The 113,696-nt window shown below is 68.8% G+C and carries 97 protein-coding genes and 1 pseudogene (2 of these 98 running past the window's edge); 47 read left to right on the top strand and 51 right to left on the bottom strand.

Annotated features, from left to right (window positions below; translation table 11 throughout):
• From G4D83_RS32560 to G4D83_RS32580, 5 genes are all read right to left on the bottom strand, one after another.
• On the bottom strand, positions 1-622 hold the 5' portion of the coding sequence (locus G4D83_RS32560) for an efflux RND transporter periplasmic adaptor subunit (RefSeq protein ID WP_163868770.1). 536 nt of this gene lie to the left of the window's left edge; the window shows 622 of its 1,158 coding nt (coding positions 1-622); its start codon is at positions 620-622; its stop codon lies off the left edge, out of view.
• Positions 610-1,980: a TolC family protein gene (locus tag G4D83_RS32565; protein WP_163868771.1), complete on the bottom strand. Its 1,371-nt coding sequence runs from the start codon at positions 1,978-1,980 to the stop codon at positions 610-612. The genes G4D83_RS32560 and G4D83_RS32565 overlap by 13 nt, the downstream gene beginning before the upstream one ends.
• A 118-nt stretch (positions 1,981-2,098) precedes the next feature.
• Positions 2,099-2,851: a LolA-like protein gene (locus tag G4D83_RS32570; protein WP_163868772.1), complete on the bottom strand. Its 753-nt coding sequence runs from the start codon at positions 2,849-2,851 to the stop codon at positions 2,099-2,101.
• Between the two features lie 276 nt (positions 2,852-3,127).
• The gene (locus tag G4D83_RS32575) at positions 3,128-3,934 is read right to left on the bottom strand and encodes a LytR/AlgR family response regulator transcription factor (protein WP_163868773.1); all 807 of its coding nucleotides are present in this window, start codon (positions 3,932-3,934) and stop codon (positions 3,128-3,130) included.
• A complete protein-coding gene (locus G4D83_RS32580; RefSeq protein ID WP_163868774.1) occupies positions 3,931-5,112 on the bottom strand; it encodes a sensor histidine kinase in 1,182 nt (393 codons plus the stop codon). The genes G4D83_RS32575 and G4D83_RS32580 overlap by 4 nt, the downstream gene beginning before the upstream one ends.
• Positions 5,113-5,282: 170 nt before the next feature.
• On the opposite strand from G4D83_RS32580, the gene G4D83_RS32585 reads away from it, so the two are divergent.
• Positions 5,283-6,041 carry a 2OG-Fe(II) oxygenase gene (locus G4D83_RS32585; RefSeq protein ID WP_163868775.1) on the top strand — a complete coding sequence of 253 codons (759 nt, stop codon included), beginning with the start codon at positions 5,283-5,285 and terminating at the stop codon, positions 6,039-6,041.
• Here G4D83_RS32585 and G4D83_RS32590 read toward each other — a convergent pair.
• Positions 6,038-6,286, bottom strand: a complete 249-nt coding sequence (locus G4D83_RS32590) for a hypothetical protein (RefSeq protein WP_163868776.1) — start codon at positions 6,284-6,286, stop codon at positions 6,038-6,040. The genes G4D83_RS32585 and G4D83_RS32590 overlap by 4 nt on opposite strands.
• A gap of 96 nt (positions 6,287-6,382) precedes the next feature.
• Complete coding sequence (locus G4D83_RS32595; protein ID WP_163868777.1) at positions 6,383-7,519, bottom strand: hypothetical protein; 1,137 nt, start codon at positions 7,517-7,519, stop codon at positions 6,383-6,385.
• 135 nt (positions 7,520-7,654) lie between these two features.
• On the opposite strand from G4D83_RS32595, the gene G4D83_RS32600 reads away from it, so the two are divergent.
• Positions 7,655-8,959, top strand: coding sequence for a hypothetical protein (locus G4D83_RS32600; protein WP_163868778.1), 1,305 nt, complete (start codon positions 7,655-7,657; stop codon positions 8,957-8,959).
• A gap of 55 nt (positions 8,960-9,014) precedes the next feature.
• Here G4D83_RS32600 and G4D83_RS32605 read toward each other — a convergent pair whose 3' ends face one another.
• Positions 9,015-11,528 (bottom strand): spermine/spermidine synthase domain-containing protein, encoded by a 2,514-nt coding sequence (locus G4D83_RS32605; RefSeq protein WP_163868779.1) that lies wholly within the window; start codon positions 11,526-11,528, stop codon positions 9,015-9,017.
• Positions 11,529-11,660: 132 nt separating this feature from the next.
• A complete protein-coding gene (locus G4D83_RS32610; RefSeq protein WP_163868780.1) occupies positions 11,661-12,314 on the bottom strand; it encodes a M1 family aminopeptidase in 654 nt (217 codons plus the stop codon).
• A 392-nt stretch (positions 12,315-12,706) separates the two neighbouring features.
• Between G4D83_RS32610 and G4D83_RS32615 the strand changes: the two genes are divergently transcribed.
• Positions 12,707-14,188 (top strand): hypothetical protein, encoded by a 1,482-nt coding sequence (locus G4D83_RS32615; RefSeq protein WP_240356838.1) that lies wholly within the window; start codon positions 12,707-12,709, stop codon positions 14,186-14,188.
• A gap of 36 nt (positions 14,189-14,224) precedes the next feature.
• Here the strand turns inward: G4D83_RS32615 and G4D83_RS32620 are convergent, their stop codons facing one another.
• Entirely contained in the window at positions 14,225-15,847 is a 1,623-nt protein-coding gene (locus G4D83_RS32620) for a Na+/H+ antiporter (RefSeq protein WP_163868782.1), read from the bottom strand.
• Between the two features lie 161 nt (positions 15,848-16,008).
• The gene (locus G4D83_RS32625) at positions 16,009-16,353 is read right to left on the bottom strand and encodes a winged helix-turn-helix transcriptional regulator (protein ID WP_141640352.1); all 345 of its coding nucleotides are present in this window, start codon (positions 16,351-16,353) and stop codon (positions 16,009-16,011) included.
• 74 nt (positions 16,354-16,427) lie between these two features.
• On the opposite strand from G4D83_RS32625, the gene G4D83_RS32630 reads away from it, so the two are divergent.
• A complete protein-coding gene (locus G4D83_RS32630) occupies positions 16,428-17,456 on the top strand; it encodes a zinc-dependent alcohol dehydrogenase family protein (protein ID WP_163868783.1) in 1,029 nt (342 codons plus the stop codon).
• Positions 17,453-18,253, top strand: coding sequence for an NAD(P)H-dependent oxidoreductase (locus G4D83_RS32635; protein WP_163868784.1), 801 nt, complete (start codon positions 17,453-17,455; stop codon positions 18,251-18,253). The genes G4D83_RS32630 and G4D83_RS32635 overlap by 4 nt, the downstream gene beginning before the upstream one ends.
• 87 nt (positions 18,254-18,340) lie before the next feature.
• Here G4D83_RS32635 and G4D83_RS32640 read toward each other — a convergent pair whose 3' ends face one another.
• Positions 18,341-18,631: a hypothetical protein gene (locus G4D83_RS32640; protein WP_163868785.1), complete on the bottom strand. Its 291-nt coding sequence runs from the start codon at positions 18,629-18,631 to the stop codon at positions 18,341-18,343.
• 297 nt (positions 18,632-18,928) lie between these two features.
• Between G4D83_RS32640 and G4D83_RS32645 the strand changes: the two genes are divergently transcribed.
• Together G4D83_RS32645 and G4D83_RS32650 are read left to right on the top strand one after the other, a co-directional pair.
• Positions 18,929-21,091, top strand: a complete 2,163-nt coding sequence (locus G4D83_RS32645; RefSeq protein WP_163868786.1) for a xanthine dehydrogenase family protein molybdopterin-binding subunit — start codon at positions 18,929-18,931, stop codon at positions 21,089-21,091.
• A 2-nt stretch (positions 21,092-21,093) separates the two neighbouring features.
• Positions 21,094-21,579 (top strand): (2Fe-2S)-binding protein, encoded by a 486-nt coding sequence (locus tag G4D83_RS32650; RefSeq protein ID WP_163868787.1) that lies wholly within the window; start codon positions 21,094-21,096, stop codon positions 21,577-21,579.
• An 86-nt stretch (positions 21,580-21,665) separates the two neighbouring features.
• Here the strand turns inward: G4D83_RS32650 and G4D83_RS32655 are convergent, their stop codons facing one another.
• Complete coding sequence (locus tag G4D83_RS32655) at positions 21,666-22,142, bottom strand: DUF2147 domain-containing protein (RefSeq protein ID WP_163868788.1); 477 nt, start codon at positions 22,140-22,142, stop codon at positions 21,666-21,668.
• A 176-nt stretch (positions 22,143-22,318) separates the two neighbouring features.
• Between G4D83_RS32655 and G4D83_RS32660 the strand changes: the two genes are divergently transcribed.
• Together G4D83_RS32660 and G4D83_RS32665 are read left to right on the top strand one after the other, a co-directional pair.
• Positions 22,319-22,507 (top strand): hypothetical protein, encoded by a 189-nt coding sequence (locus G4D83_RS32660; protein ID WP_163868789.1) that lies wholly within the window; start codon positions 22,319-22,321, stop codon positions 22,505-22,507.
• 66 nt (positions 22,508-22,573) lie between these two features.
• Positions 22,574-23,266 (top strand): RibD family protein, encoded by a 693-nt coding sequence (locus G4D83_RS32665; RefSeq protein ID WP_163868790.1) that lies wholly within the window; start codon positions 22,574-22,576, stop codon positions 23,264-23,266.
• Positions 23,267-23,271: 5 nt separating this feature from the next.
• Here the strand turns inward: G4D83_RS32665 and G4D83_RS32670 are convergent, their stop codons facing one another.
• Positions 23,272-25,602 (bottom strand): arylsulfatase, encoded by a 2,331-nt coding sequence (locus G4D83_RS32670; protein ID WP_163868791.1) that lies wholly within the window; start codon positions 25,600-25,602, stop codon positions 23,272-23,274.
• A 234-nt stretch (positions 25,603-25,836) separates the two neighbouring features.
• Here G4D83_RS32670 and G4D83_RS32675 point away from each other — a divergent pair, with 234 nt between their 5' ends.
• From G4D83_RS32675 to G4D83_RS32685, 3 genes are all read left to right on the top strand, one after another.
• Positions 25,837-27,048, top strand: a complete 1,212-nt coding sequence (locus tag G4D83_RS32675) for an SGNH/GDSL hydrolase family protein (RefSeq protein WP_205522769.1) — start codon at positions 25,837-25,839, stop codon at positions 27,046-27,048.
• 65 nt (positions 27,049-27,113) lie between these two features.
• Complete coding sequence (locus G4D83_RS32680; RefSeq protein WP_163868793.1) at positions 27,114-27,740, top strand: TetR/AcrR family transcriptional regulator; 627 nt, start codon at positions 27,114-27,116, stop codon at positions 27,738-27,740.
• Between the two features lie 102 nt (positions 27,741-27,842).
• Positions 27,843-28,913, top strand: a complete 1,071-nt coding sequence (locus tag G4D83_RS32685; RefSeq protein WP_163868794.1) for a hypothetical protein — start codon at positions 27,843-27,845, stop codon at positions 28,911-28,913.
• 94 nt (positions 28,914-29,007) lie between these two features.
• Here the strand turns inward: G4D83_RS32685 and G4D83_RS32690 are convergent, their stop codons facing one another.
• From G4D83_RS32690 to G4D83_RS32700, 3 genes are all read right to left on the bottom strand, one after another.
• Positions 29,008-29,325 carry a hypothetical protein gene (locus tag G4D83_RS32690; protein ID WP_163868795.1) on the bottom strand — a complete coding sequence of 106 codons (318 nt, stop codon included), beginning with the start codon at positions 29,323-29,325 and terminating at the stop codon, positions 29,008-29,010.
• A 170-nt stretch (positions 29,326-29,495) separates the two neighbouring features.
• Entirely contained in the window at positions 29,496-29,795 is a 300-nt protein-coding gene (locus G4D83_RS32695; protein ID WP_163868796.1) for a hypothetical protein, read from the bottom strand.
• Positions 29,796-29,961: 166 nt separating this feature from the next.
• Positions 29,962-30,165 (bottom strand): cold-shock protein, encoded by a 204-nt coding sequence (locus tag G4D83_RS32700; protein ID WP_141640366.1) that lies wholly within the window; start codon positions 30,163-30,165, stop codon positions 29,962-29,964.
• Between the two features lie 419 nt (positions 30,166-30,584).
• Here G4D83_RS32700 and G4D83_RS32705 point away from each other — a divergent pair, with 419 nt between their 5' ends.
• Entirely contained in the window at positions 30,585-31,196 is a 612-nt protein-coding gene (locus G4D83_RS32705; RefSeq protein WP_163868797.1) for a hypothetical protein, read from the top strand.
• An 8-nt stretch (positions 31,197-31,204) separates the two neighbouring features.
• On the opposite strand, the gene G4D83_RS32710 is transcribed toward G4D83_RS32705, so the two are convergent.
• The 7 genes from G4D83_RS32710 to G4D83_RS32745 form a co-directional block, all read right to left on the bottom strand.
• Complete coding sequence (locus G4D83_RS32710) at positions 31,205-33,346, bottom strand: M28 family peptidase (RefSeq protein ID WP_163868798.1); 2,142 nt, start codon at positions 33,344-33,346, stop codon at positions 31,205-31,207.
• A 17-nt stretch (positions 33,347-33,363) separates the two neighbouring features.
• Positions 33,364-33,744 carry a GFA family protein gene (locus G4D83_RS32715; RefSeq protein WP_163868799.1) on the bottom strand — a complete coding sequence of 127 codons (381 nt, stop codon included), beginning with the start codon at positions 33,742-33,744 and terminating at the stop codon, positions 33,364-33,366.
• A gap of 205 nt (positions 33,745-33,949) precedes the next feature.
• Complete coding sequence (locus G4D83_RS32720) at positions 33,950-34,321, bottom strand: hypothetical protein (protein ID WP_163868800.1); 372 nt, start codon at positions 34,319-34,321, stop codon at positions 33,950-33,952.
• Complete coding sequence (locus G4D83_RS32725) at positions 34,318-35,346, bottom strand: fatty acid desaturase family protein (RefSeq protein WP_240356840.1); 1,029 nt, start codon at positions 35,344-35,346, stop codon at positions 34,318-34,320. The genes G4D83_RS32720 and G4D83_RS32725 overlap by 4 nt, the downstream gene beginning before the upstream one ends.
• 585 nt (positions 35,347-35,931) lie before the next feature.
• Entirely contained in the window at positions 35,932-36,396 is a 465-nt protein-coding gene (locus G4D83_RS32735) for an SRPBCC family protein (protein WP_163868802.1), read from the bottom strand.
• Complete coding sequence (locus G4D83_RS32740) at positions 36,393-36,761, bottom strand: ArsR/SmtB family transcription factor (protein WP_163868803.1); 369 nt, start codon at positions 36,759-36,761, stop codon at positions 36,393-36,395. Before G4D83_RS32740 ends, G4D83_RS32735 begins: the two co-directional genes overlap by 4 nt.
• 33 nt (positions 36,762-36,794) lie before the next feature.
• The gene (locus tag G4D83_RS32745; protein WP_163868804.1) at positions 36,795-37,697 is read right to left on the bottom strand and encodes a dienelactone hydrolase family protein; all 903 of its coding nucleotides are present in this window, start codon (positions 37,695-37,697) and stop codon (positions 36,795-36,797) included.
• A gap of 92 nt (positions 37,698-37,789) precedes the next feature.
• On the opposite strand from G4D83_RS32745, the gene G4D83_RS32750 reads away from it, so the two are divergent.
• On the top strand, positions 37,790-38,746 hold the full coding sequence (locus G4D83_RS32750) for a GlxA family transcriptional regulator (RefSeq protein ID WP_163868805.1): 957 nt from the start codon (positions 37,790-37,792) through the stop codon (positions 38,744-38,746).
• 62 nt (positions 38,747-38,808) lie between these two features.
• Here G4D83_RS32750 and G4D83_RS32755 read toward each other — a convergent pair whose 3' ends face one another.
• The gene (locus G4D83_RS32755) at positions 38,809-39,237 is read right to left on the bottom strand and encodes a PaaI family thioesterase (protein WP_163868806.1); all 429 of its coding nucleotides are present in this window, start codon (positions 39,235-39,237) and stop codon (positions 38,809-38,811) included.
• A gap of 105 nt (positions 39,238-39,342) precedes the next feature.
• Between G4D83_RS32755 and G4D83_RS32760 the strand changes: the two genes are divergently transcribed.
• The 5 genes from G4D83_RS32760 (at position 39,343) to G4D83_RS32780 (ending at position 44,257) form a co-directional block, all read left to right on the top strand.
• Positions 39,343-39,621, top strand: coding sequence for a hypothetical protein (locus G4D83_RS32760; RefSeq protein WP_163868807.1), 279 nt, complete (start codon positions 39,343-39,345; stop codon positions 39,619-39,621).
• A 246-nt stretch (positions 39,622-39,867) separates the two neighbouring features.
• A complete protein-coding gene (trhA, locus tag G4D83_RS32765) occupies positions 39,868-40,524 on the top strand; it encodes a PAQR family membrane homeostasis protein TrhA (RefSeq protein ID WP_163868915.1) in 657 nt (218 codons plus the stop codon).
• Between the two features lie 54 nt (positions 40,525-40,578).
• Positions 40,579-41,376, top strand: coding sequence for a polymer-forming cytoskeletal protein (locus G4D83_RS32770; protein ID WP_163868808.1), 798 nt, complete (start codon positions 40,579-40,581; stop codon positions 41,374-41,376).
• A 117-nt stretch (positions 41,377-41,493) separates the two neighbouring features.
• Positions 41,494-43,035 (top strand): hypothetical protein, encoded by a 1,542-nt coding sequence (locus G4D83_RS32775; RefSeq protein ID WP_163868809.1) that lies wholly within the window; start codon positions 41,494-41,496, stop codon positions 43,033-43,035.
• A gap of 55 nt (positions 43,036-43,090) precedes the next feature.
• Complete coding sequence (locus G4D83_RS32780) at positions 43,091-44,257, top strand: methyltransferase (protein ID WP_163868810.1); 1,167 nt, start codon at positions 43,091-43,093, stop codon at positions 44,255-44,257.
• A gap of 26 nt (positions 44,258-44,283) precedes the next feature.
• Here G4D83_RS32780 and G4D83_RS32785 read toward each other — a convergent pair whose 3' ends face one another.
• Complete coding sequence (locus G4D83_RS32785; RefSeq protein WP_163868811.1) at positions 44,284-44,880, bottom strand: FHA domain-containing protein; 597 nt, start codon at positions 44,878-44,880, stop codon at positions 44,284-44,286.
• A 196-nt stretch (positions 44,881-45,076) separates the two neighbouring features.
• Between G4D83_RS32785 and G4D83_RS32790 the strand changes: the two genes are divergently transcribed.
• Complete coding sequence (locus tag G4D83_RS32790; RefSeq protein ID WP_163868812.1) at positions 45,077-48,817, top strand: RICIN domain-containing protein; 3,741 nt, start codon at positions 45,077-45,079, stop codon at positions 48,815-48,817.
• Positions 48,818-48,848: 31 nt separating this feature from the next.
• On the opposite strand, the gene G4D83_RS32795 is transcribed toward G4D83_RS32790, so the two are convergent.
• Positions 48,849-50,894 carry a sensor histidine kinase gene (locus G4D83_RS32795; protein ID WP_163868813.1) on the bottom strand — a complete coding sequence of 682 codons (2,046 nt, stop codon included), beginning with the start codon at positions 50,892-50,894 and terminating at the stop codon, positions 48,849-48,851.
• 193 nt (positions 50,895-51,087) lie between these two features.
• On the opposite strand from G4D83_RS32795, the gene G4D83_RS32800 reads away from it, so the two are divergent.
• On the top strand, positions 51,088-51,792 hold the full coding sequence (locus G4D83_RS32800) for an NADPH-dependent F420 reductase (RefSeq protein ID WP_163868814.1): 705 nt from the start codon (positions 51,088-51,090) through the stop codon (positions 51,790-51,792).
• Between the two features lie 139 nt (positions 51,793-51,931).
• Here the strand turns inward: G4D83_RS32800 and G4D83_RS32805 are convergent, their stop codons facing one another.
• On the bottom strand, positions 51,932-53,782 hold the full coding sequence (locus tag G4D83_RS32805) for a M48 family metallopeptidase (RefSeq protein WP_205522770.1): 1,851 nt from the start codon (positions 53,780-53,782) through the stop codon (positions 51,932-51,934).
• Positions 53,783-53,888: 106 nt separating this feature from the next.
• A complete protein-coding gene (locus G4D83_RS32810) occupies positions 53,889-54,686 on the bottom strand; it encodes a GNAT family N-acetyltransferase (RefSeq protein WP_163868815.1) in 798 nt (265 codons plus the stop codon).
• A 400-nt stretch (positions 54,687-55,086) separates the two neighbouring features.
• Here G4D83_RS32810 and G4D83_RS32815 point away from each other — a divergent pair, with 400 nt between their 5' ends.
• A complete protein-coding gene (locus G4D83_RS32815; protein ID WP_163868816.1) occupies positions 55,087-56,973 on the top strand; it encodes a hybrid sensor histidine kinase/response regulator in 1,887 nt (628 codons plus the stop codon).
• 42 nt (positions 56,974-57,015) lie between these two features.
• On the opposite strand, the gene G4D83_RS32820 is transcribed toward G4D83_RS32815, so the two are convergent.
• Positions 57,016-58,050: a M91 family zinc metallopeptidase gene (locus G4D83_RS32820; protein WP_163868817.1), complete on the bottom strand. Its 1,035-nt coding sequence runs from the start codon at positions 58,048-58,050 to the stop codon at positions 57,016-57,018.
• A gap of 260 nt (positions 58,051-58,310) precedes the next feature.
• On the opposite strand from G4D83_RS32820, the gene G4D83_RS32825 reads away from it, so the two are divergent.
• Positions 58,311-59,345: a PH domain-containing protein gene (locus G4D83_RS32825; RefSeq protein WP_163868818.1), complete on the top strand. Its 1,035-nt coding sequence runs from the start codon at positions 58,311-58,313 to the stop codon at positions 59,343-59,345.
• Positions 59,346-59,422: 77 nt separating this feature from the next.
• On the opposite strand, the gene G4D83_RS32830 is transcribed toward G4D83_RS32825, so the two are convergent.
• Entirely contained in the window at positions 59,423-60,406 is a 984-nt protein-coding gene (locus tag G4D83_RS32830) for a GlxA family transcriptional regulator (protein WP_163868819.1), read from the bottom strand.
• Between the two features lie 110 nt (positions 60,407-60,516).
• Here G4D83_RS32830 and G4D83_RS32835 point away from each other — a divergent pair, with 110 nt between their 5' ends.
• Positions 60,517-61,086 carry a cysteine hydrolase family protein gene (locus tag G4D83_RS32835; RefSeq protein WP_163868820.1) on the top strand — a complete coding sequence of 190 codons (570 nt, stop codon included), beginning with the start codon at positions 60,517-60,519 and terminating at the stop codon, positions 61,084-61,086.
• A 15-nt stretch (positions 61,087-61,101) separates the two neighbouring features.
• Here the strand turns inward: G4D83_RS32835 and G4D83_RS32840 are convergent, their stop codons facing one another.
• Positions 61,102-61,959: a hypothetical protein gene (locus G4D83_RS32840; RefSeq protein WP_163868821.1), complete on the bottom strand. Its 858-nt coding sequence runs from the start codon at positions 61,957-61,959 to the stop codon at positions 61,102-61,104.
• A gap of 205 nt (positions 61,960-62,164) precedes the next feature.
• Here G4D83_RS32840 and G4D83_RS32845 point away from each other — a divergent pair, with 205 nt between their 5' ends.
• Positions 62,165-62,548, top strand: a complete 384-nt coding sequence (locus G4D83_RS32845; RefSeq protein ID WP_163868822.1) for a VOC family protein — start codon at positions 62,165-62,167, stop codon at positions 62,546-62,548.
• A 116-nt stretch (positions 62,549-62,664) separates the two neighbouring features.
• On the opposite strand, the gene G4D83_RS32850 is transcribed toward G4D83_RS32845, so the two are convergent.
• Complete coding sequence (locus tag G4D83_RS32850; protein ID WP_163868823.1) at positions 62,665-63,411, bottom strand: hypothetical protein; 747 nt, start codon at positions 63,409-63,411, stop codon at positions 62,665-62,667.
• 92 nt (positions 63,412-63,503) lie between these two features.
• Positions 63,504-64,940 carry a tectonin domain-containing protein gene (locus G4D83_RS32855; protein WP_163868824.1) on the bottom strand — a complete coding sequence of 479 codons (1,437 nt, stop codon included), beginning with the start codon at positions 64,938-64,940 and terminating at the stop codon, positions 63,504-63,506.
• A 308-nt stretch (positions 64,941-65,248) separates the two neighbouring features.
• Between G4D83_RS32855 and G4D83_RS32860 the strand changes: the two genes are divergently transcribed.
• Together G4D83_RS32860 and G4D83_RS32865 are read left to right on the top strand one after the other, a co-directional pair.
• Positions 65,249-66,709, top strand: a complete 1,461-nt coding sequence (locus G4D83_RS32860) for a hypothetical protein (protein ID WP_163868825.1) — start codon at positions 65,249-65,251, stop codon at positions 66,707-66,709.
• A 40-nt stretch (positions 66,710-66,749) separates the two neighbouring features.
• Positions 66,750-67,130, top strand: a complete 381-nt coding sequence (locus G4D83_RS32865) for a type II toxin-antitoxin system PemK/MazF family toxin (RefSeq protein WP_163868826.1) — start codon at positions 66,750-66,752, stop codon at positions 67,128-67,130.
• Here the strand turns inward: G4D83_RS32865 and G4D83_RS32870 are convergent.
• Complete coding sequence (locus G4D83_RS32870; RefSeq protein ID WP_163868827.1) at positions 67,117-67,896, bottom strand: alpha/beta hydrolase; 780 nt, start codon at positions 67,894-67,896, stop codon at positions 67,117-67,119. The genes G4D83_RS32865 and G4D83_RS32870 overlap by 14 nt on opposite strands.
• Positions 67,897-68,044: 148 nt before the next feature.
• Here G4D83_RS32870 and G4D83_RS32875 point away from each other — a divergent pair, with 148 nt between their 5' ends.
• The gene (locus tag G4D83_RS32875) at positions 68,045-68,719 is read left to right on the top strand and encodes a response regulator transcription factor (protein WP_163868828.1); all 675 of its coding nucleotides are present in this window, start codon (positions 68,045-68,047) and stop codon (positions 68,717-68,719) included.
• Positions 68,703-69,923 (top strand): sensor histidine kinase, encoded by a 1,221-nt coding sequence (locus G4D83_RS32880; RefSeq protein ID WP_240356846.1) that lies wholly within the window; start codon positions 68,703-68,705, stop codon positions 69,921-69,923. The genes G4D83_RS32875 and G4D83_RS32880 overlap by 17 nt, the downstream gene beginning before the upstream one ends.
• Positions 69,924-69,941: 18 nt before the next feature.
• On the opposite strand, the gene G4D83_RS32885 is transcribed toward G4D83_RS32880, so the two are convergent.
• From G4D83_RS32885 to G4D83_RS32900, 4 genes are all read right to left on the bottom strand, one after another.
• Complete coding sequence (locus G4D83_RS32885) at positions 69,942-71,957, bottom strand: hypothetical protein (RefSeq protein WP_205522777.1); 2,016 nt, start codon at positions 71,955-71,957, stop codon at positions 69,942-69,944.
• Positions 71,958-72,031: 74 nt separating this feature from the next.
• Positions 72,032-72,682, bottom strand: coding sequence for an NlpC/P60 family protein (locus G4D83_RS32890; protein WP_163868829.1), 651 nt, complete (start codon positions 72,680-72,682; stop codon positions 72,032-72,034).
• Between the two features lie 276 nt (positions 72,683-72,958).
• Complete coding sequence (locus G4D83_RS32895; protein ID WP_163868830.1) at positions 72,959-73,486, bottom strand: hypothetical protein; 528 nt, start codon at positions 73,484-73,486, stop codon at positions 72,959-72,961.
• A 15-nt stretch (positions 73,487-73,501) separates the two neighbouring features.
• Positions 73,502-74,404, bottom strand: coding sequence for an FAM151A/B family protein (locus tag G4D83_RS32900; protein WP_163868831.1), 903 nt, complete (start codon positions 74,402-74,404; stop codon positions 73,502-73,504).
• Between the two features lie 196 nt (positions 74,405-74,600).
• Here G4D83_RS32900 and G4D83_RS32905 point away from each other — a divergent pair, with 196 nt between their 5' ends.
• Positions 74,601-75,725, top strand: coding sequence for a sensor histidine kinase (locus G4D83_RS32905; protein WP_163868832.1), 1,125 nt, complete (start codon positions 74,601-74,603; stop codon positions 75,723-75,725).
• Positions 75,691-76,434, top strand: coding sequence for a LytR/AlgR family response regulator transcription factor (locus G4D83_RS32910; protein ID WP_163868833.1), 744 nt, complete (start codon positions 75,691-75,693; stop codon positions 76,432-76,434). The genes G4D83_RS32905 and G4D83_RS32910 overlap by 35 nt, the downstream gene beginning before the upstream one ends.
• A gap of 15 nt (positions 76,435-76,449) precedes the next feature.
• Here G4D83_RS32910 and G4D83_RS32915 read toward each other — a convergent pair whose 3' ends face one another.
• From G4D83_RS32915 to G4D83_RS32925, 3 genes are all read right to left on the bottom strand, one after another.
• On the bottom strand, positions 76,450-77,133 hold the full coding sequence (locus G4D83_RS32915) for a macro domain-containing protein (RefSeq protein WP_163868834.1): 684 nt from the start codon (positions 77,131-77,133) through the stop codon (positions 76,450-76,452).
• Between the two features lie 123 nt (positions 77,134-77,256).
• Positions 77,257-78,570 (bottom strand): alpha/beta hydrolase, encoded by a 1,314-nt coding sequence (locus G4D83_RS32920; RefSeq protein WP_163868835.1) that lies wholly within the window; start codon positions 78,568-78,570, stop codon positions 77,257-77,259.
• A 273-nt stretch (positions 78,571-78,843) separates the two neighbouring features.
• Positions 78,844-79,887 carry a hypothetical protein gene (locus G4D83_RS32925; protein WP_163868836.1) on the bottom strand — a complete coding sequence of 348 codons (1,044 nt, stop codon included), beginning with the start codon at positions 79,885-79,887 and terminating at the stop codon, positions 78,844-78,846.
• A 319-nt stretch (positions 79,888-80,206) separates the two neighbouring features.
• Between G4D83_RS32925 and G4D83_RS32930 the strand changes: the two genes are divergently transcribed.
• The 4 genes from G4D83_RS32930 to G4D83_RS32945 all read left to right on the top strand — a co-directional run bounded on the left by G4D83_RS32930 (position 80,207) and on the right by G4D83_RS32945 (position 84,962).
• Positions 80,207-81,085 (top strand): hypothetical protein, encoded by an 879-nt coding sequence (locus G4D83_RS32930; protein WP_163868837.1) that lies wholly within the window; start codon positions 80,207-80,209, stop codon positions 81,083-81,085.
• 327 nt (positions 81,086-81,412) lie between these two features.
• On the top strand, positions 81,413-82,468 hold the full coding sequence (locus G4D83_RS32935) for a fatty acid desaturase (protein WP_163868838.1): 1,056 nt from the start codon (positions 81,413-81,415) through the stop codon (positions 82,466-82,468).
• Between the two features lie 57 nt (positions 82,469-82,525).
• The gene (locus G4D83_RS32940; protein ID WP_163868839.1) at positions 82,526-83,278 is read left to right on the top strand and encodes a DUF2652 domain-containing protein; all 753 of its coding nucleotides are present in this window, start codon (positions 82,526-82,528) and stop codon (positions 83,276-83,278) included.
• A gap of 388 nt (positions 83,279-83,666) precedes the next feature.
• Positions 83,667-84,962 carry a WD40 repeat domain-containing protein gene (locus tag G4D83_RS32945; RefSeq protein WP_163868840.1) on the top strand — a complete coding sequence of 432 codons (1,296 nt, stop codon included), beginning with the start codon at positions 83,667-83,669 and terminating at the stop codon, positions 84,960-84,962.
• A 126-nt stretch (positions 84,963-85,088) separates the two neighbouring features.
• Here G4D83_RS32945 and G4D83_RS32950 read toward each other — a convergent pair whose 3' ends face one another.
• Entirely contained in the window at positions 85,089-85,862 is a 774-nt protein-coding gene (locus tag G4D83_RS32950; protein ID WP_163868728.1) for a hypothetical protein, read from the bottom strand.
• A gap of 285 nt (positions 85,863-86,147) precedes the next feature.
• Between G4D83_RS32950 and G4D83_RS32955 the strand changes: the two genes are divergently transcribed.
• On the top strand, positions 86,148-87,620 hold the full coding sequence (locus G4D83_RS32955) for a hypothetical protein (RefSeq protein WP_240356848.1): 1,473 nt from the start codon (positions 86,148-86,150) through the stop codon (positions 87,618-87,620).
• A 17-nt stretch (positions 87,621-87,637) separates the two neighbouring features.
• On the opposite strand, the gene G4D83_RS32960 is transcribed toward G4D83_RS32955, so the two are convergent.
• Both G4D83_RS32960 and gcvA read right to left on the bottom strand, forming a co-directional pair.
• Positions 87,638-89,158 (bottom strand): alpha/beta hydrolase, encoded by a 1,521-nt coding sequence (locus G4D83_RS32960; RefSeq protein ID WP_163868842.1) that lies wholly within the window; start codon positions 89,156-89,158, stop codon positions 87,638-87,640.
• A gap of 35 nt (positions 89,159-89,193) precedes the next feature.
• Positions 89,194-90,111, bottom strand: coding sequence for a transcriptional regulator GcvA (gene gcvA, locus G4D83_RS32965; RefSeq protein WP_163868843.1), 918 nt, complete (start codon positions 90,109-90,111; stop codon positions 89,194-89,196).
• Positions 90,112-90,232: 121 nt separating this feature from the next.
• Here gcvA and G4D83_RS32970 point away from each other — a divergent pair, with 121 nt between their 5' ends.
• Both G4D83_RS32970 and G4D83_RS32975 read left to right on the top strand, forming a co-directional pair.
• Entirely contained in the window at positions 90,233-90,838 is a 606-nt protein-coding gene (locus G4D83_RS32970) for a LysE family translocator (protein WP_163868844.1), read from the top strand.
• 91 nt (positions 90,839-90,929) lie between these two features.
• Complete coding sequence (locus G4D83_RS32975; RefSeq protein ID WP_163868845.1) at positions 90,930-93,434, top strand: cellulose binding domain-containing protein; 2,505 nt, start codon at positions 90,930-90,932, stop codon at positions 93,432-93,434.
• Between the two features lie 62 nt (positions 93,435-93,496).
• On the opposite strand, the pseudogene G4D83_RS46475 reads toward G4D83_RS32975, so the two are convergent.
• The 3 genes and pseudogenes from G4D83_RS46475 to G4D83_RS32990 form a co-directional block, all read right to left on the bottom strand.
• Positions 93,497-93,673 (bottom strand): annotated as a pseudogene (locus tag G4D83_RS46475) (helix-turn-helix domain-containing protein); the annotation flags it as partial.
• 100 nt (positions 93,674-93,773) lie between these two features.
• On the bottom strand, positions 93,774-95,582 hold the full coding sequence (locus G4D83_RS32985; RefSeq protein ID WP_420826679.1) for an OmpA family protein: 1,809 nt from the start codon (positions 95,580-95,582) through the stop codon (positions 93,774-93,776).
• Positions 95,579-99,493 (bottom strand): HYR domain-containing protein, encoded by a 3,915-nt coding sequence (locus tag G4D83_RS32990; RefSeq protein WP_163868847.1) that lies wholly within the window; start codon positions 99,491-99,493, stop codon positions 95,579-95,581. Before G4D83_RS32990 ends, G4D83_RS32985 begins: the two co-directional genes overlap by 4 nt.
• 201 nt (positions 99,494-99,694) lie before the next feature.
• Here G4D83_RS32990 and G4D83_RS32995 point away from each other — a divergent pair, with 201 nt between their 5' ends.
• Both G4D83_RS32995 and G4D83_RS33000 read left to right on the top strand, forming a co-directional pair.
• A complete protein-coding gene (locus G4D83_RS32995; RefSeq protein WP_163868848.1) occupies positions 99,695-100,087 on the top strand; it encodes a RidA family protein in 393 nt (130 codons plus the stop codon).
• Between the two features lie 92 nt (positions 100,088-100,179).
• The gene (locus tag G4D83_RS33000; RefSeq protein ID WP_163868849.1) at positions 100,180-101,010 is read left to right on the top strand and encodes an NIPSNAP family protein; all 831 of its coding nucleotides are present in this window, start codon (positions 100,180-100,182) and stop codon (positions 101,008-101,010) included.
• A gap of 9 nt (positions 101,011-101,019) precedes the next feature.
• Here G4D83_RS33000 and G4D83_RS33005 read toward each other — a convergent pair whose 3' ends face one another.
• Entirely contained in the window at positions 101,020-101,688 is a 669-nt protein-coding gene (locus G4D83_RS33005; protein ID WP_163868850.1) for a hypothetical protein, read from the bottom strand.
• Between the two features lie 393 nt (positions 101,689-102,081).
• Between G4D83_RS33005 and G4D83_RS33010 the strand changes: the two genes are divergently transcribed.
• From G4D83_RS33010 to G4D83_RS33040, 7 genes are all read left to right on the top strand, one after another.
• On the top strand, positions 102,082-103,956 hold the full coding sequence (locus tag G4D83_RS33010) for a glycoside hydrolase family 18 protein (protein ID WP_163868851.1): 1,875 nt from the start codon (positions 102,082-102,084) through the stop codon (positions 103,954-103,956).
• 308 nt (positions 103,957-104,264) lie between these two features.
• Positions 104,265-104,792, top strand: a complete 528-nt coding sequence (gene pru, locus G4D83_RS33015) for a fruiting body development fimbrial-like coat protein PRU (RefSeq protein WP_163868852.1) — start codon at positions 104,265-104,267, stop codon at positions 104,790-104,792.
• A gap of 17 nt (positions 104,793-104,809) precedes the next feature.
• Positions 104,810-105,589 carry a fimbrial biogenesis chaperone gene (locus G4D83_RS33020; RefSeq protein WP_163868853.1) on the top strand — a complete coding sequence of 260 codons (780 nt, stop codon included), beginning with the start codon at positions 104,810-104,812 and terminating at the stop codon, positions 105,587-105,589.
• Positions 105,586-107,919, top strand: a complete 2,334-nt coding sequence (locus tag G4D83_RS33025) for a fimbria/pilus outer membrane usher protein (RefSeq protein WP_163868854.1) — start codon at positions 105,586-105,588, stop codon at positions 107,917-107,919. Before G4D83_RS33020 ends, G4D83_RS33025 begins: the two co-directional genes overlap by 4 nt.
• Positions 107,903-108,379 (top strand): Csu type fimbrial protein, encoded by a 477-nt coding sequence (locus tag G4D83_RS33030; RefSeq protein WP_163868855.1) that lies wholly within the window; start codon positions 107,903-107,905, stop codon positions 108,377-108,379. The genes G4D83_RS33025 and G4D83_RS33030 overlap by 17 nt, the downstream gene beginning before the upstream one ends.
• 55 nt (positions 108,380-108,434) lie before the next feature.
• Positions 108,435-110,183, top strand: coding sequence for an isovaleryl-CoA dehydrogenase (locus tag G4D83_RS33035; protein ID WP_240356852.1), 1,749 nt, complete (start codon positions 108,435-108,437; stop codon positions 110,181-110,183).
• A gap of 174 nt (positions 110,184-110,357) precedes the next feature.
• On the top strand, positions 110,358-111,572 hold the full coding sequence (locus tag G4D83_RS33040; protein WP_217911166.1) for a PAS domain-containing sensor histidine kinase: 1,215 nt from the start codon (positions 110,358-110,360) through the stop codon (positions 111,570-111,572).
• 51 nt (positions 111,573-111,623) lie between these two features.
• Here the strand turns inward: G4D83_RS33040 and G4D83_RS33045 are convergent, their stop codons facing one another.
• Together G4D83_RS33045 and G4D83_RS33050 are read right to left on the bottom strand one after the other, a co-directional pair.
• Positions 111,624-113,033, bottom strand: a complete 1,410-nt coding sequence (locus G4D83_RS33045) for a hypothetical protein (protein ID WP_163868856.1) — start codon at positions 113,031-113,033, stop codon at positions 111,624-111,626.
• 139 nt (positions 113,034-113,172) lie between these two features.
• Positions 113,173-113,696, bottom strand: partial view of an erythromycin esterase family protein gene (locus G4D83_RS33050; RefSeq protein WP_240356854.1) — the final stretch only. Its footprint extends 574 nt past the window's final position; the window shows 524 of its 1,098 coding nt (coding positions 575-1,098); its start codon lies beyond the right edge, outside the window — the gene reads right to left on this strand; its stop codon occupies positions 113,173-113,175.

Below are 113,696 nucleotides of genomic sequence, written 5' to 3' on the forward strand. Positions count from 1 at the left end.
CGCTGGTCAGCTCCGTGGAGGCACCGACGAAGTCGCCCACCCGCACCAGCACGTCACCCACGGTGCCAGCGAAGGGGGCACGCACCACGTTGAGCTGGAGCTGGACCTGGCGCTGCGTCACCTGCGCGGCGGAGGAGCGCGCGGCGGCCTCGGCAGCCTGCACCTGGGCGCGGGCACCCTCCAACTCCTGCTCACTCGCGAGGCCCTCTCCATGAAGCGCCTGCGTGCGGGCCAGCGTGCGGCGAGACAGCTCCAGGTTCACCTGTGACGAGCTGAGCTGGGCCTGGGCGCTGTCGAGCGCGGCCGACTCCTCTCTCGCGTCCACCTCCACCAGCGGCGCGCCCTCCTCCACCTGCTGTCCGGGACGCACGGGGATGCGGCGCACGGAGCCCGCCACCTGTGGCAGCACCGTGACGCTTCGCCGTGACAACAGTGAGCCGAGGTACTCGCTGGTGTCCCGCACTTCCTGGGGAGCCAGCACCACCACCTCCACCTCGCGAGGAGGAGCCGCCGCCGGGGCGGCCTTCTGCCCCGAACAACCCGCCACCGTCGCAACCACTGCCACACGCCACACCGACTTCTTCAGCGCCTCGAGGGGACGCACCCACTTCACCAGTCGCACCGGGCCTCCGTCAGGAATGCGGCCAGGCGTGCCTGGACTCGCTCGAATTCACGCAGCACCAGGTTCAGCTCCGCCTGGCGAAGGGCCGCTCCGCTCTGCACCAGCTCGAGGCTGCTGCCACGGCCCACTTCAAAAGCACGACGCGTGAGCTTGTCGGTCCGCTCCGCGAGCTCTCTCGACTCGACCGCCGTCTTCACCAGCGCCTCGGCGACCTCCACGCCGCGCCGCGCCTGGGTCACCTCCAGCACCACGTCGCGGTGCGCGCTCTCCAGCGCCGCCGCTGCCTGCTCCTCCACGCCCGTGCGCTCACGGACCAGGCCCTCGCGACCGCCGCCCTCCCAGAGAGGCACCGACAGCACGGCGGCGACATTCCAGGTGGCGAACCGGCCGAAGCCCGGGTCCGTGGTGAGCCCCAGGAGGGTGCTGGAGATGCCCAGCGTGGGCAGGTAGCCCGCGGACGCCTGACGCCGGCTGTCACGCGCGGACTCCACCTGCGCACGCGCCGCCAGCAGATCCGCCCGCGCGTCCAGGCGCTCCAGCGGCGCGCACTCCTGGCGCGTCCGTTCCACCAGCCCCTGGAGGTTGAAGGTCGAGTCCACGCCCACGGCGTGGCCGAAGCCCAACGAGAGCCCCAGCGCCTCGCGGGCCTGACGCAGTCGTTCGTCACCCGCGATGAGCACGCCGCGCGCCACCGCCACGTCCTGACTCACGCGCACCACGTCCAACGGCGTGCCCGCGCCCAGCTCGAAGGTGCGCTGGGTGAGGGCCGCGCTCTCCAGGGCCCGGCGCAGGCCCACGCGGTTGATTTCGGCGGCGCGCTCGGCGGCCACGGTGGCCACCAGCGCCTGCGCCAGTCCCAGCGTGAGGCGACGCCGTACATCCTGGAGGCTCGCCACCGCGCCCTCTTCCGAGGCCCTGGCGGACGACAGCCCTCTCCACGCGCCCAGGTCCACCACCGACTGCGTCAGCGTCCCGGTGACGGTGCCCAGCGGCACCGTGGGCGTGCGCCCGTTCGCGCCAGCACCCGTCCCCAGGCCCGGGTTCACCACCGCGGGCGTGTCGGGGTTGAGCACGTCCAGGGCCACGCTGGCCTGGACCCGTGCGTTGGGCAGCAGCGCCGACAGCGCCTGGCGCCACCGGCCACTCGCGCGCCACACCCCTGCTTCCACGCCGCGCAGATCCGTGGACCGCTCACGCACCAGGGCCAGCGCTTCATCCCAGGTCGTCACCCGCTGCGCGACGGCGGGGACGGGGGCGAGCATCGCGTCCTCCACCCTGGGTGGGACGACGACGGGAGGGAACTCGGACTGAACCGACGCGGCGACGAGCGCGAGGAGAAGGACGGAAGTGGTTGCCATACGCCAGACGTGGATGGAGGAAGGGAACCACCGCGCGAAGCCGCGCTCCCGTCCCGGGTGGGGTTGGCACTCCCGAGAGCGCGGAGGGCACGCTCGGGAGCACGGGCATGCGGTGCGGCTAGCTGCGCGGGGGCGCCAGCTTGAAGATGGAGGCGTCGATGGGCGCGTCGTAGCGGGCGTCCTGGACGACCTTCTCACCGTGCTGGCCGTCGCCCTCCCACTTCAGGCGGTGGCTCACCGTGATGCCATCCACGGTGCGGAAGTCGGAGTAGGTGATGGCCTTGTTGTACGGCTTGCCCTCGTGGATTCCCGCGTAGGTGCGGCGCACCTCCAGGAAGGACTTCTGGTCGATGAAGCGGACCTCGGTGGTGGAGCCACGGGTGAGGACGAGCTTGAACGAGGGAGCGCCGTTCACCTCCTCCACACCGTCCATCGCCAGCGCGACACCCCGGGCCTTCGGGTCCAGCAGGGCGTCGTCGAAGAACGCGCCCTCCGCCATCACCTTGTTCTTCTCCCCTTCCACCCGTCGAGGCGCGGCCGAGCCCTCCACCATCCAGAGCTGGCTGCCGTCGAACACCTTGGTCACCTGAGTGCCGTTGGTGACGGTGTCGTGGCGCACGAGGTTGGGGCGGGCCCGTCGCACGGTGGTGGTGGTGACGGTGTCGCCTTCCGTGGCGACGACGGTGAACTGGTAGGACTTCGCGGCCTTGAGCCGCTCCTTGCCGCCCAGGGCCTTGAGGTGTTTGTCGATGACCGTCTGGAGCGACAACTTGCCCTGGGTGCACTCGGCACCTTCGCCAGCGGTGGCGAGGGCGGGGGCGAACGTCAGACCGAGGGCGAGCAACGAGGAAACAAGAGACCTGCGCGGCATGGAGTGCCTCCGTGGGTGACTGGGTGACGGGAGGCACAGTGCCCTCGCGAGCGCGGCGCGGGCGGAGTGTTCAGCCGGTGGGGACGGACATGCGGCGAACCGGCACCACCGTGCGGCGAACGGGCCATGCGGGGCGCGGCGCCACATCGCCGGAATCCCGGTCACTGACGAGGAGCGGTGAACGGACCACCAGGGGCGCGACATCGCACCGGGACGCCATTGCACGTCACGGAGTCGTGGCGAACGGGCAAGAGTCCGTGCCGCGTGTCTCGCGGCTCAGCGCAGGTGCTGGAACTTCTCGCGGTGGCTGCGAGCGACGCGCAACTCCGCGCCACCGGTGAGCACCACGACGAGGTCCCTGCGGCCCTCGCTGCGCAGCTCGCGGATGCGGCTCGAGTTGACGATGGCCGAGCGGTGGATGCGCATGAATCGCTCCGGGTCCAGGCGCGCCTCCAGGCCCTGCATCGTCTCGCGGTGGAGGTAGGCCTTTCCGCCCGCGTGAATCTGCACGTAGTAGTCGGCTGCCTCGATGTATTCGATTTCGTCCACGTCGAGGAACACCACGCGGCCCGAGTCTCGGATGGCGAGCCGGCGCACCCACTTCTCGGTCGGCGCGGGAGCGGGCGCCGGGGCGGGAGCGCCATCACGCTCGCCGTAGGTGGAGAGCACGGACATCAACCGATGGCTGAGGTCGGACATCCGCGCCAGCCGGATTTGAGCCTTGGCGCGGCCGATGGCGTCGTGGAAGCGGTCATCCCGGAAGGGCTTGAGGAGGTAGTCGAGCGCGTGGATGTCGAAGGCGCGCAGGGCGTAGCGGTCATACGCGGTGACGAAGATGACCGCGGGCACCTCGCCCGGGCCCAGGTGGGAGAGCACCTCGAAGCCGTTGAGCTCCGGCATCTGGACGTCCAGCAGGACCAGGTCCGGCCGCTGCGCACGGATGAGGCGCACGGCCTCCGGTCCGTTGCCTGCCTCGCCCACCACGCTGACCTCGGGGTCCGTGGCCAGCAGCAGGCGCAATCCCTCGCGCGCGAGGGGCTCGTCATCCACGACGAGCGTGCGGATGGCGACGGCGGCGTTCATGTCGCGTGCGCCTCCGCCGAAGCGGCCTGGAAGGGAAGCTCCAGTCGGGCGCGCACACCGCCTCCGGCGCGGTTCTCCAACGTGAAGACGTGGCCCGCGCCGTAGAGCTGGTTCAGGCGGGCGCGCACGTTGGCGACGCCGATGCAGCCGTCATGACGGTCCCAGCCAGGAACGAGCCCGGGGCCGTCGTCGAGTACCTCCAGCACCAGCCGCGCCCCCTCTCGCGAGGCGCGCAGCTCCACGCGCCCGGCGCCGGAGCGGGTGGCGAGGCCATGCTTGATGGCGTTCTCCACCAGCGGCTGGAGGATGAGGCTGGGCACGAGCGCGCCAAGCGCGGCGGAGTCGATGTCGCGCACCACCTGGAGCCGGTCCCGGAAGCGGGTCTGCTCGATGTCGAGGTAGCGCTCCAGGAAGTCGAGGTCCTCGTGGAAGGGGACGAGCTGGCGGCCGGTGCTGTTGAGCGCCATGCGCAGCAGCTCGCTGACACCGGTGAGCATGCGAATGGAGCCCGCGGTGTCCTGCTTGCGCACGAGGACGGAGATGGCGTTGAGCGTGTTGAAGAGGAAGTGCGGATGGAGCTGGGCACGCAGGGCATCGAGCTGCGCGTGGACCAGGCGCGTCTCGAGCTGGGACTGGGCCAGCTCGCCCTCGCGGAAGCGGCGGTGGTACTCGACGGCGGAGCCGATGGCGACGATGACGCCGTAGACGAGCAGACTCGTGACGACGTACTTGGCCATCAGCAGTGGCAGGAGCTGGCCCAGGGTGCCGTCGCTGATCAACTTCTCTCCCACGGCCCGGGAGAGGAAGTAGATGAGCGTCGAGTAGGGAACCATGACCGCGGCGAGGGCGGTCAGGTGGACCGCGAGACTCCGGTGCCAGACGCCGCGCTCCAGACGAAAGCGCCGGCCCAGCGCGAGGATGAGCGGCGTGACGAGCGCCCAGTACTGCCAGGGCGGCACCTGCATCACCAGCGCCCGGGCAAAGGGGTAGGTGGGGTCCTTGGCCTGGGCGTAGAACCACGTGTGGCTCGCGGTGATGATGCCCGGCACCGCGAAGATGAGCATCAACCACGGCAGGCCGCGCACGAGCTGGGGCAACGCGGACGCGGAGGGAGCCGGCCGAAGCGTCTCGGCGGAGGACAACAGGACGGAACTCGCGGCGGGAGAGGTGGATTCCACGGCCAGTGGATCCTACGCCCGAACCCAGGCCCCGTCCGAGCGGGAGCAGCCAACGGGCTCCGGCGTGCAGCGAACGGGCCTGCTTGCAGCCTTGCCTGGGGAGCACGAATCCTGCTCGGCTGGCGGGCGGCGCGTCGGCGCTCGAGGCATGTGGTAGTGGAGGAGCATCCGTGAGCGTCGCAACCCTCGAAGAAGGCCCGCTGCGGGGTCCCAGCTTCTTTCTCGGCCGGACAGCGCTGCGAGCGCTCGCGCTCGCCCATCGCGACAGCTACGGCGCCGCACGGCCTCATCCCCACGTCGTCATCGATGGCTTCCTGGGGGAACCGCTGGCGTCCGGGCTGGCCGGAGTCTTCCCGGGAGCCACCGACGCCCACTGGAAGCGCCGCGACCACCAGGAACAGGCGGCACGCCTGGGACAGCTTCAACGCAAGGCGTTCGAGGATGTACCTGGAGCGCTCCGGCACCTGCTGTCGGAGTTCTCCAGCATGTCGTTCATCGACTTCCTGGAGACGCTCACCGGCGTGCAAGGGCTCATCGCGGACCCACACTTCCGGGGCGCCGGGCTGCACCTCACGTTGCGCGGAGGCCACCTCGCGCTGCACGCCGACTTCAACCGCGACCGCTTCCGCGCGCTCTCACGGCGGCTCACCGTCCTCTACTACCTGAACCCCGGATGGGAGTCCGCCTGGGGCGGTGACCTGGAGCTGTGGAACGCCGACCTCTCCCGGTGCGAGACGCGAATCGCGCCGCGGCTGGACCGCCTGGTCGTGATGGCCCATGGCGACACGCACTGGCATGGCCACCCCACCCCACTGGAGTGTCCCGAGGGGCGGGGGCGCGCGGCCATCGCGGCCTACTTCTACACCGCGCAGGAGTCCCCCGACGCACCGGAGGCCCACAGCGCCATCTGGGCTCCGCCGCGTCCCTAGGCCGGGGGACACTGGGAGATGCAGAACGCCTTGTAGCTGTCACAGGTGGGCCGCGGCGTGCCGCCACCGCCGTAGATGCACTGGTACCACTTCGCATCACAGGCGTTGATGCACTCCGCGCGCGTCACGCCCTGCTCGACCTGCCCCGGGTCCTCCTGGCTGACGAACTCCTCCCCTGCCTCCGCGCCACCACAACCCGCCATCAGCCCCACCGCCATCAGTCCGGCAATGATTGCCACTCGCATGTCATTCTCCTGGCTCGAAGGTCTGTGCTGCCTTGCCAGGATAGACAGCTTTCCGACGACAGGACAAACCTGGCGGCGAGTGCGAGTGAAAGCCCCTCACTCAATCGTCGAGTGGGTGACCGCGATGGGCGTGTCCGTGTGATTGGAGATCTGCGGGTACGTCACGTACCAGGACCCACCCCGGTTGTTCCGGATGACCGAGCGGTCGATGCGGATGTCGCCCGAATGGTCATTGCTGACGAAGAAGATGGCGCTGCCATGGGCGTTGACTTCGTTGTGTTCGATTCGCGTGCCGCAGAGTGACAGCGTCATCTTGTTGCCGTCGTTGTAGATGGCGCCGCCGCTGCCTCCGCCCGGGGTGCCCGGACCCGCGGGATTCGCGCCGTTGCCGATGGCCCTGTTGTGGGAGAAGAGGCTGTTGATGAGGGTCCACGACACGCCGATGCTGCTGATGCCGCCACCGTTGGAGCAGACCCCGCCGTAGCCCTCCTTGCCACCGAAGGTCGTGTTCACCACGAAGACGGGCAGGTTGTTGTACTGGCTGAACACCCGAAGCGCGCCACCACCGACGTCAGGCCCGACATCGGCGCACGCGTTGTTGAAGAAGCGGGAGTTGATGACCTTCACCCGCCCGCCGCGCACCCAGACCGCCCCGCCGCCGTCGAACTCCGACTCCGTCTTCGAACTGGCATCCACGAACGTGAGGTTCTGGAGCGTCAACCGGGGATGGTCCTGGTTGTCGCAGTGGGAGGTCGTCCACACCTGCTTCTGGTCGCAGGTGTTCATGTACAGGATGCGGTGCCTGCCCGCCCCGCTGAGCGTCACCAACCCCTTGCCGTCGATGACGATGTCCGGTCCCTTGTCGTTGAAGACCTTGGCCGTCCTGTCGAGCGTGAGCGTCACGGGCTCCGGTCCGCAATCGAAGGTGATGACTCCGCCCCGGGCCACGGCGTCGACGAAGGCGGCGCTGGTGCAGCTCGCAGGCGTTCCCGTCCCGACGACGGTGGTGGGTCTGGAGACATCGGCGAGACCCGCCTCGGCGGGTACGGTGCACGTGGCCTCCGCGTTCGGATTGCCAGCGGGTGGGCCGTCCTTGGGGTTGGTCAGCGGGTTGGGCACGTCCACGCCTGACGCGTCATCGCCCGAGCAACCCGCGGAGCAGGCGAGCGCGACCCCGACGAGCAGCGAGAACACCGTCGTCGAGGGGAACCGGTGAAGTCGCTTCGGGTGCATCCAGCCTCCAGTAGGGAGGCAGTGTAGAGCGGCGATGCACCAAAGACGAGCAGGGTCGGCCCTGGACGACTTCGGCGGAGCGTCGAAGATATACTGAAGCTCAAGACCCTCGGAGCCCGCTCGAAGGAGCATCGCATGCTGATTGTCTATCAATCACTGGAGTCCGTCGGAAACACGGATAACTCGGCGAACTCCGTCCTGAGCGGCAACTCCTTCAAACACCGGGCCCAGAAGAACGCCAACAAGGTCTACGACATCGACAAGGTCAGCAAGAAGGTGGGCTTCCACGTTCCCGTCTTCGACCCCTCCCTGAACAAGATCGTCGAGGAGGAGATGGAAGTGGAGTTCGCCAACGACTCCTCTTCCAAGTCACTCTCGATGAGCTTCAAGAAGACGAAGGACGAGGACAAGCTGTTTGAGTTCCTGGAAGGTGTCATCGACACCATCGTCAAGAGCACGATGAATCGAACGGAGGTGGATGAAGGCACCTGCCGACAGCCCGACATCATCGTGCTCGGGGAACTCCATGGAAAGGAGCTGAAGGGGAAGATCTTCAATGGCTACAAGGTCGTCTATGGCATGAACCCCACGGGTGACTCCCGCCACCGCTTCACGGTGCTCCTGAACGAACACACCGAATTCAATTCGTTCGACCTGAAGATCCATCGCTACGACAAGACGCTCAAGAGCAACAAGGACGCAGACGCCATCTGCATGACCTTGACGGTCATGGGCTGGCTGGTGGCCTTCGTGCACACGCCCAACAACATCTGTGCGAACAAGACGAAGGTCGTGGAGTACCTGAAGAACAATGCGCGTCGTTCAACAGGGGAGGAGGAGCTCGACCTCCTGATTGGAGACACGAATCAAAAGAGCTCCGGCTTCGTGCAGAACACCCTGCGAGGGGAGCTGGGTGGAGGCGACTGGGTGTCCAGCATCCACGGCCAGCAACAGGAGCTCGTGAAATTCGGAGGCCATGACATCTGCAGCATCTCGGGAACCAACAGCGGGTTCGACACGCACTTCGACATCGCCTGTACGCGTCATGTCGCCGCGAAGATCAAGGACAACAAGGTCGTGGGGGGCGACACGACGGATGAAGACTATTCACCCGCGTTTGTCTTCCACGGGCTCACCGACAAGTTCACCCAGATTGGCGAGAAGGTCTATGCCTACAGTGACCACAACGGTGTCATCGTCGAAATCCTGCGGCGCAAGGACCCCTTCGCCTTCAAGGCCTTCCGGCGGGATTTCATTCTCTGCCGTACCTGCAACGAGGCGTTGCATGGCATCGAGACCCTCACGGGCTTCCACCTCAAGTGCCCGACCCTGAGAATCACCTACCAGGCCCCGGTCCCCGGCTCCTTGAAGCGGAAGGCAGACGCGCTCGATCCCGAAAAGAATCCCGGGATGAAGCCTCGAAAGAAGGCCAGGTACTAGCCGGTGATGACCCACCCGCCAGTCGCCAAGGGATGAGGCCCTCGCGGGCGTCCCGCTACGCCTGGGACTGGGCCGCCGGCCTGGGCGCATCCTGAACGGAGAGCGGCCCCATGCCCGTGTCCTCGCCGGGCGGCGCCTTCTCTCCGCTCTCCGGGGCTTGCGTCCGACGCATCACCCAGACCAGGACGCCCGCGCCCACATAGCAGGCGGTGCCCAGAGCGAAGGTGACAGCCGTTCCGAAGTGGATGGCCACGAAGATGGCGGCGGCACTGGCCAGCACGGAGAACGCGCCATTGAGCGCCCACCCCCACTGCACCAAATCCTTCCGGGCGCTGATGAGCGACATGCCCAGGGCCATGGGAATCCCCATCAGGAACGACAACGGCGCGATGAGCACCGCCGTGACGAGGATGCGCGTGGAGAGCGGCAGTCCCACCACGCCCTCCAGCACCGGGCCCTTCAAGGTCAGGAACGCCCCCAGCCCCGCGGCGAGCAAGAGGAAGAGCCCACCCATCATGACCGGCCGCGCACGTGCGAGCCGCTGCGCGAACAGACTCCCCACTCCACTGGCCACCAGCATGCTGGCCAGCACCGTGGCGAAGGTGATGGTGGGGCTCCCCAGCACGAGCGCGAAGACGTGGAAGAACTCCATCTCCACGAGCATGAAGGCCACGCCCAACAGCGAGAAGTAGCCGAGCGAGGCCCAGTCCGACCTGCCCAACCGCTCGGTCTGCCGGGCCAACTGGAAGAGCGGCAGCACCAGGAAGGGCACCACCAGCGCCAACAGGATGAAGACCAGGCGCCGCAACTCCACCACGCCGATGCCGGCCGCCCGCGAGGGGCCCGCGCGCTCCACGAAGTAGAACGGGTTGTTGTCGGTGGCGGGGGCGATGTCCAACGGCCCCTCCGCCCACAACCGCGCCGGGTCCGGGGTGGTGATGATGTCGTGAATCAACCGCCCCCAGCCCGTGAAGGGCTTGGGGATGGAGGCCACATCGAGCGAGCCGTCCGGCAACCAGAGCGCCTGGAAGCCCATCGCATCGAGATGCGCTCGCGTGGTCGCCACGTCCGTCGGAGTGATGGGCGAGCGCTTCACCAACACGAAGCACATGGGACGCGAGAAATGGGGGCTCGCCACGGCCGCGACCAGCATGTGCTTGCCCACATCCTGGATGCCCAGCTTCTCGAGCGCCTCGCGCGCCACCGTGAGGCCCCGCATCGAGTCGATGCGCACCACCTCGCTGGAGCCCAGCGCGCGCAGGAAGCCCATGTAGCCATCGGGCGTCAGGTGCCGGAAGAAGTCCTGGTAGGCCTCGACCGTGTAGAGGTAGTTCTCGCTGAACGCCAACGCCGTCGCGCTCCCTCCGGTGTCCACCCAGGTGAGCGTGATGAGGTCCCACAGCTCGCGGGAGCGCTTGACGAACGTCCGCCCGTTCTCGATGTGCAGGTCGACCCCAGGCAGGTGGTAGGGCCGGCCGGAGAAGCTCGCGAGGTCCTCATTCACCACCCTCGCCACCAGCGGGTTGATCTCCACCGCGGTGATGTCCTTGCGCCCCTTGCGCACGGCCTGGAGGATATCCACGCCGCCGCCCGGGCCGATGATGAGCTGCCGTCCCTCGGCGGGGACCAGCTTGTGCGCGAGCGCGGTCAGGTCGTAGTCGAGATAGGTGTAGGCGGAGAGCGCCTCGGGATTGCCATTGAACTCGACAATCTGGGTCCCCCCGAGGCCGTCGATGAGCAGGTCCATCATCCGGAACTTCCGCCCGGCGTAGTTCCCGCTCAGGGACCAGGTGAAGAAGTGGGTGGGGTGCACCCGGACGGAGGAGATGGAGTTCCACTCCGACACCACCGTGGGCGCCCCCAGCCAGCTCACGTGCGGCGGCCTGGCGATGGAGGGGACCTGCGTGAGGAACGTCCCGAGCAGCACGAAGGCCAGGGTGAACCCCAGCGACACGAGCGAGGTGGTGCGCAGCCCCCCCGCCAGCGCGAACAGGATGGCCGCCACCATCGGCAGGATGCAGACCGTGCCGAGCATGACCTCCACCGGCGTGCTCACATCCAGGAGGAAGACCGCGACGATGCACCCCAGCGCGGCGAACACCAGGTCGACCGCGTAGAGCCGGTGGAAGCGCTCGCGGTTGTGCGACAGGACGAGCGAGACGACGAGCCCGCCGAAGAGGAACAGCGGGAAGGCGCACCAGAAGATGGCCGCCAGGGACCAGAACTCCTGCGCGTAGACGCGGAAGGCGCCTCCGAACTTCACGTACGGCAGCAGGGCGAGAATCCCCAGGACGCCCAGGAAGCCGGAGATGCCCGCCAGCAGGCTCAGCACCGCCACGTGGCGCAGCATCCGCTCGGGCGTGAAGAAGCGATGGGCCAGCCGCGCCAGGAGCCCACCCGAGGCCAACCCCAGCATCGCCAGGGAGATGAGCATGAAGGCGTAGTAGTAGGTCATCGTCCCCGCGAACAAACGCGAGAGCACCACCTGGGCCGTCAACATGCTGGCCGCGACCAGACCGAATCCCAGGCTCATGGCCCGCATCGACGTGCCCGCCAAACGCTCTTGCATGGTAACGACGTGTCCTTTCCCGGTGGGGACCTGGAGCATAGGGGAGAAGCGGGACTTCTCCCCAGGACCATCAGGAGGGGGCAGGCAGCTTGCCAGGTGGGTGGCGGATGCCCGACCGGCAGCCCTCCTCGCTCACGGTGTCTGTCCCGACGTCAGGGGGCGAGCACCGGGGACCCCCAGCCCTCGCAGCCACGCCCGCGCGAGCGGCTCGGGGTCATGCCCCGTCTCCGCCTTCACGAAGTCGAGCAGTTGCTGCATGCGCGCCGCCTTGCCTACATGGAGCTGGTAGAAGCGCGCCAGCGCCCCATCCAGGGCGGCGGTGCCCACCTGCTTCTCCAACTCGTGGAGGAAGAGGCTTCCCTTCAGGTAGGGCAGCGGGGAGGCGAGCGGGTGCGTGCTCATCTCAATCGCATTGCACGTGGCATCCGGAAGGACGACCGTGTCGCGCCTGGCCACCAGTTTCTCGAGGTCCTTGCGCCACGACTCCCACAGCTTCGCCTCCGCGGCCTCGCCCTCGGTGGCGCCCACCGCGCGGGCCGTGAGGTAGTCCGTCGTCCCCTCCGAGAGCACGAAGTCCTCCCAGCACTGGATGCGCACGCCATTCCCATACCAGCCATGCGCCGCCTCGTGGTGATGCACCAGGCGGTCCCCCATCGACGGCGAGGCCACGTGCCAGAACGGATGGTGCTCCATGCCCCCCTTGGCCTTGGGCCCCAAGTTCGCCGACACCGAGCCCGCCTTGTCGCCAAAGACAAACTTCCCATAGCGGGTCTCGAAGAAGTCCATCGCGTCACGCAGGTGGAGCGTGCCCGCGACCGCGGCCTCCTCCTCGCCCGGCAGATACCGGCTCCACCCTCCCCTGGCGTGGAGCAGACCTGGACTTCCCGGAGCCCGGTGCTGGACGCATCTGGAGGCTCTCCTCCGGCCACGTCATGAGCGCCAACCCGTGCGACATCCCCCCACCGCCCGGATGCCAGCCCATGCACTGGCATGACCTACGACAGCTTCGAGAGTCGAGCACAGTTCCCATCCCAAGAGAGTTTGAACGTGGCCGCACGCGGATTCGGCGGTGCGGGGGTCACACGCAATCCACTAGCGTGGCTCGGATGAGAAGACTCTCCGTGGTCGTGCTCCTCCCGCTCCTCTCCACATTCGCCTGCGCACCGATGGAACCCGAGATGGAGGGTGAAGCGACCCGGCCCGAAGAGGCGGTCCAGGCGGCCTCGACTCCGCTCCGGGCGAAGGCGCTCGGCCGGATGAGGAACGCGGCGAAGTACTTCCACGACCAGGTGGCGCGCCACGGCGGGTATGCGTGGCATCACCATGCCGACAACCTGAGCGAGCGCTGGGGCGACATCCAGCTCGACGACGAGCAGATCATGATTCAGTCGCCCGGCACCTCGGACGTGGTCGTCGCGTTCGTCGAGGCCGCCCTCGCCGACCCGGCCACCCCGGCACTCAAGACCTATGCAACGGACGCGGCTTTGGCGCTGCGCCAGGGACAGGTCAAATCGGGAGGCTGGCGGCTCTACGCGGACTTCAAGGCGACTCCGACGCTGGCGGCGTGCTACCGCCACACCACGGCGAGCTGCGGCTGCGGTGGCTGCACGACGACGATTTACGACGACCAGACCACCCAGAACGCGCTCATCTCCATGATGCGCGCAGACCAGCTCCTCGGGTTCGCGAACACGGCCATCTCCGAGGCTTCGTCCTATGCCCGCGCGCGGATGGAGACCTCTCAGTTCCCGACGCATGGCGGCTTTCCCCAAGGCTTCGCCGGTCCGGTCGCCGCGCGGCCCGCGCTCACGGCCAGCTACCCGCCCTCCATTGGAACGTCGTGCGGCCTCGCCCACTGCTACGCGAACGTCTACACCCACGAGTACTGGGATGACCCGACGCTGAACGACAACCTCGCGACGGCCTTCGTGGAGATGCTGAACTGGGCGCGGGAGGTCTATCCCGCGCGAGCCGCGACCTATCAGGCCATGCGCACCGCGTTCGGCGGCTTCCTTCGCCGCGCGCAGCTGCCGCAGCCGCAGCCCGCCTGGGCGCAGCAATATGACATCCAGATGCAGCCGCGCTGGGCTCGCAACTGGGAAGTCCCAGCCATCGCCGGCCAGGAGAGCCAGGACGTCATGTGGGCGCTGCTTCGCCTCTACCAGTTGGACCCGAGCGTTCCGGCGAACCACGACGCCGTCGGCACCGCGCTCACCTATCTGGAATCCGTGGACCATGCGAATGACACGCTCATCCACCGCTACATCGAACTGGACGACACCGCTCCAGCCAACCTCGGCTTCTTCACGGTGAAGCCCGGCGGCTACCCGGTCCGGTTCTCCCAGGCGCCGCCGACCTACCAGAACTACGCGTGGGAGGTCCCCTCGCAGCTCGCCGCCCTCCGCGCGGAGTACGACCGGTTGGCGAGCGACACGACGGTGATGAAGCGCACGTGCCAGCAGCTCCGCGCCGACACGGCGCAGGCCGTCGACGCGACGGTGAACAACGAGAAGTGGCTCACGACCTACAGCCCGAGCGGCCCGCGAAGTGGCTCCACGCCGGGCGACTATCTCGACACCAGCACGTTCGTCCGGAACCTGCGCACGCTGGCCGAGTTCGTCACGCGCACGACGACCGACTGCACCGCCTGGAACTACTGAGGCGTGGGGCCGGGGGTCTCGAGGCCTCGGCCCTCCTCACTCCGATTGCAGGCCCGTCAGTTGATGCAGCTCCAGCTCCTCCAGGTCGAGCTCCTGCTCGATGCGCTGGAAGGCCGCGTCTCCGATGGTGCCGTCCGCTCTCAGCGCGAGGAGCCGCTGCCGCTCGGCCGAGGTGACCCGGCGAATGGTGTCCGCGTCGGCCTCCGAAACACGACTGTCGCCCGAGGCGCTCCCAGGTGACGTGGCATCGCCACTGGCCAGGTCCGCCTCGGCGCGCCGGAGCAGGACCTCGTAGCGCCTGCGCAACAGACTCGACAGCTCCTCGCCGGACTGCGTGGACGTGGCGTCCAGCGCGGCGCGCAACGTCTCGGCACGGGCGAACTGGACCTCTCGCTCCACCGAGCCGTCATCCTCGAGGTGGAGCAGGTTGATGAGCGGACGCAGCGTCATCCCTTGCACGACGAGCGTCGCGAGCACGACGAAGAACGCCGTGAACAAGACCAGGTCACGGTGAGGAAACTCCGGCCCGTCCGCCCCGCCCGCGGGCAGCGCCAGCGCCGCCGCGAGCGTCACAATCCCTCGCATGCCACACCACCCGACGACCGCCGCCGAGCGCCTCGACAGGCTGACTCCGTCATACCGCCCTGGCGCGCCCTTCAAGCTCGGACGGCGCAGCCAGCGGCCCAGCGCCGCGGCAGCCGAGACCCAGACGATGCGCGCGACCATCGCCGCGACGCACACGGCCGCGGCGACTCCGGTGTACTTGAATAGCGTGGGGGAATCGAGGCGCAGGAGAATCTCCTTCAACTGGAAGCCCACCAGGATGAAGGCCAGCACGTTCAGCGCATACACCGCGAAGTCCCAGACCGCGTAGGACGGGAGGCGGACGCGCGCCGGAACGACATCCGCGGCACGCCGGGCCAGGAACATCGCGAAGACGACGACGGTGAGGATGCCAGAGAGGTGGAGCCGCTCCGCGAGCATCCAGACGGCGAACGTCCCGCAGAACTGGACGACCACGGCGGTGGCGACGTCGTGAATCCGCGCGTTCACCCGGAGGACCACATGCGACAACACGAACCCGAGTGCCACACTGCCCACCGTGACGACCAGCAGCAATGGAATGGCGCTGACCGGTGACAGCGTCCCCGCGAGCGCCGCCCCGACGGCGAGGCGGTAGACCAGCAGCGCGCTCGCGTCATTGAAGAGGCTCTCTCCCTCCAGGATGACGAGGAGCTGATGCGGCGGGCGGAGCTGCTTGAGCACCGCTGTCGCGGCCGCCGCATCGGGAGGCGCCACAATGGCCCCGAGCGCGATGGCGACGGCCCAGGACATGTCGGGGACCAAGAGGCGCGCCACCACTGAGACGACGAGGATGGTGAGCCCGACAGCCCCGATGGCCAGCCCCGTGACGGCGCGCCAGTTGGCCCGGAGGTCGCGAGGAGACGCATCGAACGCGGCATCCAACAGCACGGGGGCGACGAAGAGCGTGAGCGCCAGCTCGGGGTCCAGGTCGAGCGTGGGCGTACCGGGGACAAGCGCCAGGCCCGCCCCGGCGAGCGCCACCATCGCCGGGTAGGGAGTCCCGATGCGGCGGGACAGCACCGTGAGGCCCGCCCCCGCGAGCAGCATCGCGATGATGATTTCGAAGACGTGCATGCGGAACGAAGCGCAGAGGACCTTTCCGGGCCCACACCTTGCGCTCCCCGCCCGCTGACACACAAGCGACGCTCACGGATGCGTCCGGTACTCGTCGATGGTCGATGGAGTTCGCGGCGCAGCCATGAGGACGCTCCGCGTCCGCTCGGAGCCCCGCGCCCTCACGCCGCGCGCTGCAGCCGGCGCTTGTACTTCTCCCCCCACTCCCGCAGCCCCATCAGCACCGGCTCCAGGGAGCGGCCGAAGGCGGTCAGCTCATACTCCACGCGCGGCGGAACCTCGGCGTAGACGGTGCGCTTCACCAACCCGTCCTCCTCGAGCTCCCGCAACTGCAACGTGAGCATGCGCTGGCTGCAGTTCGGCAACCGCTTGCGCAGCTCCCCGAAGCGATGCGTGCCCTTGAGCAACCAGTACAACACCACGCCCTTCCACCGCCCGCCGATGACACCGAGGGACGCTTCCACGGCGCAGTTCGTCTTCGAGTCGTCGTCACGTTTCCGGGCCATGGTTCCCTTTTTGTGCGTACTCATCAAACTTGTGCGTACTTGCGAAGAAATAACCTGAATCGTACCTCTGCACCATGAAGACATGGGAACTGCAGCCGAAGCCGGGGTTCGAGGCACTCACGAGGGCCGAGCGTCCATCGCCAAGCGTGGGCGAGCGTGACGTGAAGGTGCGCGTGGGCGCGGTGTCACTCAACTATCGCGACGTGCTCATCGCGAAGGGCGCGGAGAAGAGCCTCAAGGCACCGCGCGTGCCCGTCTCCGATGGCGCGGGAGAGGTCATCGAGGTCGGCCCGGGCGTCACGCGCTGGAAGGTGGGCGACCGGGTGATGGCCAGCTTCTTCCCCCACTGGGTGGACGGGGAGCTGAGTGATGCGCACCACGCCAGCGCGCTCGGCGGCTCCGGGGCGGACGGCATGCTCCGGGAGGAGGTGGTGTTGCCCGAGCACAGCTGGGTGCGGATGCCCGCGGGGTACTCGTTCGAGGAGGCGTCGACGCTCCCGTGCGCCGGGCTGACGGCGTGGCAGGCGCTGTTCGAGGTGACGTCGCTGAGGCCGGGAGAGACGGTGCTGCTCCAGGGCTCGGGCGGCGTCTCGGTGTTCGCGTTGCAACTGGCGAAGGCCGCGGGCGCGCGGGTGCTGATGACGTCGAGCAGCGCCGACAAGGCAGTGCGGTTGCGAGAGCTCGGCGCCGAGGAGGTCATCGACTACCGGGCCGACGCGAAGTGGGGCGAACGCGCGAAGGCGCTCACCGGCGGGCGCGGCGTGGACCTCGTGGTCGACGTCGGAGGCCAGGCCACCTTCGACCAGTCCTCCCTGGCGCTGCGCTACGGCGGCTCCATGAGCATGCTCGGCGTGCTCACCGGCGGGCGCGGCGAGGTGAACCTGCATTCGGTCTTCCACCGGCGGCAGACGGTGCACGGCGTCTACGTGGGCTCGGTGTCGATGTTCGAGCGCTTCGTCGCCGCGCTGGAGCGCACGGGCATCCGGCCCGTCATCGACCGCGTGTTCCCCTTCGACGAGGCGCGCGCCGCCTGGGAGCACCTCGCGAGCGGACAGCACCTGGGCAAGGTCGTCGTGAGCACCGACACCCGGACCGCGCCATGAACGTCCTGATTGTCTACGCCCATCCGGAGCCACAATCACTCAATGGGGCCCTGAAGGACCTCGCCGTGAGCCACCTCACCGCGCGGGGCCATGCGGTGCGTGTCTCCGACCTCTACGCCATGGACTGGAAGGCGACGGCCGATGGCGGTGACTTCCTCCACCATCAGGCGGGGGAGAAGCTGACCTATCGACTGGCATCGAAGGGTGCCTTCGCTGACGGCTCGCAGAGCCCGGACATCGCGGCCGAGCAGGAGAAGCTGCTCTGGGCCCAGGCGGTCCTCTTCCAGTTCCCGCTGTGGTGGTTCTCGATGCCCGCCATCATGAAGGGCTGGGTCGACCGCGTCTTCGCCGCCGGCTTCGCCTATGGCGTGGGGGTGCATGAAGGCGAACGCTGGGGAGACCGCTATGGCGAGGGTACGCTGGCGGGTCGCCGCGCCATGCTGTCCGTCACCATCGGCGGGCGCGCGCCGCACTACTCCGAGCGTGGCGTCAACGGAGCCTTGGACGACCTCCTCTTCCCCATCCAGCACGGGGTGCTCTTCTATCCCGGCATGGAGGTGCTGCCGCCCTTCACCGCGTACCAGGTCGACCGCCTGAAAGCCGAGGAGTGGCCCCCCATCGCGGAGGCGTACAAGGCACGGCTGGACGGCTTGTTCACGGACGCGCCCATTGCGTTCCGAACGCAGAACGGTGGGTACTACGATGGCCAGCAGGTGCTCAAGCCCGGCCTCGGCCAAGGAGCCTCGGGCACGGGCATCCATGTGCACGCGCCGGGCGAACAGTCTCCGCTCAGATGAGCGGGGTGGCCAGGTCGAAACCAGCCCGGCGGGGACTCCGACATCGCGGGGAGCGCGCTCATGCGCTCCCCCGCGCTGGCCGAGCGACTACGGACAGATGAACCGGATGTCCGTGTAGTACGGCGTCACCTGGCCCGACTGCGTGACGTACCCTTCACAGTCGTAGCGCCACGCGCCCGCCCAGGTCGTCTTGGCCGCGCTCGTGTAATAGGTCCGGTGCTCGCCGTAGCGCTCCCCACCACCGGGCGGCTCCGCGTGCTGCTCCACCGTGCTCACATCGGGGGCGGCTTCGCCCTCCGCGGACTGCTCGGGAGCCGGTCCACCGCAAGCGCAGGCCAGCAGCGCGGAAATTCCCACGACCCAACGGGACAGCATCATCGTGCGCTCCTTGTTAAAGAGTATCGATATGACAAATGCAACCCTATCAATCTCTGCCGCTGGCGTCCAGACAGCCCATGTTTTCATTCATGGAAAATACACCCGATGTATCACCGCCCGCCGTTTGACAATCATCGCCTGAAACCGGACCCGACCTGAGCGATTGCATCACCCGCCCGACACCTCCGCCCCTGGGACTCCCGATGGATGTCGTCGTCCGGACGCCGTGCCTGGCAGCCCATGAAGGGGGGCCGAGTCTGCCTGGGACACGTCCTCCGCGTGTGTCATGCTTTGGCCATGGCGGATGCGCTCGAAGCAGACACGGCGGCTCCTGGCGGGTTGGACCGGCGCGGGTTCCTGACCTGGGTGGTGGCCTCTCCCACGTTGATGATCGCCGCGAGGATGGGGCTCGACGTGCCGGCGGCGGACGCGACGGAAGTGCCCGTGACGGCGACAGAGACTCCGCTCAGTCTCTACATCGCGCTCCAGCTCGACGGTCGGGTCGTCACCACGCTGCCGCGCACGGAGATGGGCCAGGGCATCACCACGGCCGTGGCCATGCTCGTCGCGGAGGAGCTGGACGTGGCGCTCGACGCGGTCGACGTGCGCAGCGCGGATGCGGACCCGCGCTGGCTCATCCAGCTCACCGGGCTGTCCTCGACGATGCGCTACCTGACGGGCCCGCTTCGCGCCGCGGCGGCGGAGGCCCGCGCGCGGCTCGTCACCGCGGCGGCGCTCCGCTGGCGGGTGCTCGCCCCCACCCTCACCACCTCCCAAGGCGAGGTGCGTGCTCCGGACGGCCGGCGGCTCGGCTACGGCGAGCTGGCGGAGGAAGCCGCGCGCGTGCTGCTGCCCCTGGTCTCCACGCGGCCCAAGCCGGAGAGCCAGTACACCGTCGTGGGTCGGCCCACGGGACGCATCGACGCGCTGGACATCGTCACCGGCGCGGCGCGCTACGCCCTGGACCTGGACCTCCCCGGGGCGCTGCCCACGGTGGTGGCAAGGCCTCCCACGCTGCGTGGCGCGGTCCAGTCCTTCAACGACGGCGTGGCCCGGACGATGCCGGGAGTGGTGGGCGTGGTATGGCTGCCCTCGGGTGTGGCGGTGGCGGCGCGGACCTTCGCGCAGGCCTTCGCCGCGCGTGACGCCCTCCAGGTCTCCTGGACGCCGGGACCGGCCAGCACGCTGTCCGACGTCGACATCCGCTCCCGCCTTCGGGATGCGATAGGCCCTCGTCCCCTGCCACCACTGCTGACGACGCGGACGGTGGAGGGCCGCTTCGACTTCCCCTACCTCGCGCACGCACCCATGGAGACGCAGAGCTGTCTGGCCCACGTGCGGGGCACGAGCGCCGAGGTCTGGCTGGGGGCCCAGGACCCCAAGTACGCGCAGCGCGAGGTCGCCCGGGCGCTCGGCTGGGACCTCACGCCCCAGCGAGTCACCGTGCACGTGACCCGGGCCGGTGGCGGCTTCGGTCGCAGGTTCTTCAATCAAGCCGCCGTGGAAGCCGCGCTCGTCTCACGCGCCATCGGCCAGCCGGTGAAGTTGATGTGGAGCCGCAACGACGACATGCGCCACGGCCACTTCCGGCCCGCCAGCCATCACCGCATCCTCGCCCACCTGGGGTTGGGCGGAAGCATCCTTGGCTGGCACCACCGCGCCGCCATTCCCACCGTGGAGCTTCCTCACGGCTTCGGCGATGTACTCACCGCGCTGCTCGGAGAGGCCCTGCCCGATGCGACGAGCGCCGTGTTCTTCGCCATCTCCCAGCGCATCCCCTACCGCTTCGGCTTCGCGAGCCATGAGCTGCGCGAGGTCCCCATCCCCATTCCCACCGCCTCCTTCCGCTCGGTGTTCACCAGCCAGGTGGGCGTGGCCAACGAGGTGTTCGTCGACCAGCTCGCCCGTGAGCTCCAGGTGGACCCCGTGGCCCTGCGGCGCTCCCGGCTCCCCTCCAACAGCCGGCTCAAGGCCGTCCTCGACAAGGTCGTGTCGGTGGGCCAGTGGGGCCGGGCCCTTCCGCCCGGAGTCGCCCAGGGCGTCGCCGTGCTCGAGGAGTGGGAGAGCGCCATCGCGCACCTCATCGAGGTGGACGTCAGCAGCGGGACACCTCGGGTGCTGCGCGTGGTCATCGCCGCGGACGTCGGCCTTCCCATCAATCCCAAGGGAATCGAAGCCCAGCTCCAGGGCGCCGCGGTGGACGCCATGTCCACGACGTTGAGCGCGGGGCTCCACATCGACTCGGGCGCGGTGCGCGAGGGCAGCTTCGCGGACTACCGCTGGCTGCGGATGAAGCACGTCCCCTCCGACATCCAGGTGCACCTGGTCCGCTCGGACGACCGCGTGGGTGGCGTGGGAGAGCTGGGCTATCCCAGCGCCGCGGCGGCCCTGACCAACGCCATTGCCCGAGCCACCGGCACCATGCCCACCCGCTTCCCCATCCTCGACGAGGGAGTCTGACCATGCTGGCCCATCAATTCATCCTCAATGGTCAGACGGTGACGGTGGAGACGCCCTCGGACCTGCCCCTGCTGTGGGTGCTCCGCGACGTGCTGGGAGTCAGGGGGCCCAAGTACGGCTGCGGCGTGGGCGTGTGTGGCGCGTGCACCAGCCACCTGGACGGCGAGGCCTTCCGCCCCTGCATCCACCCCGTGGGCAGCCTCTCCGGCCACGAGGTGATGACCATTGAAGGACTGGGCGCCCAGGGACTGCACCCCGTGCAGCAAGCCTGGATTGACGAGGACGTGGCCCAGTGTGGCTTCTGCCAGCCGGGGCAGATCATGGCCGCGGTGGCGCTGCTGCGGAAGAACGCCCACCCGACCGACGCGGACATCGACGCCGCCATGAGCGAGAACGTCTGCCGCTGCGGCACCTATGTCCGCATCCGCGCCGCCATCAAACGCGCGGCCCTGCTGCTGAGAAGCGGAGCGGGCGTAACAGGCGGGTGAGGCCACGAAAAGCCCGCTGACTCGCGCGCCTCACGGCGTGAACTCCCCGTCAACAGGGAGTCCACCCGGGCACACGAGGCGACGAGCTACTCGGTGGCGCGGACCCAGTGCTGGGTGCGGCCGAGCAGCGACATGCCGATGTAGCCGCGAACCTTCAGCTTCTTGCCGCCGTCCTCGACGGCGATCTTGCACTTGTAGGTCTTGCCGTTCGCCGGGTCGAGGATGGTGCCACCGTTCCACTCGTCGTCGTCCTTCTTCAGGTCGCGCAGGATGGTCATCCCGATGATGGGCTGGTCCTTCAGCGAGCCCTGGCACTTGTCACAGACCGGGTTCTGCTCTTCCTTCGGGTCGCGGAAGAGCTTCTCGATTTTGCCAACGAGCTTGCCGTCCTCCTCGGAGATGACGATGACCGACTTGGGCTTCTTGGTCTCGTCATCGATGGTCGTCCAGCGACCGACGGCGGCATTCGCCTCCGCGGCGGCGGGGGCCTTGTCCTCGGCCAGGGCGCTCGAGGCAATCATCAGGGTCAGAGAAGCGAGTCCGAACCACCGGGTTGCGTTCATGTCTTGAGGTCCTTCTGCGCGGGGCTCACATCAGAGGGGGCTTGCGCTCCAGCGTCCCATCACACCGTTTGTACTCCACCGCTGTGCCGTCAGGCAGCCCCTCGTGGAATTCTGTGAGGTGCTCGAACGTGCCGCTCCGCGGCATGCACGGCCCACCCGCACTCCCAGGGCAGGCCGTGCAGCCCCCGACTCGCAGGCTCCCCATTCCCGGCCCCCCCAGCCTGCACCGCCTGGGAGAGAACCTCGGCGCGGCCGAGCGGGTGCTGACGACGGAGGACCTGCGCGAGCTCACCGACGCGGCCTCGAAAATCACCGTGCAGGGCGCCCGCTACCCGGACACGCTGGAGAAGACGACGGGACGCTGAGCCGCCAGCCGCCAGCCTCGCGGAAACGCGCTACCCTGCCGACCGCCCCCTCATGAGGAGCCGTCAATGAGTGAAGCGAAACGCCCGTACGTGATTTGCCACATGGTGCCATCGCTCGACGGGCGCATCGTCACCAGGCACTGGAAGCTCTCCTCCCGCATGCTGGGCGAGTACGAGCGCACGGCCGAGACGTTCGACGCGGAGGCGTGGATGATTGGCCGGATTTCAATGGAGCCCTACGCCGGGAAGGCGCGGGTTCCCGCACGCAAGCGAGCGCAGCCGATTCCCAGGAAGGACTTCATCGCGCGACGCGATGCCGAGTCCTACGCCATCGCGTTGGACCCTTCGGGCAAGCTCACCTGGAAGTCGGCCTCCATCGATGAGGAGCACGTGATTTCGGTCCTCACCGAGCAGGTCTCCGACGACTACCTGGCCTTCCTCCAGGCGAAGGGCATCTCCTACCTGTTTGGCGGCAAGGCGAAGCTGAACCTCCGACGGGTGCTGGAGAAGCTGCGCGCGCGGTTCGGCATCAAGAAGCTGCTCCTGGAGGGGGGCGGCAGAATCAACGGCTCCTTCCTGGCCGCGGACCTCATCGATGAGCTGAGCGTGCTCGTCGCGCCCATCGCGGATGGCTCCATCGGCACCCCTTCACTCTTCGATGCGAGCGAGAAGAAGGGGCCCATCCGCCACCTCGAGCTGGTCTCCCTCGAGAAGCGCGCGGGTGACCTGGTCTGGCTGCGCTACAAGCCGAAGCGCTGAGCCGCTCACTCCTGGGAGAACGCGAGCCGCAGCTCCCCTTCCGCGTCGCGGTCTCCCTTCACGTCCACCACGACCTTCTCCAGTCGCCCCGTGAAGGAGAACGGCACCTCGTAGCGAGGACTCACGGCCGTGCCCGTGTTGCGCCCGACGAGCAACCCGTAGCCCGTCATGGCGCTGTACATCGCGCCGGTCTTGATGCCCTTCAGCGTCCCCACCGTCTCGTCGTCCACCATCAGCAGCACATCGCCGGTGAAGAAGTCCGGCTTGAGGCTCTTGGCCGTCGGAGTGAACCGCGCGCTCAGCCGGTGCATGCCGGGAGCCACCACCCGGGCCGACGACACGAGGTACTCCTCCATCTTGAGGTAGTTGTGGACGTAGTGGAGCCGGCCGTCCTGGAGGAACAGGCTCCACCCACCGAACTCCCCGCCCGAACACACCAGCACGCCCTCGGCGCCGGTGTCCGGGATGAAGGCGTGGGCGGTGATGGTGTGAGGCCGTCCCAGCATCGCGGGCCCCGCCAGCGGGTGCAGGTTCGAAGTGCCCGAGTAGAACGTGTAGCGCTCCCTGGGCAGGGCCGCGACAGGGCGCCCCGGGTCCGCCGCGCGCTCATAGCGCCGGTCGTCGAGCGGCCTGACGTGGTACTTGCTGGCTTCGACCTCCCACATGGCAATCAGTTGCCGGAGCTTCTCGGGGTGCTTCGCGGCGAGGTCCTCGTACTCAGTCGTGTCGACGTCGGTGTGATACAGCTCCCAGCGGTCCTCCGCCCAGGAGGAGCCCTTCTTGTGCCAGGCCACGGCCGTCCAGCCATCTGCCCAGAGGGCGCGACTGCCCAGCATCTCGTAGTACTGCACCTTCTTGCGAGTCTTCGCCGCGGCGTCCTCGAACGTATAGGCGAAGCTCACCCCCTGCACGGGCATCTGCTTGACGCCATTGACAGACATGGGCTCCGGCAGGCCGCTCACCTCGAGCAGCGTCGGGACGATGTCGATGATGTGGTGATACTGATTGCGAATCGCGCCCCCCTCCCGAATCCTCGCGGGCCAGGAGACGATGAGGGCATCCGTGTTGCCCCCCATGTGCGTGTCCTGCTTCCACTTCTTGAAGGGCGTGTTTCCGGCCAGGGACCAGCCCATGGGATACAGCGGGTCCGTCCGAGGCCCGCCAATCTCCTCCAGGCGCAGCGACATCTCCTCGACGCTCTCCGGCGTGAAGTTCCGGAAGCGGTCGGTGTTGGTGACGCCGTCCTGCAGCCCCTCTTGTGACGCTCCGTTGTCGGAGGCGACGAGGATGAGCGTGTTGTCACGCAGCGACAGCTCGTCGAGCGCCGCGAGCAGCCGACCGATGTGGTGGTCGGCATGGTCGAGCATCCCGGCGAAGGCCTCCTGCAGCCGGCAGTACACCGTCCGCTGCGCCTCGTTCAATGACGTCCACGCGGGGACGGAGGGGTCTCTCGGGGTCAGCTTCGCGCTCGCGGGGAGGATGCCCAGCGCCTTCTGTCGCGCGAGCACCTCTTCGCGGACCTTGTCCCAGCCCTGCGAGAACCGGCCCCGGTACTTGTCGATGAACTCCTTGGGGGCATGGAGCGGAGCGTGGCAGGCCCCGAGCGCGAGGTAGGCGAAGAAGGGACGGCCCGTGTTCGCCTGCTGCTGGTCCCGGAGGTAGGTGATGGTCCGGTCCACCAGGTCCTCGGTCAGGTGATATCCGGGGCGCGTGGGCGCATCGATGAACTGGTTGTCCTGCACCAGCAAGGGCGCCCACTGGTCCGTCTCTCCTCCGAGGTAGCCGTAGAACTTCTCGAAGCCCATGGCCACCGGCCAGCGGTCGAACGGCCCGGCGGCGGTGTACGCGGTGTACGGGGTGAGGTGCCACTTCCCCACGGCCATCGTGTTGTAGCCATTCTGCTTCAGCACCTCCGCCACCGTGGCGGCGCTCTTCGGAATCGAGCCATAGCTGCCAGGAAACCCCGTGGCCGCCTCGGTGATGGCGGCGAGCCCCACGGAGTGGTGGTTGCGTCCGGTGAGCAACGCCGCGCGCGACGGAGAGCAGAGCGCCGTCGTGTGGAAGTTGTTGTACCGAAGCCCGGTGCTGGCGAGCTTGTCGAGGTTCGGCGTTTCGATGGGGCCGCCATAGCAACCGAGCTGACCGAAGCCCACGTCATCCAGGAGGATGATGAGCACGTTCGGCGCGCCCTCCGGCGCGGCCAGGGGCAGCACGGGCGACCAGTCAGGCACGGAGTCCCGGTAGGTCTCCCCCACCTTCCCACCGAAGGCGGTCTGCGTCGGCGGAGGCAGGAGCGTCCGGTCGGGATTGCGCGGCTTGTGTTTCTTGGAAGTCATGAGAGGGCCCTCGCGAGGCGTCGAAGCCGCGGCCATGGACATCAATCCACGCAGAAGAGGCTGTGACCTGGGTGCAGGAGCGGCAACAAGCGTGCGCCGTCGAGAGCCCGCTCGCCCCGGCCACCCTCACGGGCGACGCGATGTGCCCTTCGCGACGAAGCGCCGGCCATTCTTTCTCTTCGTCGCGCCCGGGCCCGGTGTCCCTGCTCCATGGTACGCATGGCGTGTATGTGGATGAGCCCGCCTGTCCCGTGTGGAAGCGCAGCCCGTCGGCCTCCTGGAGTGCTGGTCATCCTCCTCGGCCTCGGCTTGACGGTGGCCGCCTGCAAGACGTCGGAGCCCTCTCCCTCCCCATCCCTGGCCTGGGTGAGTGTTCCGGCCGCGGACACGCGGGTGCGCTACACCGGACGGACCTACCGCTCCGCCACCGGCGTCGTCTTCTCCCATCCCGGCGTGACGATTCGCGCGAGCTTCTGGGGTGACGCCCTGCGGATGAAGCTCCACGACGCGGGCCTGGGCGGTGAGGTGGGGACCAACTACTTCGATGTCTCGATTGACGGCGCGACACCCCGGCCGCTCGCGGTGCACCGCCACCAACCGACGTACGTCCTCGCCACGGGCCTGGCCGTGGGGCCGCACACGGTGGAGCTCGTCAAGCGCACCGAGTCCTCGGTGGGCTCCAGTGAGCTGGTGGCGCTGGAGGTCCATGGCGAGCTCCAGGAACCACCCGCGCACGCGAAGCCGCTGATGGAGTTCATCGGCGACTCCATCACCTGTGGCTACGGCAGCGAGGTCTCCGTCATCCCCCAGACGCCGCCCTGGAGCGCGCCGACCTTCACCTCGGCGCACCAGAATCCCAGGCGCGGCTACGCCTGGCTCACGGCCCTGGCGCTGGGCGCGGAGCCCGTCCTCGTCTGCTATTCGGGCCGAGGGGTCTATCGCAACCTGGATGCATCGACAGCCGGATTGATTCCCGCGCTCTACGAGCTGGCCGTCCCGGACCATGCCGTTCCCTGGGACTTCTCCCATGCGTCGCCCGACGTGATTGTCGTCAACGCCGGCACCAACGACACCTTCGCCGGCCACGGCACCGCCCAATACCTTCCAGACGAAGCCGCGTTCAAGTCGGCCTACCGCGCGTTCCTCCAGCGGCTCCGGACGCTGCACCCTCGGGCCCACATCATCTGCACGCTGGGCAGCATGACGGACGGCCACAAGGAGACCGAAGGGACGGACACGCCGTCGTCGGTCCACGTCGGGCACTGGCTCACCGACCTCGTCACGGAGCGACAGCAGCAAGGCGATGCGCGGGTGTACCGCCATGAGATGGCCGAGCAGGCGCCCGAGCTCGACGGAGTCGCCGAGGACTGGCACCCGTCCGCCGCCACGCACCTCAAGATGGCGGAGGCGCTGCGCCGGTTCATCGAGACCGTCGTCCGCCCCTGAGCACCGGGCCTCGGCTTGACACCTCCCGAGACCCGGGAGTATTTGAGTACCAACTCGATAACACCATGGCCCGCCCCGTCTCCATTCGCGATGAAGACATCCTCGACGCCGCGCGAGAGGTGTTCCGGGCGCATGGCGTGCGAGCGACCTCCGCGATGGTGGCCGAGCGAGCGCGCGTGTCGGAAGGCATCATCTTCCGCCGCTTCAAGACGAAGGAAGGGCTGTTCCGCGCGGCGCTCAACCTGGACCTCATCGAGCCTCCCGAGGTGGCGGAGCTGGAGCAGCGAGTGGGTATGGGGACCGTCGTGGAGAACCTCCATGATGCGGGAGTCGCCCTCGTCGGCATCATCAAGGTGCAAATCCCCCTGAAGCTGCTCGCCATGACCAACCCGGGGACGAACGACAGCCCCGTCAGCGCGTCGTCCTCCGGGACCCCTCGCGAGCTCTACTTCACGCGCATCGTGAACTACGTCCAGGGCGAGGTCTCCCTGGGCCGCCTCCGCGCGGTGTCCCCCGAGGTGTTCACCTATGCCTTCCTCGGTGGCATCAAGGACAACGTCGTCGCGCAGATCTTCCACCGCCCCGACACGCCCTCCGGCTATCCCTCCGCGCCCGTCTTCGTCCGCTCGCTCCTGGATCTGCTCCTGCACGGAGCCCACCGCCCGCCGGCCGGCCCCGTCTCCCGCGGTTGACGCCCCCGCCTGACCCGCCCAGCACCTGCTCCCCGCCCGCGCGCCGAATTAGTGAGTATGAAATCAATAACTGACGAATTCAGCCGGAGGCCTCGTCACCCCATGAGCGCCAAGCACTCCACCCTCCCCCGCGGCCGAGCCACACGTCTCCAGGCTCCGCCGTTCCTCCTCACCCTCGCGCTGCTGTCGTCGGGCGTCGCGAGCGCGCAGACGTCACAGGACCGGGCCTACGTGGGCTTCTCCTGGACGAAGGGCACGGAGATCGGCTCGCGGGGCGGCAAGCTGAAGGAGCACCTCAAGCTCGAGGTGCGCCCCATGATGCCCATCCTGGAGCTGGGCACGTTGAAGCTGATTCCCACCCTGGGGTTCGAGACCCGGTGGATGGGAATGGAGCGCCGGACCGCGCCGCTCCATGAACAGGAGGGGGAGAAGAGCGGGAACCTCCACCGCTTCCAGCTCGGGCTCTCGCTGCTCGTCCCCGTTTCTCCCCGAGGACTGCTGCTGGTGGGCGCCTCCGGCAACATCCGCCCCGACTTCTCCAAGGGCTTCAAGGAGTTCGACGCCAGCCGGGACACGTCCTGGACGGGCTTCGCCCTGGGCAGCTACTTCCTCGGAGGAGACCCGAGGAAGACGCTGACGCTGGGAGTGGCCACGCAGTATCCGTTCGAGAAGGTGCCCGTCATTCCCGTCGTGGGCTTCACCTACCGCATGGACCCATACATCCTGGAGCTGGGCTTCCCTCGCGCCACCCTGCTCATGAAGGTGGGCAGCGGCCTGGAGCTGGGCTTCACGGGTGGGTTCGAGCGACAGGTGTTCCGCGTCGACCTGCCGGCCAGCAGCTCCGCGCCCGGCGTCCGGTACCTGAGCCAGACGGAGCTGCGGCTCGGCCCCACGGTGAATCTGCGCATGGGCAGCAGCGACCTGTGGCTGAGCACTTCGGCCGGCCTGGACTTCCTGGATGACTACGCACTGCTCGACGAGAACCGGGAGCGCATCTTCTCTGACCTTCCCGGCTCGACGAAGCCCGCTCCCTACCTGCGAATCTTGATGAGCTGGCGACCGCCGCATCGCTCGGCCTCGTCGAACGCGCGCCCCACGGGGCCCTCCACGTCGCAGCCGAGCAGCTCGGGCAGGAGCACTTCGCCCCTCCCATCTTCGCTCATCGGTCAGTGAGCCGTGACGCGGCCCGGAGGACGTCCAGCGACCGCGACTCTCCGGAGGGACTGGAGCGCCTCACTGCGCCCCAGCCCTTCCTTCCTGGAGCGGGCTACGGCGCGCAGTCAGTCCACGCGGCGTCGAAGAGGCCACCGCGGTCGCCGACCGCGCAGTAGTCACTGGCACGCTGGGTACAATTCGAGACGACGCCCTCGACCAGGTGATAGCGGTCACGATTCCAGCACCACGCGCAGCAGCCATACGCCGCCGCCCTGACAGTCCCCGGGGCCTCCTCCACGGAGACGTTGGTGTCGTCCTGTCCAGGCTGAGCCGCTACGACTTCTTGCGCGCCCTCATCCATCGCGCCGCCACAGGCAACCAGGGAAGCGGCCAGGCTCAACATGACCACGAACGGCAATCGCTTCATCATGACGGAGTGCCCCTATTGAAGAAGGAACGCCAGACATTGGGTTCCTCCCTCAACCAATCCCAGACAGACCGCCGCTGAAATCGTGGCTTCCCACATCCAGACTCAAGCGTGGCGCGGCGGACACTCCGACGAGGCGCTGAACCGAGGACGAAAGCCAACGCCGCACGCGCTCACGCGCCGGCGAGCGTCTTTCGCAGCCAGGCAACCACCGGGAAGCACCCGGGCCCGACAATCAGGAGCAGCACCGAGATGACGAGGCACCGCAAAAGGGCGACCTCGTAGCCGCCAGCGTGTCCGACGAACGGGGCTCCGCTCACCACCGCATGGAAGGACTCGGCCACGGCCCTCGAGAAGAAGAGGCCCACCGACGCCAGCGTGGACGAGCGGAGGAGGAACAGGATGGCGAGCGCCTCCTGACAGCCCCTTCCGAGGCGCAAGGCGCGGGCCGGAGCGCGGCGGGCTTCATCCACCCCGCTGTTTCGCGGAGGACCTTGGCCGGCCTGGTGCTCCTCGGGGAACCCCTGCCGACGGAGTGGACACCCTCTACGGGGCAGGTCCCGAAAATACAGAAGGCCCGACCCTTTGATGGACCGGACCTTCTGGGTGAATCACGAAGTCGTCAGGATGACGAGGGGCTTAGATCGGGCGAACGTTCTGAGCCTGCAGGCCCTTGGGGCCCCGGGCGACATCGAACTCCACCTTCTGGCCTTCGGCCAGGGAGCGGAAGCCGTCCGCCTGGATGGACGTGTGGTGGCAGAACAGGTCCTCGCCCCCGCCGTCCTGGGTGATGAAGCCGAAGCCCTTCGCATCGTTGAACCACTTCACGGTACCGGTTGCCATTGCCTTGTTCTTCTTTCATCGCGGACAGGGAGAGTCGCCGTCCGGCCCCACAGAGTATCAACCCTACAAGACGACACAGCCTAAGCATTCGGCTTGGACGATGTCCACCCCCACGCACGTCATCCTTCGCACTTCTTGCCCTGACCCACCCCAGCCCATGTAGCGACATGTGCCAGATATTCCAGTATCAGCGCGACTTTCCTCTTCTCGCGGCCTGTCATCGCCGCCAATCGGGGATTACTCGGACGAAAGGCAGGTTTCGCCCCCAAGGTCGTTCACCCCGGAACCAACCAAGGGGGCGAGCGCACCTGGGCCCGCAGCGCGCGCCGCCGCGAGTGACCCCCGCGAAGCGGGCGTCCTTCCGTTCACGGGTGCACATTCGCGGCACCCAGGGAGGACGCGCAGTAGCTTCCGCGCGAATGAAACAGGTCACCGCGATTCTCGAAGCGTTGCGCCAGGCGAAGTCCCTGAAGGTGAAGGCGGGGACCCCGATTGCACCGGAGGCCCTGGTGGAAGCCATCACTCCGCCCTTCGGCGTCATCGAATGGACCCCGCCTCCCACCTACCGCGAAGCCCTGGGCACGGGCTTGAGGTCCGCCACGCGGCACGTTCCGGCGGTGGGACGGGAGCGGGGGTTCAAGCTCTACGACGCGGACGCGCTCGGCAAGGCGAACGAGGACTGGGTCCACCTGCCAGAGGGGGTCACCATCGACGAGGGCGTCGACCTCTCCACCAACCACCTGGTCGGCTTCGCGGAGGCGGAGGGCGAGGCCGTGTGGTGCTTCGACGTGAGCGCGCCCCGCGCGGACGGGGAGTACCCGGTCTACTACCACCACGCGGAGATGCCTCGCACCAGGGTGCTGGCGACGGGGGCCTGGCTGAAGCCCGAGGATGCGACGCCGGACTTCGAGTCCTTCGCGCAGTGGCTCGAGACGATGACCGCCGCGCTCATCTCAGAGCCTCCAGCTCCGTGGCTCCAGGACCTGGGCACCCCGGGGCTCACCTTCACCAAGAAGCGCCTCTCCCTGTAGCGCCGGGCTCAGCGGGCGGTCGTCATGATGCCGCCCCGCTCCAGCAATCCGAAGAGGTCCATCAGGGCCTCCACGGGGAAGACGTGGCCGTACTCGGCATAGGCCGCGTCGCGGATGTCCGCCACGGAGCGCTTGCCATCGGCGTAGCTCGCGAGGGCATCCGGCAGTTGGTAGAAGCGCAGCTCGCCCTCGCCGCGCTCTCGCAAGGCCGTGGTCGCTTCGCGCAGCGCGGCCTGCACGGTGGCCACGCGGGGCTGGTCCTCGGGGGCCGCCCGAGTCACCAGCTCGTCGAAGGACGCCAGCTCCTGCCCCTTCACGCGGCGCGGGACGAAGGCCCGGGCGCGGCGCTCCGCCTCGGAGGGCGCGGGCTCCTTCAGCGACACTCCGCGCGCCTTGCTGTCCGCGTCGAGCCGCTCCAGCGCCTGGGCCTCCGCCCTCTCCAGTGACTGCGTCATCGTCCGCACGGCCTTGGCCGGAGCGCCCAGTTGCACGCAGGAGAGCAGCGCGTCGCGCTCGCGCTGGTAGGCGGCGCGCACCACCGCGCGGGCCAGCCGGTGCATGCCGGCGACGCCGGTCGCGGGGACGGAGGCCAGGTCGCGGCGGGCCCTGAACTCGTCCTCCGCCACGCGCCGCGCGCCGTGCACCGCCACCAGTCGCGCCAGGTCGAGCGCGCCGGGCCCTTCCGCCCAGGCGGCGACGGTGATGGAGGACAGGCCCGCGAAGGCGGCGCGGTGGAGCTGGGTGGGGTCCACCAGCTCCGGCCTGTCTCCGCTGGTGTGGTAGGTGTCGTCGGGCCAGGTGGAGAAGGCCACGCCAGGGATGCCGTGGTCATTGAAGAGCTGGTGGTCCGAGCCCCGACTGTACCGGTCCAGGTGCGCATCCAGCGGGTCCCTGGAGCCGGTGACCGAGCCGATGCGGAAGTCCTTCCGGGGCGGATACGCCACCCCGTTGAAGCGGTTCATGAAGGCCACGGTGGACTCGGACACGGCGTTCACGAAGCTGCCATTCCAGTCCGGCGTATAGGACACCAGGAAGCGCGAGTGGGCCCGGGACAGGCTCGCGCCGAGCATGTCGAAGTTGAAGTGGGCCACCCGCCGCACGGGGTCGGCGCCGTGGAGGGCGAACCACTCCCGGGTGCCCTCGAACTCCGGCAGCCACAACACGCGCAGCGTGCGCACGGGAGGAGGAAGCACGCCCTGGCGGATGAGCGTGGTGTACGTGCGCACCAGCTCCAGCAACGTGGCCGAGCCCGAGGCGTTGTCATCCGCGCCAGGCTTGTAGTGGTCCAGGTGCGCGGTGAGGACGACCTCCTCGCCAGCGCGCGTGCCGGGGATGACGCCACTGAGGATGCCGTAGTGCCCCGGGTACTCCTCGGTGGCGACATGCACGTCCACCTTCACCGGGCCCGTCAGCAACTGGGCGCGCAGCTCACGGCCCTGGCGGTCGGAGACCATGAACAGGAACGGCGCGGGCTGGCCCTCGGGCACCAGCCCCGGCGGGACGATGGCCCAGCCCACCTGGTCCGGGAAGTCGCCGTCCAGACGGTGGGGCAGGTTCCACGGCGGCGTCGAATAGGAGGAGACGACGCCCACCGCGCCCAGCTTCGTCACCGCCCTGCGCAGGGTGGCGCTGGGGTGGCCGCGCGTGAGCACCACCTTGCCCTTCAGGTCCTTGCCCGCGTACTCGGCATCCTGGGTGCCGGTGCCCACGTCGACCAGCTCCAGGTCCGCGCCCTCGAAGCTCCCGCTCTTTATCGCCAGCGACATGGGCAGGTCCGCATGGGACGTCACCCGGTAGCGCTGGGGGCCGGCCACCCACAGCTCGCCCCGGGTGGCGCGCCACTGGGGCCCTTGCTTCATCGGCTCCAGGCGCACGTCCTTCAGCCCCGCGGCCTCGGCGGCGGCCTTCGTCCACACGGCCGCTTCGGTGTAGCCGCCCGCGTTGTCACGGGCGAGGAGCGCCAGTCGCTGCACCCCGTCATGGATGCGGTCACCGGAGCTCTCATGGATGAGGGCGCGCACCACGTCGTCGCGCAGCACCAGGCCGGTGGTGGGCGACACGGACCCCACCGGGGACGAGGGCGTCTGGGCGGCGGCGCCGAGCGTGACGAGGACGACGAGAGCGGCGAAGGGGTGTGGGAAGAGGCGCATGGGGAGTCTCGCCGGCCTTATCGCTCATGCTGGGGCAAGCCGTCCCCCAGCTCGTAGTAGTCCCCCTTGCTGGCCACGAAGATGTGCTTCGCCAGCCGGGCGTGGGTGGGCGCATCGAAGGCCCCCATGGCGATGGCCGTCCAGTCCCCGTGAAGCGGGTCCCAGAAGAGCACCGACCCGCAGGTGGAGCAGAACCCCCGCCGCACCTTCTCCGACGAGCGGAACCAGGTGACCTTGTCGGCGCCGTGGACAGTCACGGCGGCGCGGGGGACGTCGGTGGACGCCCAGAAGTGTCCTGATTGCTTGCGGCACTGCGAGCAATGACAGGCATTCGGTGGCGGCAGGTCTCCCGCCACCTCGAACGTGATGGCTCCGCAAAGGCAGGCTCCTCGGTGCATGACGTGCCCTTTCGTCGGCGTCCCGGTGAACGGGGCCTTGGCCCGAAGATAGGCGAAGCGAGGAGCAAGGGAGCCACTGGAATCGGTCCGCCTCTCCGCCCGACTCGGCAAGGCCCTGCGCGAGCGATGGGAGCCTGCACGCTCACCACCGGCGGAGCCTCCGGCCGCGACCGGGAACGCCCCGGCGCGGTCGGCCTGACGTCCCCTACCAGTAGCGGCGGGGAGGAGCGACCTTCGGAGGAGGCGCCGGCAGCGGCTCCAGCATGCCGCACTTCAACAGCCGGTCGACGGCCTCCTTCACCACCTTCGCGGAGATGTCACAGCCCTCCAGGCTGTGCGTCGCCTCGGAGACGGTCCTCCCGCCTGCCTCGAACTCCACCAGGAAGAGCCCATCCTCCGCGCCGAGCCCGAGCGACGCACCCCAGGTGGCGCGGGCCGCGTCGAACTGGGCGCGTCCACTGCCGGCCTTGGCTGCTTCAATCATGACGGTATACGCCGCCACGGCTTCCGTCCCCTTGGGTGAAAGCCTGAACTTCTGCGCCCGCCCGTACCGCACCTTCTCCGTCTCGTCACTCATACCGCGCCCTCGATGGCAGCAGGCTGCCCCATCCGCTTGAGCCACCGCACGTGGCTCTTCAATGCCGCACCGACGCTCTCGTTCGCACGGTAGCGGATGCCGTGCTCACGACAGGTCTCCTCGACGATGCGAGAGAGCGCCGGATAGTGCAGGTGACACACCCTGGGGAAGAGGTGGTGCTCCACCTGGAAGTTCAGCCCTCCCAGGTACCAGCTCACCAGCGGGTTGCCCCGCGCGAAGTCCACCGTCGACAAGACCTGGTGCGTGGCCCAGTCGCGAGGAAAGGTGGCGCCGCCTTCCGGTGGCACGGAGAAGTCCGCCTCCTCCACGCAATGCGCCATCTGGAACACCGTGGCCAGCGTCAGCCCGAGCACGAACGAGGTGACCACATGGCCCAACAAGACTTGCCAGAGCGGGTGGAAGAACCACGGCACGATGAGCGCCCAGCCATAGAACAGGAGCTTGCCGCCCACGGCGCCCGCCAGCATCCGCCGGTTGGGGCGCGGCATCTTCTGTCGCCCCACGCGCCCGTTGAGCAGGTCCTTGAAGTCGTCCACGAAGTGCCACTTCAAGGTCAGCAGCCCGTAGAGCAGCCAGATATAGGCGTACTGGAAGCGATGCCCCGACCGCAGCTTCTGCGCCGGCGCCAGCCTGCAGAACGGCTGGATGTCGATGTCCGCGTCCAGGCCCACCACGTTCGTGTGGCTGTGATGGAAGATGTTGTGCTTCCAGCCCCACACGTACGAGGAGCCGCCGATGGCATCGAGCGTTCCTCCCAGAAACTGATTGATGCCGCGACGCGAGGAATAGCTTCCATGGTTGGCGTCATGCTGGACGCTGAACCCCACGCCGGCGATGGCCAGCCCCAGCGACAGGCAGCCGGCGAGCGCGCCCCAGGGGCCCGCGGCGCCGAAGACGAGCCACGCATAGGAGGCCGCGAACCACGCCAGGATGACGCCCGTCTTCACGTACATCCACGGCAGGTCCCGAGGCGAACGCCCGCTCGCTCCCAGGTAGAGCTCCACCCGAGCCTGTAAGTCCTGAAGAAAGAGCCCTGACTCGAGAAATTTCGCCTTCGTCGCGTGCGACAACGTCCACCCGCCTTCACCACGCCGCCAGGGGCACCATCGGTGGAGTCTGGTGTCGCGCTGGGAGGAGCCCGCCGCGGCCATCGCCTGCCTGGTACCGAAGGTCCATGTAACACATCGACCCCACGAACTGTTCCGGCCTCTCGTGCCACCCGGCACGCGGGGCTTACGCCCCAGCGCCCGCCGCCGAACAGAACGCCCCCTCGCCCTCCCCAGCGAAGCCCTGTAGCCAACGTCACGGACACAGTGGGCCTCTGTGGGCAGCCACCCTCCCCCACCTCACGCAGTGGCGTCAGCCGCCGCGCTCGACGTAGGCCGCCAGGTTGGCCAGCGACGATTGCAGGCCTTGCGCATGGTCCTCCTCGGAGATGCCGGGCGACACGTTCTCGCGGGTGATGGTGACCTTCGTGCCGCCGTCCGCCTGCGCTCTCCGGTCATCGCCGTGGGTCTCCCCGCGAAGGGGTCCGTGATTACACCCATGACGCGCACTCCACCGGGCACGACTTCGCCCCGGGGCGCAGCCTACTCGGGATGAGCTTCGAGCTCCCGGGCCAGACACTCGAGCAGCTCGCGAGAGCCCTCCTTGCGCCCTTCCGAGCCGTCCTTGCCGTCGACGAAGGCCGTGTGCTCGGTGAGCCGCAACGAGGTCCCCGAGGGGACCGGGACGAACTCCATCGAGCCCAGGGACGACGACATGGGCGCGCCGTCGTACGTCATCGAGTAGGCGAAGATGAGGCGCGTGTCCTCGATGATGTCCAGATAGACGCAGTCATGGGTCATCTCCGGGCCATCACCGTAGCGAAAGCGCGTGCGCTCGAAGCCGCCCACCTTGAAGTCCAGCGAGTAGCTGTCGACGATGAACCCCTCGCCCTCGGCGAACCAGCGACGCTTCTTGCGCGGGTCCGACATGGCCTTGAAGACGCGCGCCGGAGACGTGGGATAGGTGCGCTCCAGGGTGAAGCTCTTGTGGATGACAGGCGAGGTCATGGCTTTTTCCTCCGGCGTGACTTCGTGGGGGGTTCGGGCTCTTCGTCCGGCTCCATCAGCAGCGCCCCGAGCCGGTCCAGACGACGCTCCCAGCGCGAGCGGTGACTCGCGAACCACTGTTCGGCGGCGGCCAGCACGTCCGGCGCCAGCTCCACCGTGCGGACCCGTCCCACCTTGCTGGTGCGGACGAGCCCGCTCGATTCGAGCAGATGGACGTGCTGGCCAATGGCCGACAGCGACACCGGAAACGGTGCGGCCAGGTCACTGACCGACACCGGCCCGGCTGCGAGGCGTTCGACCATCGCTCTCCGCGTCGGGTCCGCCAGCGCGTGAAAGACCTGGTCCAGGGAGGAATGCTGAAGCATTTGCTTCAGTATTGGCGGGATGCGCCGCAATGGTCAAGCAGTTGCTTCAGTGTTCGGAGCGCCCGTCACCGCCGATGCAGCACGGGCGAGCGAGCGACCCAGGAGCCGTCGCCGGAGGAACGCCAGGATTTCGTCCCGCGCGGCGGCGGTGGGCGCGTGCGCCTCGTCGACGAAGTGGACGGTCAGCACGCTGTGAGGCGTTGGGATGAAGCGGAAGAAGTCGTCGGGGCGCTCGGACTTCGGCCCCGCCGCGCTGTCCGGGAGCACTCGCCCGTGGAAGCGCTCTCCGAGGGCCTGCTGGTAGGCGGCGAAGCGCTCCGCGCGACAGAAGGCGTCACCCTGGAAGCGATAGGCCAGGACGGTCAGGTCCTCGTCCACCAGTCGTTGCCGCACACGCTCCAATTCCTCCGGGGCGATGTTCACGCCCCCGGGCTCGTCGAGCGGCAGTGACGGCTGCGACAGCACCGGCGCCAGCACCGCCTTCTCCAGCATCATCGACAGCGCGAAGTTGCCGGTGAAGCACATCCCCACCGCGCCCACTCCCGGACCGCCACACTCCGCATGCGCCTGGGCGGCCAGCGCCCTCAACCACACCGTGATGGGACTGGACTGGTTCGCGCCGAGCGCCCGGAACTCCTTGCTGATGCATGCGCGCTCGAAGATGGCCTTGCCCTCCTTCGCGGTGGGGACCGCGCCGTCCTTGCCGAAGAGGCTCGGCATCCACACGGTGAAGCCGGCGTCCCTCACCCAGCGGGCGAAGCGGGCGACACGCGGACTGATGCCTGGCATCTCCGCCATCACGATGACCGCCGGGCCCGCCCCCGCCATGTAGACCTTCCGCGTCTCCTCTCGCAGGGTGACTTCGCGGTGCTGAAAATCCTCCAGGGCATCGTCCTCTTCGAGATTGCGCGCGGCGGGAACGGCTCGGGTCGTCATGGGCGTTCGTATCCTTTCGCCACCAGGAGACCATCCGCCCAGCCGCATCCACCAGTGTCGGAAATGACGTTTTTCGGGCAGATTCAGACACCATGTCCTTCACCATCATCGCCCTGGAGGGAGCCTTCGCGACGGGTGTCGCGGCGACGCTCGACATGCTGCGGGCGGCGCGCTCCCTGGGGGCGAAGTCGCTGGACTTCGAGGTGTGCTCGGTCGACGGAGGTCAGGTCCCCCTCTCGGAGCGCGTGAGCCTCCAGACGTCGCGCCTGCGAGTGGGGGCCCGCGGCGACGAGACGACCTGGGTCATCCCCGGGCTCGGGATGACGAATGCCGCCGCCGTGCGCGCGCGCCTCGGCAGACCGGATGCCACGAAGCTCTCGAAGGCCATCGCCCGTCACGTCTCGCGGGGAGGACGTGTCGCCGCCTCGTGCACCGCCGTCTTCCTGCTGCAACAAGCAGGGGTCCTCGTCGGACGCCGGGCCACCACCACCTGGTGGCTCGCGGGCCTGCTCTCCGAGTGGGAGGGACAGTGCCGGGTCGACTCGAACGCGATGGTCTGCGCGGATGGTCCCATCATCACGGCCGGAGCCGCCTTCGCGCAGACGGACCTCATGCTGCACCTGCTTCGCGAGCGCTGCGGCGCGCGACTGGTCGACCTCCTCGCGCGCACCATGCTGCTCGACGGACGGCAGGCACAGGCGAAGTTCATCGCACCCGAGCTGCTCGCGAACGGAGACGCGTTGATTGCGCGCATCACCTCGGAGCTGGAGGCACGCTTCCCGAATCCCCCGGGCGTCGCCGAGCTCGCCTCTCGCCTCGGCATGACGGAGCGGACGCTGTCGCGCCACGTGCGGCGCGCGACGGGCCGGAGCCCCCTCGCGCTCGTCCACAGCGTCAAGGTGCGGCGCGCCCAGGCGCTCCTCCAGGCCACCCATCTGAGCATCGACGATGTCGCCGCCGAGGTCGGCTACCAGGACGCGAGCACGCTCCGGAGGCTGATGAAGAAGCTCGGGGGTGGCTCGCCCCGCGCGCTTCGCTCGGTGCGGTGAAGCAGCGCGGCGAGCCCTTCGTCGAGACTCCGGCCTGGACGTCCTCCGTCCACTCGAGTGGCTCAGGAGCCCGTGCCGCCACTCCGGTCCATGGGTGGAATCGCGTAGGTCCCCACCGCGTGGGCCACGGGCTCCGGCAGTCCCTCCGAGTAGAGGGACACCTCGCCCACCGCCAGCGTCCGCCCCAGCTTCAGCAGCTTGCACACGCCGACGATGCGCCGGTCCGCCGAGGGCTTCCGCATGAAGTTGAAGCTCAGGCTCGTCGTCACGGTGAGCGGGACGATGCCAATCTCTCCCAGAATCGCGACGTAGAGCGCCACGTCGGCGGTCGCCATCAGCACCGGGCCGGACACCGTGCCGCCGGGCCGCAGCTCCGCGACACCGACTTCATGTGCCACCGTGGCGGAGTGGTCCCCGACCTCGAGAATCCGCACCCGCGTCTGCGGAAACTCGGCGGAGATGAAGTCCGCGATTTCTTGCTGGGTTGCCATCCCCCGAGTCTGGGGGAAACACCCCCGTGAGCACCATCTCATCGGGGTTCGCGGGATTCATGTTAGGACCCGAGGCGCACCCGCGGTCCTGCATTGGAACTTCTCATGAAGCTTTCGCTTGCGGTGGTGGTGTCGCTCTCATGTCTCGCTTTGCTGGGCTGCGGTGGGCCGTCGCCAGACGTCGCGGACGATGCCGTGCTCGACGAGTCCGGAGCCGTGTCCCAGTCCGCCACGTGCAGCGAGCTGCCCTCGTGCAGTCCCTACCACGGGCAACCGTGCGCTCCTCTCTACAGCCGCAAACCATGCTGCCGGGGCACCGACGTCGATGAGCTGGTGTGCTCCACCAATGGCATCACCCCGGCGTTGACGTGGCAGTTCTGGTGAACCCGGCAGTCACCTTCGCGTGACGGTGACGAGCCCTCTTGGCTCGTGGACGTGTGTGCAGGAGTGCGCCGCTCGCTTCTGACAGGGCAACTGTGCTTCTGATGGAGCCATGTTCATCACGCACCGCGCCATGGCCTTTGCAGCCACCCCTCCACGCCACGGAAGCGGTGCCCTCGCACTGCTGGAGAAACCTGGCCTCCTCGCGCGGTCCTCCGGCGCCCGCTTCGTGGATGCCGGGAGCCCGTCCTGACCACCGAGGCCGTCGTCGAAAAGCCGAAGCTGCGCGGCGTGCTGCACCAGTTCGCGGCCGTGGGCGCGCTCGGGGCCGGTGCGGTGCTGGTCTCCATGGCGCCCACGCTCCGGACCGCCACCGCCGCCGCGCTGTATGCCGTCAGCCTGGTCGTGCTGTTCTCGGTCAGCGCCACCTACCACCGCGTGGACTGGTCCGTTCGCGCCCGCGCCTGGATGCGGAAGATGGACCATGCCTCCATCTTCATCCTCATCGCCGGCACGTACACGCCCATCGCCCTGATCGGGCTCTCCGGTGCCGCGGGCGACAGCCTGCTGCTCGCCATCTGGTGCGGCGCCCTCCTCGGCGTCGTGAAGTCCCTGTTCTGGGCCCATGCCCCCAAGATTCTCACCGCCGCCCTCGCCATCGCCGTCGGCTGGACGCTGGTGCCCTATCTCCCCGAGGTGCGCGCGGCGCTCGGCGGCGTGGAGCTGGTGCTCATCCTCCTGGGCGGCGTCGCCTATACCTCCGGGGCCATCGCCTACGCCTTGAAACGCCCTGACCTCCGCCCTGGCGTCTTCGGCTACCACGAGCTGTTCCATGCGTTGACCATCGTCGGCGCGCTGTTCCACTTCGTCGTCGTGCTGCGGCTCGTGCGCGCCGCGGGCGCGTAGAACCCGCGAAGTCGAACCGGGGCCACCGCGAACTCGCCTTGGGATGGGGTCCTCGTGCGGTATCCTGGTGGCATGATGGGCACGAAGAAACACCTGCTCCCGAAGGCCCTGCGCTTCAGCGCGGGGACACTCACCGAACAATCGGCGCTGGCGCTGCTGAAGAAGCACGCCCGTGGGAAGTTCGCGAAGTCCAGCACCCTGCGCGCCGCGAAGCGCTTCATCGAGCAGCGCGTCGCGGGCGACCGCGCCGACAGCGACATCCTCCACCACGTGGGACGCGTCAGCCTCGAGGAGCTCGTCACCGGGCGCCGCCCCCGAATCGGCCTCCTCATCGTCGAAGGCGACCTCACCGTGAAGGGGCGCTACGAGGACTCGCTCGACCCGGAGTCGGTCGTCATCGTCACCGGCTCGCTGCGGGCCCGGGACGTCATCACCGCCGGGTTCCTCGAGGTGCACGGGGACCTGGTCGCCGGCCAGTCCATCCTGTTCGTCGACAACGACGCCTGCGGCGAGGTGTTCGGCGACGTCAGCGCGCCCTTCGTCTACACGAACTATCACGCGGTGAAGGTGCACGGCGGCGTGAACGCCCGACTCGTCACGGGAGACGCGAAGCACATCCGGAGCACGAAGCCGTACGCGTTCATCGAGGAGACGGACCCGCGCGTCCGGGATGCCCTCTCCCCCAGGTTGCTGAAGGTCTTCGCCGACGAGATTTTCGAGGACGAAGAGGGCGAGGAGGCCGACGCCGAGGCGCCGTGGATCGACGCCATCGACGTGGAGAAGCTCGCGGCGTTCGTCCGCCGGGGTCATCCCGCGCTGGCGCAGCCCGCTCCCGGACGTCGGAAGAAGTGAGCACTGCCTACGGGCGCGACCGGGGAGGATTCCCGCTCGCCCCGGACAGGACGTGCCGAGGCGTTCAGCGCCGTACCCCGCCCTCATAAGCTGGCATCACGCCCGGAGCGCGACGCCATGAACACCCACGAGAGGCCGCAGAGTGACGTCACGTCCACCAAGGCAGCCTGGGAGGAGCGCGGCACGAGCGAGGCCCCCGCCGCCTGCGTCGAGACGCCCTCGGGAAAGCGACACCAGGCCCTTCAGCGGAAGTTGAACCAGCGCCCCGCCGTCCAGTCCCTGCTCCAGCGCCAGCAGGACGTCAGCCAGAGTCCCCGCGTGGTGGCCCGCGAGGCCCAGGCCAGCGCGCTCCAGGCGCGACATGCCACGCCCGCCGCCACCGCTGGGAGCGCCCCCGTCGTCCAACGCTACACCGTCGAGGACGGCTACCGCGTCTCGGAGCACCACACCCTCGCCGTGCCGGAGCAGAACGAGTCCAAGGACTTCTACGCCACTCCCGCCGAAATCAACCGCTCCAACCTCATCCTCGAAGCCATCCAGTCCCGGGTCGAACTCCAGGCAGGGCCAGCCGCGCCGGAGCCGCTCGCGGACATGCGGGCCGTGACGCCCGTGCCTCGGAATCCCCAGCAGCCCCTCTTCGATGTCAACGAGTGCATCGACGTGGCCGACCGCGTGACGAACTCGGGACAGACCCACGCCATCTACCAGCCTGGCGAAGGGGGAGTGCCGCTCCTGCGGCAACAGTCTCCCTATCCCGCCGTCGTGGAGCAGCTCAACGTCATCGCGAGGCATCTGGCGGACAATCCCGACGTCACACCCCAGACCCTCGTCACGGACCAGAATGCCATCTCGGATGAGAACGAGGATGCGGCCCGGCTCCAGTTCACGTTCGGCGGCGTGGACATCCGAACAGACCGACTGACCGATGCCAGCACCGCTCTGGCGCCGGTGATTCCCGTGAGGGAGCTGCGTATCGCACTGCTGAGGGAGATCTTCGCCGGGGCCTATGAGAGGCAACCCGAGGTCCAGCAGCGACTCGCGGGCACGCTCGGAGCATTCCTCGCCCAGCATGCGCAGGACGGCGCTCGTGAAATCGATGAGTGGGCAGAGCTGCTCCAGGACTCCTTCGACACCCACTTGCGGCAGGCAAGAGACGACGCGACGGCGAGGTATATGGACCAGTACGCCGACGTGACGGACGCGCGAAGTCGCCAGGTGGGTGTCAACGCCCACGCCAACCCAGAGCCCGGTGAGTCCTACGCCATCGTCGGAAGCCGCGACCGGACCCCGGAGGAGATGCAGCTCTGGAGCTTCCACTTCGCCGCGGTGATTGCCCGTGATGGCGCGGACACCGTCACGCTCGAGAACTACAACCGGAACGGGGCGGAGGGCGCCAACCAGCAGTGGTACTTCGACATGCACGGCCCCCAGCAGTCCTTTCACGAGAAGCACCGGCACACCGTCGCTGGCGCGCTCACGCTGCGGATGGGTGCCCCCGCGACCGACGAGCTGCGGACCCGGACACTCATGGGCCTTCCCCAGCCCGTCTCGGAGGAGGTCGCCGCGAGAATCGAGCAGGCCCGGACGCGCGCGGAGCTGGCGGCCATCCACGCCGACGTCATGAGCGCGACCCCCGAGCAGGACGTCGACACCCTGTAGCGCCCCTCATCCCAGGCGCGACGATGGGGCGCGGACGTGCTACCCCCTCGGGTCCATGCCTCGTCCCACCCGAACCGCCCCCCCGCCCAAGGGACCGGCCCCCGTCGCGCCCGCTGCCCCCGCGTCCCCGCTCCCCGCTGGCGCCCCCTTCACGTGGCGCTCGGAGAGCGACGAGCCCTCGCCCGCCCGGCTGCACGCGGTGAATGACCGGCTCAGCGCGGACACGGCGCTCAAGCGGGTCCGCAATGGGGAGTTCCTGCTGTACTCGGGCGACTTCCACAACGCGAAGCAGTTGCTGGGCGCGTTGGGTCGCAGGCTGGAGCGAGCGTCGAACGCCCGCACTCCCCTGGAGGCCTTCCGGGCCGAGCGTCGCGCGCGGCAACTGGAGCACGAGACGCTGTCGCGCATCGTCGTGTCGCTGGACCGCGACTACCGGCTCACGCTTACGCGGGCACCGGACGTGGCCCTGGCGTGCCGACAGGTCTGGGGTGCGCCCGAGACGGAGTTCACGGTGGTCCCCCTCAAGCAGTTGCTCGGCATGCTCGGAGCGGCGGAGTGGCGGCGAAAGGGCCTGGCGGTGCCCGGCCTCACCGGACTCATCCATCCGCATTACGGCGTGTACCTGCCCACGCGCACCGACTACATCGAACTGCTGCTCTGGCTCCCCGAGCTGAAGGGGCAGCGCGTGTTCGACGTGGGCACGGGGACGGGCGTGCTCTCGTTCCTCCTCCTCCAGCGGGGCGCTTCGTCCGTGCAGGCGACGGACTGTGACGCGCGCGCGGTGGCCTGCGCGCGGGAGAACGCGGAGCGGCTGGGGCTGCGCAAGTCCTTCCAGGTGGGCGAGGCCGACCTCTTCCCGGAGGGGAAGGCGGACCTCGTCGTCTGCAACCCCCCGTGGATTCCCGAGCCCCCCAAGAACCGCGTGGACCGCGCGGTGTTCGACCAGGACAGCCAGTTACTGAAGCGATTCCTCGAGGGGCTCCCCGCGGCGCTCGCTCCGGGAGGAGAGGGGCTGCTGATTCTCTCGGACCTGGCGGTGCTGCTGGGCCTGCGCCCCCAGGGCTGGCTCCAGGAGCAGTTCACCCGGTGCGGCCTGACGGTGAAGTGGAGCAAGTCGACGGCGGCGCGGCACTCCAAGGCCAAGGACACCTCGGACCCGCTGCACATGGCGCGCTCGCGCGAGACGACCACGCTCTACTGCCTCACACCCGTGGCGGCGTAGCCCCACGCGGCGCGGAGGGCCCGACGTCAGTCGATGTCCACCAGACAGGCCCCCATCTCCAGCACGAGCGGCTCCCGCGCGGAGACCCGACAGCGCTGACCGGGGGTCTCCAGACGATTCCCTCCGACAATCGTCACGCCCTCCACCGCCTCGATGAAGAAGCAGGGGTGGTGGCCTCCGCCCACCGTCACCTGGGCCTGGTGCGGGGCCACGCCGTCCTGGTCCACGACGATGGCGTTGGTGTCCGCGCGCCCCACCGTCAGCGGCTTGGACCAGAGCTCGTGCCGTCCCCCCAGGCGCAGCGTGGAGAGCACCGCACCCTCCTTCGAGCGGAGGGTCACCTTCATCCGGTACTTCTCCACCCGCCAGTACACGATGGACGCGCTGAACGGCCGCGCGTCTCCCCACGCCAGCGTGCCTGACTCCGGGTCCACGCGGACGGTCTGGAAGTTCTCCGGCGAGCGCAGCCAGTCACGCATCTGGGGAGTCAGGTCCGGGACGCGCGCGGGCTCCCACTCGAAGAGACAGGGCTTGAGGCTCGCCTCGCCCTCGTGTCCGTCGCTGAAGCGCACCCGGACGACGAAGGGCGCCACACAGCGAGCCTCCAGAATCACCGCGGCCATGCTCGCACCTCTCCCGTTCGAGGAATCCTTCACGTCAGTGCGCGAATCCTAGCGCGAGGCAATCACAGAAGAGGAAGATTCCGGGCAGAGCGGATCCCAAAATCCCTCTCACCCATTCGAGGGATTCCCCTCACCCTGGATTGGAGTAGTCCCCACGTGGCGAGCGCATTAGAAGACTCGCCATGAGAGTGATTACATGAAGCCTGTCGTCCATTTCCCAGACAGGACACGCTCCTGCCCGGCGCGCACCGCGCTGTCCCTGTTGCTCCTGCTGCTCCCATCGCTGGCGTCGGGCGCCAACGAGGACGCCGTTGTCCACCCGACGCTGTCCTTCCACAACCGGGTCATGCAACTGGCGGGACTCCCTGATTGGAGCCGTGCGGGCTTCCGGGGAGGACAGGACCTGCCGTCCAGCGGGGACATCACCGCGAATGCACACTGCATCCTCACCTCGGAGGAGCTGGCCACCTATCACGGGGTGGTGCCGGATGACGGCGTCGACGACACCTCGGGGCTCCAGGCCGCCATCGATACACTCAAGGCGAACTGCTCGCCTTCGGCCAACTACAATGCGCTGTCATTGATTGCGCTGCCCGCGGGGCGAATCGACCTCAGCCGGCAGGTGTACGTGGACGCCGACTACCTGCTGATTCGAGGGCAGGGCTCCGGCGTCGGCGGCACGGAGCTGGTGTTCCGGCCCGACACGAACACCCGCTACGACACGCTCAGCACGGATGGAGGCCGCTGGGAGCCGCTGACGATGTCCTGGGGCACCGGAGCAGACACCGGCAAGGGTGGGTGGATATGGCCGGGTCGGGCGATGTTCCGCGTCCAGACGCGGGAGCTCGCCACGCGCTACCAGGACGAGCACGCGTCCGCGCCCGCCAACCGCAAGGACCTGTTCGAGGGCTCCATCAACCAGCACTGGGCCTCCGGCGTGAAGGTCGCGGGCAAGGCGGGGGATGCGAACCACGCGGCCCGCGAGGGACACCGCGTCATCCAGTTGGTGTCGAACGCGAACCTGTCGCGCTTCGCCGTCGGCGGTTACCTGTGGGTGGGCGCCGCGAACAGCCGGAACTTCTACGCGCAGCAGCAGATTGGCGCGGCGTCCGAGTCCTTGATGGAGGACCTGCACATGCGCCAGCAGGTGTTCCGCATCGTCGGGCTCGACGCGGGAGCGAAGACGGTCACCATCGACCGGCCGCTGGAATTCGACGTGCCCGTGGACTCCACGTCGGATGGCTCCGCGCCCATCGGCACGGAGGCCTTCGCAAGCAAGGTGACGCCGCTGCGCATGGTGGTGGGAGTGGGCTTCGAGGACTTCTCCTACACGCAGGACGTGAGTGGCCTTCCCCGGCTGGGAGGCGGCACCTATTCCCTGACGCCGGAGAGCGCGGTCCACAACTACGGCAACCTGGCACCCGAGTACGCCATGCACGGCATCCTGTTCAAGTGGGCGGCGGATGGATGGGTGCGGGGCCTCAGCGCGAAGATGACGGGCTCCCATCCGCTGGTGACGGAGGTCGCCCTGAACCTCCAGGTGCAGGACAACAGCTTCGACGGCGCCTGGAACAAGGGCAAGGGCGGCAATGGCTATCTGCGGGGCAGCCGCGTGTGGAGCTCGCTGTATGCCTTCAACACCAGTCGCAACCTGCGGCACTTCACCTTCCAGTGGTCCTCCAGCGGCAACGTGGCCTTCCGCAACAACCTGGACTCGGACCTGAACCTGCATGGCGGCTGGGAGCGCTACAACCTCTTCGAGGGAAACCTCGTGCGGGTGCCGTATGACCACCGCTCCGCCAGCTGCACCGCGAACTGCGGAGGCGAAGGCGGGCAGATTGATGCCGGCACCTGGTATCCCGTGTGGTGGGCCACCGGCCCCAAGGCCATCAAGTGGGCGGGCTCCTCCGGTCCGCAGAACATCTTCCGCAACAACACGCTCATCAAGCAGACGACGCCGGGCGGGCCGTACCTGCCCTACACGCCCTACTCCACGCCGGAGGAGACCCCCTCCGAGACGGTGTTCATGTTCGGCTCCAACCCGGCGAGTCCCCGCCAGTTCCTCCACCTGTCCCAGGGGGGCGTCCCCATCGCGGATTGGACGGGGCGGGAGACGCTGGACTACTCCGAGGCCCGGGGCGTCGCCACCGTCTCCCAGCCCGTCTTCCCCTCGCTGTTCCTGCTCAAGGACGCGCCCGTCATCCTCGTGTCCCGCGCGCGCACGGGCACCGTGGCGACGTGGAACATGCAGGGCGCGGGCACGGGACAGAACGGCCCGTACGAGAGCAAGTACGTCTCCGACCTGGCGGGACTGATGGCATCGGGCCGGGGCGTCAACGCGGACGTCGTCGCCATCCAGGAGGCGGGGCTTCCACCCCCGAGCGTGCGCAACGCGGAGATTCAGCGCTTCGCCCAGAATGAGTACCAGAACGCCGCGGGCGTCCATCCGGACGTGGTGCAGTACCGCCTCTCCGGCTCGCAGCTGCGTCCCCAGTCCTACCTGTATTGGATGGAGACCGACCCCAACGGCCACCGCGTCAACCTGGCCGTGGCCAGCCAGCAGGAGGCCGACGAGGTCTTCGTGGTGCTTCCCCCGCTCAACTGGGGAGGCCCGGTCCTGCGCCCCGCGCTGGGCATCCGCCTGGGGAACACCGTCTACTTCTCCCTCCACGCGATTTCCCCCAACGGCCCCGACGCCTCGGGACTCATCCAGGAGATTCGCGCGCGGATGGCCGCGGCGAACGGAGGCCAGGGGTATGACTGGGTCGCGCTGGGTGACTTCAACCGGGACCCCGACACCCTCCGCAATGCCCTGCCGCTCGGGCAGTACCACGTCCAGGACCCCTCGGGGCCCACCCAGGGCACGCCGGAGCCCACCAGCACCCTGGACTACGCGGTGGGACCCAACCATCAGGTGCCGCGCATCTTTGGGGGCGCGGTGCATCGCATCCTGAATTCGGACCACCAGCCCGTGGTCTACAGCCACAACTTCCGGGCGGGCGGTGGCGCGCCCGAGGAGCCGGACGGGCCGGATGACCCGGAGCTGCCCTCCGTGGCCGTGGTGCGCAGCGCCTGGTCGGGCCAGGTGCTGGACGTCAACGGCAACTCCACGAATCACGGCGTGCCCATCATCGAGTACCCATACCACCAAGGGCTGAACCAGCAGTGGCACCTGCGCCGCGAGGACGCGCACCCCGGCTACTACCGGCTCCAGAACGGCAACAGCCACCAGTACCTGGGACAGCAGGGCAGCGCGGCCAATGCCATCCTCGTGCAGTGGCACGAGCGCGTGGATGACCAGCTCTGGCGGCCGGAGCTCCAACCGGACAATTCCTACATCCTTCGCAACTTCGTCACCGGACAGGTGATGACGTCATGGCTGGGCGGCGGCTCCCTGCACACGGTGAGTGGTGTGGACGAGTCCCCGGAGATGGCCTTCGCGCAGCGCTGGTTCCTCCAATCCGTGGCGGAGGCCGATGACCGGGAGGAAATCGTGAGCTTCCCACCTCAATCCGGGACGGACCTCGTCGTGGACGTGGAGGGCGGCGGCGTCCTGGAGCACACGCCCATCATCCTGTACCCGGACAACACGAGCGAGAACCAGGTCTTCGACTTCATCTCCGCGGGCAGCCTGGGCACGGACCCGTGCGGCTATCTCTTCAACGGCACGGGCTACCTCGGCGCGGACTCGCCCATCGGCATCCCCCAGGACGATGACGCCGTCGCGCTGACGTACTACCAGCCGCAGAACCCGGAGATTCTCTGGTGCGTGAGCACCGTGGGCGGCGTGGCGAACAAGCTCTACAACCTGACCGGCTCGCCCAGGACGCCCCACAAGCTGTACCTCACGCGCGGCGCGACAGGAGCGCAGCTCCGCGTCCGGACGGAGCTGACGAGCGGTGACTCGCAGGTGTGGCGCCTGCGCGTGACGGAGTGAGCCCTGGCGCGGGGGGCCGGGGCACAAGGCCTCAGTCCCTCGCGCTCCGGCTCAAGAGTCCGGGGCCGTCCTTCTCGTCCCGGCGCAGCTCGAAGCTGAACGTGGCGCCTTCGCCGGGGGTGCTTTCGACGGAAATCCTGCCGCCGTGCTCCTGGATGAGCTGCTTGGAGATGTAGAGGCCCAGCCCCAGCCCGCTGGACTCGCTCGCGGACGTCGCGCGCTCGAAGCGGACGAAGATTCGCTCGTGCTGGTCGGCGGGGATGCCGCGGCCTTCATCCCGGAGGCTGAACCTCACCCAGCTCCCCCGCTGCTCCAGCGTCGCGTGCACCGGCTTGCCGGGGGCGTACTTGATGGCGTTGATGATGAAGTTCGTCAGCACCTGCTCGATTCGCGCGGCGTCCAGCGACAGCCGGAGGCCCTCCTCCAGCCGCTGCTCCAGCAGGATGCCTGCCGCCTCGAACTGGGGCGCGAAGCGGGCCAGCACGTCCCGCACCAGGTCGGAGAGGTTCGTCTCCACCCGAATCACCGTCAGCTTGCCGGTGCTGATGCGGGACACGTCGAGCATGTCGTTGACCAGACGCGACAGGCGCTCCACCTGGAGGAGCGTGGTGTCGAGCAGCCTCCCGAAGCGCGCGGGGGCAATCCCCGCGAGCCCCTGGCTCGAGAAGACGCGCCGGGTCATCTGCGTCTGGAGCTTGAGCGTGGTCAGCGGCGTGTTGAGCTCGTGCGAGGCGACCCCGATGAAGGTGTCCCGGGCGACGAGGGCCGCGCGGAGGTTGTCCGCGAGCTGTTCAATCTCCTGCTGCTCGTTGACCTGGTCCGTCACCTCGTAGATGACCACCAGGATGCCATCCACCCGGCCCGACGCGTCCCGCTTCGCCTGATAGGTGAAGTTGACGAACATCTCCCGGGCGACCCCGTCGGCCTGCACCATGGAAGCGCGCAGCTTCGTGCCGTGGAAGCTCTGCCCCGTCTGATAGACGCCGTCGAGTATCTCGTAGAACCCCTGCCCCTCCAGCTCCGGCAGCGCCTGCCTCACGGACAGGTTCAGCAGGTCCGTGACAGGCCGCCCACCGAACAGCATGGACATGAAGGGAGCGTTCGCGAAGGTGTAGACGTGGCGCGGCCCGCTGAGGATGGCGATGCCGAGCGGCGCTTGAAGCAGGAAGCTCTGGAGCTCCTGGCGCGCGCGCAGGACCTCCTCCTCCGCCCACTTCCGCTCGCTGATGTCGAGCGAGGTCCCGATGAACCGGGTGGCCCTTCCCTCCGCGTCGAAGGAGACCTGCCCTCGCGCCTCGACCCAGCGAGGCCGTGCGCCAGGCGGGGCCACCACCCGGTGCTCCTTCTGGTACAGCCCCCCTTGCGTCTTCCCCGCGAGCGCGGCGGCGATGCTCTCGTGCACACCCCGCACATCCTCGGGATGGATGCGCTCCAGCACCTGGTCGAGGCGGTACTCCGACTGCTCGGGCAGCCCGAAGAGCGCGGTCATCCGCGCATCCGCCGTCATCGTCCCGGGGCCGACCTCCAGCTCCCAGGTGCCCGCTCCCGAAGCCTCCACCACGCGGCGCAGCCGCTCCTCGCCGCGCCGCAGGGCCTGCTCACTGAAGATGCGCCCGGTGGTCTCGGTGCAGACCACCAGCGTGCCCTGAATCCTCCCGGACTCGTCGAAGACCGGGGAGTAGCCGTAGGTCCAATAGACGTCCTCGATGCGGCCGTTGCGGAAGATGGGGACGAGCTGGTCCTCGTTCCAACTGGCCTTCCCCTCGCGCATCACGTCTTCGATTTGCGGGCCGATGATGGGCCAGATTTCCGGCCACGTCTCCCGGCCCGGCCGTCCCAGCGCACCGGGGTGCTTGCCCCGGCCGAAGCTGGGGACATAGGCATCGTTGTAGAACTGGATGAGCTCCGGCCCCCACCAGAGGAACATGGGGTGGCGGGAGTGCAGCAGCGTCTTGACGACGGTCTTCAACGAGCCGGGCCAGCGCTCCACGGGCCCCACGGGCGTGGCGGCCCAGTCCAGCTCACGCATCCGGGAGGCCATCTCTCCGGCCCCACTGAACAGTTCCTCCGCCTTCACGTGATGGGACTCCCGGGTCGTGCCGAGGGAGCCGGGTTCTAGAGCATCCCCGTCCCTCATGAAACAACTCCGCGAGACCAGACAAGCCCACGGACCCTCTTCTCCAACGGGCGCGCTCGCGAGGCGGTGGTTATCACCAGGGCCATGCGGCGGGGCCCCCGCCTCGCCGCTCCCCTACCAACCGGAGTCACACATGAAGATTGGAATCATCGGCGCGGGTTACATCGGCTCGGCGCTGGCGAGGAAGTGGGTGAAGCTGGGTCACCAGGTCGTGCTGGCCAACTCGCGCGGACCGGACACACTGAAGGAGCTGGCCGCCGAGATTGGAGCGACCGCGGGCACCGTCGAGCAGGCCGCGCACGCCGGCGAGGTCGTCGTCGTCACCATCCCCCAGCGCGCGGTGGTGGACCTGCCCAAGGACCTCTTCAAGGGCGTCCCCGCCAACGTGGTCGTCATCGACACCGGCAACTACTATCCGATTCGCGACGGCGACATCCCCGCGCTCACCTCAGGACAAATCGAGAGCGCCTGGGTCGGCGAGCATCTGGGTCGGCCGGTCATCAAGGTGTTCAATAACATCTACTCCAAGTCCCTGGCGGAGAAGGGCGCGCCGAAGGGCTCCCCGGGGCGCATCGCGCTCCCCGTCTCCGGTGACCCGGCCGAGGCGCGAGCGAAGGTCATGCGCCTGGTGGACGAGCTGGGGTTCGACCCGGTCGACGCGGGCGGCCTCGACGAGTCCTGGCGGCATCAGCCGGGCACGCCCGCCTACACGAAGGACTTCGACGCGCGCGGGCTGAAGGAAGCGCTCGCCGCCGCCGAGAAGAGCCGCCTCCCCGAGTACCGCAAGGCCGCGGATGAGTCGCTCAAGGCGTACTTCGCGACCCTGCCCAAGGGCTGAGCCAGGACGGAGTTCCTCAGAGAGGCGCCGCGTCGACCGTGGACTCCGGCGCGGGCGGCGGCGGCGCCTCGTCCTGACTCACCTGGGAGTTCAGGACCCAGCTCAGTGGATGCCCGCCCCGCTGACTGAGGAAACAGCCTCAGGCGGCCTGTTGGGAGCGGGCCTGGTGCTCCTTCATGGCCCGGCAGCGCCCCAGGTAGTGCTCGAAGGCACGCAGCAGCGCGTCCGGGTCCTTCAGCTTGCTCAAGCAGAGCGAGCGCTTCTCCTTGGACCGCCCTTCTCCCGTCACCTGCAGGTCCAGGTACTTCTTGAACATGCGGTCCGCCGTGCTGGCGTGAGTCACCTCCGAGAGCAGCACGGGCTCCTCCCACTCCGGGCAATGCACCTGGGCGAAGTCGAGCGTGGCCTCATGTCCGGCCTCCTTGCCCTCGAAGGACAGCGGCGGGAAGTGCCGCTCCACGTGCTGCCGCTCCTCGTCGTTGGACGGCACGTAGCGGTACGCGAGCACCAGGTCATGGGCCTGTGAGAAGCGCGCCTCGTAGGCGCCCCACAGCCGCGCCTCGATGGCCTCCGCCTCTTGAATCGTGCTCACCCAGGAGAACGTCACGGGCTCGAGCAGCACCTGCGCCATGTCCGACGGCGCCAGCCGCGCGTTGACGTTCTCCAACCGCGCGGAGAGCGGGGGATGCGAGTCGAACGGATGCGGCGTCACGGAGCCGTGTAAATCCCCGTGCACGGCATCCGACTGCGCGTAGTCCGCGAAGCCGAGCGCGACGCGCCGGGCGATGGCCACCGACTGCTGCCGCTCGTCGCGGGAGAAGAGGTCCGCCTCGACACGGTCCCTGAAGCCCGCGTACGCGCCCACCTTCACCAGCGAGCGGGCGATGTCCCGACCGGAGGTGATGCCCGCGGCGAGTCGGTCCGCGGCCAGCTCGCTTTCGCGCCGGCTGCGTCCCAGCGACAGCTCGAAGAGCCCGCGGTACGCCAGCATGAAGTGGTAGATGGGGCGCGTCAGGCCTCCCTCATGCAGCGTCTGGAGATACTGGGCGAAGTGCGCGAGCCTCGGCGCCAGCCGCTTGCCGTGGCCCGTGTCGCCGCCCAGCAGGTGTCCCATCTCGTGCGCGAGCACCGCGTCCGCCTCCGACTGCTCCAACAGGCGCAGCAAGGACAGGCTCACGTAGAGCGTCCGGCCAGAGAGCGTCTGTCCGCCGACGCGCACGTCGCTCTCCGTGACGAAGAAGTTGGCGTCGATGCCCGCGAGGATGTGGTCCGGCGGGGGCGTATCGAGCCGCGCGCACAGCCGGCGCACGTGCGCCCAGAGCTCCGGGGCCTTGGACTCCTCCAACACCTCCGCCTCCACCTCGAAGTCCATGGGCGGACGGCGGAAGATGGCGACCACCACGAGGAAGATGGCCATGGCGGCCAGGATGCCCACCACGCCGATGAGCTTGGGTGAATAGCGATTGAACCAGAGCGCCGTCACCCAATAGGACAACCACACCGCCAGGCCGCCCTGTCCAATCGCCTGGAGCGCGCCCGTGACGCGGAGCACGTTCCACCCCACGACGAAGCTGATGAACTGGAACGGCCGGGACACGAACGCGGCCAGGCCACACAATAGGGCAATCACGGTGGTGGCGAGCCCCAGCGCCAGCAGGCCCGACGCCAGGCTGTGCATCCAGTCGAACTGCTTCACGTCCTTGCACACCTCGGCGAGGTTGCTCCGGAAGTTCGCCAGCGCCTCATCCGTGCTCAGGCAGGCAGCCGAGGCGGGAACGGCGCGGAAGAAAGCCAGGGTCTCCGCCCGCTGCTCCTCGGTGAGTTCGGTGTCCTGGGACACCTGCTTCTCGATGGACTCGAGCACGTCCCCGTCCACGCTGGCGGTCGCGTGGCCGGTGAACCAGAGGCCGAAGAGTGGAAGGGCGAAGAGCCAGAGAGCGGGCAGCACGTAGCTGCGCAGGAAGCCGGGGGCGGTCGTCGTAGGTCGCATGGGTATCGGTGCCGACAATCCTACTCCCGGGCGGGTGTCTCCCCGCCAGCCGCCTGGAGCAGGTCCCGTTCCCACCCTCACCTGCTCGACTCGTTTTCACGGGCTTTCACCGAACCCGAACCATCACCACCTTGGGGTACGCGATGGAGAACCCCAGGCGCTCCATGTTCCGCTGGGACCCGCTGGCCGGCAGGGTGCTGCTCGACGCCAACATGCCTCCCTGGCGAATGGCCCACGCCAGTCGCGCTGAAATCAACTCCTGCTGCAGTCCCCTGCCACGGAAGCGCTCGCGCACCGACGTTCCCGACAACGTCGCCACGCCGTCATGCAGGGCCACGGTGCCGCCGCCCGCTGGCTCTCCGTCCACCAGCGCGAGGAAGCAGGTGGTGCCTGGCATCGTCGCCGTGCCCATCATGAGTGAGGCCTCCGCGTCCGACACCTCCTCGCGTCCGAGGAAGCCCCGGGCCACCGTGCGCGAGAAGGCCTCCGCCTCTCCATCACGGAGGGGACGAATCTCCGCGACTGTCGGCGGCGTGGGACTTCCCGGCAACGCGCGCACGAGCACCTGCTGGAACTCGCCCACCTGATAGCCCCGCTGCGCCAGCCCCTGGGCCAGCGTGGGATGGGCGAAGGGCAACAGGTCAATCTGGAGCAGGCCGCCAGCCTGGCCCAGATGGGACTCCACCCGGTCCAGGTCCTCGGCGCTGACGGGCCCTTCCAGTCCCAGCGCGACCGCCTGGGTGAGGGGCGAGTCCGGACCGTTGAAGAGGGCCAGGCCTCCGGCGACTTCGAGGACACCGGAGGGCGGCGTGGCACTGCGATTCTGCACCGCCTGGGCCAGCTCCAGGCGCCGGGCGAGCCGAGCGTCCACCACCAAGCGTGACGGCGAAGATGAAGGCTGCATGGCGCGCACCCTCATCCACGACGGGCGGCGGTGTCTATCGGCTTCCGGCGCCGCTTGTCACAATCGTGCGCTCCTTCACGCCCGTTTCGCGCGACGGCGGTGACTCGGGTTGCGCGGCGCCACCTCAGCTCCCATCATCGAGCGACGGGAAGACGCCTCGAAGGCACTTCAGGCGCGCCTGAACGGAGGGTGGCCAGATGGACGGGACGTCCCACCGTCAGTGCACGAGTTCACCAGGAAACGTCTTGCCGGCACGGCGCCTTGCCAGACGTGCTACGCGACCCAGTCGCCGCTTCTTCTCTCGCCGCGCCAGTCCCCCTCCCCCATCGTGAACCCACCTGTCCACGGCTCCCGCTCCGCGAGTGCATCCCCGCCCGGGGCGGACTTTGCGCGGGTGTGGATGGTCGACGACAGCCCCACGCAGTTGGAGCGGGCCCGGGCGCTCCTGTCGAAACACCACGCGGTCGAGACCTTCCGCGACGCCGAGGCGATGATCGAGCGGCTCACCCAGGGCCTCCCTCCCGACGTGCTCCTGCTGGACTGGCAGTTGCCGGGCGTCTCTGGACTGGATGCGTGCCGCTACGTGCGCGAGCACTACGATGACGTCACGCTGCCCATCCTGATTCTCTCCGCGCGGGGCGCCCACGCGGACTTCACCGAGGGCCTGCGGGCCGGGGCCAGCGACTACGTCTCCAAGCCCTACGACGACGCGGAGCTGCTCGCGCGCGTGGGCAGCCTCCTGCGCATCCGGGCGCAGGGACAGCAACTGCGCGAGCGCGAGGCGTATCTGGCCACGACGCTCTCCAGCATCGGAGACGCGGTCATCACCACGGACCGTGCCGGACACATCACCTTCCTCAACCCCGTGGCCGAGCGAGTCACCGGCTGGAGCGACGCCCAGGCGCGGCAGCGTCCCGTGACGGACGTCTTCAAGCTCATCGACGCCTCCACCCGGGCCCTCGTGGAGGACCCCGTCGGCCGCGTCCTCACGCGGGGCACGACCCAGGGGCTCGTCGGGCCCACGCTGCTCTTGCGCAGGGATGGCTCGGAGGTCCCCATCGAGGACAGTGCCGCGCCCATCCGCGTGGGCATCAACGAGCTGACGGGCGTCGTGCTCGTCTTCCGGGATGTCACCGAACAGAGCAAGACGCGGCAACACAACGAGGCCCTCGACGCGAAGGTCCGCGCCAGCGAGGCCGAGCTGCGCATCCTGCTCGACGCGATTCCCGTCCTCGTCTCGTATGTCACCCCGGAGGAGACCTACGGCCGGGTCAACAAGGCGTACGAGGACTGGTTCGGAATCGCCCAGGACAGCCTCCGGGGCAGGTCCCTCCGGAAGGTCATCGGGGAGGCCGCGTACGAGGTGCTCGGGCCCTACGTGAAGCGAGGGCTGGCGGGAGAAGACCTCTCGTTCGAGCAACATGACGTGCCCTACCGGTTGGGCGGCACGCGCGACGTGAGGGTCACCTTCATCGCGCACCGGGAGGCGGGGCAGCCCGCGGGGGGCTACGTCGCGCTGCTCCAGGACATCACCGCGGAGCGGAGGCTGGCGAAGGAGCGCGAGCGCTCGGCCCAGCAACAGCGGGAGCAGGCGGAGTTCGAGCAGCAGCTCATCGGCATCGTGAGCCACGACCTGCGCAATCCCCTGGCCGCCATCCTGATGGGGGCGGCCCGGCTGAATCAGCAGGACGGGCTGGATTCGAATGTCCGCAAGACGTCGGCGCGCATCCATTCATCCGCGGCTCGCGCGGTGCGCATGGTGAACGAGCTGCTGGACTTCACGCAGGCCCGGATGGGCGGCGGCATCCGGATTGAGTGCAACCCCACGGACCTCCACTCCCTCTTGTGCACCATGGTGGACGAGGTGGAGACCGCCAACCCCGCCGCCCGGGTGAAGGTGGAGATGAGCGGCGACGGGCTGGGCCTGTGGGACGGAGACCGGCTCTCCCAGGTGCTCCAGAACCTGGTGACGAATGCCCTCAAGTATGGCGCGCCCGACAGGCCCATCCACGTCGTCGCCCGGGGCGATACCGAACACGTCACATTCAGCGTGCACAACGAGGGTGAGCCCATCCCCGCCGACCAGCTCTCCGCCCTCTTCGAGCCCTTCCAGCGGGGCACGGGCACCGTGGACACGACGGGGCGCAGCGTGGGGCTGGGCCTGTTCATTGTGAAGTCGATTGTCGACGCGCACGGCGGGCGCATCGAGGTGCGGTCCGAGGCAGGCCAGGGCACCACATTCATCGTGCGCCTGCCCCGCCACGCGCGCAGCTCGGCGCCGCGCTAGCCGGGCCGCGGCCCTTCGTCAGGAAGGGCCGGGCCTTGTGACTCACCCCTCCAGGTCGCCGACAATCTTCCCGAAGGGAGACGGCGTGCCCAGCATCTTCTGGAACCGGTTCCGGTTGTCCGAGCCCACGTCGTAGTTGTTGAAGTTGACGTCGTTGGAGTTCTTCCCGTCCGGCAGCATGCCCGAGTAGTCCTGGCGGGCCGGCAGTCCGTGCTCCGCGCGAATCTTGTTCTCGGTGGGCGCCCAGCCCGCGGGCGTGTGCGGCGTGGGCTTCAGGCCCACCGTCTCGAACTCCTCGCGCAGGCGCAGGCGGTCCTCGACGGTCTCCTTCATGTTGGCGGAGTGCGACGGGTACTGCTGGAAGACAGGCGCGTCGGCGTGCTTGCTGGCCGCCAGGGGGCTGACCTGCACGCCGTTGGCCGCGCGCCAGGCGTGGACCGACTCGTGGCCCAGGCTGTTGAAGCGCTGGCCCGGGTCGTTCTCGTTGTAGTTGATGCGGCTGGCCGTGCCCGTGCCGGGCTGGCCTTCGTAGCGGTACGCGGGGCGGAGGGAGTCGAGGGTGCCGTTGTGCCGGGGCGAGTGCGACATGGGCATCGAGGCCTCGCGGCCCGAGTAGAGGTCCGCCACCGTCAGCGGGTTGCGCTGGGTGCCGATGGCGCCGGGGTTCACCTGGGACGTGCGGTCATTGAGCTCCGTCATCATCCGGCCGCCCTCGGGCCGGCTCGTCAGCCGGTGCGTGGAGTTGCGGGCATCCTGCGTGAAGTCGGCGAAGTCCGCGCCCGTCTGGCCGCTGTCGCGGCGGGTGCGGATTCCCTGGAGGTCCGGGTGCACCACGCCATAGTCCGTGGGCTTGAGGTTGGCCTTGCCGTCCTGCAGCTCCGTGGGCGACGGGCGCGGCTGGGAAGGCGCGCCGGCCGACTCGGTCTTCTGCGGCGGCGTCTTCTCCGGCGTCTTCGCGGGCGTCTTCTCCGGCGTCTTCGGCTTGCTCGTCTCCAGCTTCGGGGGCGCGCTGTTGCTGCGGGAGCGGGAGGAAGAGGAGGAGGAACCGAGGGAAGACGGCTTGGAGCGGAGCTTCATGGGGATCGCCTCTGGAGGGAGTCGGTGACGAGGCTCCCTAGAGCATCCGGTGTGCCAGCCTCCCCGTGGCGGGGCGCGGCCCTGGAGCGACCTGATTTCAAGAGGTTCCACCGGGCGCGGGGCTCTCCCGGAAGCTTCCGCTGATGACCGTGAACAAGGGGCTGATGACTGCCGTCATCAGGCGCGGCGCCCTCCAGGCTGGCAAACACCATGAGGGCCGCCTAGAAGCACGCCCCCTTCATCCAAGGCTCATCCACCGCATGAATCGCAAGAACGCGCTCAGCACCCTGCTCGCACTGGGACTGCTGACGACCCTCAGTGCCCAGGCCGAGGTGCTGTTCTCCCAGGCCAACCTCCTGCTCAACAAGAACCAGCTCTCCGCGGTGAACTATCGCGGCAAGGGCCTGTCGCTGCCCGTGGGGACGAAGGTGGAGGTCCTCAAGCGGAGCGACGACGAGGTGCGCTGCCGGGTGGTCGACTCGGGGGCCGAGTTCAAGTTCGTCTCGCACAAGAGCCTGGGCAAGGACGCTTCCGCGCTGTTCCCCTCCTTCTTCTCCGCGAAGGACCCCGCGGCGCGCATCGCCGCGCTCACGCCGGAGGAGCAGAAGCAGGTCAAGGCGGGTGAGCTGGCCCGCGGAATGTCCCGGGACGCGGTGCTGCTGACGGTGGGCCCGCCGCCGCCGCACCGGACGCTGTCGCTGGAGAGCAAGACGTGGACCTACTGGAGCTCGAAGTTCTCCACGTTCGAGGTCATCTTCGATGCCGATGGCAAGGTGGTGTCGTTCGGTGACGAGCCCGCGCCGGTGGCCGCTCCCGCTCCCGCCCCGTCGGAGAAGGTCTTCCACCACGCGACGGCCAACTTCCACTTCGACAACGACACCCTGTCCTGGGTGAACTACCTCAAGGGCCCCATCCTCCCGTTCAACACCCGGGTGGAGGTGCTGGACAAGGGCGGCTCGAAGGTGAAGTTCAAGGTCGTGGAGACGGGCAAGGAGTTCGTGTTCGAGAACGACGAGCGCTCGGGCGCTGACACCTGGGCGCTGTTCCAGGCCGCGTTCGCCCCCGAGGACCAGGCCCCCAAGCTCCAGACGCTGTCGGAGCAGGACCGCAAGAAGGTCTCCGCGTCGGAAGTGGTGACGGGCATGTCCCGCGCCGCCGTGCGCATGGCGTGGGGGCCGCCGCCGCCGCATGAGACGCCCTCGTTCAACTCCACCGTCTGGACCTACTGGAAGAGCAAGCTGGTCAAGGTGAAGGTCACCTTCGACAAGGACGACAAGGTCGCGTCCATCGAGTAGCGGCCCGCCGCCCCGGCTGTCCTGGTGGAGCCTCGACTCCGTGGGACAGCCGGAGGTGGCCGTTCGTCAGCGCTCCTTCAGCGCAGGGCGAAGCGCCGCCGGTAGGCGTCCGGCGTCAGGCCCGTACGGGCCTTGAAGCGGCGACGGAACGAGGTGGTCTCCGCGTAGCCCACGGCCTGGGAGATGTCCTCCACGGTGCGAGGGGTGGTCTCCAGGAGGTGCCGGGCGGCTTCGATTCGCAGGCGCTGGACGTAATCGAGCGGCGTGTCGCCGGTGGCCTTGCGGAAGCGGCGCAGCAACGTGCGCTCTCCCAGGCTCGCCGCCACGGCCGCGCCCGTCAGGCTCACCGGGCCGGCGAGGTGCGCCTCCAGCCATTCCTGGGCGCGCAGCACGGCCTCGTCTCCGTGGCCTCGGGGAATGGCCTGCACCGCGTAGGGCGCCTGGAACCTGCGACCCGGCTCCACCAGGAGCATCTTCGCGCACAGTGCCGCCAGCTCCGGCGAGGCGTGCTTCGCCACCAGGTGCAGGCAGAGGTCCAGGTAGGCCGTCACGCCGCCCGCGGTGAGTACGTCGCCGTGGTCCACCAGGAGCAGCTCTGGCTTGAGCGCCACGCGCGGATAGCGCGCCACGAAGTCCTGGGCGAGCCCCCAGTGGGTGGTGGCCTCCCTTCCATCCAGGAGGCCCGTCTTCGCGAGCAGGAAGGCCCCGGCGCATACCGCCGCGAGCGTGGTGCCCCGGGCATGCTGCCCCGCCAGCCAGTCAGCCGTGGAGTGCTCGGCCACGCTGCCCTCCAGGTTGCCGATGACGGCGGGGACGAAGACGACATCGAAGCGTTCGGAGGCGGCCGGCACCCGCGCGGCGGCGAGCTCCAGGCCGTGGAAGCTCCGGACGGGGCCCGCGCGAGCGGCCACCAGCTCGGCGGTGAAGGGCTCGCTCCGGCCCTGCTCACGGCTCAGGAGGTTCGCCATGGCGAACACGTCCAGCGGCCCCGTCACGCTGGAGGCCACGCAGCCCTCCAGGGCCAGCACCGCGATGTGGAGTGACGAGGACCTGGCGGCCATGCGCGCTTGTCGGTTTCCGCCCGGACTTTGTCAATCCGAGCACTGCCGCCGGGAGCGACGTCTGGATATTCAGCGGGACAACGGACGCCCCCCCGCTAGAGGAGAACCCCATGGACAAGCCTCTTGAGAACGCCGCGCTGCTGCTCATCGACATCCAGAATGACTACTTCCCCGGAGGCAGGTTCGAGCTGGACGGCACCGACGCGGCGGCCACCCAGGCCCGGGCGGCGCTCGACTTCTTCCGCGAGCGGGATGTGCCGGTCATCCACGTCCGCCACGAGTCGCCGCAGCCGGGCGCCCCGTTCTTCCTGCCGGGGACACCGGGGGCCCAGATTCATTCCCGCGTCGAGCCCCGGCCCGGCGAGGCGGTGGTGCTCAAGCACTTCCCCAACAGCTTCCGGGAGACGGACCTTCAGGAGCGCCTGCGGGCGCTGGGCGTGAAGCACCTGGTCGTCACCGGGATGATGACGCTGATGTGCGTGGACGCCACGGTGCGCGCGGCCGCGGACCAGGGCTACACCGTCACCGTGCTCCCGGATGCCTGCGCGGCCCGTGCCCTGGAGTTCAACGGCCAGAAGGTCTCCGCGCCGGACGTCCACGCCGCGTTCCTCGCCGCGCTCGGCATGGGCTATGCCCGCCTCGTACCGACGGCGGAGTTCCTGGCCCAAGCCGGGCGCTGAAGCGAAGCCTGCTTCCTACTGGACCGTCACGCCGATGGCATAGGCGCGGACATAGCCAGGGTCGAGGACGAGGTGGTCCTTGGAGCCCGCGGACCAGGTGCCATTGACCATCGGCATGTTCTTCCAGAGGAGCTGACCGATGCCGTAGTAGGTGGCATCCGCGCCGCCGCCGGACAGAGCGTAACCGAACGGCACCGAGGCGCTCGCCTGCGGATGGCTCGAGTAGCTCGACAGGCTGTTCTGAATCGCGTTCACCACGTTGCCCACCCCCGGCAGGGAGGTCCGGATGCCAATGGCGAATGAGGACATCGTCCCAGGGCTCACCGCGTCGTGGTCCTTCCCCTCGGCGTAGCAGCCCGTGTTGTTGAAGGGATAGGAATCCACCGCCATGTTTCCGAGACCGAAACTCACGTCATTGAAGCCACAGCCGAGCAGGGTGTAACCGGTGTCGACAAAGGCAATGGTGTTGGGATAGCTCACGTAGGCGCTGACGGCCTGAGTCATCCGGACATGCTGAAGGAGCTGATTCCGCGTGAGCCCTTGCACCCGGATGGCCAGGGCGTAGCCATAGATGATGCAAGGGTCATTCGTCATGTGGTCCTTGGAGTAGACGGTCCACGACGAGAAGTTCGAGTCCGGGAACGACGCCGTCAGGTGGCTGCCATATCCTCCGTGGGACTGCCAATCCGTGTAGCCACCGCCTCCGATGACGACCCAGTCGCCGCTGACGGGAATGGTCAGCGTGGGGTGCGAGGACCGCGCGGAGGAGCCATAGAAGATGCCGGTCTCAATCTTGCCAGATGCATCGGTGAAGACCGCTTGCTGCGCGTGGCTCGTGCTCGACACAAACAGCAGGCACAGCGCTGCGGCCATTACGGCGGGGACTTGCCTTGTCATTTCATTGCCTCACGAGGTGAGGCGCCCGCATAACACATTCAAATTCAAGAAATACCTTCAAATCGAAACTTCCTTGCGGGTGCCGGAATACCCACTCCCCGAAACAGCCACTCGCCAGCGCGGCCTCCAAGGGACGGAGCGCGGCACCGGGAAGGTCCCGGGGGTGTTATGCCTGGGCGTCATGATTGACCACACGGGTATCGGTGTCGCGGACGTCGCGCGCTCCGCTGTCTTCTACGATGCGGTGCTGAGCGCCTTGGGGATGCATCGCGTCGCGCAGCTCCCAGAGAGCGATGGACGCGATGCGGTGGGCTACGGCGTCGACCATCCTGTCTTCTGGATTGACCGCTTCCATCCGCACAGCGTGAAGCAACACACGGCCTTCGCGGCCCGGAGCCGCGCGGAGGTGGACGCCTTCCATGCGGCCGCGCTGAAGTCCGGAGGCACCGACAACGGCCCTCCCGGGCTTCGCTCCACCGCGCAAGGCTATCCGCCGGGCTACTACGCCGCCTTCGTGTTCGACCCGGACGGCAACAACATGGAAGCCCTCTTCCGCGAGCGGTGAGTCGAGTCCACCGTGGCCCCGGCGCATGCGCCACGCCGTTCGCCGGGGTCCCCGCCGCCCTGACCGCCCTGCTCCTCCGAGCCCTGGGTGTCAGGCCCGCCTGGAGGTCGTGAGCCTCACCGGGGCGCAACGCCCGACGGCGGTGGACCGGGCGTGGAGAACACCGAGCTGGCGGAGCGGTGGGAGATGCGTTGGTAGCGCGCATAGGCCTCCACGAGCGCGGTGCGCATGGCCGTGGCCTCCGTGGGCCCGTGCCGCGCCACGGTGGTGGCCATCGCCTCCAGCAGATAGGCCTCGGGCGCCATCAACGTCCGCGTGAGCGCGACAGGGCTTGCTCCCAACGTCCTCAGCACCGGGCCGAAGTACTGCTCACTCATGCAGGCCAGGACGACGACGGGCCTGGGCGTGGCCACCGACGGCGACTCCACCTGGGGAGGCGCGCGGTCCATCAGCCGGTCATGCCCGGCCCACACCACCAGGTCGGCCCGGCTCGCGCCCGCCGCCGCACGCAGGAAGTCCTCCAGCGCGGTGTCAATCCGGTCGCCCGCGTAGGCATGGAGCCGCAGCCGCACGGGCCGCTCTCCCTTCGCGGCCTTCCGCTCCAGGACGAGCACGCGCAGCACCGCGGAGTCCACGGGCCCCGCCTCGCGGCTCACCACCTTGAACCCCGGGGCCCGTGAGAGGAACCGCTCCGCGCCATACATCGCGCCCCAGTAGAGGTTCGTGTCCAGGGCGCGAGGGGCGCCCGCCGGTGCACGGCCACACTCAATCAAGGCGTTGTCACACAGCGGGACGAAGACCTCGACCTCCACCGCCGCCACGGGAGGCACGGCCAGCAGGCTCAACAACACGAGGGGCAGCAAGGCGGACCTCCAGGAGTGACTCGAAGAGACACCCCTGGCCCGGCCATCCGTTCCCGCGGGCGTGAAGCGCGTCCACGCGCCCTACCCGTCCGTCACTGCCACTTGTAGACGAGGCCCTGCGCGTTGAGTCCCCACACGGAGCCATCCCCCGCGGCGGAGATGTTGCGCAGCGCGCCGGGCACCTTCTGCCAGGCCGTCCCACTCCACTGGTAGACCTGGTCGGAGCCATCCAGCGCCCAGATGTTCTTCGCGTTGCCCACGGAGACGAACGTCATGCCGGCGGGGATGTTCCAGGTCCACTTCGTGCCATCCCAGCGAAGCACGCGGTTCGCGTCCGGGGGGTTGGTCGCCCACAGCTCGCCATCCGCGCCGACGGAGAGCTGGCTGACGCAGCAGCCCTTCTTCTCCCACGCGGAGCCCGTCCACCGGAACAGCGAGCCGCCGTTGTCCAGGCCCCAGGCCGTGTTGGCGTTGATGGCGGTGACCTGCTTCATGCCCGTGGGCAGGTTCCAGGTCCACTTGTTGCCCGTCGCGTCCCACTTCAACACGCGCAGCGAGTCCGGCGGATTGGTGGCCCACAGCGTCCCGTCCGAGGCGGTGGAGATGTTCGTCACCGTGCCGCCCATCTTCTGCCAGGCCGCGCCCGTCCACTTCCAGTTGAAGCCCGCGGTGTCGAGTCCCCAGACCGCGTTCGCGCTCCCCACCGAAATCTGCTTGAGCGTCGCGCCCTGGGGCCCCGGCTGGAGCACCCACTGCGGCGCCGGAGCCGCCAGCAAGTCGCTCCACTTCATGGTGATTTTCGCGTCCGTCTGCCCGGCGAACGTCACCGTCTTGTCCGAGGTGTTCACGGTGATGCCATACACATACCGCGCACCCGGCTTCTCCCACTGCGCCACCATCCTGCCCAGGGAGTCGTAGGCGACGATGCCCATGCTCACGCGGTTGTCCGTGTAGCTGTAGGCCCAGACGGTGTAGCCCTTCCACTTGATGACGGGGCACGTGGCGGCGGCGGCCCCGGTGCCGGGCCCCTGCGTGCACGTCACCTTCATCCCCGGGGGAATCGCGGGCGTCGGCGCGGGAGGAACCTGGACGACCACGGGGGGCGGTACCAGCTCGTCCCAGGTCATCGTTATCTTCGCGTCCGTCTGCCCGGCGAACGTCACCGTCTTGTTCGCGGGGTTCACGGTGATGCCATACACATACCGCGCACCCGGCTTCTCCCACTGCGCCGCGAGCGCGCCCGCGGCGTCATATGCGGCGATGACCATGCCGATGCGGTTGTCGCCATAGCTGAGCGCCCAGTACGTGTAGCCGTCGTACTTGAGCACCGGGCAGGTGGCTGAAGCGGCCCCCGTGCCGGGGCCCTGGGTACAGGTCACCTTGGTGCCGGCGGGGAGCGCGGGAGGGGGGCTCGGCGGGACCTGGGCAATCGCGGGGAGGGGCTGCGCACCGGCCGGGGGGCTGGCGGTGACGGACATCAAGCCCAGACACAGGGCCGCGAGGTTCGCGAATTTCAGAGCGGATTTCATGGGGGGTGTATCGCTTTCGGGGGAAGCAATGGCTGCGCACGGCGCGAGAGCAACAACCAGGCCAGTACCCACTCCAGGGCAGCGGGGCCTGGCTGAAGCGCGCGTCGGGTGTGTCAGGAGTCGCCCCGCGGGTTCTTGACGTGTCCGTTGACGTGTCAGCGCGACGAGACCCGGTGATGGCCCCCCCGATTGACCACATGTGCTTCCCGCCGCCCACTTCACCGTGGCCACCGGAGGCAGCGGCGGCGAAGCTCCGTGCCTGGGGCACGCGGGACATCGCTCCACGGTGAACCCGGAGAGAGCGCACCATGTCGCGAATCGTCGAGCTGTGGGATGCGTGGAGCGAGCGCCAGACACAGGCGGGTCTCCGCGCACTCCATGGCGTGGAGCCCCTCTCGCGCGAGCTGCTCGAACGTTACGAGGCCGCGTTCTGGCGACGCGGGTTCGAGCTGAGCGGTGACCTGCGCGAGCTGCTCGAAGCACGCGGAATCGTATGGGTCTCTCCCGTGGAGTCCGCTGACGGCGAGACACTCCCAGGGCTGCGCCTGCTGAGCGATGTGCGGCTGCTCGACGAGCATGACCGCCACCTGGAGCTGGCGGAGCTCAACGGCGTGTCCGGCGCGGAGCAGTGGATGTTGTTCACCACGGAGCGCGACCTCGAACCCGCGTGGGCGCTCGATGCCCGCTTCGTGGGCGCGAACGGCCCGAGCGTCGGCCAGTATCACCAGGACCTCGTCTGCACCCAACCGGTGGGCCCCACCGAGCCGCTGCCGCTCGCCTCGCCTGACGTCCACTCCTGGCTCGCCGCGAGGCTTCAGGACCTCGAGGCCCGGTGGCGGAGCCTTCCGCGTGAGGTGCTCGAACAAGCGATGCCCCCTTCCCGCTCCAACACGGAGTCCTTCGAGGCCCAGCAGGCCCTGGCGCTCGCGGCGGCAGAGGCACGCGTCGCCAGGGGCGCACTCCGCTGGGAGACGCTCGATGTCGACTGGCGCCGCGTCGCGAGCGGCACGCGCGACACCGCGCTGCTCCAGCGAGTCCTGGAGGGCGTGCGGCAGGACCGGCGCAAGGGACGCCCTGGCATTCCCTTCGACCTGTTGGCCCAGGGCGTGGCCTGGCCTTGGGACTACCCGGGTCCGGGGCAGCTCGCGGCGCGTCTCGACGAAACGGAACGCGGAAAGGTCATGGGCTGGGCCCTGGAACGCGCTGGCGGGCGGACGACAGGCGGCGAGGGGCTCCGCTCCGCGATGGATGCGTTGCACCAGGGAACGCGTGGCTCGCGGGAGCTGCTTCACCTGGTCTCTCGGGAAGGGTGGACGGAGCGCGCCCTCGACTTCGCGACTCCCGAGGGACGCGGTCGCATCCTCGCGCGTGCTGCGGCGCTCGCGCTGTCGGACCGGACGGAGAGCAACGTGGAGCGTGTGTTGACGCTGTGCGCTCACACCGGCGCGGGGACGCAGGGGGCCTGGAGTCTGCTCGATGCATGGGACCACCTCGACGCCGTCTTGAACGGACGAACCCAGCCGGGCGTCGAGGTGAAGCCCGCGCCGACAGTCCCCGACTCGGCGCTCGTCACGGAGCTGCGTGCCTGGCTGCTCACGCACCCCGGTCCGCAGAGGAAGCTCGCCGAGGAGCTGGGCACACAGTGGGCACCTCGACTGAGTGCCGCGACGCCCGACGAACGCGAGCCCCTCGCCCGGATTCTCAAGAGCGCGCTCAAGTCCCCGAAGCTCACGGGCGAGCTGAACGCCCTGCTCGCACGCCTGTACTGAAGCGGGGACATCGCTCCACCGCGAGGGATACAAGGACCCCATGCAAGAGCCCCGGACCCCGCGGCCCCTCCACCGAGGCGACCTCTACTGGATGGAGTCCGATGAAGCGCGAGGGTCGATTCCCCCCATCGTGCATCCCCACCTGGTGGTTCAGGAGGATGTCCTCAACCACTCTCGCATCCACACCGTGGTGGTCTGCGCGCTGACGTCCAACCTGAAGCGCGCGAACGAGCCGGGCAACGTGCTCCTCGACGAGGGCGAAGGCGACCTGCCCCGGCACAGCGTCATCGTCGTCTCCCAGGTGTCCTCCGTGGAGAAGACCCGGCTGGGAGAGTTCATCGGCACGCTCTCCGCGCAACGGGTGGAGCAGGTCCTCGCGGGCCTGCGCTTTCAACAGGCCGCGTTCTTCAACGGCCGCTGACCCGCTGCAGCCAGCGGCTCACTTCATCCAGGTACTCGCGCGGGAGCGCATGGCCACTGTCGAAGGTCTTGTGCGTCTTGCGGCGAGACGGGGCCGCGTCGAACAGCGCCTTGCTGTCCGCGACGGGAGCGAAGTCATCCTGGTTCGCCGTCAGCAGCAGCCAGTCCTGTTGAATCCGCGCCATGTGCCGCACGGGGGCCACCTCCTCCATCGTCGGGTCGATGTGGGGCGGCACCATCGTGACGAGATGGGTGACACGAGGCTCACGCGCCGCGAGCAGCAGCGCCACCTGGGCGCCCATGCTGTACCCGCCGACGAGCACCCGAGGCGGCTTGCCCTTCACCAACACGGCGGTGAGCAGCGCGTGGGCGTCCTTGACGGTGTCGGCGATCATCGCCACATACGGCCCGGGCTCGCCCCGGTGAGCCTGCTTGGCGAGCGCACCGGGCTTCGCGTCGGGGGTCGCCCGCTCCCCATGTCGTCGCGCATCCAGGAGATAGACCCGATACCCGGCCCGCAGCAGCGTGTCCTTCAGCACTCCGCCATGCGTAGGGGCCGCGTCCGACAGCCAGTCCTCCTTCTTGCGGGTGAGGCCGTGCAGGAGGACGGCCACCGGCGGGTTCGCCGCGCCGCCCTCGGGCTCCAGCACCACGGTGGGGATGCGTTCTCCATCCGCGCCGCGGACCTCCAGCGGCGCCACCGGGTCGGCGGCGTGGGCCAGGGAGGCGGACAGCAGCAGCAGGCACAGCGAGAGCAGGCGAGTCATGTCGGGATTCCTCGGAGTGAGAGGTCCCGCCACCTTGCGATTTCCGACGTCAGCCCCGCGTCAACGCGCGGTTGACCTCCGGTTGACGCGGCGACTGATAACCTGCGGCCCTCTCCTTCCAAGGCCCCCTGCCCGCCCGGGCATCCCCATGCGAGTGCTCATCGTCGAAGACAACCGCGACCTCCAGGCGAACATCGCCCGGTTCCTGGGCGCGGACTTCCAGTTGGACTTCGCCACCACCGGGCCGCAGGGACTCACGCTCGCGCTGGGCCATGAGTACGACGTCATCGTCCTCGACCTGATGTTGCCGGGCCTGGACGGAATCGAACTGTGTCAGCGCTACCGGGAGCTCGCGCCCCGGCTGGTGCCCATCCTGATGCTGACCGCGAGGGACACGCTCGATGACAAGGAGGCGGGCTTTCGCGCGGGCGCGGATGACTACCTCGTGAAGCCGTTCTCCCTTCGGGAGCTGCGCCTGCGCCTGGAAGTCCTGGCGCGGCGCCCCGTTCCTTCGAGCGGACGACGGTTGATTGTGGGGCAGCTCACCCTGGAGCCGGACACCGGCTTCACCCGGCTGGGCGAGCGCACCGTGCGCCTCAACAGGACGGAGGCCATCATCCTGAAGCTGCTCATGGAGGCCGCGCCCAAGCCCGTCTCCACGGAGAAGCTGGCCCACCAGCTCTGGGGAGACGAAGCACCGGAGTCGAGCGCGCTGCGCACCCATGTCTATGCCCTGCGAGGCGCGCTCGCGGAGCTGGGAATGAGTCCCTCCATCACCACGCGGCGCAACGAGGGCTACAGCCTGGATGCGCCCCAAGACTAGGTCGGTCCGAGGCCTCCTCCTGGGCGCCATGGCGCTTTCCGCGGCGCTCGCGCTCGCCCTGATGGGAGCCTTCTTCACCGCCTTCAGCTACGACCTCGAGGACGCCATCTTCGACCGGCTCGTGGCCACCGAGGCGGACCGACACCCGGATGAACCGAGCATCGTCCCGTCCGGAATGACGACCTACGTGGGCCACGCCAGCCTGCCTCCGTGGCTCCGGGAGTCGCTGCCGGAGGACGCTCCACGGAGCGAGCGGGAGGTCTTCACGCGGGGGCATGGGCACTTCCATGTCGCGGTGCGCCCGGACGCGGCCCGAGGGCCCACGCGCTACGTGGTCTTCGACACCACGGCGCTGACGAGCACCACCCGCCATCTCCAACGGACGGCCGGACTGCTGGTGACCAGCGCCCTGCTGGCCCTGCTGGGCGCCGCGCTGCTCTCCCGTTTCGTCGCGAGGCGGCTCAGCCGTCCCCTGGAGCAGCTCGTGTCACGGGTGCGGGCGGACGTGACTCCGCGCCCGGAAGAAGACGGCGGAATCGCCGAGGTGCACATGCTCGCGGCGGCCCTGCGTGCCCGGGACCTCCGCATCCAGGAGCTGCTGGAGCGAGAGCGCGCCTTCAACCGCGATGCGAGCCACGAGCTGCGCACGCCCCTGGCCGTGGCCCAGGGCGCGGTGGAGATACTGGAGCTGGACCCGCCGTCGGACGGGGAGACCTTCGAGCGACTGCGCCAGGCGGTGCGCCACATGGGCCTGCTGACCGAGGGAATCCTCTGGCTGGCCCGCGCGGGCCGCTCCGACGAGACGTGCGAGCTGGTGGGCATCACCCGCGAGATGGCCGCGCTGTATGGAGACCGTCACCGGCACGACGGCGTGGAGCTGGTCATCGAGGCCTCGGACGAGGTCCTCGCGCCACTCCCGGGGGCCGTGGCGCGGGTGATGCTGGGCAACCTCATCAAGAACGCGCTCGATTACACGAGCCAGGGCCGCATCGTCATCCAGGTGGCTCCCGGGAGCTGGAGCATCCGCGACACGGGCGTTGGCTTCGGACAGGTACAACCCGAGCACGCGGGCTTCGGCGTCGGATTGTCGCTCGTGGAGCGGCTGGCGCGTCGGTTCTCCTGGGACTTGTCCATCCGTCCCGAGGAGCCGCACGGGACGCGGGTACAACTCTCCTGGCCTCCCGTGGGGCCGCACGGAACGTGACGGCCGCGCGCCGAGTCGTCAGTCGTCGCGGGCGGTCCTGACGTCCGGCTTCTTGCATCCCGGCGTCATGCAGAGCTGGCCCATGACGACGCCCCCGCCGAAGCCGGGCTGGAGGTCCAACTGGTGCGCATGGATGCGAATCCGGACGAAGGGGTGGCCACAGCGAAGGTCCATGTCGGAGTCCTCCGCCTCCGACACGCGCGGCAGCCCCTGAAGCTGGAGTGCGAGCGGTTTGTCCTGGAGCCGCCGGGACACGAAGCGCGCATGGCGCCACTTCACGAAGCCCGTGGGCAGCGGCCGCCCCAGCGCGTTGGCGTCCTTGTGCTCGTGGACGGCGCGCGCACGGGCTCGCGTCGAGCGGGCCTGCTTCACGGCGCGGGCGAACAGCAGGGCCCTGTCACACGGCTCGCACTCATAGAGCCGGAGGGTGCGCGCCTCCGTATCGGCGTCGAGCGATGGGATGTGGAACACCTTCGTCGGCTGCACCCGACGGTTGCACTCGGGGCATGCGGCCCGGGCCTTCAGGTCCTCTTCGGAGATTGGCGCGGGTTGGACGTCCCAGTACAGCGCGCCGGTGAGCCCGAACGGCGCGGGGAAACGCCGAGCCTCCTCCGCGCGCTGGAGCAGAATCTTCGGGAGGGCCTTCGAGCGCTTCAGGGCCTCCAGTTCCCGCACGAGCCAGTCCGCCTTCACGTCCTCCACCTCGGGCCGACGGCCGTCCGCCAGCCACTCCACCGCCCCTCGCGACAGGTCCTTGAGCGTACGCGGCGTCGTGTCCTCCGCGTCCGGGTCTCCGGCTTCCTTCAGCACCGCCGCGAGCGCGTGGGCGCTCGACTTCGCCTTCAGACCCCGCCGCTTCAAGTAGTCCCAGAAGCCGGTACCGAAGCGAACTGCGCACTCGTCGAGGTACTGCTCGCACCGCTTGCGCTCCTTCGCGGTGAGCAGGTCCGGCGCCAGGCGCTGGAGGCCCACCAGATACTCGGCGGCCAGCTCCACCCGGTCACCATCGAAGCGCTGGATGAAGTCCAGGGTATGCGCGACGACCTCGGCGTCACTCGCGAAGTCGAACAGCGAGCTGCCGCTGACCTCACCCGCGGCCCGCCAGCCCGACTCCTCGAGGGACACGGCCTTGATCTCCTCGAACCGGTCGCCCTGTTCCTTCGCCAGTCGCTCCAGGACCTTCCTCGCGGAAGGCCGGGCCTGACGCACCGTGCCCGAGCACCACGAGGTGAAGCGCCACTCTCCTGTCTGTCCGGGGAGGCGGTAGCGCACCGGCCATCGCTCCAACTCGGACAGCAGTTCGACGCGGCGCTTCATCTCGCGACGGCTCAAGGGTTGGAGGCCCACGCCAGGCATCAAGGCTTCGTACGTCAGCGCCTCGAACGCGTTGCGCGGCCGGAGCACCCTCGCCACGAAGAGGTCGCCCTCGGGCAGCGGAATCTTCAGCTCCATCAGCCGGGCGCGCATCGGCCGAAGGCGCTCCGGGTCCTCCGGCCGCACCTCGATGCCGATGGGGGTGGTGAAGTCACACTCGCAGCTCGCGCAGACCACCGCTTCGGGTTCGACGGGCACGCCACACGCACAGCGCAGCGTGTCCTTCCGGGGCGGGACATAGGCCAGCGCCGCTTCCCGGCGGTGCTTCTGCAACAGGACGAAGTCTGTCTTCACGCGCGGTTCGGAGTGACGCGCGGACAGCGCGCGCTTGTTGTCTTCCCAGAGCCAGCACCGCACCTCACCGTCGAGCGCGAAGCTCGCCAGCTCCCCACGCCCGCCTTTCTCCACCGCGAGGTCGAGGAGCGCTTCCAGGAGCGCGCGCAGCTCCGGAGCATCGGCGTCGGCCACGACACAGGCGAGCTCGAAGGGGCTGCCGAGCCCCCCCAGGTCGAACAGGGGGCGCTGCTTCAGCGTTTCGAGGAGCTGAGCGGAGGAGAGCGTCTGTCCCTGGGGCTGGCTTCGCAGCCAGGCTGCTTCCTTCCTCGGTGCGTTCTTGAACTCGATGCGGACCGCCAGCCCCGTCAGCCCCTTGATTCGCACGCACACGCTCCCGCGGTGACACCCTGGGAACGACTTACCCGAGGACAACTCCCACCGTCCATCCAGGGAGGCAATCAGGAGCCGCCGTCGCGCATCCGACGAGAGTCTTCACGTGGCGCTGGGCTTGGCTTCCGCATGGGCGCATGTTGGCGACAACGGCCGGGACGAGGGCCCTGCTCCATCCGAGTCACGACCAGGCCGGAGTAGGTGTCCGCGTGTTCCTTCAAATAGGCCACCAGGTCCACCTCCACCACCTCACCCGCGAAGTGGTCACCGACAATCCATCGTCCGTTTCCGCTGTAGAGCCCGGTATGCCAGACCCAGACAGGGCGACCCGAGAGCTCGCCGATGGAGGGCTCGGCCGGATTGGCGTCGAACCCCACCAGCCACAGCACGTCACCGGGCACCAGCCGCGTCACGTCGAGCGAAGTGGAGGCCACGGGCGACAAGCCCGACACCGAAGCGCCCAGCTCCGCCGAGGGCACCGCCACAGTGGGAAGCACGGAGAACGACTTCCAGCCACAGCTTCCCACGCGCTCGGCGGCGTAGAACAACACGCCCTGGCAATCGAGCCCCGCGCCGCCCTCACGCAGGCGCCCGCCCAGCACATAGGGCACACCCAACACCTCTCGCGCGGCGAGCACGAAGCGCTCCCGGCTGAAGTTGGCGCCGGACGTTCGAGTCGACTCCGCCTGGGCACGCACGGCGCCGGGCAGGGCGAGCATGCAGAAGCTCAATCCCAGCCATGAAGTCAGAGCCCACCGCGAGACGAACCCACGCGAGCTCGCGCCGAACCCCTTGCGATTGAAGGACATGACCGGAGCGTTGCACGCCCTGCGGAGGCGACACAAAGCGACACATGTCCGGCGCGGCTCCCGCGAAACGGAAACGCGGGCGGCTTTGACACCGCTCCTCGTCCGCGCGTTCCCTCGACGCGGGCCGGCTATCTCATTGAGCGAAGAGGCCCTCCGACCGAGCGGAGACACCGCCTGGAATCGGTCCTACCGGGAACCGGCTTTCAGCGCCTCCTCGAGGACGGTCCGGGTCTCGTCCGCGATGGCCTTGTCGCCCTTGTGCATCTCGTACATGAGCAGGCCCTTCGAGAGCGAGACGTTGCGCGGTGGGGTGTCGTTGGTGCCTAACTTCTGCTTGTTGTCGGGGTGCTCGGGGTTGAGGGCACCGTAGAGCGCCATTTCCGAGACGTTCCATGTGAACAGGCACGCCACGCCGGTCACCTTCCTGGCGAGGGCCTTCTTGTTCTCGGGGCGGGCGCACGTGGTCGCGATGCCAAGAAGCACCTCCTTGCAGGAGTCCTCGTAGCCCACCCCATCCCAATCCTTGGGATTGAACCAGTTGAAGTTGGTCTTGACCTTGAGCCGGGTGCCGCACGCGGTGTTGGCGTCCTTCAGCGCGCTGGAGATCGACTTCTCGAAGGAGAGCCTGGCCTCCTTCTGAAAGAGCTTGGGCTCATCGGCGCGCGCGGCCATGGACAACAGGACCATGGCCGCGAATACGTGCTGCGAACGCATGCAGGGCTTCCTTGACTAGAACACCTTGTCCCAGCCGGTCTTGAACCAGTTCTTCACCGCGCTGGCCGCGTCACCCCAGTTGTTCCCATGGGGCCCCGCGATGTCGACCATCCCGTTGACGCCTCGGGCCTTGAGGTCCTCGGCGGCCTTCACCGGGTCCTTCGACTCGCCCCACACCGAGACGGTGCCGGCGGGCAGGAAGGTCTTGATGGCGTCGTCAGTCAGCTTGTCGTGACGCACCACGAAGGTGACGGGCCCGCCCAGCTCCTTCGCCAGGTCGACCATCTTCCGCGCATCCGCCCCCTTCACCTGTCCCTCGGTGGGCGGGTTGATGGCGAGGATGGCATTGGGGAAGCGCGCGCGAATCTCGGCGCCGTACTTCTGCATGTCCCCGAAGCCGAGGTTGAGCATCAGCTTGTCCTCGGAGATGCCCACCTTCTCCAGTTCGTCGAGGACGGCCGGAATCTGGTCGCCCTCCTTGATGTCGAGCTTGAGGCCGCGCCCGGACGCCTTGCCCATCGTCAGCCACTCGTTGAGCGTGAGGTTGTCTCCATCCTCGTGGCCCTTGTCGTGGCGCATCTCCGGGGTGTCGTTGTTGATCTCCTTCCGGATATCCCCCTCGAACCAGTTCGCGCCGCTGTTCAACGCGGCCTCGAACTCCTCCTTCGTGTTGGTGCGATGCGCGTTGCGCGCCTCGGAGAGCGGCTGGCCCTTGGACCAGGTGGTGTCCACCGGAGTCGAGGACTCGGCGGACTTCGCGCTGACGGTGTTCGCCTGGAAGCTGTCCGTCTGGGAATGACCCTTGGGCGCGGTCGACGGAGCGGTCGCCTTCGCCTCGGCCACCGGAGGCTGTGGCTGCGGCTTGGGGAGCAGCGGGACGACCCTGGGACCAATCCGACCGCCGTGCTCAAAAGGCATGGTGCGACCTCCGATTCTCAATTGTCGGGGAATGGTGGAAAAAGGTGCTTCGGCGAGGGCCACACCCCGCGGCTCACAGGCGCAGGGCACCGCTCACCGTCTCCCGGGGGGCCTTCACAGAGGAGGGAACGGAGGGGCAACCGGGCGCCCCTACCCTTCCCCTGGTGATGGATCCCACTCTGGTAGGTTGCTCCGCATGAAACACCGCCCGGCTCCCGCTCCGGCCTTCTGGACGTTGCAGCTCGGGGGCTGGGGGCTCTACGCCCTCCTGCTCATCATCACCTTCTATCCGGCCATCACCGCGGGCGTGGATGGCGGCGCGCTGCACCTGGTGGTGCCCAAGGCGCACCGCGCGCTGTACGGGCTGGCGCTCACCAGTGTCATGCGGCTGGCCTACCGGCCGCTCTTCCCGGGCACCTTCCGACGGCAGACGCTCTGGGCCATGGTCATCAGCGCGGCGTTCGGAGCCCTCTGGGCGGTGCTGGGCGAGCTGTGGGCCATCTGGCTCTACCCCACCTACGACTGGCAGCGGCACCAGATGTCGATTCCCCGGCTCTCGCTGGAGTACGGAATCACCCTGCTGGGCTGGAGCGGGCTCTACTTCGGAATCAAGCACGCCCGCGCCTGGCAGGAGGAGCGCGAGCGCGCCCTGCGAGCGGACACCCTCGCGCAGGAGGCGCGGCTCGCGTCCCTGCGGCACCAGATGCATCCGCACTTCCTGTTCAACGCGCTCACCTCCGTGCGCGCCCTCATCGGGGAGGACCCGGCCCGTGCGAAGCGCATGGTGACGGAGATGGCGGACTTCCTGCGCTTCTCGCTCCAGAAGGGGGACTCCCCGCATGTCCCGCTGGAGGAGGAGCTGTCCATGGTGCGCAGCTACCTGAGCATCGAGTCGGTGCGCTTCGAGGAGAAGCTGGACGCGAGCCTCTCCGTGGAGCCCGGCACCGAGCAGCTCACCGTGCCCGCGTTCCTCATCCAGCCGCTGGTGGACAACGCGGTGAAGCACGGCATGGCCTCTGGCGTCCTGCCAGTGCGCGTGCGTGTACAGGTGACGCGGGTGAAGGACGTGCTGCGCATCCAGGTGGACAACACCGGCACGTGGGCCCCCGAGGCACGCGAGCTGGGACCCCAGGGCACGGGCACCGGCCTGCGCAACGTGCGCGAGCGGCTGGCCCAGCTCTTCGCGGAGCGCGCGAAGCTGGAGACGTCGGAGTCGGACGGCTGGGTCCACATCGCCGTCGAGCTTCCCGCCATGGAATGGACCCCGATACTCGCCGAGGAATCGCATGACACAGCCCCTGCGCGCCTTGCTCGTGGATGACGAGCGACTCGCCCGAGTCGAGCTGCGTGAGATGCTGTCAGCGTCTCCCCACGTGAAAGTCGTGGGCGAGGCGGACAGCGTGACGTCCGCGCTGGCGCGAATCGAGGAGCTGCGGCCGGAGCTGCTGTTCCTCGACGTGCAGATGCCCGGAGAGGGCGGCTTCGAGCTGCTCGCCCGCCTGCCCGAGCGGCCGTTCCAGGTGATTTTCGTCACGGCCCACGACACGCATGCGCTGCGGGCGTTCGAGGTCAACGCGCTCGACTACCTGCTCAAGCCGGTGCATCCGGACCGGCTGGCGCGGGCCGTGGAGAAACTCGTGGCACGGGAGCAGGGCAAGCCCGCGCCCACACAGGGCCCCACCCGTCCGAAGCTCACCGAGGCGGACGTGCTGTTCCTGGAGAACGGCGCGAAGTCGCGCTTCGTGCGGGTGGAGCACCTCGTCTGCCTTCGCGGCGCGGGCGACTACGTGGAGCTCGTCACCGCGGACGGCCAGTGCACGCTGTCGCCGCGCCCCTTGAAGGAGTGGGAGCTGCGCTTGCCGGAGCGGACCTTCGCGCGCATCCACCGCTCCGCGCTGGTCAACCTCACCTTCGTCGAGCGCGTGGACCGGGGCCTGGGCGGAGGCGGCGACGTCTACCTGCGCGGGCTGGAGGCCCCGCTGCCACTCAGCCGGAGCCACGCGTCGGCGCTGCGCGAGCGGTTCGGCTAGCGCGGGCGAAGGCGGCTACCTGCCTTGCCGCTCCTGCTCGCGACTGCGCTCCACGAAGTCCAGCACCTCCCTCGACACCGAGCCTTCCGGCAGCGCGAAGTGGCGCGAGACGACGTCCACGGTGGCGATGTACTCCGGCAGGTTGTAGCCGTAGAAGACCACCCGCCCGAGCCGCGAGTGCTCGTGCGTGCGCAGGTGCTCGCTCAGCGTGGAGCACGCCAGCTCCACCGACTCGCGCAGCGAGAGTCCTCCGGTACCAGCCCCCAGCGCCACCATGGCCACCGAGAGGTCGTCTTCCTCCACCTGCTCCAGCGCCGCCCACAACCGCACGCATGCGTCGCGGATGCGCTGCACGTCCGGGAACGAGCCACCGTGGATGCCCTCGCGGTAGTCCATCACCGCGACATGGGCCACCCACTGCGCGGTGGGGTGCGCGCCCGCCTCCGTCACCAGCACCTCGCCCGGCGCCATGGGCCCACCGAAGCGCGCGTTCAGCGCGGCGAGGATGTGCTCCTGGAAACCCACGCCACACGCCCGGCGGATGGCACCGGAGACACCCGAGCCGAGCTGACCATTCGTGTTGGACGCATTGACGAGCACCCGCTCCCGCCCGTTCACCAGACTGCCCTGCGCGACTTCGACAGACGACAACCTCGGGCCCACGTCAGGGCCCTTCAACACCACGTTCGACAAGCGCATGCACGACCTTCCCAGGTCCACTCAAGACAAGCGGGACCCGCCAGTGCTCAGGCCGGTCCCGCGAAGATAGAAGTTTGTGATGGATACCGGTGGAGCGGACCTTGGTCCCGCTCGACACCCGGCTCACTCCACGGCGCGCTTCACCTCGGGGTCGATGACCCGGTTGCCCTTCCACCAGTCATGCTCCCCGTAGCGCTGCTGGGCCCGGTCCACGCCCCCGTAGTTGCCGGTGACGATGTCCGCGATGTTGGCCAGGGACTCGGAGCCCTCGTTGTAGTACTTGGAATGGTCGCCCATGTTGCTGTTGTTCCCGCGGTCCTTCGCCTCCGCGGTGAACCGGTTGGCGCCGAACTTGTTCTCGGACGGGTCCTGTCCCAGCGGGTCCCCGGGCAGGTTGCTGCCATTGAGCCAGGACACCAGGTCGCGGCTGGCCGAGCCGGACCACGTGTGGCCATTGGCGAGCGCGCCGTCGTAGTCCTTCACGGACTTCGCGCTGCCAGCGCCCGGGCTGCCGATGAGCACCAGGTCATCCGCCTGGAGTCCATTCTTGTCGGCGGCGATGGAGGCGGTGGTGCTGCCATAGCTGTGGCCAATGACAGTCAGGTGGGGCTGGTTGCCCTCGCGGCTGGCGCGGATGCCGGCCACGTCGGCGGCCAGCAGCTTCGCGCCATTCTCCGCGGCGTTGTCGGACGCCACGTTATGGAAGCCCGGCGCGTCGTAGCCCATCCAGGCCACCGTCGCGACCTCACCGTTCGCCGTGCCCGAGGCCTCATGGAGCCGGAGCACTTCGCTGGTCATGCTGTCCATCGAGCTGCGCACGTCCGAGTTCAGTCCCGGCACGCTCACGGACACGTGCTTCGCGGTGTCCAGGTTGCCGGCGACGATGGCCGCACGGCCCTCGCTCTTCACGAAAGTCGAGTCATAGATGAGCAGCTGCGCGGAGCCCGCCTCCTTCGCCGTCCGGTCCAACTGAGCCTGCACGGTCCGCGCGTTATCCAACTGGCGCTGCTGCTCCTTCGACGGCGACTTCTCCGCGCTGAGCCGCGCGATTTCGTTCTTGAGCTGCGTGCGGTTCGCCGTGTCGCGCACGGAGGCCGGCAGGCCGTCCATGGAGCCGACCTTCTTGGGGTCCGAGGAGACCGCCTGCATCTGCTCCGTGGGGGAGAGCTGCTTCCACCACGACGCGCGCGCCTTCGGGTCCGCGGGCGCGCTGTCCAGCGGCCCCTTCGCGGCGGGCTGCGCCTTCTCACCCGTGAGCTTCTCCGCGCCCGTCTTGCGAGGCCCCTCGTACGCGGAGACCTGCTCCACCGGCTTCGCCTTCGGCCTGGCCTCGGTCGCCGTCGCCGTCTGCTGCTGCCTGGCGGCGACGCGCGCTGCCTCCGCGCGACGACGGGCGGACTCGGCGGCGCTGCTGTTCACAGAGGAGAGACCGGCCATGACTGCGCCTCGTGTTGAAGGGGGGATGCCTACATCTTCGCGAATCAGCCGAAAATGTTTCCTGACGCATGGGAAAAACCGACGGACATGATGTGACGCGGGAAGTCACCTTCATTGTCCGCGACCCACGGCGCCATGCGTCACCTCGGCGCCTCTCCGCGCAAAGCCGGACATGGGGTCCGCCCCGTTCCCGGCCCCCGCGTGAAAGGCAGAAGGCCCGGGGCCGCTCGTGAGCGACCACCGGGCCTTCGTCAGCGAGCGAGGACGGGACGGCTACTTCGTAGGGTTGTCCACGCCGGTGCTGGTCCACTGGTAGCGCTGAACCCAGTCACCACCGACACCCAGGCCCGTCTCGCGCTGGCGGTCCTGCACGAGCGCCGGAGGCAGGCCCTTCTCCTGGAAGCTCGCCGGCACGCGGGTGCCGGACTCCATGTGGGAGTTGTTCACGACTTCGTACGAGAGGTTCGGCTTGCCGGTCTTCTCGTCGATGCCGGTGCACTTCACCTCGGTGCGGTACGAGCCGATGAACCACTCCAGCGAGGTGTACTTCTCCTTGCTCTTCTCGTCGGTGCCCGGGCCCGTGAAGCGGTACAGGGCCTTGTCGTTCTGCTCCTGGGTGGCGTCCTTGGGAGGGAAGACGTCGCCCGGCTTCGGGTTCGGGTACATCTTGAAGAACTCTTCGGTCACCTGCTGCTGGTGGGGCCGGCCCGCCAGGTCGTCGGTGTACGCGTTGTCGCGCACGGTGACACGCTCGGTGCCATTCTTGTCCTTGTCCCAGGTGCCCAGGTCCTTGGGCTTCTCCTCCAGCAGCCACGTTCCCCACAGCTTGGGCCAGTCACCCTGGAGCTTCTGTCCCGTCACCGGGTCCGTCGTCCGGGTGATGCCCTCCAGGTCCACCCGGCCCAGCGTCTTCAGGCTCTGGGTGACGGAGGAGTCCTTGCCCAGGAGCAGCTCGGACGTCTTGGCCAGGCCATCCATGCCGCCCTCGGCCGCCTTCACCAACTGGTCGGCCGCGCCGTCCGGCAGCACCTTCTGCACGCCGTGGTAGGCCGTGCGCAGGCCCGTCTGGAACACGTCGCGCGCCAGGTCCTTCGGGTCGGTGATGGCCTTCTTGAACGCGTCCGTGACGGGGTTGTGCTTCACGTCCTCGAACACGTCCTTGCTGGTGTCGACGACCGCCTTCTTCACGTCCTTGCTCGTGTCGACGACGGCCTTCTTCACGTCGGCCGCCTTGTCGACGACCGTGTCCTTCACGTCGTTGACGGTGTTCGTCACCGTCTTCCGAACGTCGTTGAAGCTGGGGATCCTGAAACCCATGGGTGGGACCTCGGGGGGTGTGGGCGGCCGGACCGCGGCTGACTCAGGGGTTATCGGGCCCGGAACCCCTGTTGTTTCTTGTAGGCTGAGAACCACGAGCCCATCGACGGATTTTCCATGATTCCAGGGGTTTGCAGGGTGTGGGCAAGGACATGACAGGCCGCGCCGACGCCGCGACTCAGAGGCCGACGAGACCACCGCGTACCTCGACACGCTCCTGCCGGACTGGAAGTCAGGGCGCGTCTATCCCGAGCGGTGGAAGGAGCTGCTCGCGGCGGAAGGCATCCCCGTGGGCGAGGAGGAACGTGCGCCGGAGATAATGACTGCCCTGGGCCGCGTGGTGATGCTGTACACGGACATGACGCTGGGGGACGACTTCCCCGCGCTGCGGACCCTCCTGTGGAAGCGCAAGGGGAGCATGATCCACGCGGAGATTCACGGCCACGGCCAGCTCGCGCTGGCGACCGTGTTCGGCGTGAAGGACGCCGCTTCCCTCGGTGCACTGGAGCGTGTGATGGAGAAGGAGCAGCTCGGCACCTTCTTCCGCCACGCGAACCAGCTCCACGGGCTCGTCGACTTCTGGGGCGTCCCTTCCCTCGACACCAAGGTGGCGAAGCTGAAGGCACTTGCCCAGGAGCACGACGCGGCGGTGGCGGTGGAGCTGGTGGATGTTCCCAAGAACGTTCGCCTCGAACAGCGCCTCGCTTCGCGCGCACCTCACACGGGACGGCTGCGCCTGTGGGCCCTGTTCAAGTCAGCGGAGGCGGCGGCCCGGTATGCGAAGGACTTGAGCGGCGACGTCACGGTGGCGGGCCCGCACGTCCTGCTGGAGGAGGACCACTTCGGACCTCGCCTCGGCTACCTCGCCCAGCGACAGGGCGGCACCGCGCTCATGCTCACCAGCAAGCGCGTCGTCGTGCTGGGCCACTTCACCCAGCCCACGCGCGGTCCCCCCGACGTCGTCCCGCACCTCCGTCCGTACCTGACGGCGGACGACCGCGTGGAATCGACGACCTGGAACGACACCCTCTCGGTCCAGGTCAACACCCTGGAGCCCGGACGGGTGTTGAAGGCGCTCGTCGAGTTGGAGGCCGTGCTGGGCGTGCGCGCCTGGATTCGGGTGAACTCGGACAACGCGCTCGCGGAGGCCCTGCACCGCCTCCGCGAGGACGTGGACCAGGAGCTCCGTAGACGGTAGCGGCGGGCCTACCCCTGCTCCCCCCGGGGGGCTTCTCGCGCCCACGCGGACGAGCAGGCAAGCGATTCACCGTCACCGAGGGCGACCAATGGAGCCACCCCTCGCTGACACCCGAGCACCAGGCAGGAGGCGGGGTCGACGAGGACCGCCAGGATTCGCGCGACGTCGAGCCCCGTTCCACTCCGCTGGGAGCCCATTGTTCCGCCCACGCGGAGTCTTCACGTGCTCCCGCGTCAGAAATGCCGGGTAGCACTTCGCGCCGCCACCGGCGTTTCATGACAAACTCCGCGACAGTTCACGCGCCCCCGCCGCCTGCTCAGGGAATTCATGTCATTTCTGGACCGCATCCTCGACCCTCCGAGCTACGGCTACGAAAAGGACGGCGCGCTCTACGTGCCGACTCATCGGGAGATCGCCTCGGAGTTCTTTACGCGCCTGAACATCTTTCGCACGCGTAAGAACTGGCTGGCGCTCATCGCCTGGGTCACCACGCTGGGATTCGGAGTCCCCCTCGCGCTCTTCTTCACCCACTACTTCAGTTGGTGGCTGCTGCTGGCCGGCTTCATCTACAGCATGGTGATTCTGGGGACGCACGGCACCATCTGGTACCACCGCTACTCGACGCACCGCGCCTTCACGTTCAAGAACGCGTTCTTCCGGGAGCTGTGCCGCAACCTGGTGGTGAAGACGATTTCGGAAGAGGCGTATGTCGTCTCCCACCACGTGCACCACGCCAAGGTGGAGCAGCCGGGGGACCCCTACAACGCGAAGGCCGGCTGGCTCTACTGCTTCCTGGCGGATGTGAACCACCAGGGCATCCGCAGGGACTTGAGCGCCAAGGACTACTCGCAGCTGCGCAAGCTGGTGGAGCACACGGGCGTCCACGTGAACAGCTATGAGCAGTACCAGAAGTGGGGTTCGCTCTGTCACCCCGCCTGGACGGTGGCGCACTTCCTGGCGAACTGGGCGGTCTGGTACGGCCTGTTCTTCCTCATCGGCGGACACGGGCTGGCGCTGGCGCTCTTCGGCTGGTCCGGCGTGTGGGCCGTGGGCGTGCGGACGTTCAACTATGACGGGCACGGGGGCGGCAAGGACCGCCGCCGCGATGGCGTGGACTTCAACATGAAGGACCAGTCCATCAACCAGCTCTGGCCGGGACTCATCACGGGCGAGTGGCACAACAACCACCACCTGTACCCGCATGGGGCCCGCGCGGGCTTCCTGCCCCACCAGTTCGACCCCGCCTGGCACTTCATCCGCGGCTGGTCCTGGCTGGGCGCCATCAGCTCGTACCGGGACTTCAAGACGGAGTTCATGGAGCAGCACTACCTGCCCTGGGCAGAGAAGCAGAAGGCCAAGGCCGCCGTCGTCGTGAGCGGATAGGCGTGAGCCGGGTGCGGGGTGGCCTCCCTGGCACCCCTGCGATACGCTGACACGCGAATGGCGACAGAGAAGGCGCTGCTGCTCATCGCGGACATCGGTGGCTACACCCGGTTCATGAAGCACCACCGGTTCAGCCTCGCGCACGCGCAGGACACCGTGGCGCAGTTGCTGGAGGCCCTCATCGACGCCTCCGGCAAGCTGAAGCTCGCGAAGCTTGAAGGGGACGCGGCGTTCTTCTACGCCGTCGGAGACGACTGCTCCACCTTCGCCCGGCAGGTCGCCAACCTCCGCCGTGCCTTCCTCGCCCGGCGCGAGCGGCTCATCGTCGACCGCATGTGCAAGTGCGACGGGTGCATGCAGGTGGGTGCCCTGACGCTCAAGTTCGTGGCGCACTCGGGCGAGGTCGCCTTCCAGCGCGTGAAGCACCTCACCGAGCTGGCGGGTGTCGACGTCATCCTCGTGCACCGGATGCTGAAGAACGACGTCCCGGTGTCCGAGTACGTGCTGATGACCGACTCGGTGCACCAGCGGCTCGAACCGGGGCTGCGCCAGCACACGCGGGGGCTCGAGCACGAGTTCGAGGGCCTGGGCCGCACCGCGACGCACTACCTGGACCTGAACGAGAGCGGCCAGGAGCTGCCCGCGGCGCCAGGTCCCAACCTGTTGCGCAGGTGGTGGCACAAGCTGACGCAGGAAGCGCGCTCGCTCAAGTACGTGCTCGGCTTCCGCGAGGCCTGCCAGGACTTCCGCAACGTCGAGATTGTCGACGCCCACGCGCAAGCGCACCTCCCACCTCCTCCGAACTCCTGAGCGGGACTGCCGCGCGGGAAGAGGCGCCACCGGGGCCCGCAGGCGGATGAACCGCCGGAACCCGTCCGCTGGGAACAGACGTTTCCGAGCCACCCCGCGCGCAGGTCCTTGGACAGCGACAGCAACGCCGTCATGGCGAAGTGAGTCACGAGGAACCAGCGCTCGCGTCGGATGCGGAGTCGCGCTGCCTCGGGTACCTTGCCGGACAGCGCTCGCGCGACGCGAGCAGCCTGGGGGCGACTCGTGAAGCGCTACTTCATGCCGGGAACTCGAGCCACCCTCCTGCTCGACGGCCCTCCGCGCCGGGCCAACTCCATCCAGCGACACACGCGGAGGCCCGCGGTCCGCGGGGCCGTCTCGACTTGAAGACCTCCGAAGGAGGACGCCGATGAACCAGCTCGCCTGTGGCCATGCCGCACCCCACGCGGGACAGTGGTGTGTCCACCTCCTGGATGACGACGACGCGGGCCACCACGTCCGCTTCACGGGGCAAGGCGTCCACCATGACCTGCTCTGTCAGGACTGCGCGCGGGTGGCGCTGCCCGGCCAGCAGTTCCGGAGCATCTGCGCCGACTGCCAGCACGTGAGGCTGGGACACAGCTCCGCGTTGATGGGCATCATCGGACGCCCCCAGGTGCGCACCCGGACCACGGGGCTCCACTTCGAGCACCGGGAGCAGTCACTCCCCCAGCTCGCGGGCCAGTCGCTTCGGGCCGTCACCGCGCTGGGCTCCGCGCCTGGCTCCCTGTGGCTCGCGGTGAACGCGCATGGCGAGCTGCTCCGCATCGACCTCGATGAAGGCTCGCTCACGCGGCTGGGGTCCGTGGGCGCGGAGACACTCGACCTCTCCGCCAGGCTCGCGCTGCACGTCTCGCCCTGCGGGCGCTATGCCGCGGTGGTGAACCTGCTGGGCGCCAGGGGGCTCGTGCTGGAGCTGGTCTCCGGCAAGGTGACGATGTCGCTGGACCGGGGCTCGTACCATGAGACGCGCTGCGAGTTTCCCCTGGCCTTCTTCCGCGACGGCCCCCGGACGCTCCTCGCCCACGCGACGACCTGGAATCGGCTGGACCTGTCGGACCCCGCCACGGGGGAGCTGCTGACGCGGCGAGAGCCCGGGGGGCGGGGCAAGCCCGGTGAGCCCATGCCTCGCCACGAGCGCGACTACTTCCACTGCGGCCTGACGGTGTCCCCGGACGAGGCCTGGCTCGTGGACGATGGCTGGGTCTGGCACCCGCTGGGCATCCTGACGACCTTCTCCCTGCGGCGATGGGTGCATGAGAACGTGTGGGAGTCCGAGGACGGCCCGTCCCTGAAGCACCTGCGCGAATGCACCTACCACTGGGATGGCCCGCGCTGCTTCGTGGGCCCTCGCGCGGTCGCCTTCTGGGGGTTCGGCGGGGACGCCGACGCCTTGCTCGACGCCGCGATGATTCACGACGTGGAGACCGGGAAGCTGCTGCGCTGGTTCCCTGGACCGCGCGGCGAGTTCAGGTGCGATGGCAACCTGCTGCTCGCGAGCACGAAGGACCAGGGAACCTCCGTGTGGGATGTGGAGACGGGAGAGCAGCTCCACCAGGACCCCACCGTGGTGCCCACGGCGTGGCACCCGGTGGCGCGTCGCTTCCTGACGGTGATGCCCGAGGGCCTGCTCCGCGAGAGCAGCCTGAGCGGCGCGGCCTGGTGAGCCGCGCGCGGGCCCCGGGCGCGACTCAGGTGGGGAACACCGCCAGCTCCAGCTCCCGCAGGCGCTCCGGCTCGAAGATGGAATCGAGCGCGAGGAGCTTCCCCTCCTCGCTGAATGAGGCGCCCTTCAGGCTCCAACCCTGGATGTTCCGCGCCGGGCCCCCTTCGGCTTCTTCGCAGGCGGGGTCTTCTTCGCGGCCTGGGTCTTCTTCGCGGGCTTCCTCGCAGTCGCGGCGTGGGTCTTCTTCGCGGGCTTCCTCGCCGTCGCGGTCTGGGACTTCTTCGCGGCCCGGGTCTTCTTCGCGGGCTTCGGCTCCTTCGCAGGCGCCTGCTTCACCGGAGGCAGGAGCTTCTCGTTCCAGGCCTCGAAGGCGGTCGTCCCGAAGATGTGCCCCTCCACGAGATGCTGGAGATACTTCTCGTCCGTCACCTTCACCAAGAGGTCGAAGTGATGAAGCCGCTTCCACGCGGCATCGAGGAAGGCGCCCTTGCCCTTCTCCTCGAGAGGACGAAGCTCACGCCGGGCCTTGTACAGCAGCCCGTCGCTTTCCGCGTTGTGCCGCGCGATGACGCGGGCGCGCGCCACGAAGCGCGGCGTGTGCTCGGCGTGCCACCGTTCCTCCCAGACCACGGCGGCGCCCGCCTCCACATGGAGTGACGACTCGGCCTTTTCCGCCTTCTTCGCCAGGGCCACCCGCGCCTTCGCCACCGCCTTCGGCGCCCCCCTCACCAGATAATCGATGTCACTCGCGCGGCGCTTCGCATCCAGGAGCAGCATCAGGGCGAAGGCCCTGCCCGAACCGAAGTCCCTCGGGCCGCCACCAAAACCCGTCAGGCAGTGCATGGTGACTTCGCGTCCCACTGTCTTTCCCACCCGCACATAAAACGTATCCGTGGACACGAGGTCCTCCGCTCAAGGCTGTTGTCGGCGACGGCCCCCATCTGGCCACCAAACGTCGGCGACTCAAAGCGGCATCTCCGATGGAGATGCCATTCAGTCACATCTGTTTCGTCGCGGAGGCCGCAGCGTCCAGGCCGCGGGCCCGCGCGCGCGGGAAGGCGCCTCGTGAACGCGGGCCCCTCCCCGAAGCACACGTTGGCAGTCCAGGTCAGGCACCCCACCCTCCCATGCCTTTTTTCAGGCCGGAGAGGAGAAGACATGCGGGCAAGACATGGATGGGCTCTGTTGGCACTGGGACTCGCGGGGTGCGGAGTTTCCCCTGGCACCGAAGGGATGCCACCGGGCGCGGACGGACGCGACGTCAAGCAATGGGCCTGCCCCTCCGGGGTCGCCTCGCGCCTGAAGGTCATCACTCCCCCGGGCACGGGCCCCGTCATCATCAGTGGGCAGCTCCTTGGGACCGACCAGCTCGTCAACGCGAATGGGGTGCTCTACTTCGGCACCAACTTCTACGACGGCAGCGCCGTCCTCTGGCGCACGGATGGAACGTCATCCGGCACCACGCGGGTGAGGACGTTTCCACCCTCCATGCGCGGCCCACCCCGCCTGGGCGGACTGGTGGCCGTGGGCGACCAGGTCTTCTTCGAGCTGGATGACACCGCCACCGGAAACGAGCTGTGGGTCAGCGATGGGACGGAGCGAGGAACCCGGCTCGTCAAGGAGCTCGCGCCCGGCATGGACGGCGTCTCTCTGCAACACCTCTCCTCGCTCAACGGGCTGCTCGTCTTCGTTCGCAACGTGTCACTCCCCGCACCAACGTTCATGCGTCGCGAGGTCTGGCGCTCGGATGGCACCGACGCCGGCACCTTTCGCGTGGCCGTGCTTCCGTCGGATGTCGAGGTCCGCTTCACCTCGCTGAAGGTGGGCGCGGCGCTGCACCTGTTCCTGTCGTCGGAGACCCACGGCACCACGCTCTGGCGCACCGACGGCACCTCCGCCGGGACGTTCGCCGTCAAGAAGCTGGACGCGCGGAGCACCTACGTCCACCACGTGGCGCAGGCGGGCAACCTGGGGTTGTTCGTGCTGGACGACGGCCCCAACGACGAGGTGTGGACGACGGATGGAACCACCGCGGGGACCGTCCGGCTGGAGTCGTTTGGCCGCTCCACCAGCCTGCTCGGCGTGCTGGACTCGTCCGTCTACCTGGCCACGCAGTCCACGGATACGAAGCGACTGCATGTCGAGCGCGTGTCCTTGAGCGGCGGAGGCAAGACACGCATCACCACCCTGCCCAACCTGTACGCGAACCTGCCGGACGCGACGCCCTACTTGCAGCGGACGACGAGCTCCGGAGGAAGGCTCTACTTCTCCATGGCCATCGGCGGCAGCGGCCCCGCGCCCCGGGACGTGTCGCTGTGGGCGACGGATGGAACGACGGCCGGGACGCAGTTGCTCCATCACCCCCTGGACCTGAGCGACGACTCCAACTCGTCCCTCTTCGCCACGGGAGACGGCTCCGTCTTCTTCAGCGCTTCAAAGGATGGCCTGTTCACCGAGCCCTGGTTCACCCGAGGCACACCGGCGACCACGGGCCAGCTCGCGGACATCAACCCCGGCACCTGGGGCTCCTCGCCGGACGGCTTCGCGCGGCTGGGCTCGCGCGTCTATTTCTTCGCGAGCGACGAGACGGGCGAATATCAGCTCTGGTCCACGCCCTCGGGCATCCACTGTCCCCCGGGGGCGGCCCCCGCGAAGTAGCCGCGCACCTCCCGCCCTCACTGCCCGGGCGGAGGGAATGAGGGAGGCTGGAAGCCAGGCACGGGCAGCTCCACGCGCACCGGGAGCCCACGGGTGTCACCCGTCTTGAGGAACTTCACCACCTGGGCCAGCAGCTCCGGGTACTTCGCGAAGACGGGGGCCCGTGTGTGGTGCGCGCCCCGGTGGACCTGGATGACGCGGCCGTTGGAGAACCAGGGCAGCAGGCCCAGCGCGTTCTCCAGGGGCGTCGAGGTGTCCCAGTCCCCGTGGAACATGAGCACCGGAATCGGGCTCAGCACCGGGAGGCGCACCTCATCACCGATATCGGGCGTCGGCCACGCCTCCTCGGAGGCCATCAGCGCATCGAAGTCGACGGCGCCCAGCAGCTCCAGGCCCGCGTCGGTCTTCAACAGATGTCGGCGCTCGGCGGACACGGCGAGACTGCTGTCAATCAGTGGCGCGATGAGCCGGACGGGTTCCTCGACGTCCTGACGCTCCGCGAGGACCTCTCGCGCCCAGTCGTCGTAACGGCGGTAGTACAGGGAGAGGACGAAGGCGGGCCAGGACGCCGCGGGCCTGAGCAATGCGCCCTGGAAGTCCTCCAGGCCGAGCACCACCGTTCGCGCCGTCCCCGTCTTCGCGTCCTGGACCGTGACTTCGACGGGCCCGGCGGCGAGGCGCTCCCGCACCGCGCGCAATGCCGCCATCACCCCACCCCGGGGCAGATAGGGCCGGAGCGCGGGGGAGCGGTCCGCGTCCCAGGCGATGCGCTGGAGGGACGCGAAGATGTGCGAAGGCATGTCATGGCTGTTGTCGAGCGGCTCGACGCCCGAGAGCAGCGCCCGCGCCACGATTTCGGGATGCAGCCGCATCACCGCCAGGCTCCACTGCGAGCCGAAGCTCTGTCCCGACAACGAAATCCGCCGATAGCCGAGCGCCTTGCTCAGCGCCTTCACGTCCTCCGCGTACTCGACGAGGTTGTAGCCGGACAGGTCCTTGTCGGGATGGGCCGCCACCGCATCCTGGGCCAGCGCCACCATCGCCTCCGCATCCGCGGCCAGCGAGCGCGGTTGCTCCAGCGGCTGCGCCCGCCGGGACACCGTCAGGATTTCCCCGCGTGGCGAGTAGCCCCGCTGGTCCACCACCACCACGTCTCCCACGGCCCGGTAGGGAAGGATTCCCTCCAGCTGGCTCTTCGCCGCGTCGTCGTGGTCCGTGAAGGCGTTGAGATACGAGCGCGCAGGCCCACCAGGAAGGATGAACACCGGCGCAGCACCGGTGGGCTTCGCCGCGCGGATGCGAGCGAATCCGATGCCGATGACACGAGCGCGCTTCGAGGTCCGGTTCTCCGGGACATAGAAGGTGCCCAGCTCGTAACGAAGCGTCTCGCCGGACGGCGTCTTCGTCGTGCCGGTCTCCACCACCAGCTCTCCCGCCTTGCGAATCCCCACCGTATCGGTGGCGCGGGCCTCCGGGACAAGTACCAGCAACCAGATGACAGCTACAACGGAAGATGTCTTGTCGAGGCGCAGGGTCATTTCCTCCGAGGGAGGGGAACCGGGCGCGAGGAGGTTTACTCCCGCCTCCGAGCGACTTCGGGCAGCAGTCCCAGGGCCTTCGACGTGGCCCGGGCCTCGGCGAGCAGCCAGGTCCTGAAGGCGACCACGTCCCGGCGGCTCGACAGGGGCCGGGGGTGGACAAGCCAGTAGCCGAAGTCGTTGGGCAATACCTGCGCGAAGGGCTGGACCAGCCGCCCCGCCTTCAGGTCGTCGGCGGCGAGCAGCAATCGCCCGAGCGCCACGCCATCACCTTGCCGCGCGGCCTGGAGCACCAGCCCCGCGTCGTTGAACGCGAAGCCCTTCCCGGTGTCCACGCCGTCGACACCGGCCGCATCCAGCCAGCGACGCCATCCATCCTTCGGCGTGTCATGGAGGAGCCGCACCTTGCCCAGGTCCGACGGCGAGCGCAGCTTCCTGGCGAGCGCCGGACTGCACAGGGGCGCGAGCACCTCCGGCGCGAGCTGCTCGGCCTTCAGCCCCGTCCACCGTCCCAGCCCGGAGCGGATGCCCACGTCGAAGCGGTCGTCCAGGAAGTCCCACAGCTCCGACGCGCTGCTCAGGTGCAGCTCGATATCCGGATGGAGCCGACGAAAGCCCTCCAGGCGGGGCAGGAGCCAGGACGAGGCGAACGAGGGCAACACGGTGAGCCGCAGGGGCCCCTGCTCCGCCTCGTACAGCCGCGTGGTGGCTTCCGACAGGCGCTCGAACACGGGCGTCAGCTCGCGCAGGTACGCCTGTCCCTTCGCCGTCAGCGTCAGCGCGTGCCCCCGGCGTTCGAAGAGCGAGACGCCGAGCCAGTCCTCCAGTTGGCGCACCTGGTGGCTGATGGCCGCCTGGGTGACGCGCAGCTCCGTGGCGGCCCGGGTGAAGCTCAGGTGTCGCGCCCCGGCCTCGAAGGCCCGCAGGGCGCCGAGCGGTGGAATGCGGCGCATGCTCGATGAGCTCCCTCTATCGAGCGCGTGAGGATAGCTCGCTGGGGGTTCGACTCGAAATGGAGTTTGTGTGGCGACTCGCGCCCCCTCACGACGACAGGGGCGCGTGGGGGCTTTCGTCATGATTCCCGCTGAAGTGTGGGTGATGTTCCTGGGCTACACCGTGCCGATGGTCTTCAGTCCCGGACCCGGCAACACGGTGCTCGCCACCGCGGGCGGACGCTTCGGCATCCGGGGCTCGCTGCCGTTCTGGACGGGCTTCGAGGTGGCCAACGTCGCCCTCTGCCTGCTCTACGGACTGGGGCTGGGGCGCGCGCTGCAAGGGGTTCCCGCGCTGCACGGCATCCTGCGCTGGTGCAGCGTCGTGTACCTGCTCTACCTCGCGTGGGGCTTCTTCCGCGCATCCAGCACACCCGCCGGAGCGGAGAAGGAACCGGAGCGCCTCGGCTTCGTCGAGGGCCTCTTCACCGTGGCCCTCAACCCCAAGATTCACTCGATGATTCTCGTGATGTTCTCCCAGTTCCTGAACCCGGCGGGTGGCATGCTCTCGCAGGCCGCGCAGCTCACCGCCGCCTTCCTCGTCGTCTGCGTGGCGTGTCACTTCCCATGGATCTACGGAGGCAAGCTCATCCTGGGGCGCTTCCGCTCCGCACGAGCCCTGCGCATCCAGGGCTGGACGTTCGGCGCCTGCATGGTCGCCGTCGCCGCCTACGTGGCCGTCGCCTGAAGCACGTTATTCAAGCATCTCCGTTTATTCTCGGATAAATCCGTATCAGTGGCGAAACACGCCACCCAGACATCCGTGACTGGAGATGTTCATGCTCACTCGAAGAACCGGAATGCTCCGGTTGGTGTTGTTGACGTTTTCCTCCGTGGCCGTGCTGGGCTCGACGCCTGGCTGGGCCCAGACGGTGTTGGACCTGTCGCCCGCGAATCGGCGAGCGCCCATCACCGGACTGCCGGACTGGTCCAAAGCAGGCTACCGGGGCGGACAGGAGCTGCCAGGTGAGTCGGACATCAATCCGGATGCGGCGTGCCGGGTGACACCGGCCGAGCTGGCGACGAACCACGGCGTGATTCCGAATGATGGCGTGGACGACACGGCGGGCCTCCAGGCCGCCATCGATTACCTGCGCACGACGTGCTCACCTGGCGCGTCCTTCACGAAGCTCTCCCTGCTCTCGCTGCCCGCGGGCCAGCTCGACGTCTCCCGTCAGCTCGCGGTGGACGCCAACTACGTCATCATCCGGGGTGCGGGCTCCTCTCCGGTGACGGGCACGAAGCTGGTGTTCCGTCCCGATGTGAACACCCGCTACGACACGCTGACGTCGGACGGGGGCGACTGGGACGAGGACGCCATGACCTACGGCGAGGGCAAGGGCGGCTGGCTGTGGCCCGGACGGGGCCTGTTCCGGGTGCAGTCGCGCCAGGTCCACACGGCGTACGACGACGACCATGAGACGGCCCCCGCCAACCGCGCCGACATCTTCGAGGGCACCGCGAATGTCCATTGGAAGGTCGGGGTGAAGCTCCGCGCGAAGCCGGGCGAGACGGGCTTCGCCGCGCGCACCGGCGACACGGTGGTGTACCTGGCGGCCAACTCCTCCGCCCTGGCCGTGGGCAGGCTCGTCAACATCCGCGCCGCCAACTCGCGCGCCTTCTACGCGGAGCAGCAGGCGCTGCCCACCGAGCACGCGCTGTCCAACCTGCACATGCGTCAGCAGCTCTTCCGCATCGTCGCCGTGGACTCGGGCAACAAGACGCTCACCCTGGACAAGCCGCTGGAATACGACGTGCCGGTGACGTCGACCTCGGACGGCTCATCCGCCATCGACGGCACGGTGTACGACTCCAAGGCGGCTCCGCTCGTCGACCCCATCGTCGGCGTCGGCATCGAGAACCTGTACTTCACGCAAGAGGTGCCGGGGGTGAGCGCATCGGCCGCGCTCCATAACTACGGCAACCTGGCGCCCGCGTACGAGATGCACGGCATCGTCTTCAAGTGGGCCGCGGACTCGTGGGTGCGAGGCATCCGCGCGGAGATGACGGGCTCGCATCCCATCGTCACGGAGGAGGCGAAGAACCTCCAGATTGTCGACAACGTGTTCGACGGAGCGTGGAACAAGGGCAAGGGCGGCAACGGCTACTTCCGAGGCTCCCGCGTCTGGGACTCCCTCTACGCCGGCAACACGTCGCGCAACCTGCGGCACTTCACCTTCCAGTGGTCCGCGTCCAACAACGTCGTCATCGGCAACGACTTCGACTCCGACCTCAACCTGCACGGCGGCTGGGAGCGCAGGAACCTCTTCGAGCGCAACGTCAGCGCCGTTCCGTACGCGCACCGCTCCGGCAACTGCAACGCCCACTGCGGCGAGGAAGGCGGCGGCGGACCGGATGACTCGAACTGGTATCCCATCTGGTGGGGCGCGGGGAAGAAGGCGGTGAAGTGGTCCGGTGCCACGGGGCCGCAGAACGTCTTCTTCAACAACGTCCTGCGCAAGCAGGTGGGTACGGACACGGCGCCCTACGCCGACTTCTATTCGGAGCCCTCGCGCGTCTACCAGTTCGGCTGGTCCGGCTCTGCGTACAAGCACCTGGACATCAGCGGGACGCCCATCTCCGACTGGGCGCATGCGGAGACGCTCGACTACTCCGGAGGCCATGGCGTGGACACCACGCGGACGGACACGGCGCCGTCGCTGTTCCTCATCAGCGTCGGCGCTCCGCCGCCTCCCGACACCACTCCGCCGAGCGCCCCCTCCAATCTCCGCGTGACGGCGGTGACGTCCACCAGTGTCACCCTGGCCTGGGACGCGGCCACGGACAACCGGGGCGTCACCGGCTACTCCGTCTGGCTCGGCGGCAACGTGACCGCCACCACGACGGGCCTGGGTGTGACGCTGCTCGGCCTGAGCCCGGCCACGGCGTACTCATTCACCGTCACCGCGCGGGATGCGGCGGGCAACGTGTCGGTGCCGAGCGCGGCGGTCATCGCGACCACGGCCCCGGCGGCGGCCTCTGGACTCGTCGCCCACTTCGCCATGAGCTCTGTCTGGGCCAATGGCTACACGGGCCGGTACACGGTGGAGAACCTGGGCACGACGAACGTCAGCGGGTGGCAGCTGGAGTTCGATTTGCCGGCCGGCACGACGGCGCAGAACCCGTTCTCCTCCACGATGACGCGCAACGGGAACCACTACACGTTCCTTCCCGTCAGCCACAACACCGTCATCAAGGCGGGCGCGAGCAAGGAGTTCGGCTTCACCACCACCGGGCTGGGGCAGCCCTTCAACTGCACCTTGAACGGCAACCCCTGCGAGTGAGACGGACACGGGTCCGGTGCTCGTCCAGGCCGGGCCCAGGGGTAGTAGGCCTCTCCGTCGAGCGTCGGACGGACGTGCCGCGTCGTGCGCTGGAGCAGTCGCACGCCGAGCCGGGACTCCAACTGCTTGATGGCCTGCGTGGCCGTCGAGCGCGGCAGCTCCAGGTCCTGGGCCGCCACCGTGAAGCTGCGCCGCTCCACGATGCGCGTGAACAACCGCATGACGTCCAGCCGGTCCATCCCGCCTCCTCACGGTCCACCGGGGCCGAGCACAGCGGCTCGAGTGCTCGCCCCAGCGAATCGCGGGGCACGTGGGCCCCGCGACTCCCTGCGCACCGGCTCACCGCTTGATGACGAACTCCACGCGGCGGTTCTCGCTGCGTCCTTCCGGCGTGTCGTTCGACGCGATGGGCTGGGCCGGGCCGTACCCCTTGGCCTCCAACCGCGAGCCTTCGACACCCCGGCGGATGAGGTAGGCGCGCACCGACTCCGCGCGGTCCTGGCTCAACGTGCGGTTGAGGTCCTCCGGACCGGTGTTGTCCGTGTGCCCTTCGATTCGCACCGCGACGCCGGGCCGTGCCTTCAACTGCTCGGCGATTTCGTCGAGCACCTTCGCACCCTCGCCCTCAATCTGGGCAAGGCCCACCTGGAAGGTGATGCGACGGTCCGCCAGGGAGAGCCGCTCCTCCGCCGGCGCCTTCTCCGGCTCGGGGCAACCCTGATTCTCCACGGTCCCCTTCTGCTTCGGGCACTTGTCGTCGGCATCCGGCACGCTGTCGCCGTCCGAGTCCTTCACGGGCGCGGGGCATCCCTGGTTCTCCACGGTGCCCTTCTCGTCCGGGCACTTGTCGGAGTCGTCCGGCACCCCGTCACCATCCGAGTCCTTCGCGGGCGCGGGGCATCCCTGGTTCTCCACGGTGCCCTTCTCGTTCGGGCACTTGTCCTCGGCATCCGGCACGCCATCGCCATCCGAGTCAGGGCAGCCGTTCGTCTCCGCGCTCCCAGCCTGGTTCGGGCACTTGTCCAGCCGGTCCACGACGCCATCGCCATCCGAGTCGCGGTCCGGGCAACCCGCGTTGTCCGGCGACCCGGCCTCCAGCGGGCAACGGTCCGACTTGTTCAGCACGGAGTCACCGTCGTCATCGGAGTCCGGGCACTGCTCGGGCGTGTGCTTGCGTCCACCCTGGCAGACGTCCTCGCGCGCCGGGTTGTGCGCCCACGCGATTCCCGCACCCAAGCGCCACGACGGTGTCCCCGGGATGTCCGTGAAGCCATGCCCGGCGAGCGCGTTCAGCTCGAAGCCCAGGCCAATGGGCAGCCTCACGCCTCCGAGCAGCTCCACCGCCACGTCCGGATGCACCAGCGACTCCGCCACCTGCAGGGCCACCTCGGCGCGCAGGCCATCTCCACGGGTCGCCACCACCACGGACTGCTCCAGCTCCGTGCCCACGTCGCGGCCCGGCTCCACTTCCGTGGAACGAATCCGCGCGCCCACGCTCGCGCCCAGCGCGAACATCCCGACCTCGCGCCCCAGCGAGACTCGCGGCGAGAACTGAAGCCCCGCCCAGTGCTCCTGCCGGCCGAAGGCGCTCGCCCGTCCACCCGGGAGCCCCACGTCCAGCCCCACCGCGAGGGACAACGGCGCACCTTCCTCGCGCCGCAGCAGCGAGTAGCGCGCGCCCACCTCGGGCGTCCCGAGCCCCGCGGACGAGGGCTCCGCGACTCCCTCCAACTGGTTCGCGCCATGCCCACCCTGCGAGATGATGACGGGCAGCCGCGCGGAGACCTCCAAACGGTCCACCGGAGACCACGCGCCCATCAGCCAGGCCGAGGTCCGGTAGTGGATGATGGAGCGCTCGCTCCCGTCACTGCCCTCCAACAGGAGGATGCCTCGCTCGTAGTTGGCGAGGAGGCTGAGCCGATAGCCGCCCTCCGAGAGCACCCGGCCCGTGTCCACCATCAACGAGTCCGTGGCGGCGGGGCTCAGACGCAAGCGCTCCGCGTCGAAAGCAACCAAGGGGCTGGAGAGCGTCTGCGCCGAGGCGCCCGTGGCGACCAGGGCGGCGACAAGCACACAAGTCCGTGCCGATTCACGCAAGGGAAGGTCCTTCGAGCTGAAGAGTCGGATGAGAGGATTCAGGAGGCTCACGGGGTGCCTTGCTCCCGGCCGCGACGGCGGCCTGCCCATACGGCGAGGACCGACAGCACGACGAGCGCCGCGTTCGCGCCGCCCCCCGAGGACTGACAGCCACCTCCGGCAATCGAGACCACCTGGGCCTGGACGGAGACCTCGAACGTGCACTGCGCCGAGTTCCCCGCGGCATCCGTCGCGGTGACGGTGACGCGCGTCTGGCCCGGAGGAAAGCGCGAGCCCGACTCGGGCGACGCCGTGACTGTCGCCGGTCCGGAGACGGAGTCCGTCGACGTGGGCAGGGTGTACGTCACCAGCGAGCCACCCGGCCCGTCAGAGCGCACCCGGACATTGTCCGGACAGGTCAACGGCGGCGGGGCCGTCGTGTCGCGCACCGTCACCCGGAACGTACACGTGGCCTGCTCGCCATCCGAGGCCACCGCCGTCACCGTGACGGTCGTCTCACCCAGCGGCAGCCGGCTTCCCGACGGGGGCGAGTACGTCACCACCGGCGGAGTCGGCGCACCCGGGTCCGTCACCGTCGCGGGCTCATACGTCACCTCGGCCCCCGAGGCGTCCTGGGCCTCCACCACCTGGTCCGCGGGACAGGTGAGCACCGGCGGAGGGTTTGCCGCCACGTCCACCGCCACCGTGGAGGTATTGCTGTCCAGTCCGCAATCCCGGGCCACGAAGGTGAAGGTGTCCGGGCCGGAGTAGCCCGCGTTCGGCGTGTACGTGAGGTTGGGTGGCGTCCCGCTCAGCGTTCCATTCGCGGGAGGCGTGACGATGACGTACGTCAGCGGACCCGCCTCCGCATCCGTGGCCACCAGCGTCACCGCCACCGGGGTGCCATGGGGCGCGGCAACAGTCTGGGCCTGCGCCACCGGCGCGGTGTTCTGCAGCACCGTCATCAGTCGCCCGCTTCCAATCGCGTTGGCGAAGACGGACAGCGCATAGGTGCCGGGCGTCGTGCTGGCGGGAATGGTCACCGTCACGCCCGTGGCGGACAGGTCCGTCCCCGGCAGGCTCCAGAGCCGACCACCCTCCACGCCTTGCAGCCGCGCCAGCGGGAAGTCCGTCGCGGAGTCCTTGTAGTCTCCCGAGCTGGCCCCGGAGATGCCTCGGAACCCCGTGCCATTGATTCGGACGGAGCACGTACGAAGCACCTCGTCCGGCCCCGTCACCACCGGACGCCAGGCGGGCTGCGCCCCCGTGTCCTCGTACAGCTCGGAGCTCGCCAGCCACGTATTGGCCGCGGACTCTCCCCCGAGCACGAGCACCTCGCTCGTGGGCAGCACCACGGCGGCGAAGCGCGCCCGGGGCCCACCGAGGTTCTTCGCCGGCTTCCAGGTGTTCGTCGTGCCGTCATACAGCTCCGCGGTGTCGAGCACCGCGCCTCCAGCGCCCTGGCCTCCCGCGACGAGCAAGCGGCCCGACGGCAACAGCACCGCGGAGTGGAAGGCGCGCGCCCCCGCGAGCGAGCCCGCCGGAGTCCAGGTGTTGGAGACCGGGTCATACAGCTCCGCCGAGGCCAGCTCCGCCGCGAGCGTGGAGCCCGCCGATGCCAGCACGCGGCCCGAGGACAACAACGTCAGCGTGAAGGACTCGCGCCCCTGAGCGAGGCTCGCCGCCGGAGCCCAGGTGTTGGTGGTCGGGTCATACAGCTCCGCCGACGCCAGCAGCGCTCCCGCGTTCTGCCCGCCCGCCACGAGGACACGGCCGTCGTTGAGCAACACGGCGGCATGTCCCGAGCGCGGCGTGGAGGCCGAAGCGGCGGCGCTCCAGGCATGGGTCGCCGGGTCATACACCTCCGCCGACGCCGAGCTCGCGCCGCCCACCACGAGCACCTGGCCCGAGCCGAGCACCGTCGCGGTGTGTCCATCCCGGGCCGTGGCCAGAGCGCCCGCGGGCGTCCAGGCGTTGGCCGTGGCGTCATACTGCTCGGCCGAAGCCACCGCACCCGCGCCATTGGCGCCGCCGACGACGAGCACCCGGCCCGACTGCAACAGGCTCATCGAGGCCCGCTCACGCGCTGTCGCCAGGGACGCGGCGGGCGCCCAGGTGTTGCTCGCTCGCGTGTAGCGCTCCGCCGTCGCGAGCACTCCTCCCGGACCGCGGCCTCCAGCCACCAGCACCTGCCCCGTGGGCAACAGCACGGCCGCCCTGGAAGCGCGCGACGCCGCGAGATTGCCGGCGGGAGCCCAGACGTCGCTGGATTCCTCATAGACATCGGCGTCGGCGTAGAAGGTGAGGCTCGGGTTGGAGCGGTAGCCGCCGTTGGCCAGCACCTGGCCCGTGGGCAGCAGCGTCGCCATCAGGTTCTCACGCCCCACCGCCATCGTCCCGGCCGAGCTCCAGGTCCCCGTCGCGGGGTCATACAGCTCCGAGACCACCTCGGTATTGCGAGCCGCGTCCGCGCCGCCCGCGACGAGCACCTTGCCGTCGGGAAGCAGCGTGGCGGAGTGGCCATTGCGCGGAAAGCCGAGCGCTTCCGTGGCGGTCCACGTGTTGGCCACGGGGTCATAGAGCTCCGCGTGGTTGGTGACCCCTCCCGCCGCGAAGCCGCCCGCGAGCAGCACCCGGCCATCCGGCAACAGGGTCCCCGTCGCGTAGTGCCGAGGGACCAGGACAGGCGCCGCGAGAGACCATGTCTCGGAGACGGGGTCATACAGCTCGCATTGGGGGACCTCGCCCGGGATGACGTTGCTGAAGCCGCTCACCACCAGCACCCGTCCATCCCTCAGCAGCACGGCCGCGTGAGCACGGTGGACGACCGCCATGGAACCCGTGGGTGTGAAGAGGTTGGTCGCGGCATCGTAGAGCTCCGCCGTCGCCAGGTTGGAGCCACCGGCGACGAGCACCTTGCCCGAGGGCAGCATGGTGACCGACGGCAAGCTGCGCAGCGCGGACATCGCGCCCGTGGCGGTCCAGGTGTTCGTCTGGACATCGTAGATGCGTCCCGTCTGGCTGCCGTCCGTCATCACCAGCGGCCGTCCCGTGGGCAGCATCACGCCCACCGCGATATTGCCCTGGATGCCGGGGCTCCCAGCGGAAGCCCAGGTCCCCCGCTCCGGGTCGAACCGCTCCGCGGTGGACACGAAGCCCAGCCTGTTGACCCCTCCCGACACCAGGACCGTGCCATCCGTCAGGAGCAGCGAGGCGTGCTGCGCTCTCGGGGTCGCCATGCCGGCCGTCGACGACCAGGCCGGGTCCACCACCAGCGGCGCGGCGAGTCCGGCGAGCGCCACCTCCGTGACGAGACTCACGCGAACACCCTCGACGTCGAACACGTTCGCGACCGAGGACGCGCGCACGCCCGACAGTCGCGTGACGCCGCGTCGGGACTCGCCCCGCGCATCGCGCACCTCGGACGGATGGAAGCGCAGGACGGGCTGCCCGTCGGTGTCGAGGAACTCCACGTACTCGCCCACGTCCCGCAGGCGCGTCACCGAAGGCGGCAGCGTGACGTGGTACTCCGCGCGGTGGAACGGCTCGGAGCCATCCACCACCCAGGCCTCCTCCAGTCGCGAGGAGCGCCAGCCCTGGCTCACCTCGGCGGAAGCACCCACCGGGAACCAGAAGTGCCGGGGGCCCGCGAAGACCTCCGTGCGCTCGCGGCGCAGGGCCCCGGCGTCATCGGCGGAAGCCCCCTGTTCGATGCGGAAGAGCAGGCCCCGCGTCGTCAACTCCAGCGTCCCGCTCCCGGAGAGCCGCGACGTGAGGGCGCGGGAATCCGCGACGGTGAGGGGAACCTCCGAGGTGGAGTAGACCTTCGACGGCGCCTCCTCCGTGGCCAGTTCCGGGAAGTAGGCTCGGGTCAGGGCCACGGCTTGCGCCGAGTCCGGCAGGTCGCGCTTCTGTTCGCACGCGGCGACGAAGGCACAGCAGAGCACCACGACCAGGCGTTGCGAGACGCATCTAGACTGCATCTTTCAGCCTCCACACCCGTGCGCGTGGCACGGGCTGACGCGCGGGGGGCTCCACGGCTGGCGAGCATGCGCGTGTTGCATCCGGCTGTATCACGCTTTGACCCCACCGGGTCCTGGCTGACGCCTCCAAAAAGAAACGCCAAGGGTTTGGACACGACAGTGGCAGGCTGCGGGCCTCGTTGGGTTTCATGGAGGAATAAAATGACCGCGACGAAGCATCAGCCCGTCACCGCGCCTGGATTGCCGAAGCCCGTGGGCCCCTACTCTCCGGGCATGCGGCTGGACTCGTTGCTCCTCGTGTCCGGACAGGCGGCCACGGACCCCGCTACCGGGAAGCAGGCCGAGGGAATCGAGGCGCAGACGGAGCAGGTCCTCCGCAACCTGGAGCGCATCCTCCTCGCCGGTGGCTCCAGCCTCCAGCACGTCCTGCGCTGCGGCGTCTTCCTCGTCGACATGAAGGACTTCTCCCGGATGAACGCCGTCTATGAGCGCGTGTTCGCCGGGCACCGTCCCGCCCGCACCACGGTGCAGGTGGCGGCGCTCCCCGAGGCCGGACTGCTGGTGGAGATAGACTGCATCGCCTACGTGCCCTGAGACGGCCGCGGACTTCACGGTCCGAATCAGGACCGGAACTGTCCTAGATGGCCCGTACGGTGCCTTCCGATACCCCGCTACCGGAAGGCCCCATGCGACCTGTGCTCTTCACGCTCTTGTTGTTGCTCACGTGCGAGGCGGGTGCGCGTCCGAGGACGCCTCCGACAGGAGCCTCCGCCGTGAAGCCCGCGTCCCGTGATTGCTGTGCCGTGCTGGAGTTGCGGCAGTACACGCTGCGCCCAGGCCAGCGCGACGTCCTCATCGACCTGTTCGAGCGGGAGTTCATCGAGAGCCAGGAAGCCGAGGGCGCCCACCTCGTCGGACAGTTCCGGGACTCGGCCCGGTCCGAGCGCTTCGTCTGGGTGCGCGGCTTCCCGGACATGGTGTCGCGCGAACAGACCCTGAAGCGCTTCTACGGAGGGCCGGTGTGGAAGGCCCATCGCGAAGCGGCCAACGCGACGATGCTGGACTCGAGCAATGTCCTGCTGTTGCGCCCCGTCACCGGAAGTCGAGGGTTCCCCCCGCCGAGCGCCCAGCGGCCCGACAAGGGGAACACCTCGACGCCGGACTCCGTCGTCCTCGTCACGATGTTCCACCGTGACGCCCCCCTGGACGCCGGGTTGCTGCGCTTCGTCGAGCAACAGCTCGTGCCCGTCCTGCGCGAGACGGGTGGCGCGCCGCTCGCCCTGTTCCAGACGGAGTACGCCCCGAACACCTTCCCCGCCCTCCCCGTGCGCGAGGGAGAGCACGTGCTCGTCGCGTTCACCGTGTTCGCGAGCCGGGAGCAGTACCAGGCCCACGTCGAGCGACTGGCCGGCTCACGCCGATGGACGGACACCGTGCGTCCCGCCCTGCTCCAATATTTGAAGGCCGCCCCCGAGTCCCTGCTGCTGGAGCCCACGCCCCGCTCCCTGCTGCGGTGAAGCCGCGGCCTACGGCGACACCGCGATGTCTCCATTGTCGATGGCGGACTTCTGCCCGAAGAAGCGCAGCCCGAGCTGCCCCACCTTCACGCCGTCCTTCGAGGTGGCGCCCATGGCCGCGACGTCCAGGTTGAGGGCGGGAGCCAGGCTCACCGAGAGGAGGTCCTGCGACCCTGATTCATCCGAGACGGCTCCGAAATAAGCCAGCAGGGGGACCTCCGCCATCAACGTGGCGTTGCCACCCGCCTGGATGAAGTTCTCGAGATTCCCCTCGCGCGAGGCCGCGGGGGGCTCGCCTTCCTCCGGCGTCGGAGTCTCCGTGGAGGTGATGGCCGCATAGAGGCTGAGCTGGACGTTGTAGAGCACCCGGAACCCCAGCAGCTTCGCGGTGATGCTCTTGCCCTCCTCGGACACGCCGGTGAAGGTGAAGTAGTCGGCCGCCGATATCGTGTCGTGGCCGAAGTAGACATTGGAGACCGCCTTGTCCCAGAACCGGTACTGCAACTTCTCGGGACGCGACGGCCCTTCACCCTCGGGCTTGCCATCGACGAGGGCCCGCTCCGTCGCGCCCGTTCTCCCCCGGAGCCGCGTCTCCGGAGGGGCCATGGACTGCGCGAACGTCACCCGGGGCATCCCCACGAAAAACACGAGCAAGCCACACAGCACCAGGCGCTTCATCGGACCCCCAAATCAGACAACACCCGTGCCGACATTGCAGGGGGCACGCCAGCGGTGGCTCCAGGGTGACACGCGGCACGTTCCGGGCCGGGACTGTCCACCGGCTTTGACAATCCCCTCGCGCGGTGTCCAATCCCGTGGACAGGTGCGAGTCGAGCCGTCTGTCACACAGGCATGTAAGGGATTGGCCTTAGTCCCTTTCGACAGGCTCCGCGCGGAGTGTCGACTCGCGAGTCTCAACAGGGACCCGCGTCGGGCTTTGCTGACGGGGACGCGTCACCCCAGCTTGCCCCGTGGCCCGTCCATCCCGGACAGGCTTCGTGGCCCCTGACTCGCGTCATGTCCGCGGTGCGGTGTGCGCGGTGCCAGAGAGGCCTCGAGAGGAGCACACACATGAGGTCGCGGTGGGTGGGTTGGTTGGCTTTGGGGATGTTCTTGTTCTGGAGCGGGGGTGCGGGCGCGACGGAGCCGGAGCCTTCCGCGGTATCGCAGGTGGATTCGTTCGCCACGAGTTGGATCTACCGGGACGCCATGACGTCGCCCTGGGTGAACGCCTCCTGGACGACACACTCCCTCGTGGCCCCCTCTCCGGTGTCGGAGGGGCGCTACTCCATCTCCGCGACGATGGGCGCCGAGGAGGCCCTGTTCTTCTACACGCCCTCCCGCGTCGCCGACTCCAGCGCCGTGTTCATCCTGCGCGTGCACGGCGGAACGGCCGGGACGGGCGCGGCGGTCAAGGTCCGCGCCTTCGCGGATGACCTGCTGACCGCCGGCACGGACCTGGGTGCGCGCTGCACGGGGGGGCGCATCCAGGCCAATACCTGGGTGACCTGCAACGTGCCGCTCTCCGCGCTCGCGCCCCCGGGAGCGCGCATCCAGGGCGTCGTGCTCCAGGAAGGGCGCGGCGTGACGCTGCCCACGCTCTACTTCGATGAGCTGCGCGTGGAGGGCCTGAGCGTCCCATCCGCCGTGACTGTCACGCTCTCCCCCGCATCCCTCTCCATGACCGGAGGTACCTCCCGGACCTTCATCGCCACGGTGACGGGAACCTCGAACACGGCGGTGACCTGGTCCATCCAGGAGGGGCCCACGGGCGGCTCCGTCACGGCCGCGGGCCGCTACACCGCGCCCCGGCAGGTGGGCACGTATCACCTGGTGGCCACCAGCGTCGCGGACCCCACGAAGTCCGCGACGGCGCCCATCCGGGTCACCGCGCCGCCGTCCGGCGGGTTGTGGGTGTCTGGCTATTACACCGGCTGGAACGCGGACCTGTATCCGCCGGAGAAGGTCGACTTCAGCGCGATGACCCACATCATGGTCGGCCGCGTCACCCCCAATCCCGACGGCACGGTGAACACCCAGTTCGACAACGACAACGGCCCCGCCATCGCCCGCACCCTGTCCACCCGCGCCCACGCGGCCAACCGCAAGGCGCTCATCATGGTGGGCGGCTCCGGAGAGCACGACGGTTGGGTGGGTGCCGCGTCCAACGCCAACCGCGCCCGCTTCGTGCGCAACCTCCTGGCCGCCATGGACAGCTTCGGCTACGACGGCCTGGACATCGACTGGGAGCCGGTGGAGGCCGCCGACAAGCCCTTCCTGCTCGCGCTGGTGCGAGAGCTGCGAGCGGCCCGGCCCGGCATGCTCCTCACCTTCCCCATGGGCTGGGTCAACGCCAACTTCCCCGAGGACGCCGACCCGTGGTTCACCCACCTGGTGCCGTACCTGGACCAGATGAACGTCATGACCTACGAGATGACGGGCCCGTGGGGCGGCTGGACGTCCTGGTACTCCTCCGCGCTGATGGGAGAGTCGGGCACCCACCCCACCTCCGTGGACGCCAGCCTGAGTGCCTGGGTGGCCGCGGGAATCCCCAAGGCCAAGCTGGGCATGGGGCTGCCATTCTATGGCATGGCCTGGCGCCACATCACCGGCCCCTATCAACCCTATACGGACTGGTCCGACTACGTGGGCAGCGACAATGACTTCACCTACGGGCGCATCCTGGAGCTGTCCGCCATGGGCGGGACGTATCACTGGGATGCCCAGGCGCAGTCCAGCTACGTGACATTCACCACGCCGGTGGTGGATGGAACCGTGCGCTGGATTTCCTATGACTCGCCGCAAGCGATTGCCGCCAAGGGGGCCTGGGCGCGCGCCAACGGCTTCGGCGGCACCATCATCTGGAGCCTCAACCAGGGCTGCACCGACCCGGTGACGGGCGCCAATCCCCCGCTCGACGCGGTGAAGGGCGCCTTCCTCCCCTAGCCCTGGGAAGCGCGGGCCCCAGGAAGGGTAGTCGTCATCCTCCCTGCCCCGCACCGCTCGCGTCTCCCCGGCCCGGGCCCGCCTGGGCTCCTCGGGCCGGGGGATGCCCTCCACGGACAGGTGCACGCCGTCCAGTGAAAAGACTGTCAGGGCATTCCACCAGCTCTGCCTCGAATCACACGCCGGGAGCGTGCAGTGGGCGGGGATGCCCGACAGGCGGCCTTGGCGTCCACGACGTTGGCGCCCAGTCTGCAATGGCCAGACGCCAACCGGGATGCACCGGCCTTCTCGCTGCTGGAGCTGTCCATATGACAACCCTGAAGAGTGCCCTTGCCACCGCCGCCGTCGCCGCGTCACTCACCCTCGCGCCTTCCGCGGACGCGGCCACCGCCACCGCCAACCTGACGGTGACGGCCACGGTGAACTCCGCGTGCAGCATCAACTCCGGCACGCTCAACTTCGGCAACTACGACCCGGTGCTCATCAACGGCAGCGCGGGAATCGACCTGCTCGGCGCCGGGACGATGACGGTGCAGTGCACCCTGCTGGGCACCGCGGTCGTCACGCTGGGCCAGGGCGCGCACGCCGACTCGGGCTCCACGGACGCGGTGCCGCTGCGCCGGATGCTGCGCACCACGTCCAACGACTTCTTGTCCTATACGCTGTACCAGGACCTGACGCGCCTGGTGGTCTGGGGCAACACGGCCGGCACGGGCCTGCCCTACATCGGAACGGGCCTGTCCACTCCCGTGACGGTGTTCGGCACCGTGCCCAAGGGGCAGAACGTCCCCTCCGGCACCTACAACGACACCGTCGTCGCCACCATCACCTTCTGACGCGGGACACCACCCTCATGCGCATCCGTCTTTCTTCCTGGGCCCGGTGTCTGGGATTGATGGTGGGCCTCACCTGGGTTCTCCCCGGGACGGGGCTCGCCGCGTCGCTCGAGGTCAATCCCGTCCGTCTCGAGTTGGAGACCGGAGCCCGGGGCGTGGTGGTCACCGTGCGGAACCAGGGCACGGAGACCACGCGCTTCCAGGCCTCGGTCCACACCTGGGTCCAGGACGAAGACGGGCGCATGACGTTGGAGCCGACGCAGGAGCTGTTCTTCTTCCCGTCGATGCTGACGTTGGAGCCGGGAGAGTCCCGCCCCATCCGGGTGGGCATCTCCTCGGCGCCGCGAGACACGGAGCGCCCCTTCCGGCTCGTCATCGAGGAGATGCCGCCCCTGGGGCCGGTGCCGCCCGCCATGGGCCTGAAGATTCTCACCCGCGTCTCCATCCCCGTGTTCGTCGCGCCCAAGCTCAAGGCCGTCCAGGGCCGCGTCGAGGACGTGGACCTGCGCCAGTCACGGTTCCACTTCCGCGTCAGGAACCCGGGCACGGTGAACTTCTTCATCCGTCAGACGCGGGTGCGCGGCCTGGATGCGCGGGGCCAGTCGCTGGTGGAGAAGGACCAGGTGGGCTGGTACGTGCTGCCCGGAGGCTCGCAGGTGTTCGCGCTGGACACCTCCGCCGAGCACTGCCAGCGAATCCGTTCGCTGGAGGTGGAGGTGGAGACGGACCGGGGCGTGTTCCGGCAGAGCGCGCCCGTCAGCGCCTCCGAGCCCTGTGGGCCCGCGCAGTCTCCATGAGTCACTCGCGAAGGGGGGCTCCAGGGGGCGCGCTGGCCCTGGCGCTGGTGGCTTGCTTCATGTGCATGCCCGCGCGCGCGGCCTCGGCCGAGCCCGGGCACCTCGTTCCCATCGTGGTGGAGTTCACGCTGAACGGCGTCCCCCTGGGTGACGCCTTCCCGCTGCTGAGGGGCACGGACGTGTTGCTGCCCGCGGCCACGCTGGAGGAGGGCGGCGTGGACCTGGCGCGGCTGGGGGCGCGCGTGGAGGTCATCTCGGGCCAGGGCTATGTCTCGCTGCAATCCCTGGCACCCCAGGGACGCTTCGAGCTCGACGAGCGCACCGCCAGCCTGCGCTGCGAGTTGCCATCCTCCGCCTTCGCGCCGACGCGCATCGACCTGGGTACCCAGGCCCCCGAAGGCTACGCCGTCACCGGAAGCCCCAGCGGGTTCGTCAACTACGCCGCGCACCTGCGCAACACGAGCGTCGCGCTGTTCGGCGAGGTGGGCGCGTCGGTGGGCCGGGGCCTGTTGACGAGCCAGGGGAGGTGGAGTCCCGGCGCGACACCGCTGCGGGGGCTGACGCAGCTGTCGGTGGACTTTCCGGAGGCCATGGTGCGCGCCGTCGCGGGCGAGGCCACCGGCCAGGGTGGCGTGCTCGGCGGTGGCGCGGTGGTGGCGGGCCTCCACGTCATGCGCTCCTTCGAGCTCAACCCGTACTTCGTGCGCAACCCGGTGCAGGACCTGGCGGGCGACGTCACCACGCCGTCCACGCTGGAGGTCTACGTCAACAACCGGCTGGTGCGCCGCACCGAGCTGCCACCGGGGCCCTACCGGCTGGAGAACCTCACCTTGCCCCGGGGCGACGGCACCACGCGCTACGTGGTGCGCGACGCCTTCGGGCGCGTGAGCGAGGTGAACGCGTCGTACTCGCTGGGCGCGCAGCTGCTGTCGCCGGGCGTGGCGGACTACCACGTGTCCCTGGGCATCGAGCGCGAGTCGGTGGGCACGCGCAGCTTCGACTACGGACGGCCGCTGCTGCTGGGCACCTTCCGCCTGGGGGCGACGCCCTGGTTGACGCCGGGCGTGCGGCTGGAGCTGTCCACTGACCTGCTCAGCACCGGCGCGGTGCAGTGGTTCCAGCTCCCGCTCGGAGAGATGGAGCTCTCCGAGGCCATCAGTCGCTCGGAGCGCCACACCGGAGTGGCGGCCGGCGCCGCGTACTCGGTCCAGGGGCGGTGGTTGGGAGGCTCTGTCTTCGGCCGGGCGATGAGCGCGCGCTACGCGCACAGCAGCCTTGCCCAGGACGCGCCGCACCCGCGGCTGGAGTCGGGTGGCAACCTCTTCGTCTCGCTCGGCGGTCGGGTCAGCCTGGGCGGGCAGGCGCTGGTGACGCGCTGGAGGAACCGCGGTTGGTCCACGTGGCTGAGCGCGTCCACCTCCGCGCAGTTGAGCGGGCGGACCCTGATTTCGTTCTCCGCCAGTCGGGGCCAGCAGCGCCAGGGCCCGTCCTCGCTGGAGGGCATGGTGTACCTGAACACCATCCTGGACCCGAGGACGACGGGCACGCTGGGCCACACCCAGCACCGGGGAGGCGGCCTCACCACCGCGGATGTCTCTCGAGGCGTGCCCGTGGAGGGCGGGCTGGGCTTCCAGGTCCAGGGCCAGGCGGGCCTGCACCACCAGGCGCTCGGCCGCGTCGAGTACGAGACGAACGTGGGCCGCTACACCGCGGGCCTGGAGTGGCGTCAGGGCGTGCTGGTGGGCGCGGCCGAGGTCTCCGGGGGCGTGGTGGCGCTCGGCGGTCGCCTGCGTCCCACCCGCGCGGTGGACCAGGGGTATGCGCTGGTGCGGGTGGAGGGCGTGGAGGGCGTCGGCGTGCGGCTCGACAACCACCTCATCGGCCGGACGGATGCTCGGGGCGAGCTGATGGTGACGAGGCTCCAGTCCTACGGGGCCAACCGGCTGTCGCTCACGGACGAGGACCTGCCGCTGGACGTCTATCTCCGGACGACGGAGCGGATGGTGGCGCCGTGGCGACGAGGAGGCGTGGTGCTCGACTTCCAGGTGGACGCGGTGCGCGCGTTCCGGGGCCGGCTGGTGCTCGCGGACGACGCGGATGGGCGCACACCCGCCCATGGAGAGCTGCGGGTGGACGTCGCGGGCGCGCGCCTCAGCTCCCCCGTGGGGAGGAATGGCGAGTTCGAGTTGGTGGGGCTGCCCGCCGGAAAGCACGCGGCGAGCGTCATCCACCCCGGAGGACGATGCGCCGCGACGCTGGACGTCCCATCCCTGGCGGGCAAGGTCATCGACCTGGGAACGGTGAGGTGCGTGGATGAGGAGGCACGGTGACGCGGCACGAACCCGTGCGCTCCTGCTCGCGGGCCTGTGCGGGCTGACTCCCGCGAGCACCCTGGCGGCGTGTGAGGTCCGCAACGTGGTGGGCCTGAGCTTCCTCAACTACACCAGCACCTCCGCGGTGCCGCTCGACGCCATGGGGAGCATCACCTTCCGGTGCACCATCATCCAGCTCACCCCCGTCACCATCGACCTGAGCCAGGGCAGCTCCAACAGCTACGCGACGCGGAGCATGCGCGGACCGTCCTCCAGCACCCTCGCCTACAACCTCTACCTGGACCCCTCCCGGCTGGTGGTCTGGGGCAACAACACGGCCGGCACGTCACGGTATGGCCCGGTCCTCCCCCTGCTGGGCCTGGACATCACCGTCCCCATCCACGGCCGGGTCCCCGCCCAGCAGAGCGTGGCGGCGGGCGCCTACTCCGACACGCTGGTGGTGACGGTGAACTTCTGATGCCCGGGTGCTCACGCCACGTGCGAGTCCCGCCCGCTCCGCTGGGACGCGGGGCATGCGCGCGGAGAGGCGCTCCACCACGGACGTCGCGCTCGCGGAGCCTGGGCCGCTCGCCTATCCTCACACCATGAGTTCTTCCGACCCCATCGCGACGACCTTCGTCACCCATGAAGTCACCAATCAGGCGCCCCCCCTGGTGTACGACGCCTGGAAGACAGACCTCCCGTTGCGCGAGGCCGTGGCACGCGAGGGTGGAAGCTGGGCCGAGGCGGACATCGCGAAGTACGGCCCGCTGGTGGGCGGCGAGCTGATGCAGCTGGGCTTCACCGCCAACGAGAACAAGCCGAAGTTCAAGCCCTTCGACCGCTATGGCAACCGGCTGGACGAGGTGGAGTTCCATCCGGCCTACCACCGCATCATGGAGGCGGCCGTCGCCCATGGCATCCCCAACTTCGCGTGGCGCCACGAGAAGACGGTGGGCGCCCACGTCGCGCGCATGGCGCTCTCCTATCTCCACAACCAGGCCGACCAGGGGACCAGCTGTCCGCTGACGATGACGTACGCGTGCGTGCCCACGTTCCGGGCGCACGCGGGGCTCGCGGAGAAGTGGCTGCCGCTCGTCACATCCACGGCGTATGACTCGCGCTTCCAGCCCGCCGAGCAGAAGAAGGGCGTCACCATCGGCATGGGCATGACGGAGAAGCAGGGCGGCTCCGACGTGCGCAGCAACAGCACGCGCGCGCACCAGTTGGGCGCCCGAGGGGCGGGCAATCCCTACGCGCTGGTGGGGCACAAGTTCTTCTTCTCCGCACCCATGAGCGACGCCTTCTTCGTCCTGGCCCAGGCCGAGGGCGGGCTGTCGTGCTTCCTCCTGCCGCGCTTCACGCCGGAGGGCACGCGCAACGCCATCCGAATCCAACGGCTCAAGGACAAGCTGGGGGATTGGAGCAACGCCAGCTCGGAGGTGGAGTTCCAGGGCGCGGTGGCCTTCATGGTCGGAGAGGAAGGCCGGGGCGTGGCGACCATCCTGGAGATGGTGGCCCTCACGCGCCAGGACTGCATGATTGGCTCCAGCAGCCTGATGCGCCAGGCGCTGGTGCAGGCCATCCACCACACGCGGCATCGCAAGGCGTTCGGTCGGCGGCTCATCGAGCAGCCGCTGATGATGAACGTGCTCGCGGACCTGGCGCTCGAGTCGGAGGCCCACACCGTGCTGACGGCGCGCGTGTCCCGCGCCGTGGACGCAAGCCACCGCGACGAGCGGGAGGCCGCCTTCGCCCGCATGGCCACCGCGGTGGGCAAGTACTGGGTGTGCAAGCGCGCGCCCACCTTCGTCAACGAGGCGCAGGAGTGCCTGGGCGGCGCCGGCTACGTGGAAGAGGCCAACCTGGCGCGGCTGTACCGGCAGGCGCCGCTGAACTCCATCTGGGAGGGCAGTGGCAACATCCAGTGCCTGGACGTGCTGCGCGCGGCCACCCGTGAGCCCGCGAGCCGCGAGGCCCTGTTCCAGGAGCTGATGGCGGCCCAGGGCGGCCACCCCGCGCTCGACGCGGAGCTGGCGCGCATCGCCAAGGACTTCTCGGACACCGCCACGCTGGAGACGCGCTCGCGCTTCGTCGTCGAGCGGCTGGCCCTGGCGCTCCAGGCCTCCCTGCTCCTGCGCGCGGGCAACAGCCAGGTGGCCGACGCCTTCTGCGAGTCCCGGCTCGGCGGCGCGCACGGCAACTGCTTCGGCACCCTGCCCGCCCATGCCCCGATGAAGGCGCTCATCGAGCGGGCCTTCAGCGAAGGCGCGGTGGCCTGAGGCCCCCTCGCCTGCCCTCACCCCGTGTCCGGACCACACTGTCGGGCAGGAAGGCCTCCGCCCCGTCCACCGCCACCCGGGGGACGGGGCCTTCGTCTACTGGACGAAAGAACGAGACACACGCTTGCAAGCCAACACTGACGTGTTCTCCTAGGAGGCTGGAAGAGGAGCATCTTGGGCGACGACCACGACCACCTCGTGAACTCTGGTGATGGAGGCATCACCTACTCGCCAGGAGACCACTCCAAGCGGGACACCGCGGATCAGCTCCGGCTGTTCATCTCGAGCGTCACGGACTACGCCATCCTGACGCTGGACGTGCGCGGCTACATCGCGAGCTGGAACCCGGGGGCGGAGCGCATCAAGGGCTACCTGGCCGACGAAATCCTGGGCCAGCACTTCAGCGTCTTCTACCCGCCGGAGGACGTGGCCTGGGGCAAGCCCGCGTGGGAGCTGGAGTCCGCCATCCGGCTGGGCCGGTTCGAGGACGAGGGTTGGCGCATCCGCAAGGACGGCTCGCGGTTCTGGGCCAACGTCGTCATCACCGCCCTCTTCGACGAGAGCGGGGAGCTGCGCGGCTTCGGCAAGGTGACGCGGGACTTCACCCAGCGCAAGCAGGCGGAGGAGACGCGCGAGTTGGAGCGGCTGCGCGAGGCGCTGCTCGCCCGCGACGAGTTCTTGTCCGTGGCCTCGCATGAGCTGAAGACGCCGCTCACGCCCCTCCAGTTGAAGCTGTCCGCCATGCGCCGCATCGCGGAGAGCAACCCGGAGGCGCTGCTGGCGGACGGACGGCTCGTGCGGGAGCTGGCCTCGGCGAGCGGGCAGGTGCGCAAGCTCGCCGACCTCATCGACGACCTGCTGGATGTCTCGCGCATCAACGTGAGCCGGCTCGCGTTGGAGCCCACGCGCATGGACCTGGCCATCCTGGTGCGCGACGTGGCGACGCGCCACGGAGACCAGGCCGCCGCCGCGGGGTGTCACCTGGACGTCCAGGCGCCCCCCAGCGTGGAGGGGATGTGGGACCGGCGGCGGATGGACCAGGCCGTGACGAACCTGCTCACCAACGCCCTCAAGTATGGCGCGGGCAAGCCCATCCACCTGGGCCTGCGCGCCGATGACACGGTGGCGGTCCTCACCGTGCGGGACGAGGGCATCGGCATCGCCCCCACGCAGCAGCAGCGCATCTTCGAGCGCTTCGTGCGCGCCGTCTCCGAGCGCAACTACGGAGGCATGGGCCTGGGCCTCTTCATCACCCAGCAGATTGTCGAGGCCCACGGCGGGAGCATCCACGTGGAGAGCGAGCCGGGGAGAGGCTCGGCCTTCACCTTCAAGGTGCCAAGGACGGCGCTGACGCCGGGCAATCCGACGACGTCGATTCCCCACGCCTGAGCGCCGGGCACGCCAGCCCGCGAATCGGGGCTGGCGACCAGGCCTTGCCGCCTACTGGAAGCTCACCTTGCCGTCGCGCTGGTAGCAGACATGCGGCGTGCCGTCCGTGGGGCGCACCGCCACGCTCGGACGCGAGCCCTCCTGCACCGTGCCCAACTGGGTGAATGTCCAATAGCCGCGCGCATCCGGGGTGATGAGCTCCAGCGTCGTCGCATGGCGCTGGGCGATGAAGAGCTTGCCCCCGCCGTAGGTCAGGTCGTTCGCGTCGTTCTCGAAATCCACCGGTGAGGCGACCAGGGTGCTGGTCGTGAAGGGCGCCTTCACCGTGAGGTCCTGCAGGGCGCTCTTGGTGCCGTCGAGGGCGCCGCTCGACAGGAGCAGCAGGTGCTGGCTCGGGCCCCAGACCGCGGAGAGCCACAGGGTGTTGTTCCGGTTCACACCCTCCAGTTGGAAGATGTCCGTCGCCACGCCGGGCCGCACCCCCACGTAGGACTCCGTGCCGGAGCCCGGGCTGTAGGGGATGTACAGCGAGCCCGAGGCGTCGAAGTTGATGTCGCCCATGAGAATCGCGGTGTTGTGCTGGGCGATGGCCCAGGTGCCAGGCGCCGTCCGGGTGGCGACACGGACCCCCGTCCCGAGCGAGCCATCGCTGAAGGCGACGACGGGCTGCAGGCCCTGGTTCGGATTGAGCGCCACGCTCACGCGCGTGTAGGACGTGCGGTTGGCGGGGTCCACCTCCTCACGCACCCAGTTGCCGCCGACGCGCGTGGCATAGGTCATCCGCCAGTTCGCCGCCGTCGTGCCGGGCAGGCCCGGCCCCTTGAGGTAGACGACGTGCGGCGTCCCGCTCGCCACGTCCAGCGTCAGGGCGATGTTCCAGTTCAGGACGTAGGTGCCGCCGTTGTTGAAGCCCGGGCCGTCAATCTGCTCCGTCGTCCACGTGGTGCCGTCCCACGTCGCGTACCACAGGCCCTTGTGCGTCTCGTTCGTGTAGACGAGGTGTCCCTTGCCCGTGTTGTCGAAGGCCAGCTCGCAGAGCACGCCCGTCATGTCCGGCCCGGCGTCAATCGTCGTCCCCGGCGCGACAGCGGCGGCCACCACGTTGAAGTTGAACAGGCCCTCCGCCGTCTTCCCCGACGTCGTCTCCACGGAGACGGACAGCGACGCCGTCCCCTCCTCCGGCAGCGTCCACGTCACGCGCTCCGCCTCGGCGGCGACAGAACCCGCGTTGGCGCTCCAGCGCACCGCCTTGAAGGACTCTCCCGAGGCGGTGACCTTGAAGCGCTCCTGCGTCCCCTCCACATAGGGGCCCTCGCCGCCCTCACGCTCGATGAGCAGCACCACCGTGCCGGGGTTGTGCGAGTCGATGACCTCCGCCTTCTCCGGCGCACTGTCACACGCGGCGAGCAGGGACACACCGCTCACCAGGAGGCACCATGAAACGACGACCTTCTTCAACATGATTCCGACTCCCGTTGATGAGGACCGGCGCGCGACAGGCACACCGGACCGGAGCCGTGACGGCTCCACTCACCGCTTCAACGGAGGTGCCCCGGAGATGTCTTACGAAAAGCGAGACATGGTCGCGAAAACATCCTGCTCAAGGAGCGCCCTGGGCCTGCTGTCCCGGAGGAAGGCGCCGTCCGGTGGGAGTGGGAATCGCCGCTTGCGTGTGGTCCACGAAGAGCAGCCCGTCATACGCCACGGCGGCCCGGACGACCCGGGGCGGGATGTCCTTGCTGAAGACGGCCCCGTAATTGCGCGTGTACCGGGGCCGCACGAAGAAATCAGACACGCCGCCTTCCTGGGGAAGGCCTCGTAAATCCAGGGCGAACGCCGACACCTGTGCCCGCGCGAGGGTTCCATCGAGCCAGCCGATTTCCGCGGACGGGACGGTATGGGGGATGACGCCCCGTCGCGGCTCGTTCGGCTCGCTCGGCATGTGCACGGCCTGGAAGGAGCCCTGGTTGAAGACGAATCCAAAGACATACATCCCTGAGCCCAGGGCCTCGCGCAGATGCTGGCCCATGGACAACGAGCCCCCGCGGTCCGCGATGCAGACATGGCCGTTGTGCGCCCAGAGCACCATCCGCGCCTCCGGGCCTTCGTGCTCCAGAACCCAGC

This window comes from Myxococcus eversor (genome assembly GCF_010894455.1).
Taxonomy (GTDB): Bacteria; Myxococcota; Myxococcia; order Myxococcales; family Myxococcaceae; genus Myxococcus; species Myxococcus eversor.

Bases quoted from the DNA above. Each gene is read 5' to 3' on its own strand.
- G4D83_RS32775 (WP_163868809.1), top strand. From the start codon at position 41,494: ATGAACACCCACGAGAGGCCGCAGAGTGACGTCACGTCCACCAAGGCA.
- G4D83_RS32590 (WP_163868776.1), bottom strand. From the start codon at position 6,286: ATGCGAGTGGCAATCATTGCCGGACTGATGGCGGTGGGGCTGATGGCG.
- G4D83_RS32935 (WP_163868838.1), top strand. From the start codon at position 81,413: ATGTCATTTCTGGACCGCATCCTCGACCCTCCGAGCTACGGCTACGAA.
- G4D83_RS32995 (WP_163868848.1), top strand. From the start codon at position 99,695: ATGACCGCGACGAAGCATCAGCCCGTCACCGCGCCTGGATTGCCGAAG.
- G4D83_RS32610 (WP_163868780.1), bottom strand. From the start codon at position 12,314: ATGGACTTCTTCGAGACCCGCTATGGGAAGTTTGTCTTTGGCGACAAG.
- G4D83_RS32800 (WP_163868814.1), top strand. From the start codon at position 51,088: ATGAAGATTGGAATCATCGGCGCGGGTTACATCGGCTCGGCGCTGGCG.
- G4D83_RS32905 (WP_163868832.1), top strand. From the start codon at position 74,601: ATGAAACACCGCCCGGCTCCCGCTCCGGCCTTCTGGACGTTGCAGCTC.
- G4D83_RS33000 (WP_163868849.1), top strand. From the start codon at position 100,180: ATGCGACCTGTGCTCTTCACGCTCTTGTTGTTGCTCACGTGCGAGGCG.
- G4D83_RS32810 (WP_163868815.1), bottom strand. From the start codon at position 54,686: ATGCAGCCTTCATCTTCGCCGTCACGCTTGGTGGTGGACGCTCGGCTC.
- G4D83_RS33045 (WP_163868856.1), bottom strand. From the start codon at position 113,033: ATGTTGAAGAAGGTCGTCGTTTCATGGTGCCTCCTGGTGAGCGGTGTG.
- G4D83_RS32970 (WP_163868844.1), top strand. From the start codon at position 90,233: ATGATTCCCGCTGAAGTGTGGGTGATGTTCCTGGGCTACACCGTGCCG.
- G4D83_RS32570 (WP_163868772.1), bottom strand. From the start codon at position 2,851: ATGCCGCGCAGGTCTCTTGTTTCCTCGTTGCTCGCCCTCGGTCTGACG.
- G4D83_RS33035 (WP_240356852.1), top strand. From the start codon at position 108,435: ATGCGCGCGGAGAGGCGCTCCACCACGGACGTCGCGCTCGCGGAGCCT.
- G4D83_RS32565 (WP_163868771.1), bottom strand. From the start codon at position 1,980: ATGGCAACCACTTCCGTCCTTCTCCTCGCGCTCGTCGCCGCGTCGGTT.
- G4D83_RS32645 (WP_163868786.1), top strand. From the start codon at position 18,929: ATGGCGGATGCGCTCGAAGCAGACACGGCGGCTCCTGGCGGGTTGGAC.
- G4D83_RS33010 (WP_163868851.1), top strand. From the start codon at position 102,082: ATGAGGTCGCGGTGGGTGGGTTGGTTGGCTTTGGGGATGTTCTTGTTC.
- G4D83_RS32960 (WP_163868842.1), bottom strand. From the start codon at position 89,158: ATGACCCTGCGCCTCGACAAGACATCTTCCGTTGTAGCTGTCATCTGG.
- G4D83_RS32740 (WP_163868803.1), bottom strand. From the start codon at position 36,761: ATGCTTCAGCATTCCTCCCTGGACCAGGTCTTTCACGCGCTGGCGGAC.
- G4D83_RS32890 (WP_163868829.1), bottom strand. From the start codon at position 72,682: ATGCTCGCCCTGCCCGGCGCCGTGCGTGCCCAGGCGGAGTCGACTCGA.
- G4D83_RS32785 (WP_163868811.1), bottom strand. From the start codon at position 44,880: ATGGCCGCGGTGATTCTGGAGGCTCGCTGTGTGGCGCCCTTCGTCGTC.
- G4D83_RS32925 (WP_163868836.1), bottom strand. From the start codon at position 79,887: ATGGGTTTCAGGATCCCCAGCTTCAACGACGTTCGGAAGACGGTGACG.
- G4D83_RS32685 (WP_163868794.1), top strand. From the start codon at position 27,843: ATGAGCGCCAAGCACTCCACCCTCCCCCGCGGCCGAGCCACACGTCTC.
- G4D83_RS32840 (WP_163868821.1), bottom strand. From the start codon at position 61,959: ATGGCCGCAGCGCTGTGCCTGCTGTTTGTGTCGAGCACGAGCCACGCG.
- G4D83_RS32710 (WP_163868798.1), bottom strand. From the start codon at position 33,346: ATGCGCCTCTTCCCACACCCCTTCGCCGCTCTCGTCGTCCTCGTCACG.
- G4D83_RS32620 (WP_163868782.1), bottom strand. From the start codon at position 15,847: ATGCACGTCTTCGAAATCATCATCGCGATGCTGCTCGCGGGGGCGGGC.
- G4D83_RS32990 (WP_163868847.1), bottom strand. From the start codon at position 99,493: ATGCAGTCTAGATGCGTCTCGCAACGCCTGGTCGTGGTGCTCTGCTGT.
- G4D83_RS32675 (WP_205522769.1), top strand. From the start codon at position 25,837: ATGAGCCCGCCTGTCCCGTGTGGAAGCGCAGCCCGTCGGCCTCCTGGA.
- G4D83_RS32650 (WP_163868787.1), top strand. From the start codon at position 21,094: ATGCTGGCCCATCAATTCATCCTCAATGGTCAGACGGTGACGGTGGAG.
- G4D83_RS32720 (WP_163868800.1), bottom strand. From the start codon at position 34,321: ATGAGTGACGAGACGGAGAAGGTGCGGTACGGGCGGGCGCAGAAGTTC.
- G4D83_RS32835 (WP_163868820.1), top strand. From the start codon at position 60,517: ATGGACAAGCCTCTTGAGAACGCCGCGCTGCTGCTCATCGACATCCAG.
- G4D83_RS32930 (WP_163868837.1), top strand. From the start codon at position 80,207: ATGACTGCCCTGGGCCGCGTGGTGATGCTGTACACGGACATGACGCTG.
- G4D83_RS32635 (WP_163868784.1), top strand. From the start codon at position 17,453: ATGAACGTCCTGATTGTCTACGCCCATCCGGAGCCACAATCACTCAAT.
- G4D83_RS32735 (WP_163868802.1), bottom strand. From the start codon at position 36,396: ATGACCTCGCCTGTCATCCACAAGAGCTTCACCCTGGAGCGCACCTAT.
- G4D83_RS32705 (WP_163868797.1), top strand. From the start codon at position 30,585: ATGAAACAGGTCACCGCGATTCTCGAAGCGTTGCGCCAGGCGAAGTCC.
- G4D83_RS32900 (WP_163868831.1), bottom strand. From the start codon at position 74,404: ATGCCTTTTGAGCACGGCGGTCGGATTGGTCCCAGGGTCGTCCCGCTG.
- G4D83_RS32895 (WP_163868830.1), bottom strand. From the start codon at position 73,486: ATGCGTTCGCAGCACGTATTCGCGGCCATGGTCCTGTTGTCCATGGCC.
- G4D83_RS32575 (WP_163868773.1), bottom strand. From the start codon at position 3,934: ATGAACGCCGCCGTCGCCATCCGCACGCTCGTCGTGGATGACGAGCCC.
- G4D83_RS32690 (WP_163868795.1), bottom strand. From the start codon at position 29,325: ATGATGAAGCGATTGCCGTTCGTGGTCATGTTGAGCCTGGCCGCTTCC.
- G4D83_RS32825 (WP_163868818.1), top strand. From the start codon at position 58,311: ATGAATCGCAAGAACGCGCTCAGCACCCTGCTCGCACTGGGACTGCTG.
- G4D83_RS32855 (WP_163868824.1), bottom strand. From the start codon at position 64,940: ATGAAATCCGCTCTGAAATTCGCGAACCTCGCGGCCCTGTGTCTGGGC.
- G4D83_RS32640 (WP_163868785.1), bottom strand. From the start codon at position 18,631: ATGATGCTGTCCCGTTGGGTCGTGGGAATTTCCGCGCTGCTGGCCTGC.
- G4D83_RS32920 (WP_163868835.1), bottom strand. From the start codon at position 78,570: ATGGCCGGTCTCTCCTCTGTGAACAGCAGCGCCGCCGAGTCCGCCCGT.
- G4D83_RS32755 (WP_163868806.1), bottom strand. From the start codon at position 39,237: ATGGCAACCCAGCAAGAAATCGCGGACTTCATCTCCGCCGAGTTTCCG.
- G4D83_RS32845 (WP_163868822.1), top strand. From the start codon at position 62,165: ATGATTGACCACACGGGTATCGGTGTCGCGGACGTCGCGCGCTCCGCT.
- G4D83_RS33030 (WP_163868855.1), top strand. From the start codon at position 107,903: ATGAGGAGGCACGGTGACGCGGCACGAACCCGTGCGCTCCTGCTCGCG.
- G4D83_RS32615 (WP_240356838.1), top strand. From the start codon at position 12,707: ATGGAGGGTGAAGCGACCCGGCCCGAAGAGGCGGTCCAGGCGGCCTCG.
- G4D83_RS32625 (WP_141640352.1), bottom strand. From the start codon at position 16,353: ATGGCCCGGAAACGTGACGACGACTCGAAGACGAACTGCGCCGTGGAA.
- G4D83_RS32865 (WP_163868826.1), top strand. From the start codon at position 66,750: ATGCAAGAGCCCCGGACCCCGCGGCCCCTCCACCGAGGCGACCTCTAC.
- G4D83_RS32665 (WP_163868790.1), top strand. From the start codon at position 22,574: ATGAGTGAAGCGAAACGCCCGTACGTGATTTGCCACATGGTGCCATCG.
- G4D83_RS32820 (WP_163868817.1), bottom strand. From the start codon at position 58,050: ATGAAGCTCCGCTCCAAGCCGTCTTCCCTCGGTTCCTCCTCCTCTTCC.
- G4D83_RS32910 (WP_163868833.1), top strand. From the start codon at position 75,691: ATGACACAGCCCCTGCGCGCCTTGCTCGTGGATGACGAGCGACTCGCC.
- G4D83_RS32605 (WP_163868779.1), bottom strand. From the start codon at position 11,528: ATGCAAGAGCGTTTGGCGGGCACGTCGATGCGGGCCATGAGCCTGGGA.
- G4D83_RS32780 (WP_163868810.1), top strand. From the start codon at position 43,091: ATGCCTCGTCCCACCCGAACCGCCCCCCCGCCCAAGGGACCGGCCCCC.
- G4D83_RS32860 (WP_163868825.1), top strand. From the start codon at position 65,249: ATGTCGCGAATCGTCGAGCTGTGGGATGCGTGGAGCGAGCGCCAGACA.
- G4D83_RS32875 (WP_163868828.1), top strand. From the start codon at position 68,045: ATGCGAGTGCTCATCGTCGAAGACAACCGCGACCTCCAGGCGAACATC.
- G4D83_RS32790 (WP_163868812.1), top strand. From the start codon at position 45,077: ATGAAGCCTGTCGTCCATTTCCCAGACAGGACACGCTCCTGCCCGGCG.
- G4D83_RS33025 (WP_163868854.1), top strand. From the start codon at position 105,586: ATGAGTCACTCGCGAAGGGGGGCTCCAGGGGGCGCGCTGGCCCTGGCG.
- G4D83_RS32630 (WP_163868783.1), top strand. From the start codon at position 16,428: ATGAAGACATGGGAACTGCAGCCGAAGCCGGGGTTCGAGGCACTCACG.
- G4D83_RS33005 (WP_163868850.1), bottom strand. From the start codon at position 101,688: ATGAAGCGCCTGGTGCTGTGTGGCTTGCTCGTGTTTTTCGTGGGGATG.
- G4D83_RS32760 (WP_163868807.1), top strand. From the start codon at position 39,343: ATGAAGCTTTCGCTTGCGGTGGTGGTGTCGCTCTCATGTCTCGCTTTG.
- G4D83_RS32700 (WP_141640366.1), bottom strand. From the start codon at position 30,165: ATGGCAACCGGTACCGTGAAGTGGTTCAACGATGCGAAGGGCTTCGGC.
- G4D83_RS32915 (WP_163868834.1), bottom strand. From the start codon at position 77,133: ATGCGCTTGTCGAACGTGGTGTTGAAGGGCCCTGACGTGGGCCCGAGG.
- G4D83_RS32945 (WP_163868840.1), top strand. From the start codon at position 83,667: ATGAACCAGCTCGCCTGTGGCCATGCCGCACCCCACGCGGGACAGTGG.
- gcvA (WP_163868843.1), bottom strand. From the start codon at position 90,111: ATGCGCCGCATTCCACCGCTCGGCGCCCTGCGGGCCTTCGAGGCCGGG.
- G4D83_RS33020 (WP_163868853.1), top strand. From the start codon at position 104,810: ATGCGCATCCGTCTTTCTTCCTGGGCCCGGTGTCTGGGATTGATGGTG.
- G4D83_RS32750 (WP_163868805.1), top strand. From the start codon at position 37,790: ATGTCCTTCACCATCATCGCCCTGGAGGGAGCCTTCGCGACGGGTGTC.
- G4D83_RS32830 (WP_163868819.1), bottom strand. From the start codon at position 60,406: ATGGCCGCCAGGTCCTCGTCACTCCACATCGCGGTGCTGGCCCTGGAG.
- pru (WP_163868852.1), top strand. From the start codon at position 104,265: ATGACAACCCTGAAGAGTGCCCTTGCCACCGCCGCCGTCGCCGCGTCA.
- G4D83_RS32975 (WP_163868845.1), top strand. From the start codon at position 90,930: ATGCTCACTCGAAGAACCGGAATGCTCCGGTTGGTGTTGTTGACGTTT.
- G4D83_RS32815 (WP_163868816.1), top strand. From the start codon at position 55,087: ATGGTCGACGACAGCCCCACGCAGTTGGAGCGGGCCCGGGCGCTCCTG.
- G4D83_RS32680 (WP_163868793.1), top strand. From the start codon at position 27,114: ATGGCCCGCCCCGTCTCCATTCGCGATGAAGACATCCTCGACGCCGCG.
- G4D83_RS32805 (WP_205522770.1), bottom strand. From the start codon at position 53,782: ATGCGACCTACGACGACCGCCCCCGGCTTCCTGCGCAGCTACGTGCTG.
- G4D83_RS32715 (WP_163868799.1), bottom strand. From the start codon at position 33,744: ATGCACCGAGGAGCCTGCCTTTGCGGAGCCATCACGTTCGAGGTGGCG.
- G4D83_RS32595 (WP_163868777.1), bottom strand. From the start codon at position 7,519: ATGCACCCGAAGCGACTTCACCGGTTCCCCTCGACGACGGTGTTCTCG.
- G4D83_RS32600 (WP_163868778.1), top strand. From the start codon at position 7,655: ATGCTGATTGTCTATCAATCACTGGAGTCCGTCGGAAACACGGATAAC.
- G4D83_RS32670 (WP_163868791.1), bottom strand. From the start codon at position 25,602: ATGACTTCCAAGAAACACAAGCCGCGCAATCCCGACCGGACGCTCCTG.
- G4D83_RS32880 (WP_240356846.1), top strand. From the start codon at position 68,703: ATGCGCCCCAAGACTAGGTCGGTCCGAGGCCTCCTCCTGGGCGCCATG.
- G4D83_RS32940 (WP_163868839.1), top strand. From the start codon at position 82,526: ATGGCGACAGAGAAGGCGCTGCTGCTCATCGCGGACATCGGTGGCTAC.
- G4D83_RS32655 (WP_163868788.1), bottom strand. From the start codon at position 22,142: ATGAACGCAACCCGGTGGTTCGGACTCGCTTCTCTGACCCTGATGATT.
- G4D83_RS32870 (WP_163868827.1), bottom strand. From the start codon at position 67,896: ATGACTCGCCTGCTCTCGCTGTGCCTGCTGCTGCTGTCCGCCTCCCTG.
- G4D83_RS32745 (WP_163868804.1), bottom strand. From the start codon at position 37,697: ATGACGACCCGAGCCGTTCCCGCCGCGCGCAATCTCGAAGAGGACGAT.